At 42.0% G+C, this 105951-nt stretch carries 89 protein-coding genes; 36 read left to right on the forward strand and 53 right to left on the reverse strand.

The genetic code is table 11. The features are described from left to right. On the forward strand, positions 1 to 373 hold a 373-nt coding region (locus V7L31_RS13655; RefSeq protein WP_334696722.1), incomplete at its 5' end, for an ATP-binding cassette domain-containing protein. 59 nt (positions 374 to 432) lie between these two features. On the opposite strand, the gene V7L31_RS13660 is transcribed toward V7L31_RS13655, so the two are convergent. Next, positions 433 to 963, reverse strand: coding sequence for an orange carotenoid protein N-terminal domain-containing protein (locus V7L31_RS13660; RefSeq protein ID WP_334696723.1), 531 nt, complete (start codon positions 961 to 963; stop codon positions 433 to 435). Between the two features lie 224 nt (positions 964 to 1187). On the opposite strand from V7L31_RS13660, the gene V7L31_RS13665 reads away from it, so the two are divergent. Next, positions 1188 to 1562 (forward strand): hypothetical protein, encoded by a 375-nt coding sequence (locus V7L31_RS13665; protein ID WP_334696724.1) that lies wholly within the window; start codon positions 1188 to 1190, stop codon positions 1560 to 1562. Between the two features lie 717 nt (positions 1563 to 2279). After that, positions 2280 to 2900 (forward strand): CP12 domain-containing protein, encoded by a 621-nt coding sequence (locus V7L31_RS13670; protein ID WP_334696800.1) that lies wholly within the window; start codon positions 2280 to 2282, stop codon positions 2898 to 2900. Between the two features lie 150 nt (positions 2901 to 3050). Here the strand turns inward: V7L31_RS13670 and V7L31_RS13675 are convergent, their stop codons facing one another. The 11 genes from V7L31_RS13675 to typA all read right to left on the reverse strand — a co-directional run bounded on the left by V7L31_RS13675 (position 3051) and on the right by typA (position 13184). Continuing rightward, positions 3051 to 4166 carry an LptF/LptG family permease gene (locus tag V7L31_RS13675; RefSeq protein WP_334696801.1) on the reverse strand — a complete coding sequence of 372 codons (1116 nt, stop codon included), beginning with the start codon at positions 4164 to 4166 and terminating at the stop codon, positions 3051 to 3053. Positions 4167 to 4586: 420 nt separating this feature from the next. Further along, a complete protein-coding gene (gene lptB, locus V7L31_RS13680; protein WP_334696725.1) occupies positions 4587 to 5315 on the reverse strand; it encodes an LPS export ABC transporter ATP-binding protein in 729 nt (242 codons plus the stop codon). Positions 5316 to 5345: 30 nt separating this feature from the next. Then, on the reverse strand, positions 5346 to 5843 hold the full coding sequence (locus V7L31_RS13685) for an LptA/OstA family protein (RefSeq protein WP_334696726.1): 498 nt from the start codon (positions 5841 to 5843) through the stop codon (positions 5346 to 5348). Positions 5844 to 6039: 196 nt separating this feature from the next. Continuing rightward, positions 6040 to 6432, reverse strand: a complete 393-nt coding sequence (locus tag V7L31_RS13690; protein ID WP_334696727.1) for a DUF309 domain-containing protein — start codon at positions 6430 to 6432, stop codon at positions 6040 to 6042. Further along, entirely contained in the window at positions 6429 to 6794 is a 366-nt protein-coding gene (locus V7L31_RS13695) for a ferredoxin thioredoxin reductase catalytic beta subunit (protein WP_229461688.1), read from the reverse strand. The genes V7L31_RS13690 and V7L31_RS13695 overlap by 4 nt, the downstream gene beginning before the upstream one ends. A gap of 269 nt (positions 6795 to 7063) precedes the next feature. After that, the gene (locus tag V7L31_RS13700; RefSeq protein WP_334696728.1) at positions 7064 to 8245 is read right to left on the reverse strand and encodes a DUF58 domain-containing protein; all 1182 of its coding nucleotides are present in this window, start codon (positions 8243 to 8245) and stop codon (positions 7064 to 7066) included. Between the two features lie 103 nt (positions 8246 to 8348). Continuing rightward, on the reverse strand, positions 8349 to 8735 hold the full coding sequence (locus V7L31_RS13705; RefSeq protein ID WP_334696729.1) for a type II toxin-antitoxin system VapC family toxin: 387 nt from the start codon (positions 8733 to 8735) through the stop codon (positions 8349 to 8351). Continuing rightward, positions 8732 to 8959 (reverse strand): type II toxin-antitoxin system Phd/YefM family antitoxin, encoded by a 228-nt coding sequence (locus V7L31_RS13710; protein ID WP_334696730.1) that lies wholly within the window; start codon positions 8957 to 8959, stop codon positions 8732 to 8734. The genes V7L31_RS13705 and V7L31_RS13710 overlap by 4 nt, the downstream gene beginning before the upstream one ends. Positions 8960 to 9303: 344 nt before the next feature. Next, positions 9304 to 10266, reverse strand: coding sequence for a hypothetical protein (locus V7L31_RS13715; RefSeq protein WP_334696731.1), 963 nt, complete (start codon positions 10264 to 10266; stop codon positions 9304 to 9306). Then, positions 10263 to 11201, reverse strand: a complete 939-nt coding sequence (locus tag V7L31_RS13720) for a DNA-methyltransferase (protein ID WP_334696732.1) — start codon at positions 11199 to 11201, stop codon at positions 10263 to 10265. Before V7L31_RS13720 ends, V7L31_RS13715 begins: the two co-directional genes overlap by 4 nt. Positions 11202 to 11393: 192 nt before the next feature. Next, a complete protein-coding gene (gene typA / locus V7L31_RS13725; protein WP_334696733.1) occupies positions 11394 to 13184 on the reverse strand; it encodes a translational GTPase TypA in 1791 nt (596 codons plus the stop codon). Positions 13185 to 13682: 498 nt separating this feature from the next. Between typA and V7L31_RS13730 the strand changes: the two genes are divergently transcribed. The 4 genes from V7L31_RS13730 (at position 13683) to V7L31_RS13745 (ending at position 17902) form a co-directional block, all read left to right on the forward strand. Further along, on the forward strand, positions 13683 to 15053 hold the full coding sequence (locus tag V7L31_RS13730; protein ID WP_334696734.1) for a serine/threonine-protein kinase: 1371 nt from the start codon (positions 13683 to 13685) through the stop codon (positions 15051 to 15053). A gap of 72 nt (positions 15054 to 15125) precedes the next feature. After that, a complete protein-coding gene (locus tag V7L31_RS13735; protein WP_334696735.1) occupies positions 15126 to 16589 on the forward strand; it encodes an ABC transporter substrate-binding protein in 1464 nt (487 codons plus the stop codon). Positions 16590 to 16682: 93 nt separating this feature from the next. Beyond that, positions 16683 to 16820, forward strand: coding sequence for a hypothetical protein (locus V7L31_RS13740; protein WP_334696736.1), 138 nt, complete (start codon positions 16683 to 16685; stop codon positions 16818 to 16820). A gap of 32 nt (positions 16821 to 16852) precedes the next feature. Next, positions 16853 to 17902, forward strand: a complete 1050-nt coding sequence (locus V7L31_RS13745; protein ID WP_334696737.1) for a hemerythrin domain-containing protein — start codon at positions 16853 to 16855, stop codon at positions 17900 to 17902. Positions 17903 to 17983: 81 nt separating this feature from the next. On the opposite strand, the gene V7L31_RS13750 is transcribed toward V7L31_RS13745, so the two are convergent. The 7 genes from V7L31_RS13750 to glsA all read right to left on the reverse strand — a co-directional run bounded on the left by V7L31_RS13750 (position 17984) and on the right by glsA (position 24938). Next, complete coding sequence (locus V7L31_RS13750) at positions 17984 to 19168, reverse strand: M20 family metallopeptidase (protein WP_334696738.1); 1185 nt, start codon at positions 19166 to 19168, stop codon at positions 17984 to 17986. A gap of 321 nt (positions 19169 to 19489) precedes the next feature. Next, positions 19490 to 20053, reverse strand: a complete 564-nt coding sequence (locus V7L31_RS13755) for a pentapeptide repeat-containing protein (protein ID WP_334696739.1) — start codon at positions 20051 to 20053, stop codon at positions 19490 to 19492. A gap of 212 nt (positions 20054 to 20265) precedes the next feature. Further along, positions 20266 to 20439 carry a hypothetical protein gene (locus tag V7L31_RS13760; RefSeq protein WP_334696804.1) on the reverse strand — a complete coding sequence of 58 codons (174 nt, stop codon included), beginning with the start codon at positions 20437 to 20439 and terminating at the stop codon, positions 20266 to 20268. Between the two features lie 253 nt (positions 20440 to 20692). Further along, a complete protein-coding gene (locus V7L31_RS13765; RefSeq protein ID WP_334696740.1) occupies positions 20693 to 22453 on the reverse strand; it encodes a serine/threonine protein kinase in 1761 nt (586 codons plus the stop codon). Between the two features lie 274 nt (positions 22454 to 22727). After that, a complete protein-coding gene (gene rpsU, locus V7L31_RS13770; RefSeq protein WP_012407716.1) occupies positions 22728 to 22916 on the reverse strand; it encodes a 30S ribosomal protein S21 in 189 nt (62 codons plus the stop codon). Positions 22917 to 23142: 226 nt separating this feature from the next. Further along, the gene (locus tag V7L31_RS13775; protein ID WP_334696741.1) at positions 23143 to 23472 is read right to left on the reverse strand and encodes an RNA recognition motif domain-containing protein; all 330 of its coding nucleotides are present in this window, start codon (positions 23470 to 23472) and stop codon (positions 23143 to 23145) included. A 482-nt stretch (positions 23473 to 23954) separates the two neighbouring features. Beyond that, complete coding sequence (glsA, locus tag V7L31_RS13780) at positions 23955 to 24938, reverse strand: glutaminase A (RefSeq protein WP_334696742.1); 984 nt, start codon at positions 24936 to 24938, stop codon at positions 23955 to 23957. Positions 24939 to 25848: 910 nt separating this feature from the next. Here glsA and V7L31_RS13785 point away from each other — a divergent pair. After that, positions 25849 to 26952, forward strand: coding sequence for a septal ring lytic transglycosylase RlpA family protein (locus V7L31_RS13785; RefSeq protein WP_334696743.1), 1104 nt, complete (start codon positions 25849 to 25851; stop codon positions 26950 to 26952). 176 nt (positions 26953 to 27128) lie between these two features. Here V7L31_RS13785 and V7L31_RS13790 read toward each other — a convergent pair whose 3' ends face one another. Both V7L31_RS13790 and V7L31_RS13795 read right to left on the reverse strand, forming a co-directional pair. Next, complete coding sequence (locus tag V7L31_RS13790; protein ID WP_334696744.1) at positions 27129 to 27716, reverse strand: NUDIX hydrolase; 588 nt, start codon at positions 27714 to 27716, stop codon at positions 27129 to 27131. 147 nt (positions 27717 to 27863) lie between these two features. Continuing rightward, a complete protein-coding gene (locus tag V7L31_RS13795) occupies positions 27864 to 29066 on the reverse strand; it encodes a phosphoglycerate kinase (protein WP_334696745.1) in 1203 nt (400 codons plus the stop codon). An 89-nt stretch (positions 29067 to 29155) separates the two neighbouring features. Here V7L31_RS13795 and V7L31_RS13800 point away from each other — a divergent pair, with 89 nt between their 5' ends. The 3 genes from V7L31_RS13800 to V7L31_RS13810 all read left to right on the forward strand — a co-directional run bounded on the left by V7L31_RS13800 (position 29156) and on the right by V7L31_RS13810 (position 31035). Then, the gene (locus V7L31_RS13800; RefSeq protein WP_334696802.1) at positions 29156 to 29563 is read left to right on the forward strand and encodes a universal stress protein; all 408 of its coding nucleotides are present in this window, start codon (positions 29156 to 29158) and stop codon (positions 29561 to 29563) included. 603 nt (positions 29564 to 30166) lie between these two features. Continuing rightward, positions 30167 to 30667, forward strand: a complete 501-nt coding sequence (locus V7L31_RS13805; RefSeq protein ID WP_334696746.1) for a hypothetical protein — start codon at positions 30167 to 30169, stop codon at positions 30665 to 30667. A 74-nt stretch (positions 30668 to 30741) separates the two neighbouring features. After that, the gene (locus V7L31_RS13810; RefSeq protein ID WP_292842315.1) at positions 30742 to 31035 is read left to right on the forward strand and encodes an antibiotic biosynthesis monooxygenase family protein; all 294 of its coding nucleotides are present in this window, start codon (positions 30742 to 30744) and stop codon (positions 31033 to 31035) included. 293 nt (positions 31036 to 31328) lie between these two features. Here the strand turns inward: V7L31_RS13810 and pcrA are convergent, their stop codons facing one another. Beyond that, complete coding sequence (gene pcrA, locus V7L31_RS13815) at positions 31329 to 33656, reverse strand: DNA helicase PcrA (protein WP_334696747.1); 2328 nt, start codon at positions 33654 to 33656, stop codon at positions 31329 to 31331. Between pcrA and V7L31_RS13820 the strand changes: the two genes are divergently transcribed. From V7L31_RS13820 to V7L31_RS13835, 4 genes are all read left to right on the forward strand, one after another. After that, on the forward strand, positions 33643 to 33819 hold the full coding sequence (locus tag V7L31_RS13820; RefSeq protein ID WP_334696748.1) for a hypothetical protein: 177 nt from the start codon (positions 33643 to 33645) through the stop codon (positions 33817 to 33819). The two genes, pcrA and V7L31_RS13820, sit on opposite strands and share 14 nt — an antisense overlap. Before the next feature lie 426 nt (positions 33820 to 34245). Continuing rightward, positions 34246 to 35214, forward strand: a complete 969-nt coding sequence (locus V7L31_RS13825; protein ID WP_334696749.1) for a sodium-dependent bicarbonate transport family permease — start codon at positions 34246 to 34248, stop codon at positions 35212 to 35214. Between the two features lie 4 nt (positions 35215 to 35218). Then, complete coding sequence (locus tag V7L31_RS13830; RefSeq protein WP_334696750.1) at positions 35219 to 35530, forward strand: P-II family nitrogen regulator; 312 nt, start codon at positions 35219 to 35221, stop codon at positions 35528 to 35530. A 16-nt stretch (positions 35531 to 35546) separates the two neighbouring features. After that, on the forward strand, positions 35547 to 36260 hold the full coding sequence (locus V7L31_RS13835) for a carbonic anhydrase (protein ID WP_334696751.1): 714 nt from the start codon (positions 35547 to 35549) through the stop codon (positions 36258 to 36260). Between the two features lie 75 nt (positions 36261 to 36335). Here V7L31_RS13835 and V7L31_RS13840 read toward each other — a convergent pair whose 3' ends face one another. Then, a complete protein-coding gene (locus V7L31_RS13840) occupies positions 36336 to 38060 on the reverse strand; it encodes a sensor histidine kinase (RefSeq protein ID WP_334696752.1) in 1725 nt (574 codons plus the stop codon). Positions 38061 to 39318: 1258 nt separating this feature from the next. Here V7L31_RS13840 and V7L31_RS13845 point away from each other — a divergent pair. After that, complete coding sequence (locus tag V7L31_RS13845) at positions 39319 to 39756, forward strand: CAAD domain-containing protein (RefSeq protein ID WP_334696753.1); 438 nt, start codon at positions 39319 to 39321, stop codon at positions 39754 to 39756. A gap of 293 nt (positions 39757 to 40049) precedes the next feature. On the opposite strand, the gene V7L31_RS13850 is transcribed toward V7L31_RS13845, so the two are convergent. Together V7L31_RS13850 and V7L31_RS13855 are read right to left on the reverse strand one after the other, a co-directional pair. Beyond that, positions 40050 to 41219 (reverse strand): S-layer homology domain-containing protein, encoded by a 1170-nt coding sequence (locus V7L31_RS13850; RefSeq protein ID WP_334696754.1) that lies wholly within the window; start codon positions 41217 to 41219, stop codon positions 40050 to 40052. Positions 41220 to 41319: 100 nt separating this feature from the next. Further along, the gene (locus tag V7L31_RS13855) at positions 41320 to 42111 is read right to left on the reverse strand and encodes a Uma2 family endonuclease (protein WP_334696755.1); all 792 of its coding nucleotides are present in this window, start codon (positions 42109 to 42111) and stop codon (positions 41320 to 41322) included. Between the two features lie 260 nt (positions 42112 to 42371). Here V7L31_RS13855 and V7L31_RS13860 point away from each other — a divergent pair, with 260 nt between their 5' ends. Then, the gene (locus V7L31_RS13860) at positions 42372 to 43730 is read left to right on the forward strand and encodes a sensor histidine kinase (protein WP_334696756.1); all 1359 of its coding nucleotides are present in this window, start codon (positions 42372 to 42374) and stop codon (positions 43728 to 43730) included. 203 nt (positions 43731 to 43933) lie between these two features. Here V7L31_RS13860 and V7L31_RS13865 read toward each other — a convergent pair whose 3' ends face one another. The 3 genes from V7L31_RS13865 to V7L31_RS13875 form a co-directional block, all read right to left on the reverse strand. Continuing rightward, entirely contained in the window at positions 43934 to 45013 is a 1080-nt protein-coding gene (locus tag V7L31_RS13865) for a sensor histidine kinase (protein WP_334696757.1), read from the reverse strand. A 7-nt stretch (positions 45014 to 45020) separates the two neighbouring features. After that, positions 45021 to 46178 carry an FIST signal transduction protein gene (locus tag V7L31_RS13870; RefSeq protein ID WP_334696758.1) on the reverse strand — a complete coding sequence of 386 codons (1158 nt, stop codon included), beginning with the start codon at positions 46176 to 46178 and terminating at the stop codon, positions 45021 to 45023. Between the two features lie 403 nt (positions 46179 to 46581). Then, positions 46582 to 48066 (reverse strand): glycosyl hydrolase family 57, encoded by a 1485-nt coding sequence (locus tag V7L31_RS13875; protein ID WP_334696759.1) that lies wholly within the window; start codon positions 48064 to 48066, stop codon positions 46582 to 46584. A gap of 434 nt (positions 48067 to 48500) precedes the next feature. Here V7L31_RS13875 and V7L31_RS13880 point away from each other — a divergent pair, with 434 nt between their 5' ends. Then, entirely contained in the window at positions 48501 to 49739 is a 1239-nt protein-coding gene (locus V7L31_RS13880) for a ScyD/ScyE family protein (protein ID WP_334696760.1), read from the forward strand. A gap of 23 nt (positions 49740 to 49762) precedes the next feature. On the opposite strand, the gene V7L31_RS13885 is transcribed toward V7L31_RS13880, so the two are convergent. Further along, positions 49763 to 50584, reverse strand: a complete 822-nt coding sequence (locus V7L31_RS13885; RefSeq protein WP_334696761.1) for an SDR family NAD(P)-dependent oxidoreductase — start codon at positions 50582 to 50584, stop codon at positions 49763 to 49765. 1120 nt (positions 50585 to 51704) lie between these two features. Beyond that, on the reverse strand, positions 51705 to 53402 hold the full coding sequence (locus V7L31_RS13890; protein ID WP_334696762.1) for an alpha/beta hydrolase: 1698 nt from the start codon (positions 53400 to 53402) through the stop codon (positions 51705 to 51707). Between the two features lie 261 nt (positions 53403 to 53663). Between V7L31_RS13890 and V7L31_RS13895 the strand changes: the two genes are divergently transcribed. Then, positions 53664 to 53858: a hypothetical protein gene (locus V7L31_RS13895; protein ID WP_334696763.1), complete on the forward strand. Its 195-nt coding sequence runs from the start codon at positions 53664 to 53666 to the stop codon at positions 53856 to 53858. A gap of 199 nt (positions 53859 to 54057) precedes the next feature. Here V7L31_RS13895 and V7L31_RS13900 read toward each other — a convergent pair whose 3' ends face one another. The 4 genes from V7L31_RS13900 to V7L31_RS13915 all read right to left on the reverse strand — a co-directional run bounded on the left by V7L31_RS13900 (position 54058) and on the right by V7L31_RS13915 (position 58512). Continuing rightward, positions 54058 to 54981 (reverse strand): ion channel, encoded by a 924-nt coding sequence (locus V7L31_RS13900; RefSeq protein WP_334696764.1) that lies wholly within the window; start codon positions 54979 to 54981, stop codon positions 54058 to 54060. 252 nt (positions 54982 to 55233) lie between these two features. Next, a complete protein-coding gene (locus V7L31_RS13905) occupies positions 55234 to 56124 on the reverse strand; it encodes a YsnF/AvaK domain-containing protein (RefSeq protein WP_334696765.1) in 891 nt (296 codons plus the stop codon). A 228-nt stretch (positions 56125 to 56352) separates the two neighbouring features. Next, positions 56353 to 57237, reverse strand: a complete 885-nt coding sequence (locus V7L31_RS13910; protein ID WP_334696766.1) for a DUF2382 domain-containing protein — start codon at positions 57235 to 57237, stop codon at positions 56353 to 56355. Between the two features lie 429 nt (positions 57238 to 57666). Next, positions 57667 to 58512, reverse strand: coding sequence for a DUF2382 domain-containing protein (locus V7L31_RS13915; RefSeq protein WP_334696767.1), 846 nt, complete (start codon positions 58510 to 58512; stop codon positions 57667 to 57669). Between the two features lie 394 nt (positions 58513 to 58906). Here V7L31_RS13915 and V7L31_RS13920 point away from each other — a divergent pair, with 394 nt between their 5' ends. Further along, positions 58907 to 59641 carry a DUF1995 family protein gene (locus tag V7L31_RS13920; protein WP_334696768.1) on the forward strand — a complete coding sequence of 245 codons (735 nt, stop codon included), beginning with the start codon at positions 58907 to 58909 and terminating at the stop codon, positions 59639 to 59641. A gap of 48 nt (positions 59642 to 59689) precedes the next feature. Here the strand turns inward: V7L31_RS13920 and V7L31_RS32620 are convergent, their stop codons facing one another. Together V7L31_RS32620 and V7L31_RS13925 are read right to left on the reverse strand one after the other, a co-directional pair. Further along, positions 59690 to 59770 (reverse strand): hypothetical protein, encoded by an 81-nt coding sequence (locus V7L31_RS32620; RefSeq protein ID WP_442944421.1) that lies wholly within the window; start codon positions 59768 to 59770, stop codon positions 59690 to 59692. Positions 59771 to 59828: 58 nt separating this feature from the next. Beyond that, entirely contained in the window at positions 59829 to 62843 is a 3015-nt protein-coding gene (locus tag V7L31_RS13925; protein ID WP_334696769.1) for a zinc-dependent metalloprotease, read from the reverse strand. Between the two features lie 776 nt (positions 62844 to 63619). Here V7L31_RS13925 and V7L31_RS13930 point away from each other — a divergent pair. After that, positions 63620 to 65386, forward strand: coding sequence for a pentapeptide repeat-containing protein (locus V7L31_RS13930; RefSeq protein WP_334696770.1), 1767 nt, complete (start codon positions 63620 to 63622; stop codon positions 65384 to 65386). A 155-nt stretch (positions 65387 to 65541) separates the two neighbouring features. On the opposite strand, the gene V7L31_RS13935 is transcribed toward V7L31_RS13930, so the two are convergent. Beyond that, positions 65542 to 65670: a hypothetical protein gene (locus V7L31_RS13935; protein ID WP_334696771.1), complete on the reverse strand. Its 129-nt coding sequence runs from the start codon at positions 65668 to 65670 to the stop codon at positions 65542 to 65544. 300 nt (positions 65671 to 65970) lie between these two features. On the opposite strand from V7L31_RS13935, the gene V7L31_RS13940 reads away from it, so the two are divergent. The 4 genes from V7L31_RS13940 (at position 65971) to V7L31_RS13955 (ending at position 73420) form a co-directional block, all read left to right on the forward strand. Continuing rightward, positions 65971 to 68721 carry an NACHT domain-containing protein gene (locus V7L31_RS13940; RefSeq protein WP_334696772.1) on the forward strand — a complete coding sequence of 917 codons (2751 nt, stop codon included), beginning with the start codon at positions 65971 to 65973 and terminating at the stop codon, positions 68719 to 68721. A 466-nt stretch (positions 68722 to 69187) separates the two neighbouring features. After that, positions 69188 to 70258, forward strand: a complete 1071-nt coding sequence (locus tag V7L31_RS13945) for an LOG family protein (protein ID WP_334696773.1) — start codon at positions 69188 to 69190, stop codon at positions 70256 to 70258. A 358-nt stretch (positions 70259 to 70616) separates the two neighbouring features. Next, positions 70617 to 71939: a D-alanyl-D-alanine carboxypeptidase gene (locus tag V7L31_RS13950; RefSeq protein WP_334696774.1), complete on the forward strand. Its 1323-nt coding sequence runs from the start codon at positions 70617 to 70619 to the stop codon at positions 71937 to 71939. A gap of 266 nt (positions 71940 to 72205) precedes the next feature. Continuing rightward, positions 72206 to 73420, forward strand: coding sequence for an HhoA/HhoB/HtrA family serine endopeptidase (locus tag V7L31_RS13955; RefSeq protein WP_334696775.1), 1215 nt, complete (start codon positions 72206 to 72208; stop codon positions 73418 to 73420). A 169-nt stretch (positions 73421 to 73589) separates the two neighbouring features. Here the strand turns inward: V7L31_RS13955 and V7L31_RS13960 are convergent, their stop codons facing one another. The 7 genes from V7L31_RS13960 to V7L31_RS13990 form a co-directional block, all read right to left on the reverse strand. After that, entirely contained in the window at positions 73590 to 73889 is a 300-nt protein-coding gene (locus V7L31_RS13960; protein WP_334696776.1) for a hypothetical protein, read from the reverse strand. Between the two features lie 208 nt (positions 73890 to 74097). After that, positions 74098 to 75000 (reverse strand): MBL fold metallo-hydrolase, encoded by a 903-nt coding sequence (locus V7L31_RS13965; protein WP_334696777.1) that lies wholly within the window; start codon positions 74998 to 75000, stop codon positions 74098 to 74100. A 12-nt stretch (positions 75001 to 75012) separates the two neighbouring features. Next, positions 75013 to 75396: an aspartate 1-decarboxylase gene (gene panD / locus V7L31_RS13970; protein WP_179067723.1), complete on the reverse strand. Its 384-nt coding sequence runs from the start codon at positions 75394 to 75396 to the stop codon at positions 75013 to 75015. 118 nt (positions 75397 to 75514) lie between these two features. Then, positions 75515 to 76027 carry an inorganic diphosphatase gene (locus V7L31_RS13975; RefSeq protein ID WP_334696778.1) on the reverse strand — a complete coding sequence of 171 codons (513 nt, stop codon included), beginning with the start codon at positions 76025 to 76027 and terminating at the stop codon, positions 75515 to 75517. Between the two features lie 462 nt (positions 76028 to 76489). After that, positions 76490 to 76675: a hypothetical protein gene (locus V7L31_RS13980; protein ID WP_334696779.1), complete on the reverse strand. Its 186-nt coding sequence runs from the start codon at positions 76673 to 76675 to the stop codon at positions 76490 to 76492. Positions 76676 to 77679: 1004 nt separating this feature from the next. Beyond that, on the reverse strand, positions 77680 to 78651 hold the full coding sequence (locus V7L31_RS13985) for a DUF362 domain-containing protein (RefSeq protein WP_334696780.1): 972 nt from the start codon (positions 78649 to 78651) through the stop codon (positions 77680 to 77682). A 151-nt stretch (positions 78652 to 78802) separates the two neighbouring features. Continuing rightward, entirely contained in the window at positions 78803 to 80218 is a 1416-nt protein-coding gene (locus V7L31_RS13990; RefSeq protein ID WP_334696781.1) for an aspartate ammonia-lyase, read from the reverse strand. A 188-nt stretch (positions 80219 to 80406) separates the two neighbouring features. On the opposite strand from V7L31_RS13990, the gene pgsA reads away from it, so the two are divergent. Continuing rightward, positions 80407 to 80928: a CDP-diacylglycerol--glycerol-3-phosphate 3-phosphatidyltransferase gene (gene pgsA, locus V7L31_RS13995; RefSeq protein ID WP_334696782.1), complete on the forward strand. Its 522-nt coding sequence runs from the start codon at positions 80407 to 80409 to the stop codon at positions 80926 to 80928. A 34-nt stretch (positions 80929 to 80962) separates the two neighbouring features. On the opposite strand, the gene V7L31_RS14000 is transcribed toward pgsA, so the two are convergent. From V7L31_RS14000 to V7L31_RS14040, 9 genes are all read right to left on the reverse strand, one after another. Further along, positions 80963 to 84097, reverse strand: a complete 3135-nt coding sequence (locus V7L31_RS14000) for an efflux RND transporter permease subunit (RefSeq protein WP_334696783.1) — start codon at positions 84095 to 84097, stop codon at positions 80963 to 80965. Between the two features lie 75 nt (positions 84098 to 84172). Beyond that, a complete protein-coding gene (locus tag V7L31_RS14005; RefSeq protein WP_334696784.1) occupies positions 84173 to 84529 on the reverse strand; it encodes a DUF5615 family PIN-like protein in 357 nt (118 codons plus the stop codon). Positions 84530 to 84538: 9 nt separating this feature from the next. Continuing rightward, positions 84539 to 84862: a DUF433 domain-containing protein gene (locus V7L31_RS14010; protein ID WP_334696785.1), complete on the reverse strand. Its 324-nt coding sequence runs from the start codon at positions 84860 to 84862 to the stop codon at positions 84539 to 84541. 92 nt (positions 84863 to 84954) lie between these two features. After that, on the reverse strand, positions 84955 to 88077 hold the full coding sequence (locus V7L31_RS14015) for an efflux RND transporter permease subunit (RefSeq protein ID WP_334696786.1): 3123 nt from the start codon (positions 88075 to 88077) through the stop codon (positions 84955 to 84957). After that, positions 88074 to 89651, reverse strand: coding sequence for an efflux RND transporter periplasmic adaptor subunit (locus V7L31_RS14020; RefSeq protein ID WP_334696787.1), 1578 nt, complete (start codon positions 89649 to 89651; stop codon positions 88074 to 88076). Before V7L31_RS14020 ends, V7L31_RS14015 begins: the two co-directional genes overlap by 4 nt. Positions 89652 to 89866: 215 nt before the next feature. Beyond that, complete coding sequence (locus V7L31_RS14025; RefSeq protein ID WP_334696788.1) at positions 89867 to 90844, reverse strand: RNA polymerase sigma factor, RpoD/SigA family; 978 nt, start codon at positions 90842 to 90844, stop codon at positions 89867 to 89869. 13 nt (positions 90845 to 90857) lie between these two features. Continuing rightward, positions 90858 to 91772 carry a hypothetical protein gene (locus V7L31_RS14030; RefSeq protein ID WP_334696789.1) on the reverse strand — a complete coding sequence of 305 codons (915 nt, stop codon included), beginning with the start codon at positions 91770 to 91772 and terminating at the stop codon, positions 90858 to 90860. A 182-nt stretch (positions 91773 to 91954) separates the two neighbouring features. After that, positions 91955 to 93235 (reverse strand): S41 family peptidase, encoded by a 1281-nt coding sequence (locus V7L31_RS14035; RefSeq protein ID WP_334696790.1) that lies wholly within the window; start codon positions 93233 to 93235, stop codon positions 91955 to 91957. Between the two features lie 161 nt (positions 93236 to 93396). Beyond that, positions 93397 to 93780 (reverse strand): hypothetical protein, encoded by a 384-nt coding sequence (locus V7L31_RS14040; protein ID WP_334696791.1) that lies wholly within the window; start codon positions 93778 to 93780, stop codon positions 93397 to 93399. 465 nt (positions 93781 to 94245) lie between these two features. Between V7L31_RS14040 and V7L31_RS14045 the strand changes: the two genes are divergently transcribed. From V7L31_RS14045 to V7L31_RS14090, 10 genes are all read left to right on the forward strand, one after another. Continuing rightward, positions 94246 to 95478 (forward strand): sensor histidine kinase, encoded by a 1233-nt coding sequence (locus V7L31_RS14045; protein ID WP_334696792.1) that lies wholly within the window; start codon positions 94246 to 94248, stop codon positions 95476 to 95478. Positions 95479 to 95591: 113 nt separating this feature from the next. Continuing rightward, the gene (locus V7L31_RS14050) at positions 95592 to 96239 is read left to right on the forward strand and encodes a response regulator transcription factor (RefSeq protein WP_334696793.1); all 648 of its coding nucleotides are present in this window, start codon (positions 95592 to 95594) and stop codon (positions 96237 to 96239) included. A 175-nt stretch (positions 96240 to 96414) separates the two neighbouring features. Further along, positions 96415 to 97335 carry a polysaccharide deacetylase family protein gene (locus tag V7L31_RS14055; RefSeq protein WP_334696794.1) on the forward strand — a complete coding sequence of 307 codons (921 nt, stop codon included), beginning with the start codon at positions 96415 to 96417 and terminating at the stop codon, positions 97333 to 97335. A 107-nt stretch (positions 97336 to 97442) separates the two neighbouring features. Continuing rightward, positions 97443 to 97640, forward strand: a complete 198-nt coding sequence (locus V7L31_RS14060; RefSeq protein ID WP_334696795.1) for an XdhC family protein — start codon at positions 97443 to 97445, stop codon at positions 97638 to 97640. Positions 97641 to 97704: 64 nt separating this feature from the next. After that, positions 97705 to 97884: an XdhC family protein gene (locus tag V7L31_RS14065; protein ID WP_334696803.1), complete on the forward strand. Its 180-nt coding sequence runs from the start codon at positions 97705 to 97707 to the stop codon at positions 97882 to 97884. A gap of 232 nt (positions 97885 to 98116) precedes the next feature. Further along, complete coding sequence (locus V7L31_RS14070) at positions 98117 to 98398, forward strand: hypothetical protein (RefSeq protein WP_334696796.1); 282 nt, start codon at positions 98117 to 98119, stop codon at positions 98396 to 98398. 104 nt (positions 98399 to 98502) lie between these two features. Next, positions 98503 to 99690: a TRC40/GET3/ArsA family transport-energizing ATPase gene (locus V7L31_RS14075; RefSeq protein WP_334696797.1), complete on the forward strand. Its 1188-nt coding sequence runs from the start codon at positions 98503 to 98505 to the stop codon at positions 99688 to 99690. A gap of 256 nt (positions 99691 to 99946) precedes the next feature. Next, on the forward strand, positions 99947 to 103252 hold the full coding sequence (locus V7L31_RS14080) for a GAF domain-containing protein (RefSeq protein WP_334696798.1): 3306 nt from the start codon (positions 99947 to 99949) through the stop codon (positions 103250 to 103252). A 337-nt stretch (positions 103253 to 103589) separates the two neighbouring features. Then, positions 103590 to 105488: an ArsA family ATPase gene (locus V7L31_RS14085; RefSeq protein WP_334696799.1), complete on the forward strand. Its 1899-nt coding sequence runs from the start codon at positions 103590 to 103592 to the stop codon at positions 105486 to 105488. Between the two features lie 45 nt (positions 105489 to 105533). Next, entirely contained in the window at positions 105534 to 105818 is a 285-nt protein-coding gene (locus tag V7L31_RS14090; protein WP_012408753.1) for a hypothetical protein, read from the forward strand. Positions 105819 to 105951 lie beyond the last annotated feature (133 nt).

The following is a 105951-nucleotide window of genomic DNA, read 5'->3' on the forward strand; positions in this document are numbered from 1 at the left end:
GGTCAGTGGAGTATGCTTTCATTCCAGATACACTTTGCTACAACATTCATCATCTTCCCACATTGTGTATTTCACTCAAGCGAGAACCGCTATATCTGGTGGACAACAACAAAGAGTAGCGATCGTCCGAGCGATCGTCAATCGTCCCGTAGTACTCCTGGCCGATGAGCCAACAGGCGCACTTGATTCGCGTACAACCCAAGAAGTCTTAGATATTTTTGGCGAACTCAATGTCAGTGGAATTACTGTCGTGATGGTGACACATGAACCAGAAGTTGCCCGTCAAACCCAGCGCATTGTTTGGTTCCGTGATGGCCAAGTAGTACACTCCAACCTTACCCCAGCCGACTTGAGTCAGTTAGCCATCTCATAGGTTCTTTAAGTCCGCGTATGCGGACTTAGTTTGTGTAGCCGCACCTATGCCAAAACTGATTACAAACTTGACGTTTTCCCAGTTTCGGCTTGCGTTGCGATCGGCTTGACATCGGTGTAACCCAACTCACCAGCTATTGTCCGAAACACTGACATTTGTTCTTCAAAATCTAGTTCTTCAATTTGGGAAACCAGATCGTTAATTGCCTTACTTGACTGGTAGCTAGCTGGTAGCCCAACCACCGTATCCCCCATAGCTACCGCCCAAGCATACCAAACTAACAACTGATTATTTTCTTTGATTGCCCCATAAGCACGAGAATATTCTGTGTCTTTGCGGTTAACAATATCCCGCATAATGTCTAGTTGCTGCTCATCGGATAATTCAAAATAATCTCCTAGCAGAAGTGGTGCTAACTCTGGTTCAGCCGCAGCAGGAGCCGCTGGCGTAATCGAATCACCCATTTTTTCATAAACAAAATAGAACCAAGCTAATTTGGCATCGGTATCTAAGGCGTTAAACCCATCCACCAATTTTTGAGTTTCATTGCTCTGAGCTTGAGAAATTGTTTTGTCGTAACTTGCAGTCATTATTATTTGTCTCCAACAGAATTTTATAAGCCAGACTAAGTGTTACCAGAATTCGAGAATTAGATTCTACTATCGATAGAAAGAGTTAAATTAATGAATATTTACAGATTTAATCTACCTTTTAATAGAGGTAAAAGTCTCTCTGAAGGAAGCAAGAAAGCAGCGGATTGCTTTGCTATTATCATTCAAGTAAGCAATAAAAAATTTACCTTAAGGTTTTAATTATGCCTGATGAAGTAAAGCCCAATTTAAATGAATCTCCCACTCATGATTCACAATTAGCTGCTGAAAGCATAGCTAGTGGTAACGAAAAAGCACCAACGGTAGATTTTGATGCTGACTATGCCGCTGCACAACAATTCAGTGTCAGCGAAGTTGATCGCACAGGCCAAGGTGAAGCAGCAGCCGAAGCAGCCACAGCACCTAAATATAAAACCTCTAACCCACAAGAGACAAAAACTGAAGCGCAGTCAACAGGTAATCCTGATGATTATCTAGAGTTAGCAAAGGAAGTTGGTAATTCTAATACTGAAGGTGTAACTAGTGTCAGTGATGATTTAGTAAAACAAGCTTTAGAAAAGGGTGAACGGAAAAATTAGGTTTTCCTGATATCTTGCTATTTTGTTAGGTTGGGCAATGTCATAAATATTGAAATTGGAGTTTTCGGTATTGATTAGACATTGCCCATTTCACTATTCTTGTAAAAAACTTCTGGGTTGGATAGATTTTTCTCTAGCTTGCATAGCAAACCTAAGTAAGTCGATGAGAAAAATTCAATGTATGTAGAAGAAATATAATTTAGCTGTAGGGTGTGTTATGCCGTAGGCTAACGCACCTGAGATTGTTGACGGTGCGTTGCGCTTTGTGACAACACACCCTACATTAAAATTCCTTAACATAGCTGGAAAAATTAGCACCGACTTACTTGTATTAGGACTATCTTTTTTTACATAGTTATTATTCAAATTACTACAAAATGGGGATGAAAGGTCTGCCGTCGGCAGCCCCTTCATCCCCATTTAAAATGATTATCATTATTGTTGATGGAATAGTTTATTTTCTGGAAGTCCCTGAATAGTCAATTTCCACTCATCATTTGTTGATTAGCAGAATTTTATCGCAATTTATGCTTAGTTTTGGGGCATTGGTCACATTGGATAACATCAGGAGTTGATAACTAGTCTAATTTATTGTTGTAGCTGGGCAAAAGTTCAACTTTTTTTACTTTAATATTTAGCCAACTGTGCGTTGCAATGCTTCGATACGTCCATAAGGGCGCTGTGCTGCACCGGACTATTAACCAGGAGACTACAGCAATGATGAAAGCTGAAGATATCATGACCAAAGAGGTAGTTACCATTCGCGGTTCGGCAACTGTTGCTGAAGCGGTGGGGCTGATGAAGGACAAAGGATTACGAGCGCTGGTTGTGGATTGTCGCCATGAGAATGACGCTTATGGCATTGTCACAGCAACGGATATTGTCTATAAAGTAACAGCCTACGGTAAAGATCCCAAGCAAGTGCGGGTTTTTGAAATTATGAGCAAACCCTGCATTGTTGTCAATCCTGATTTGGGTGTGGAATATGTAGCACGCTTATTTGCTAACACTGGGATTCATCGCGCACCTGTGATTCAAGGTAAGCTGTTGGGCATCATCTCAATTACCGACATTTTGACCAAAAGCGACTTTGTGGAAGCGCCAAAAGCGCCACTGCTGGAGGAGAGAATTCAAAAAGCAATTGAGCAGGCTCGTGCTATTTGCACCGAACAAGGTGCTTATTCTAAATCCTGTGCGGCGGCGTGGGATGAGGTAGAAGAACTCCAGGCAGAAGCAGCTCATCAAAAAGCTGAGGGTATGGTATCAGCCAAAGTCTCTTTTGAAGAATACTGCAAGGAAAACCCACATGCACCGGAATGTCGAAATTATCACCCATAATTGAATGAAGAGAAAAGGGGCATTGGGCATTGAAAAGAGGCAGAGGGGCGGGATGCAGGGGGCGGAGGGGAATAATTCTCTCTTGCTTCCAGCTAAGAGCTTCCCTGCTCCTCTTCTGCGCCTCTGCGCCCTACTTCCTGCTATCTCAATTTACCGTCTAGCAACTCGCATCAACAAGAATAGGCCTATTCCCAAAAAAAGAAAGTTGGGGAACCAAGCTCCCATAAAGGGAGAGAGGACACCTGCTTGTGCGATCGCACCACTAATAAAGAAAATTAAGTAGTACGAAAATATTACTATGACACTAATCCCAAAGCTGGTACCTCTGCCAGTCCGCTGGGGTATGCTTCCCATCGCTGCGCCGACTAAGCCAAAAACTACACATACAAAGGGCAAAGAGATTTTTTGTTGAATCCGCACTTCAAGTTTACGAATTTTTTGGCGATCGCCACCGAGATGTTCTACTTCTAGTTGATCTAATGCTTCAGAAATATTCATCTCACCATAATCCCGGCTTTTTTCTGCCAGACTTAATGGCGTGCGCGGTAGTTGCAGTTGTTGGTGTTCAAATCTAACAATGTTGCGATAAGAGCGATCGGCAGCGACGAAATAGATCGTACCGTTGTAAAAATCCCAGATATTTTGAGAAGGGTTCCACTGGGCTGAATCTGATACCACAATTTGATTCAGACCTTTTGTTGAGCGATCTATAATCGTCAAACCTGTCATACGCTTACCATCAAATTGGTCGGCGTAAAACAAGCGTGTTAATATCCGATTCTTAGAACCATCCGGCTGGGTAACATCCTGGTATTCAGGATAGAAAATATTTTGCTGTTTTAAAATTGGCTTGTCTGACTTCAGGGCTTTATCCAGAGTCATCGCCGCTTGATAATTTGCTGCTGGTGCAATTTGTTCGTTAAACACAAATGTCAACCCTGTAACCACAAGACTTAACATCACACCAGTTAGCACCATCCGATAGACACTTACGCCACAACCACGCAAGGCAATTAGTTCGCTCTCGCTAGAAAGACGACTGTAGGTCATCAAAGTCGCCAGCAGCGTAGACATGGGGAAGGCTAAAACGATAAAGTTGGGAAATTTTAACAAAAAAACTTGAATAGCTGTATCTATGGGTAGCCCAGATTCTACGATTTTTCTGATGAGATCAAATACAGCATCAATGGTGACACCAAGTGATGAAAAAGCTCCGACACCAAAGAAAAACGGCGCTAACAATTCGCTAGCAAGGTAGCGATCCATGATCGTAAAAGGCAGCAGCGAATAGGGACTGTTAAAAGACGTGAGTTTCTTTGAGATCATAAGCAACTTGAAAAGTTAAATATTGGCAACCCTGGCAAAGTATATCTACTGTATTTAAGTAGATCAGCGTAAAAATTTGTCGTTGGAATCAGGCAAGGGAGTTTTAGTTTAGTTTATCTTTGCCTCATATAGTTTGGTTTGATAAAAGGCAGGGGCAGGGGAAAAGGTACAAACCTCACCCGTGGCGTGGTTTTTCTCCCCTGCTCCCTGCTCCCTGCTCCCCTGCTTTTTCATTGTGCCAACTTACTTAGTATGAAAATTAAATTTTCAATAGCCAAAAATTAATTCAGAAATTTATGCTGAAGAATAAAAAATCAAAATTATTCTTTGAAAGAAATTATTAATTAAATAATTGTTAATTTAGGCTTGAAAATTATCCCCTAAATAATATTGCCGCACAAGGGAGTTGCTATAGAGTTCGTCAGCAGTGCCAAAAGCGAGGATTTGTCCCTCACGCATGATGTAGGCGCGATCGGTGATGGCGAGGGTTTCGCGGACATTATGATCTGTAATTAAGATTCCCATACCGCGATCGCGCAGTTGTGCGACAATTTGCTGAATTTCTGAAACTGCGATCGGATCAACTCCCGCAAATGGTTCATCCAAAAGTAAAAATTTTGGTCCTTCTCGCCCAGCAGCTAAAGACCTTGCTAATTCCGTCCGTCGTCGCTGACCTCCAGAAAGTTGAATTCCTTTACTCTTAGCCAATTTTTCCAACCGAAACTCCTCCAGTAAAGTTTTGAGTCGTCTTGACCACTCCCATCGTGGCACATTAGTTTGCTCTAGCACTAACAGAATATTATCCTCTACCGAGAGTTGGCGAAAAACACTTGCTTCTTGTGCTAGATAACCAATACCCAATCGTGCCCTTTTGTCCATTGGCATTCCCGTCACGTCTAGACTACCCAGCCAAACTTTTCCTTGATTGGGTTTTTCTAAACCTGTGGCAATGTAAAAAGTCGTCGTTTTACCAGCCCCATTGGGGCCTAGTAAACCAACGATTTCGCCCTGAGCAACAGAAAGATTGACACGATTGACAATTACTCGCTTGCCGTAAGATTTGTGAATATTCTCTAAAACAATTTTCACGCTGGAAGCACCCTTTATTGGTGGTAAATGCTAATTAGCAGGCTTCAAAGGTGGTGTTTTTGGGGCAGGTGTTGCACTTTGTCCACTATTCTCTGATTCCTGGATCATGTAGATGGACTCTACTTGACGATTGGATTGGGGTAAAGCCACAAATCGCCCTTCATCAATTAAATAGGTTACTTTCTCTGCTCGAATACTGTTACCGCCCTGTTGCAAAATATAGACATTGCCACTGAAATCAATTCGGCGTTCTTTACTAAAATACTGTGCTTGGGCAGATGTGGCCTGAATTTGGCGAGCAGGATACAACATTTGCACATTACCGCGAGCGGTGATTACTTGGTTTTTAGCATCATATTCTTGCACATCAGCGCGGATAGTCAGGGGGCGATTTGCCTCAGCTGTTTGTGCAGTAGCGGTTTGCACTTGGGTAGGGAAGGCAAAAGCGCCCAAGAGTGCAGCTGGTAGCATTAAAGCTAATCCAAAGCGACGCATCTGGGATATGGGCAATTGATAGCAGGGCATCATAGCAATTGGGGATTTAGGATTTCAGCTTGCATTCTAATTATCTCAAGTACTTTATCCAGATTATGAAATATACAATCTGGAGTGATTTCCGATAACTACTGGCTGAAATAGTGACGCTACCCCCAACCTCAAGGTTTCAGGAAATCGACATCTGAATTAAAATGACGAGGCAACCATAATTAATTTCACCAGATATCTAATCAGTAGCCAGCACAATTGTAGGCAACAATAAGACTTGGTTTTCACCCAGATCGCCAGATGCAATCAAGTCTTGCCCTATTTGTTGTAATGTCGTCAACAACACTGCACTCTGACTCAATAGCTCATCTACGTCAACGCCACTATAAATAGATGGATAACGGCGTAGGCGATTGCTGCCTTCTCCCAATAGAATTACAGCACCTCGCCAATTCCGATTCTCCAAATGATACAGCGCTACAGCAATTTGCAAAATGCCTTGATAAAAGGATTTTTCCGGTTCACCAGCTTCCATCCACAAAGCCTCTAAAGTGTCATGACAGGCGTAGAACTGACCAGAATTGAACTGTTCTACGCCCTGCCAAAACTCTTGGGGTATGGTTTCGCTCATCCCATACTATCTCGCACTTCTTTGATTGTTTCGAGAGAGATTTCTTGTTTTTCTCCAGCAAACTCGTTGTCAGGGGTGAGGAACAACATACAGTGACACTCTTTGCGTTCTCTCATTGGCACACAAGGACAGTTCCAATATGTGGCGTGAACCTCAGCTTCTTTATCTTCATAATGGCGACAAGGACATAAAGGCGCACCCAGTTCGTCTTTATGTTTAGCTAGTCCTTCAATCACCACTGCGGTGACAGAAGGTTCAGAACAGAAGTATGTTCCAGTACGCTTGGCGTATTGTTCAGAAAAATGCCGCATTGCCTCTAGGCTTTTATCGCTGGATTTTGTGTTATGTTCTGATGTGATCATGTCGCTCATAATTTAAATATTTCTTTGCATTGTACCTCAGCCGCACTAGAGGATTACTGGGTGTATTTCCCCAACCTTGCTTGCTCCAATTGTCTTACCTACGCTCAAAGCCTGATATATCTGGTTGCTGGGATTAGACAAAATCTAGGAAATCATAAAAGTTTAACTTGCGTGGGGACTGGGGACGCGTAAGGGCAGGGAGCAGGGCAGGGGAGAAGAATTTACCCCTCCGCGCCCCGCCCTCTGCCTCTTTTCAATGCCTTTGCAGTTTATGACCGTAATGTTTTTTGTAGTTGGGCTTGCAGTGGGCGTAGGCGTAGTCCGTCGGAGACATCGCTTTGCAAAACTATACCAGGATGCTCCCAATTAATTACCTCTGGTTCAGCTGGTGCAGAAATATTTGGCCACAAAACCCAGCGACTACCTTGAGGAAGAGTAGCAAGGCTCAGGGGGTTTTGAGTTAGCCAAATCAAGGGATAGCTTTTAGGAACTACTGAACTGGCATCTTCTAAGGCTGTGGTTGCTGCTAAGGTTTCTAAAACAAAGCGATCGCCTTTAATTAAATTTGTTGATGCTGTCCATAGTTGCACCTCTAGTTGTTGTTGCTGTGCATAAAAATACAGTGAAGCTGCGGCAATTACTGCTTGTTCAAAGTTTTCTTCTTCCCAATTGCTAGCACTGTCAAGGGCAATAACTATTTCTTGTCCACCTGTGACCATTTCTAATTCCCGCACCCTTAATTCTCCATAACGGGCGCTAGTTCGCCAGTGAATCAGACGGGTGGGATCTCCGACACGGTAAGGACGGAGCGATCGCACTAGCCCGGTTGTGGCTGTCTGCAATGGTCTACCACGAGGATCGCCCCTTTTGCTCTCTTCTTGCCCCATTTCATCTACCAAGGGGCAGGTAGCCAAGGGTAACACTGTCGGATAAACGATCGCTGTAGCAGCACAATCACGCTGACGGCGACACCAAAATAACCCTAAAGGCGCACCAGAACCGAGTTCTACTGTGTGCCAGCGATAAACACCCCGGCGCTGAGTTGGGTGGTAATATACCCAACGGTAACTACCTTGGCTAGGAATTGTCTCGATTGCTTTTTGTACTGGTTTCCCTAAGACAAAGGGCAGTATATCTTCAACTTGCAATAAACTTACAGGCTGCTGTGTATGATTGCAGATTTCTAATTCCACCGTTAGATCGTCGCCTGCTGACACAGGTTGCATGGGACGGCGGGTGATGGATAGACCTGTGAGCGATCGCGGCGGTAAGATGGCTGCTACACCCAAAAGGGCAAAACTAATGCCGCTAATGGCATATAGCCAACCAGCCATCGTATTGATACCTGCGCCAAAAAAACAAATAGCCGTTGCTGCTAGTACCCAACCGCCATAAGCAGGGGCACTGGCGCGGGTTTCTAACCAATTGGTGATGGGTTTGATGATTTTCATGTTTCTTTTTTAACCCAACACTACCCCAAATTCACAGTGTCTCAGGGATTGCGCCTGATGTCGTTATCGAAACCGCTCTAGAATTTGTTGACTACGGTACAATTTACCACAATATCTGCACAGGATAATTTTCAAACACGCTATCTCTACTAATTACAGGTATGCCCTTCACCAAACTTTGAGAAATTATGAGCCGATCAAATGGATCTTTATGGTAAAAAGGTAACTTTGCTAACTCATCTAAATGTTCTGGTCGTATTTCAAGCAATTCAATAGCATTACCATAAACTTGTTGCTTAACCAACTTAGTAAAAGTCATTTCCAGTTTTAGCTTGTCGATACTGACCTTGATAGAAATTTCCCAAAGACTCGCAATGCTCAAAAATCTTTGATTTCCCCGATCTTCAATCAAGTTTTTTGCTGTGTCACTGAGGTTAAAACTGCCCTCAATAAACCATAAAAACGTATGAGTATCGAGCAGGAGTCTCATGGAGCGTATTCCTCAAAATCTGCCAACGGCTCATCAAAATCATCTGACATTTTTACCAAACCCCTAGCACTACCAAACTTGGGGCGTACTTCTACTCCATGAAGTGGCACAATTTTGAAAGATGTCCCATCATTACGCATGATGATGACTTCTTCTCCAGCAGCCGCCTCTTCAATTAATTCTGCTAGGCGAGTCTCAGCTTCTTTCAAATTAACTTGGTGCATTGATAGTCTTTACCAAAACCCGATATTTTGAATATAACTTCTTCGTCAGTTATTGACTCAAGGATCTTTTTATGTGGACAATGGCGATCGCAGTTTCACGAATAGTCATGAGAATAATCCTTTTTCAGTCCTCTTCATTGTTACTCAAGGATCTGAATAAATGCACGGCAAGGGCGATCGCTTTCTGTAAGAATGCCTACTGGTTAGCGAAGTCTACGACGGTCTACACCTCAACCGCTTGGCTTTTGCAGTGATGGAATTAATGGGCGATCGCTTATCATCGATAACCTTTCAACTGCGCTCTCATCGGTATCTAAATTATTAGAACGCAATAAACTTCATTATTATTCTGTTTCCTTGTTCTCACCTTCCTCAATTTCAACTTCTTCCAAAGACTGTCCATCAGTACTGAGTAATTGCCAAATATCACGATAAAATAAATTGTCAATGGTCTGGATGTGTTGTGAAAGCAATCCATCCGTAATCATATTCGGACGAATATCGCAGTAATATACACCGTCAAGTGGATTTAGTTTGATGGTGTAGGCTTTGAAGTGTCCTGGCAAAAACGTTGCATTAATGCCATAACGATTTTGCTGCTTTGCTTTTTTTCTCTGCACATCGTTCAAGAAAATTGCTATGTGAGGCAAAGCAGTGCTGGTTAGCTTGTTGTATAAAAACTTATCTACAAAAATTTTATCAATACGGTCTTTACTCGAAGTTTTAACCGAACCAATTATCTTTAGTTCGTCGTCTTTACTAATTAACAAGTCATGCTGATAGCTAGTATGAAATAATATTGATCCGCTCTCGTCTCTAACTGGAACTTGTACTGTTCCAGAAACGCAATCTAGGTTGAGAGATGCAATCAAAAGACGAATTAGACGCTCGAAAAGATCCCCATTCACTTTACGAGCTTGATTAGACTTTCCAGAAGGTAATGCGTCGAGGGTAGCCCCAATAGCTTGCTGAATGGTATAAATGGTAGAAATGACAACCTGTCTCAAGGAGTCATCAGGTAACTGTCTCTCTCGCAACTGTTCAAGAGCTTGTAAAAACTGATTAGAAGCAATATCAAATGTTTCTACTTCATACATTAACTGAGTATTTATCGGGCGAGTAATGTTGTAATAACCATCATCCCGATATTGATAAAACTGGTAATGATTTTCATTTTGTGAAACAATTCTGGCTTGTAAGCCCATCGCTATAAATTGTAGATAATTTCTACAAAAGGTAATGTAGTCTTGAATAGTCTGAAAACGTTGTTTGTCTACTGCGTGATTTACCAAATCCTCTAGACTCATCGGATAGACTCTCTTCGTTCTGCATTTTTACGATCAAAGGCTATCCATTCTTCCTTTGTCATGCGACGAACATTTTCTAATCGTCTAGTTGCCCAACAGTTGTACTCAATATTTAGATCACATCCCATCCAGCGACGGTTAAGTTGCTCTGCAACCACAAGAGTTGTTCCTGATCCTGAAAATGGGTCAATGACCAAATCTCCTTCATTGGATGATGCAAGAACAAATTTTCTCAATAATTCTTCTGGCTTTTGAGTTGGGTGGGGTGTTGTCTCACCCATTCCATTACAAGTAGTAGGAATCTCTATTACGTCTTTAGGCTTCGCACCTTTTGGGTTAGGTGTCCAGTTATTGTGTTTCTTGATTGCTCCCTTTCCGTAGGCACTTGTCTCTGCTTGCGGGTGAGATGGATATTTTAATGTATGTGCGCCATAAGGAATTCGCACATCGTCAATACTTAGTTTAACGGCATCAGATTTACGAAAATGAATGATGCTTTCATGAGAACGTCCCCAATCACTACCTAAGTTAGCCTTGTTTTTATAGTGCCAAATTAACCAACGACAATTTTTGAAATATTTTGATGCTGGATGCTTTAAATCAGCCAAGATTTCGGAAAAACCACAAATATAAAAAGAGCCAGTTGACTTGAGGATACGTGAAGCTTGACTAATCCATCGAATTGACCACTCAATATATTTCTCTTGGTTTTCAAAGTTGTCCCAGTCAGCTTTCTTAATGTTATAAGGTGGGTCAGCAAAAACTAAATCAACGCTTTCACTCTCAAGCGATGCAAGCCAATCAATTGAATTACCTTGATAAAGCTGTCCATGATTATGTGTATATTGCAATTGAAATCCTTGTGTTAAAGGTTGCAACTCTTGTTCACCGACTTGTTGCTCTGGAACTTTAACATCTAGAGAGATTTGTGCCATGTTCAATGCACTATTATTGTTCATCCTTCGCCACTTACACAAACGTCCGGTGTTGGTTATATTACAAAGATACATCTGAACACTTAATCTTTCATAGCAAGTCGAATCCGAACCTAATTAGATAGGCAGGTGTAACTAACAAATTAAAAAGCCCGCTAATGCGGGCCTTCTAAATCAATTAATAGACTTTACTTACCGTTTCGCCAACTTCTTCGACATCTTCCGCAGACGAATCGATTGAGGTGTAACTTCCACCAATTCATCGGGGCCGATGTATTCCAAAGCACGTTCTAAACTCATGTCTATCGGTGCTTGCAGTTGCACTAGTTCATCGCCACCAGCCGCGCGGTGGTTGGTCAACTGCTTAGTCTTACAGATATTTAGTTCCAAATCTTGGGAACGATTGTGTTCTCCCACGATCATGCCTCTGTAAACCTTTGTGCCGGGAGTAATAAAGAATGCTCCTCTATCTTCGGCATTTCTCATGGCGTAGAAGGTCGAAACACCTTCTTCAAAGGAGATTAAAACGCCTTTGTTACGGGCTTCAATATCACCACTGATTTGACGGTAGTCTAAGAAGCTGTGGTTCATGATGCCTTCGCCACGAGTCATCCGCATGAATTCACCCCGGAAACCAATCAAACCACGGGCGGGAATGACAAACTCTAACTGGGTGCGATCGCCACTACCTGGCTGCATATCTTGCATTTCGCCTTTGCGTTGTCCCAGGCGTTCAATACAGCTACCCACACCATCAGCAGGAATGTCTAACACCAAGAGTTCAAAAGGTTCGCAAGGTTGACCGTTGATTTCGCGGTAAATTACCTGTGGCTGAGATACCTGAAACTCGAAGCCTTCCCGGCGCATGGTTTCAATCAAGATACCAAGGTGAAGTTCACCACGACCGGAAACGAGGAATTTATCGGGAGAATCGGTTTCTTCGACACGCAAAGCAACGTTGGTTTCGAGTTCGCGGAAAAGGCGATCGCGAATTTGTCTTGATGTCACCAACTTACCTTCTTGACCTGCAAAGGGCGAATCATTCACCCAGAAGGCCATTTGCAAGGTTGGTTCATCCACTTTAATTAGTGGTAAAGCTTGCGGTTCATTGGGGTCAGTAATCGTTTCCCCAATATAAGCATCAGCAAAACCAGCCACCGCCACAATATAACCTGCGGTTGCTTCTTCCATCTCTACGCGCTTCAGTCCATCAAAGCCCATCAATTTGGTAATTTTGCCCTTGACAATAGTACCATCTTCTGTTACCAACGCTGCTTGTTGTCCTGAGCGGATAGTACCGTTGTGAATTCTGCCAATCACAATCCGTCCCAGATATTCAGAATAATCTAGGGTTGTAACTTGTAATTGCAGAGGCTTATTGCTGTCGCCTACTGGTGGTGGAACGTGTTGCAGAATCGCGTTAAACAGAGGTTGCATATCTACCGATTCTGCTTCCAAGCTTTCTTTGGCGAAACCTCCCATACCGGAGGCAAACAGATAGGTAAAATCACACTGGTCTTCATCTGCCCCTAATTCTAAGAACAGATCCAATACTTTATCAACAGCAACGTGGGGGTCAGTTTGACCACGATCGATTTTGTTGATGACAACGATGGGGCGCAGCCCTTTTTCTAAAGCTTTTTTGAGAACAAAGCGTGTTTGGGGCATGGGGCCTTCATTGGCATCGACAATCAGAAGACAGCCGTCAACCATGCCGAGTACCCGTTCAACTTCACCACCAAAGTCAGCGTGTCCAGGAGTATCAACAATATTAATTAGTGTTTCTTTGTAGCGAACTGCCGTATTTTTGGAAAGGATAGTAATACCCCGTTCCCGTTCTAGGGCGTTGGAGTCCATAACGCAATCCGGAACGTCTTCGCCTTCGCGGAAAATGCCGGATTGTTTGAGGAGTGCGTCAACCAGGGTGGTTTTGCCGTGGTCAACGTGGGCGATAATGGCGACGTTGCGAATTGGGAGCGTCATAGAAGCTTTTGGTGAACTCTAGAGGGTGTTTATAAGATTTACATTTGAATGCTAGGCTGTTTTAACAGAATTGGGGATGATCAGCAAACTCTGTAAAGAACCTTTAATAATTCTAGCGTAATCGTCACAATTGCGGTGAGTTTTGTAAACCCGACAATGATGATGTGTGGTAATTACGGCATTGCTGGGATAAAAAAAGCTTCTGTTAGAAACAGGTGTTGGTTAAAGGGCGGTATTGTTTTTGAGAATTGCGGTTGATTTGGCGAGAGTAATGAGTCGAATAGAGATGAAGTTGCTGGCTGCTGAAAGTCAAGTGATTTCGTGTTTGGGATCAAAAGGAAGCGATCGCCTAGCCTTGTTTTTACTGGCTAGAATAGGGTGAGTATCTCTATAAAAATTATTCCTAGCGATCGCCATTGCCTATGTAGAGACTTTACAATGCAACGCCTCTAGTTAAGGTATATTTCTAAAAACGAATAAAATGACAGCGATAATTATATGGTCTGCTGCCTAAATCCTAATTGTGAGAATCCCCAAAATCCTGACGATGCAAAATTTTGCCTTCGTTGCGGTACAGAGTTGGTATCGCTACTAAGAAATCGTTACCGAATTATCACGCCATTGGGGAGAGGAGGGTTTGCACGCACATATATCGCAGAAGATATAGATAAGCTCAATGAAAGATGTGTTGTTAAGCAACTTGTTCTTAGTCAATTTTATGGCAGCCAGGGTAGTCAGGCACATAAAAAAGCGACTGAGTTGTTTGAAAAAGAGGCTAAACGTCTCAAAGAATTAGGAGAACATCTCCAAGTTCCCAATTTGTACGCATATTTTAAGGAAGCTGAATATCTGTATTTAGTGCAGCAGTTTATCGAAGGACAAAATCTGTTGCAAGAGTTAAAACAACAGGGAGTTTTTGATGAAGCCAAAATTCGAGATTTTTTAAAAGATTTATTATCTGTATTGATAGATATACATCAACAGCAGGTAATTCACCGAGATATTAAACCAGAAAATATTATTCGCCGTCAAAATGATCGAAAGTTAGTATTAATTGATTTTGGGGTGGCAAAACAAAATACGGAAGCTACAAATACTGCAAGAGGGACAATTATTGGTTCATTAGGTTATGCACCAATTGAGCAAATGCAGGCGGGTAAAGTTTTTCCATCCAGTGATATCTATAGTTTAGGAGTAACTTGCTTTCACCTGCTGACTAATATTTCTCCTTCGAGTTTGTGGGTGAAACAAGGATATGGTTGGACTTCTAGTTGGCGACAGCATTTAACGCAACCCATAAGTCAGGAATTAGGGATGATTCTTGATAAGTCACTACAAGAAAACCATGAGCAGCGTTATCAATCTGCACAGGCTGTCTTAGAAGACATAAAGAAGCTGCCACCGCTAAAGTATACACTAGCTTCTACAGTTATTCCACCGACTTTGCCATCAGGTTCGCAACCACAAAATCAACATAAATCAACTCGATATCTACCGCAGTTTTCTAATATTAAGTTATTGTTTGGAGCAATAATAGCTGGATCGGGTAGTTCATTTTTAGCGATCGCACTTATAAGTTTCCTCGGAACTACTTGGATTAGCTCTGGATTGTGGTTACTAATTTTAGGAGGATTGGTTTTTATTCAATCTCGACCGCTTGTAGAAAAAACTTATTTAATTATTATTTCTATAATCGCAAATTTACTCGTTATCTTTATTTTCAGAAATCTCCTAATCAATAATCTTTTCAAAATTGGTGTTAATGGACTGCTACTTGTAGGATTACTAATTATTCTGACAGGTTTATTGACAGTTATTATTATAGGTGTGTCTGAAATAATCAATAGAGTTATTTCTAAATATTTTTAAATTTTTGGTCTGGCTTAAATGTCATAAATCTCTTGAATTTAGATAAAATTTGTAGAATTTGGGTAATTATTCATGACAAATAAAAAAGAAAATTTGAGACTGCTTATTTCTCTCGGTCTAGCTGGGGTAATGGTAGCAGCTATTTTATGGTTAATTAGCAAACTTTCTTCCACTATCATCACAACATCATCAAACCCCGCGCAAACTTCATCTTCGGTTGGAAATAAACCTTCAGTAATGAATTTGGGTACAAGGATTTTGTTGAAAGTGCAAACATATCCTGAGAAAACAGATGGAGTTAAAGCTTTTGCTGAAAAAGATTTTACTACTGCTGTGATAAAGTTTACTGCTTCACTAAAAAATAATCCTAATGACCCGGAAACTTTAATTTATTTGAACAATGCCAAAATTGCACGAGATAATTCAGACAATCTGAAAGTTGCTGTGATAGCATCAATTAACTTCGATCCTAGTTTATCAGAAGAAATTTTACGCGGTGTAGCTCAAGCTCAAAATGAAGTTAATAACCAGGGAGGAATTGCTGGTAAAAAGCTGCAAATTGTGATTGCAAGTGCTGAGAATAGAGAAGATTTTGCCCGAGTAGATAATGAATTAGTTCAAGATAAGAGCATTGTGGCAGCAGTAGGAGTTAGACGTAACGCCGCAGTTTATAATCAGAATCGCTTGGTGTTAGTGTTTCCTATCGAGCGACCAAATCAAGCCGAAAATTCCGAAAAGTTAGATAATAATACAATAAATAGTCAGCCTAATAGTTCTCCAACTAACTATTCATTTCATGTAAATCCGCTATATGATAATTTAATAGATACTCATTCTCGCTACATTGCTCGACAAGCAAGAAATGTTGCTATTTGTGGTGATGTTCGTAGCTCCAGAGATAATTCAACCACTTCATCAAATCAGATACTTTTAGAACAGTACACTCAAGCTATCAAAAAATATGGTAGCAATGTTATTAGTACGCCTTGCAATTTAGCAGATAAGAATTTTGATCCTAGAGCTTTTGTAGATAAAGCCATAGAAACAGAAAATGCAAGTGGCTTTTTATTAATACCTTCAATCAGAAATATATATTTTGCTAGCAAAGTGGCACAAGAGGTTAAAGGTAGAAAGCCACTGTTTGCCTCTGAAACTATGTACAGTGCAACAACTTTACAAAATGGCAAGGATCTTGAAGGAATGGTATTACCTGTCTATTGGCATCGTGATGCTAATAAAAATAATCCCTTTGCGAAAAATGCCTTTCAGCTTTGGAACGGACAAGTAAATCAGAGAACGGCGGGAGCTTATGATGCGCTCCAAGCAATTGTTGCTGGCTTAAAACAAGACACTACCCGCGAAGGATTACAAAGGGTATTATCTAATCCCAATTTTTCAACATCTGGAGCAACCGGAATGATTAAGTTTTCAGCCTCCGGGGAGCGTCAAGGAGAAGCTCTACTTGTCAAAGTTGAGCGTTGCGAGTCTTGTTCTAGCGGGACTGGTTACGATTTTGCCCTCTTGAATAAGAAGTAGTTTTTTTGGTGTTAATTTTCATTCTAAAGATATAGATTGCTTTAAAACTGGTAATCTATTTAATTTTGATGTAATACTAAATAGCCTGATTTGATGGCAATCAAAAATAAAAGCGATCGCTTCTATTTCTCTCTGACGAAAACTTTCGTTTCTCTACCCATAGTTGTGATTGCGATCGCTCAAAAGAAAGATGAAATATCCCCAACCCCTATGTCAAAGTTATATCAGTAATAATTCTAAACACTTTGCCGAGGAGAACACGAATGGTAACTACATTAGATGATGCGAAACGCAATGCAATTGCTGTAAAACTTGCAAGTCTAAAAGCTCTCCAACAATTGGTGATCGCAAATGAACAATCGCTTTTGACGCAAGGACTTGATTCCGAAATTGCCGATCGCATCCGAAATTTTATCAATGACGATCAAAAAAACCTTGGCATTCTGGAAACCGTAATTGGTCAATATGGGATTCAAGCTGAACCCAAGAAAACTGTTACACAATTCATTGAAAAAGCTAGTGAATTGTTCAAGGGTTCTGAGTTGAGCCTGTATGAAAAAGTATCTCAGCATGAATTGCTGAAACATCAATTAGTAATCACTGGCTTGATAGTTCACAAAGCTGCTCAAAAAGTTGGTGCTGATGTGTTGCTAGCGATCGCACCTTTGAATACCATTAACTTTGAAAATCGCGCTCACCAAGAGCAACTCAAAGGCATTCTAGAAATTCTGGGTGTCCGCGAACTCACTGGACAAGACGCAGATCAAGGAATTTGGGCGCGGGTTCAAGACGCTTTAGCCGCAGTCAGTGGTGTGGTAGGTAGTGCTGTCACCCAAGCCAGCGACAAAAAGGATCTAAACATCCAAGATGTCATCCGCCTCGATCACAACAAGGTAAACACCCTGTTCACCGAACTACTGCAAAGCAACGATCCACAAAAGATCCAAGAGTACTTCGGTCAAATTTACAAGGATTTAAGTGCCCACGCTGAAGCTGAAGAGGAAGTAGTCTACCCTAGAGTACGTCCTTTCTACGGTCAAGATAACACCCAAGAATTGTTTGATGAACAAGCTCATGCCAAGCAGGCGTTAGAGGAAATTAAAGCTCTTAGCCCATCTTCACCGCAATTCAAAGAAAAAGTCAAACAGCTATTGGATGCTCTCGGAGATCATATTCGTCAAGAAGAAACCACCCTGTTTGCTGCCATTCGCAACAACTTGAGTACTGAGCAAAGCGAACAACTTGCTACTGAATTCAAAGCCGCTAAGACTAAAATTCAACAAAAACTTGGTGTTGTTACCGAATCGAAGTAGGATGCTTTTAAGCTTTCTATATCCACTAAAAAAGGTTAGTTAAATAAAAACTCCCAGCAGATAAGCGCTGGGAGTTTTTATTTACAAAATTTGCTGACAGTATTTATAAGCGGCATAAGCCATAGTTACAACCCCGGTGATAATAGCAGATTCATCAACTTCAAATTGGGGATGGTGTAATGGGTGATTAACGATTCTTTCTTTGTAGCCTACACCCAAGCGAAACATCGAACCTGGGGCGTGTTCCAAATACATCGAAAAATCTTCAGCACCAAGGGAGGGTTCGGGTAAGACTTGAACGCGATCGCTACTCCAAGCTTCTTCGGCGGCTGATTGTAACAATTGCGTCAGGGTGTAATCATTTTGGACGCTGGATACACCCTGGCGATAATGGACTTGATACTTTGCTCCGTAGGTATGGCAAATATTAGATACAATGTTTTCAATCCAGTTTGGGAGATGGGCACGGGTTTCGGGATGGAGCGATCGCACGGTTCCCAATAACTGCACTTTATCCGCAATTATATTCGGCGCTCTGCCACCATTAATCTTCCCGATACTCAATACCACAGGACGCAAGGGATTTTGTGTCCGGCTGATGGCTTGTTGCAGTGCAGTAATCACTTGGCAAGCAATCCAAATCGCATCAATCGCCTCATGGGGACGCGCCCCGTGTCCAGATTCTCCCATAATCAGAATCTCTAAATCATCAGCGGCGGCTGTCAATGCCCCGTAACGCACGCCAATAGAACCTGCGGGTATAGAAGGGAAAACATGAATCCCTAATACAGCCGAGACATTATCCATCGCTCCATCTTTCACCATCCAGCTTGCCCCTTGAGCAATTTCCTCGGCTGGCTGAAATAAAAACCGCACTTTCCCACCCAACTCCTCAGCCACTTGAGACAGCACCATTGCCGTTCCTAACCCTACAGTGGTATGGACATCGTGACCACAAGCGTGCATAACACCATCTGCACGAGAGGCATATTCCAAATTTGTGCCCTCTTGAATTGGCAAGGCATCCATATCAGTGCGAATTGCCAATAAACGGTCATTTTGACCAGTGCCTTGGAGTTCTGCAACGACACCCGTTTTGCCGATTCCCTCTTGTACGTGCAGCCCATTAGAAGACAAAACACCAGCTACGAAGGCTGCTGTTTGGTACTCCTGACCGCTGAGTTCTGGGTGAGAGTGGATGTGGCGGCGAATTTCAATTAAGCGGGGCGCTAGTTTTGCTGCTAATTCTTTAATATGGGTAAGCATGGATTCAATTAATCTATAGGCTTTTTCCCTATGATAAAGAATTGTTAATAAACAAAATGCTTTTGCTATACAAGCAGGGGAGCAGGGGGGCAGGGGAGCAGGGGAGCAGGGGAGCAGGGGAGCAGGGGAGTAGGGGAAGCAGGGGAGCAGAGAGCAAGGGAGAAGAGTTTTCCCCTCCGCCTCCCGTACTCCAGCCCCTCTGCCTTTTTTCAATGCCCAATGCCCCCCAAGAGTGTTGAGTAAAGAAGTTGAGATTCCCCACCACTCGGAACTCTGAACTGTTTTGCCCAGTCCCCAGTCCCCAGTCCCCAATGCCCCAATTTATTTTGAATAACAGGTTGTGCCTAGAGTATTTTCGGGTTTGAACTCGTTACATTCTCTGAAATTTTGACGCTCTAACGACCAGCCATAAGGTTTGTCAGAGGTGACTACACCATTAGCCAGAGTTGTTAGTCGGAAGTTAGCCCCCCGAAAATTAGTAAACTCCAATTTGGCATCTTTTAAGTTTGCTGCTTCTAAATTGGCGCTAATGAAACCGGCAAAAGACAGATCGGCATTTTCCAGGGATGCTGATTTCAAATTTGCTCCTGTTAAAGAAGCACTGTTGAGATTTGCCTTATTCAGAATTGCACCTTCTAAATTTGCACCAGTGAGATCGGCATTCGTGAGATTAACTTGAGATAGTGTAGCGCCGCTCAAGTCAGCCCCTCGCAAATTTGCTCCAGTTAAATTCAGTTTACTTAGGTCAGCACCACTCAAATTACACCGAGGACAGGCAGTTGTTGCCTTCAACTGATCCAAATCTAGCTGATTTAATGCAACGGCCTGCTCTGCAAACCCAAAACAAGCTAACAGGGCGACAGTAGCAACAATCTTAAGTTTCATATTTTTTACTGATATTTACAAAAATGACAAATTACGCACACAGCGTACTTTCATACTTACATATACCGCTTCTCTAAGCCCGGATTTCTCACAAGCAATAAAAAAATGTATTACATGAGGTCATGTAATACATTTTTTTGATACATCATCAATTTAAATTTAGGTAGAAGACAAAATTAGTATAAAACCGTAGCTTGCTATAGTCATCTGAATCAAACGACTATTTTGCGCCAATCCAAAAACGTAATCAACTCTGGGCTGTGATTCCATTGTTGCCGTATTTTTTTAATCACTCTCTGTACTTCTTCTAATGCTCCTGCTGCTGGATCTACATTAGAGGGGCGAAGCTTTGCTGCCAAGGGTAAGGAAGAACAGGGATGAAGCATTCATTAAGAAGCTGTAAAAATACTATAAATTCTAATGGTAAGACTACTCAAACTGAAATATAGGCTATAGAATCGAGTCGTAAGGAACTATACCGAACCAATTATAGACTACCACATATGTGATCCCCCTAGCTCGATGAAAAACACGACTAGGGGGATCTTGTTTTTGGGGATTGGGGATTGAAAAGAGGCAGAGGGGCGGGGTGCGGGGGGCGGAGGGGAAAAATCTTCTCCCTTGCTTCCCCTGCTCCCTTCATCGCCATCCCAAAAGGCGCAATCCAGGGACAATTAAGTAGTAACTCGCTCCTAACCATAAGCTGATGAAGAAGCCCACAGAACCAAAAAAAATCAGAGGCGAATATAAGTCTGACCAGGCTGGTTGACTAGTAAATTGGAAGATGGGAGGTGCTAACTTTAAAAGAATTAAAACGGCATAGGCGATCGCACTTCCAAAGGCTGCGAACACGGCGTACACCACATGATGGCTGCGAAGTCCTAAGCCCAAGGTGAGTAAGCTAGCTGCCACTAAAATCACTGCCACTAAGCCTTCGCCGCTATCTTTTGGGGTGATTAATTGCAAAATCAACCAGCCGAAGCCATAGCTAATCGTGCCCATCAGGGATGCTACTAAAAACCGCCGCCGTTGACCAAAACACCCCGATACTGTTAGTCCCCAAGCGGTTCCCCAGCCTGCGGCAACGAACACCAAAATATCTGCCCCAAAGACGGGTTGAGTATTTGGCACTAATTGGTTTAGCTGACTGGAAATAGATTCCACAAACTGACGCCCTAAGCTGGTGTGATAGGCCAAAATAAAACCAGCGATCGCACCAAAACAAGCGCCGATACTACTCAAGATCATTGCCCAAATCGTCGCCAAACAAGCTCGGAAAATTTTGATGATTGTCTGAGCGATAAAAATAATGGTTTTGGTGACAGCTTGGCTAAAGTTAGCCAAAATTTGCTCAATAGCTTGTGTTAGCTGTGTAAATCTCTGGGAAACTTGGGTTGAGGTTTGCTTAATCTTGTTTCGCAGTTGGGCAAACAACCCTGGTGGCGGTAATGGTTGAGAAATCTTCGCCAAACGTTTTTGAATTATAGCTGCATTTGCTGGACGCGATCGCACATCTTTCTGCACCATCTCATCCAGCAAATCTGCCAATTGGGGGTTGACATTTACCCCAGTTCGCCAGCGTAATTTACCTGTTTGCTGATCTTCTAACTCTAACGGGTATTTGCCTGTTAATAGTTCAATCACCGTTCGACCAAGGGCATAAAAATCGGCACCTGGCCCGACAATACCTCCACTTACTTGTTCTGGTGGACTGTAACCAGAAGAAAATAAGCGGGTGGAACTAGACTGAGAACGCAGTTTAGAGGGGGTAAATTGTTTTGCTCCTCCAAAATCAATTAGTACCAAGCGATCGCCTTCTGTTGACCCTTGAGAATGGGTTACAGATGGCGAAGATGTTCCCAGCATTAAATTAGAAGGTTTAATATCTCGGTGAATAATCTGACGTTTGTGTAATTCTTGTAAAATTTGTAGAGATTGGGCAAACCAATTTAAAACCAAATCTTCTGGACACCCTTGGGGAAACTTTTTTAATATCTCCTCTAAGGTCCGCCCATTGATTTTTTCCATTACCAAACAAGGCAGTTGGTGCGGTTTGGGATTAAACAGGTTGACGTTAAAATACCCATCGACATCAACTGTGGGAACACCCGGATGCTGCAAGCTAGATAAAACCGCCGCCTCTTGGGTAAATAATTCCAGTGCCTTTGGCGAATCTTCTACCAACACTTTCAGTACTTTCTCAGTTTGAGTCTTTTCATCCCAAACTGTATAGATTTGAGCAAATCCTCCCGATCCCAATGCCTGAAGCGGAACATAGCGGTCTAACAACTCTAGCGGTGCGCCACAGCTGTTGCAAAATTTGTTTCCCCAAGGCTGAGGATAAGGACGTTGACAATCAGGATTTATGCAGTGAACCGCACTCTGAGTGATGTGGGACACAACCGCTACAATACAAAGGCTGACTTGATTTTAGCGTTTCTTGAGGTTTCCTGATTTTAAAATAGGCAAAAGGAAAACCCTCATAGATTTTATGAGGGCATTTGCTTATATTTACAGCAGATTTCAAGGAAGGTGAATTACAAAAGCTAAGTCTCAAAACAAGGTATAAAGTCTGTTTTACTTCTGTTAGCCCACATTCTGACTCCTGTTAGCGATAGCGGGGCGTTTAGCCCATTCTGACTCCTGAATTCTGAATTCTGCTGTATCTCAGCCCTTAATTACGAAAACTTCTCTTACTTTGTCTGTGCTTGGCAACTTCTTTGCGCTTGCGTTTTTCTAGGGGTGTTTCAAAATGACGATGCTTTCTCATGTCTGGAAAAATTCCAGCCTTGGAAACTTCTCGCTTAAATCGTCGTAAGGCTGACTCAATGTGTTCATTGTCGCCTACAATTACTTGGGTCATTATTTCTCCTAACTAAGTTGACTTCATCAATGGCTATGGGGACATTCAGGAGTGCTGAGTAACCCCATAGATAAATCTAGGGGATGGTTACAGAGCTTGTCGAATTATTGAAATAATGACAAGCACTTGTTTCCGGGCACTCAGCACTGCTTTGGTAACATTACAAAAAAAAGACAGACTTCTTGTCTGACCTTAAGACTTTAGGTAAATTTTTTTGTTTCCAAAGTTAGTAGCGTCCGCCACGTCCGCCACCGCCACCGCCGTATCCTCCTCCTCTGTTACCGCCACCAAAGGAACCTCTATCACCTCTGTCTTCCTTGGGTTTAGCCTTATTTACTTTCAGGTCACGACCCATCCACTCAGCACCATCAAGGGCTTCAATGGCAGCGGCTTCTTCAGCTTCAGTTCCCATTTCCACAAAAGCAAAGCCTCGCGGACGACCTGTTTCACGATCAGTAGGTACTTGAACTCGTTTTACAGTCCCATATTCTGCAAAAATACCACTTAAATCTTCTTGTGTAACGTCATAAGAGAGGTTACCTACATAAATTGACATCGATTCTCTCCAAAATCATCACTGTGTAGAGATTTTAATTTCTCTGAGAAGTCTGTAAATACTAAAAGGAAAAAGCCTTTCAATACTAAAACCAAAGACATCACTAAATTAATTCTCCTAATCATAGGATGACATACGAGCCAACTCTCTGCATCCAGTAGATAGTTAATTAGTGATGCGATCGCACCTACGCGATCGCTTGCCCCACTGACCCTAAGTACAGTCCACCACAAAATAGGGTTGGAAATAGAAGATAAATTCTGTAGGGTGACATAGGATATCAGGCATACAGGGGCGCATCTTTAATATTCGAATTGAAATGTTTGACTGCATTTAACCATGAAGCATTACTCCAAGATTTTAATATGAAAGGCAAAGTCAGGCAACAAATATATTTAACAATTCAAAATCCCCAGTCCCCAGTCCCCAGTCCCCATTACCCCTTATCCCCAGAGGGGGCCCCACCATCCCCAATCCCCAATTCAATCAAATTTCGCCTCTTGACCTGAACAATCAAATAGATGTAAACCTAAGCGTTGGGAAAGTTCTTCACACACCTTTACCCCCCGCACACTATTACCACGCACATCCAGTAGCGGCGAAAAAACGCCAATGCCCATTTTATTGGGTACAACGGCAATAATCCCACCACAAATACCACTTTTCGCCGGAATACCAATTTTATAAGCCCACTCACCTGCAAAGTTGTACATTCCACAGGTATACATCACACTGAGAATATCTTTGATGTAACGCTTATCTACCGCCCGTTCTTTGGTGATGGGGTTAATACCTCTGTTAGCCAGGGTAGCTGCCATCACGGCTAAGTCTTGGCAATTTACCATCACAGCACACTGCTGAAAATAAAGATCCAGCGCCTCTTCTATGTTCCGGTCAATCATGCCAAAGTTGAGCATCAGATGGGCCATTGCACGGTTACGATGCCCGGTACTACGTTCTGAGGTAAAAACTGAAATGTCAACGAACACGTCGCGGCCAATATATCGCCGGAACATATCTAGCATTCGGTTGAGGCGTTCGGTGGGGCCAGAACCTTTGATTAAGCTGGTGGTTGCGATCGCTCCAGCATTTACCATTGGATTATAAGGTCGCTTCGATTGCTCATCCAAAATAATCGCGTTAAATGCATCCCCCGTCGGTTCTACACCAACTCTCGTTAAAACGTAATCTAGTCCATGATCTTCTAAGGCCAGTCCATAAGCAAATACTTTGGAAATTGACTGAATGGTAAAAAGTTGCTCGTAGTCCCCAACTTTATAAATCTGACCATCTACTGTGACAATGCAAATGCTGAACAAGTCCGGGTTTGCCTTTGCCAGTTCGGGAATGTATTTCGCTACTGCACCCTCCTGTACTGACTTGTACTGTGAATGCAACTCATTAAGGACAACTAATAATGGCGATAGTTCTATTTCTAAATCCCCTTGATGTGCTTGGTTTGTCATCAGGCTGATAGCATTTCCCAAAATATTCCAAAATATTCACTATATATAATAGGGTTCTACAGCCCCACGTCCCTACAATTGCCAAGATTTTGGCAAAAACAGCTTGCTCTCAAAAATCATACTTGAGCAATTACTGAGGATATAAAAAAACTGTTGTAATTTTTGATACGAACAAAATATTTTATGCAGGCGATCGCAAAGATTTCCTAATTTTTTTATGATTAATCACAAAAAATATTAAGTTGAGTATCTTCCTTTATTTTATACTCAGTAATACTGTAATTGTATGTTATATATATTACTTATTTTAATCTAGTTATGGAAAATCAAAGTCATGATTAATGTACGTAGAACAAACTTTGAAAAAAGAGATGAAACTCAAACTGATTTGCATAAATATCCTAGATGTAACTCATATCACGACCTGTTCATAGAGAAATCTAAATATTTCATTAAATAAGTAATTTTGAGTATTTATGCCGATGCCATTTAACTAAACGTATATTATCTTCTTATAAGAAATAGTGAGAATACATGTGATATAGAATACACTGATAGTAGCGAGCCTTTAGAACCAATCTGAATGGGGTATCGTCACTTTAGGGTGCAAAGAGGGTAAAGTTTTTTTAAGAAATTTTTGACTTGTCGAAAAAAGCGTTACATAGCTAAAGTCCTCAGTTGAGAAAGGTTTCACCCTCAAAATGAGAATTGAAATTTGAAAAAGTGGCCAATAATTACGCTAAAACCCTGATCCCCAAGCCGAAAGGTTCATGTTAGTCTGTTGCAGTTATAAATAAAAAGTGAAAGCGGAACGAGTTCGAGTTTTCAGAAGGGAAGTTACTTTTACAAAGTGATAAATCCCGCAAATTATAAAACTTTTAAGTTCTACAGACGCTTTAAAAACGGACGCATGAATCAAAGACATTTGTGGACTATTGTTGCCCTGTTTATGACTGTTTTGGGTATACCCTCAGTCGGTTGTACTCAAACCACTAGAGGGAATGCGCTAGCATCCCAAAAATCACCTATCGCTCCGATCGCTGATGCGGTGAAGGTGGGAGAGTATCAATCAACAGCAGGAAAGCAAACCTTGGATGCTGCGATCGCAGAAATCCATCCTCACAACCTTGGAGGACGTAAGGCGGCAACTCTTTTTATCAAAAATATACCTGTTCTGACATTTTTGAGTTCTGTATCAAATACGAATCTTGAAAGTAAAAAAGTAGGTGAAGTTGGAAATACTGGGGGCGTACAATCGTACGCCCTTATTGCTAACAACTCATCAAAAGCAGTGAGTGCTGAGAACGCAATGGCTGTGAGCAACCAGATTAGCTCTGTTGACGATGACCCGGTTCAGATAGCTAGTATAATAGCCGCTAAAATCAATCAGTTAAATCGGGAAAACGTGGACGGCAGCAAGATTACCGTAAGTTGGAAAGCGGGAGAAAAATCTACAGCTGCTAATCAAGCGCAAAACAAAAGCGCCCCTGTCCGGCAAAATGGCGATCGCTACGTCATCAAAATTAATGGCGAAGAATTGGTCGAAATCAATGAAAGTACGCAATTAGCAGGTACCACCAACAATCTAGCGCAAGATGCATTGCAAGCAACCAATCGCCTACGCAGACTACTAGGCAATGCATCTCCCTTAAAAGAAATTGCGAATTTACCAATATCAATACCGAAATTGCCACGAGAGATTTCCGTCGGCGGAGTACGAATTTCTTTCAGAGGTATGGCCTCCTATTACGGCTATGATGGTTCTGGGAATCGTACCGCTAGCGGTCAGAGATTCAATCCAGAAGAGATGACTGCCGCCCATCGGAGCTTACCCTTTGGTACGCAAGTTCGTGTAACCAATACTAGCAATGGTCGTTCTGTAGTAGTACGGATTAACGATCGAGGCCCATTCATTCGGGGGCGAGTTATAGACTTGTCAGCTGGCGCAGCTCGAATTTTGGGAATGATGGGTAGCGGCGTAGCACCAGTACATATCGAAGTCTTAGGGAAATAATCGAGTAGGGAATAGGGAAGAGAGTTAATCACCACTTCCCACTCCCCATAACAGTTCCCCTAATTCAACCAAATGATTTCCACAGATCGCAAAGCTTTACGCGGTTCTTATCAACTTGAAACTGACAACCCTGCGATCGTAATTATTCGGTGATTATTTTTGTAAAGCAGAGGCATTTAATCAAAGTCTGTCGGTAAATCTGGTTGGCGGTAATGTTGAAAAAGGCGCGTGATTTGTGCTGGTGTCACACATCCGAGAGAAAGTTCTGGTAACGCATCTTCAGGAAAAAAACCTACTTCTTCAGTTTCAATACTTGCTGATGGAGAACCACCGATAATTTCGCAGTGAAAAAATAGCTTGTAGACATAAAACGGAAATGGTGGATGTCCTTGTTTGTCTCTGTCATAGACTGCTAGTAATTTGATAGTCCGCGCTTGATATCCAGATTCTTCATAAACTTCTTTGACTACTACCTCACTGGGCGACTCACCAACATCAGCCCATCCACCAGGTAAAGTCCAGCAGCCATCTGCCCTTTCTTTGACTAACAATATAGTTTCATCACGAAAAATTGCTGCACGCACATCAACTTTGGGAGTTGCATATCCGACTTCACGGCTAAACAAATCGAGGACATAGCTGTGTTCTACATTTGAGTAAGTCGCGATAATTTCTGTAGCGATCGCTCGTAATTGTTTATAGCGTTCAATATCATAAACACCTTCAGAATAGGTTAGACCATTTTGAGCGATGTCTGACGACAAGCCACTCCGTGTCTACGCTTGTAACTTCTGTGCCCATTCCAGCCATTTAGGTTGCATATATTTTTCTCATGTATGGGCTTGGGTACTGGGTGTTGGGTATTTGGAAAACTTGTTCCCAGTCCCTAGTCCCCAGTCCCCAATTCCTACTTACGCATCATCTAAAGCTGCAATTCCAGGCAACACCTTGCCTTCAAGTAACTCCAAACTAGCGCCGCCGCCAGTGGAAATGTGGCTCATTTGGTCTGCTAAACCAACCTTTTCCACAGCCGCTACCGAGTCACCGCCGCCGATAATGGTGGTTGTGCCAGTTTTGCTAATTTCAGCGAGGGTATGAGCGATCGCTTCCGTACCTACTGCAAACTTATCAAACTCAAACACACCCATTGGCCCGTTCCAAATTACCGTTTTGGTATCTGCAAGGGCTTCTTGGAAAACTTTTATTGAGTCTGGGCCAATATCCAAACCTATACCATCATCGGGGATGTTCTCAATGCTGACGGTTGTCGCATTAGCATCAGGAGCAAACTTATCTGCTGATACTATATCCGTGGGTAACAAGAAGGTAACGCCCCGTTCCTTAGCCTTAGCTTCCAAAGATTTCGCTAGTTCTAACTTGTCTTCTTCCACCAACGACTTACCGATATTTAAACCACGGGCTTTGTAGAATGTGAAAATCATTCCACCGCCGATGATCAGCTTGTCGCACTTCTCCAACAGTGTTTCAATCACACCAATTTTGCTGGAAACCTTGGAACCGCCAATAATTGCCGCTAAAGGACGTTGGGGATTTTCAATGGCATTTTGCAGATATTGCAATTCCTTCTCAACCAAATATCCAGCCACAGAAGGGCTGAGGAATTTAGTCACACCTTCAGTAGAAGCATGGGCGCGGTGTGCAGTACCAAAAGCATCATTTACATAGAAATCAGCATTAGCTGCCAATTTTTTCGCAAATTCTGGATCGTTTTTCTCTTCTTCTGGGTAAAAACGGACATTTTCGAGTAACAGCACTTGGCCATTTTGCAACGCGCCAACTTTAGCTGCAACTTCATCACCAATAGAGTCATCAGTTTTAATGACTTCTTGCCCCAGTAACTCCGACAGACGCTTGGCAACGGGAGTTAGGCGTAATTTGTCATCCACACCCTTGGGACGGCCAAAATGGCTGGCGAGAATAACCTTAGCACCCTTCTGCGTCAAATCTTGGATGGTTGGTAGAGCGGCGCGAATGCGAGTATCGTCGGTAATGTTGCCTTGATCGTCCACCGGCACATTAAAGTCAACCCGCACTAAAGCACGTTTCCCAGAGATATCAGCCGAAGATAAACTTGCTAAACTTTTTTTGGACACACCAAACTCTCCTGATTGCCTTTTTGTTATTGTTTTGAAAGTAGAACCATCAAGATTTTACCGGAGTCAGGGGTACCCAAGTGACAGATATATTTAAGACAGTACTATTTCCTATCGATCAAAGCCGGGAAACGCGGGAAGCTGCTGATGTTGTTACCAACGTAGTCAAAAAGTACAGTAGTCGCTTGGTGCTACTGTCTGTAGTCGAAGAACCGCCTCCAGATGCGCCTAGCGCAGATCCGATGGTGTCACCAGAGGTAGTTGCAAAACTGCTAGAAAATGCCCAATCTTTATTTTCTGGGCAAGGAATTCAATCTGAAACCCTCGAAAGGAAAGGCAAGCCAGCTTTTACAATCTGCGATGTCGCTGATGAAATTGGGGCCGATTTAATTATCATGGGCTGTCGGGGGCTAGGCTTGACTGAAGAGGGAGCAGATGATAGTGTTACTACTCGTGTGATTAACCTTTCTCCTTGTCCAGTGCTGATTGTGCCTTAACAGAGACAATTTTGGATTTTGGATTTTGGATTTTAGATTGACCAATAATTCCTTGATAGTACAGAGCAAGCAGATTTAGATTTATCTGTGGAATCAATCGAAAATCCCAAACCTAAAACTCCCAATACCCTAGATTTATCTATGGGGTAAATTCAAAATCCAAAATCTTCTTTCTTTGTGTCCTTCTCTGACGAGACGCTGCGCGAACGTGTTCTTCTCCCTTGGCGGTAGCCTGCGGCAAGCCGCCTCGCATCTACTTTTTCTTTCTTATACTCAAATATGCTTTAGCGCATCTTCATACATAATTTGCCTTAGTATCCTAAACATTTTGATTCTTATTAGTACTTACGCACTGTACAAATGCGTCGTGAGCTGAATTACCTAAAATAGGGAGTTTCCAGGCTTTTCTTAATTATCCTGCGATGCCTACGGCGGTAAACTACGGAAATAGACCATGCTGTGCCCTTACGAAAGATATGGTTAAAAACCTTATCCATATTTGGTATTTCTTGTCAATGCATAAGTCCTACTTATTAGTCCTTTCAAGGTAGTTGTTCACTTTCCCTCACCAAAAAAGGATTAAGAGGGCACAGGGAGGGGGAGATGTTTTATACCTTTGTGCTAGGTCTTCTTTACTCAGTCGATTCATTTACCCTTGGCTTCAATTGCACAATTCTTTTTTACATTACCATACGATACTCACCCTTACTTTTACCTATACTGCAAACTCTTGCGGATGGGGGGAGAGTGAAAAACTACCTCCATTGTGGGAAAATAAAAGATAAATGGTACGATGACAATCTGATGATTTCACCTTTAGATGTCAACTGTGCTGAGTTCTTTAGGTACACTGATGATGGCCAGATTTTGGCGACAAATAATTCACAAAAGCAATTAGCTGCTGAAACAACAATTGATAAAGTTGCACTCAATATTGACAAGCTAAAAAATTTACGTGCAAAATCTATTGAGCCAATATTGGAAATTATTAATACGATTACAGAAGAAGAGAGAGAAGACTTAATTCTAGGCTTCAGTGAAACTGATTATAAAGGATATTACGAAGAGTTTTGTGCTGCGATTATCTATTTACTAAAGAATTAGTCTTAATGGCATAGCCCGTTGTATACATCATATTATACTAAATAACATTAACTTAATACTCACTGTAAAACTATATGATTCTTGAGGCAGTTATTCTTCATGTTAAACCCGGTTTAGAATCCGATTTTGAAGCTACTTTCAAAAAAGCTTCTAAAATTATTTCCTCAATGGACGGATATTTATCACATGAATTGCATAAATGTATAGAAGTCAAAGGTAAATATTTATTACTTGTCAGATGGGAAACTTTAGAATCTCATACTGTCGGATTTAGAAGTTCTGCCGAGTTTCAAGAGTGGAAAAAACTTCTACATCATTTTTATGATCCATCTCCCATTGTTGAACACTTTGAAGAAATTGAAATATAGTTTTTTAGCTCTAGCGAATAGAATGAGACTGTTGGTCAATTCAGGGTGGGTTTGATCCCTCACCTCTAAAACATTGGTTTGGCGTTGTTTTCCCGCCCTGAAATAAATTATCGGGCTAATAAGCTCAAGTCCGTTGAAACGGACTGAAATCAGAGTAATAATGATAGGTTAGACCCCCTATTAATTAGCCAACAGTCTCATAGAATTCGCGGCTACACAAACAAAGCCCACCTTCTCTTCGAGACGCTACGCGAACGTGGGCTAAAAGAAAATTAAGATTTTTAACCCACTCACTACTCTACTCGTTGTAACTGCGCTACTCTTGGGTCAACAATTTTTTGTCCCAGACTGGCAAATTTAATTGCTACAGACATTTTACTACCCGTTCCGAAAACATGAGTAATTTCACCGAGACCAAAAGTTTTATGCAAGACTCGATCGCCTACTTGCCAATTCTGGGTTGTGTCTTGTTTTCCATTGGGAGTAGAAGCAGTTTTGGTATAACTTTGACGACTCGCGCGTTTTGTAGATATTAATTCTTCTGGTAATTCGTCGAGAAATTGCGATCGCATCGCAGGTTCACGAGAACCATACAAACGACGTTCCCGTGCGTGTGATAAAAATAACCTCTCTTGAGCGCGGGTAATTCCTACATAACACAAGCGGCGTTCTTCTTCCAAAGACGCAGGATCGCTGAGGGAACGGTATCCGGGAAATAACCCTTGTTCTAATCCCACCAAAAACACCACGGGAAATTCCAAACCTTTGGAAGCGTGCAAAGTCATTAAAGAAACGGCTGTTTGTCCTTCTTTTAATTTATCATCAGGATTTACAGCTTTGTCGCTAAGAAAGTTTTGTAAGGAAACATCTTCGTTTTCTTCTTCTTCTTGAAATTCGATTGCAGCATTGTAAAGTTCCTGAACATTTCTTATCCGTTCTTCATTTTCATCTGTATCTTTGCTTTGCAAATCTTGGATATAACCAGAGTCTTCCAGCACTATATTTACAAGCTCAGGAACGGAAACTGTTGCGATTTGTTCTTGCCAACTTTGAATCATTTTAGCAAAGCTATTTACCGCTTTTGCAGACCTTCCAGCTAATGTATTAACTGATGTTTCATCACTGAGAATTTCCCACAAGGTTATCCCCAATTCCTGAGAAGCATTATCTAAAGCATCAATGGTTGCTTTACCAATTCCCCTCCGGGGAGTGTTAATAACTCGTAATAAACTGACTCTATCAGCAGGGTTATTTATCGCTCTTAAATAAGCGATGACATCTTTAATTTCTTTGCGGTCATAAAACTTAATTCCTCCTACAACCGTGTAAGGAATTTGTTTTTCTACTAACAATTGTTCAAAAGGACGAGATTGGGCATTTGTCCGATAAAGTATAGCAAAACTACCCCAGTTCAACTCTGGATTTTGCTGTTCTAAAGTACGAATTTGATTAATTACAAATGCGGCTTCTGCAAGTTCTTCATCGGCTTTATGACAAGTAATCTGTTCACCCGTTCCCCGCGTCGCTTTCAGGACTTTATCAATCCGTTGGGTGTTATTTTCAATTAGTTCATTAGCCGCTTGCAGAATATTTTCACAAGAACGATAGTTTTCCTCAAGCTTAACCATCGTCCGGGTATCATCATCTACCAAACCATCGCCAAAGTCTTCCTGAAATCCTAGCAAGATGGTGAAATCTGCCATCCGAAAGCTATAAATTGATTGGTCTGCATCACCGACAACAAAAACCGAGCGATTTTCCCATTGCCATTCGCTCTTTTTGGTTTCGCCATTGGTAACTAATAAATTAATAAGTTGATACTGAGTGCGGTTAGTATCCTGATATTCATCTACGAGGATATGACGAAACTTGCGATGCCAGTAACCTAATACCTGCTCGTTTTGTTGAAATAATCTAGTAGGTACAAGAATAAGATCGTCAAAGTCTAGAGCGTTATTTTGTGCTAACTTATCTTGATATAAATTGTAAACTTGGGCAATCACCCGTCCGCGATAATTTGGTTGATCTTGCTCAAATTCTTGGGGTGATAAACCTTGGTTTTTAGCATTACTAATAGCGTAGCGGACAGATCGGGCATCAAACTTCTTATCGTCTAAATTTAGCTCTTTATTAACGATTTCTTTGATCAGACTGATAACATCTGATTCATCAAAAATAGAGAAATTGCGATTCCACTTGCGTCCTTTTTCGTCTACATATTTTTCAATATCAAAACGGAGAATGCGAGAAAATAGACTGTGGAAAGTGCCACACCATAAATCTTTGATCGTGTTTTTGTAAACTTGCGATCGCAGTAGCGTTTGTTGATATTCTGTTAACAAATCCAATCGCTGGCCGTGTTGTTTCATTGCCAGTTGTTCAGCAAACAGCCGTTGAATCCGTTCTTTCATCTCCCGTGCGGCTTTATTGGTAAAAGTAACCGCCAGGATATTTTCTGGATCTACACGGTGTTTCAGAATCAGATTTGCAATACGATAAGTCAGCGCTCGTGTTTTACCGGAACCTGCGCCAGCAACAACTAGCAACGGGCCGCAGTAGTGTTCGACAGCTTGACGTTGACTAGGGTTAAGGTGACTGAGAAAGTCGATGGTTGTTGTCATAGATGTGAAAAAGCGATGTCTCCGACGGGCTACGCCTACGCCTGGGGTCACATCAATAGAAAGTCGCTATTGTCCAGGTTACAACATCCTAACGAAACTTGGTCAACAAAGATTGTCAGGCATCATCTTTATCGTATTTATGCCAAAAATCCGCGAACCATAGACCAAAACATTTTCAGGGCAATTCATGAATTACCCCGATAATACGTTAACTTTTCTACGTAGAAAAGTTAGCCACTAGTTATTCCGGCGCGTTGTGTCGTAAAATCAGCCACGGGGAATCAAACATCAAAACATGAAGAGCAAGCTCTAACTTGTTCTGTTGTTAACAGTAGGGGCAATTAAATTAATCAATTGCTCCAATACGTTTTCGTGGGGACATGACAATGTTTCCTAGAGCGTGGTTTATTTGCTTGAAAAATGCTGTAATACCTAACTGAAAGTATAGTCACCAATAAGACTATTCACTCTTTGAGTACCCAATTGACATTAGGTAGCAATACAAGATACATCATCATTGAACCGTTAAATTTTTAAAGATGAAAAATTTCTTTAATTGCAGGTTTTACCAGTATAAAGAGGGGTGGATATGGATTTTAGCTTAATTGTATCCAACATTTTGAATCCGCCAATTCTGTTTTTCTTTTTAGGCATGACTGCTGTTTTTGTCAAGTCCGATCTAGAAATTCCCCCACCAGTACCCAAACTCCTTTCGTTGTATTTGCTATTTGCAATTGGTTTTAAAGGAGGGGTAGAACTAATCAAAAGCGGACTGAATCAGGAAGTAATTTTAACACTCCTGGCAGCAATGTTGATGGCTTGTTTTGTTCCAATTTACACCTTTTTTATTCTGAAGTGGAAACTGGCTACTTATGATGCTGCGGCGATCGCAGCAACCTACGGTTCTATCAGTGCCGTCACTTTCATCACTGCCGGCGCTTTTCTCACTGAGCTTGGTATTCAGTATGATGGTTACATGGTAGCAGCTCTTGCCCTGATGGAATCTCCGGCAATCATTGTTGGTTTGATTTTGGTGAGTATATTCACCGCCGATGAGAAGCGAGAGTTTGCTTGGTCAGAAGTTTTGCAAGAAGCATTTCTTAATAGTTCAGTTTTTCTACTAGTTGGTAGCCTTTTAATCGGTGTCTTGACAGGAGAACGTGGTTGGCACGTATTAGAACCCTTTGCTCAAGGGTTGTTTTATGGCATTCTCACCTTCTTTTTACTAGATATGGGACTCGTGGCTGCCAGAAGAATTAAAGACTTGCAAAAAACCGGAGTTTTCCTGATTTTATTTGCCATACTAATTCCAATACTCAATGCAGGCATTGGGTTAGCGATCGCCAAATTCATCGGTATGCCTCCGGGAAATTCGCTGTTATTCGCTGTATTGTGTGCCAGCGCTTCTTACATTGCTGTGCCGGCGGCGATGCGGATGACTGTTCCCGAAGCAAATCCCAGCCTATATGTTTCCACCGCTCTAGCAGTCACATTTCCGTTCAATATTATTGTGGGAATTCCGCTATATCTCTACGGAATTAACCTATTCTGGAGGTAATAATATGCACGTAGTTAAAAGGATAGAAATTATCGCCAACTCCTTTGAGCTTGCCAAAATTTTAGATAATTTAGACAAGTCCGGTGTACATAGTCATGCCGTCATTAGAAATGTTGTTGGTAAAGGATTACGAGGAACGACAGAAGATTTAGACATGACCATGCTTGATAATGTTTACATCCTCGCATTTTGTATGCCAGAAGAACTCAAGCGTGTTGTCGAAAATCTCAGACCACTCCTGAATAAATTCGGAGGTACTTGTTACGTTTCCGATGTGATGGAAATTCGCTCTGTCAGATGTATCGCGTCTCTGTAAGAGAGTTATAAATTCAATGAAAAATTTCATAGAACGTCGTGACTTTTTGAAGTTGGGAATGACCGGAGCATTTGGGATGATGCTATCTGCCAGCGATTTACTCTGGCGGGTAGAACAGGCGAAAGCTGCCGAAATCCCCTCAACTTCCCCTGAATCCCTCAGTCCCGATGCAGCTTTGCAAAAGCTGATCGAGGGAAATCAGCGATTTGTCAATCATCATCCCCAATACCCCGATCAATCTGCGCTGCGGTTGCAGGAAGTTTCCCAAGCTCAACATCCATTTGCAACTATTCTCAGTTGTGCTGATTCACGAGTCCCCGCAGAAATTGTTTTCGATCAAGGCATTGGGGATATTTTTGATGTGCGGATTGCCGGAAATATTGCCACACATGAAGCGATCGGCAGTATTGAATATGCGGTTGTCTTATTAGGTTCTCCGTTGCTGATGGTAATGGGCCATGAGCGTTGTGGGGCTGTTACCGCCGCTGTCCAAAACGAATCGTTACTCGGTGATATTAGTACTTTTGTGAAGGCAATTAAGCCAGCTGTAGAAAAGGTCAAGAGTCAACCAGGTGATGCAGTTGAAAACGCTGTGGTGGCAAATGTGCAATATCAAATTGAACGGTTAAAGCACTCAAAGCTTTTAACTGAGCAGGTAGAGTCCGGCAAATTGAAAATTGTCGGCGGTCGTTACGATTTGGATACCGGGAGAGTAACTATTATTACTTAATTCGGCAGATGAGGGAGCAGAGAAAGAAAATATTACCTCATTATTATCCCTCATCCCCAGTCCCCAATCCCCAATTCAATCCTGCACAGTCATTGGCAGACGGATAGTAAAAGTAGAGCCAATTCCCGGCTGACTTTTGACAATAATTTCACCACCCATCATCTGGCAAAAGTGGTGGCTAATTGCTAAACCTAGTCCCGTACCTCCATACTTTTTCGTAGTCGAGGTATCACCCTGGGTAAAAGGTTGAAATAACTGCTGCTGTTGACGGTTAGACATACCTATACCGGTGTCGGTCACGGTAAAAGTAATCATACCTAAAGGAGCATCCAATCGTACTTCATCCTTTTCTCTGTTGACTGTCAGCGTCACCTTGCCGTTTGTAGTGAATTTACTGGCGTTGCTGAGTAGGTTTAACAATACCTGCCGCATTCTAGTTTGATCGGCGTACATTGTGCCAAGTTGTTCATCAAAATTTACTTCTAAAACATTGGCATTTTTTTCGATAGCTGGTTTGACTGTGAGAACAATATTATGAATCAGCGTCGCAATCTCGAATGTCTCAGGATAAAGGGTCATTTTCCCCGCTTCAATTTTTGACAAGTCGAGAATTTCGTTAATCAGGTGCAGTAGATGCTTACCAGCAGCGTTAATTGTTTCTAAGTCTGTGATAAAGTCTGCCGATAAACCAAGATCGGTAGCGTCGTCTTCTAGTAGTTGGCTTAAGCCAATGACAGCATTTAATGGTGTGCGTAATTCGTGGCTGACATTGGCTAAAAATACGCTTTTTGCCTTGCTAGCAGCTTCGGCTAGTTCTTTAGCTTGTTGTAGTTCTTTTGTTCGCTCAGATACTCGCTCAATCAAACGATTTAGAGATTTGGCAAGTAGCCCAATTTCATCTTCAGTGGTGACAGGCGCTCGTAAATCGAAATTATGTTTCCTGGCAACTTGTTCAGCTACTTGGGTTACAGTGATAACTGGTTCAGCGATCGCTCGACTGGTACGCCAAGCGACAATAGCTGCGATCGCTACCGAAACCAGCATACTCAAGATCACAATGAATCGCTCAACTATTTTTGCTTCCTCAACCGCTTTTTGCCTTTCTTGCTCTTGATCTTCAGCAGTTTGCAGGATATTAGTTAAGTTTTGCGAAAGCTGGTCTAGTCGCATGGCTGTTTCACCACGCATAATTGCTAATAACTGCGATCGGGCAGAGTCAATCTGCTGAGACTGCACTTTTTTAGAGTCAATTTTCTGTAATACTACTTCTATTTGGTCAACGTAGGCTTTTAAATTATTCTTGTAATCTAGCAATAACGTCTGTAAAGTCGAACTTGTTGCTGCTAGTCTTTTAGGCTTACTATCGATAAATCCGCCAATTTTTGACTCTAGTTGCTTGGCTTTTTCAACATTCTTCAAAAAATCAGCTTTTTTACTTTGCAGTTGTTGTGAATTTTCTAATACAGCAACTAGGTTAGAGCTATGTAATTGTGCCCCGACTACTGCATCTTTATAATTACTCAGTAGTTGCCCTTGTTCATAAGCTTGGTTGAATTGTCTAACTTCCTTTCCCCGGTAGTAATTAGCAATCACTAACCCAGTCAGTGAGCCAAAAAAGCCAATTCCGATAGCTACAAAGTACCCATAGCCAATTTTTTGATGGATGCGCCAAGAACTAGCTTTGAGTTTCCCTCGTGAGGGAAATTCTATAGTTGGGAGTTCGTCTGTCGATTGCTCTTCGGCTGACACTTTTTTGCTTTCTGAACTGCTGTCAATAGGGGTTGGCTTTTGAGTTGGCATTTCTCAAACCTCCTTGCCTTCCCACAAAAATAATTAAATTAGCCTAGCTTGTGCAAACACTTCAATTAGGCATTAACATCTACATTATCTTCTTTTATCGCAAGAGAAAATCATTGCTTACTAGATAAATAGCATAGCCTTATACTGTACGAGTATTTTTTGCAGCATTTTTACTAAGTAAAATTGCTATGACAAACAGAATTTAATTTTGTCAGGAGCAACGATATAGTTTTCTGCACTAAAGGCCTGTCTGAAAGCGTCTTCTCCTTACCATACTACTTTCCTCAATATGTTGGTTGATAGCAATGAGTTTTTGCCATCACTTACGTCATTACTCTACCTTACTGCTTCCTTATAAAATTAATACAATCAGGAAAAAAACAAAAGTTTGATAATTCTTGGGTATTGGGCATTGGATATTGGACATTAGGGACTTACAAATAAAAAAATATCCAATTAACTCTTGTGGGGTGGGCGACACGAGAGCCCAGTCCATAAGGCGCTCGTGTCGCCCACCCCACAATATTGGATAATTTATTTCTTGGAGTTCCCTTAAACCTCGTCTACCTTGAGAACCGTAGTTTTGTAGGTTGGGTGCAGCGATAGCGTAACCCAACATAAAATTTGGTGGTAATGTTGGGTTGCGTTTCACTCCACCCAACCTACATAAATATATCTTTTAAAAAACTCTAGGTTTCAACATAGATGAGGTTTAGTTATTTCTTCCCTACTCCTCTGCTTCCCTACCCAGGCACACATATCATAAAATAGTTTAAATGTCTAGTATCTGTGAACACACAAAAACTTTTATTACGTATTAATATCAATACGAATAGGTTAATTGACGAACCCGGCTTAAGATAGCTTAAATATCAGATAAAATCGGCTTCTAGGCTTATATAAATGAGAGGTGGACTTTTTTTTGCATGATTTGTACTTAGATTTAGTACGATTATGAGCAAATGACACGGAATGGGATAATCACAACTTGAGGATTCCAGTTGATTCCAAAAAATAGAACTCAGGAAGTTGATTATAATACATCCTACTGCCTTCTGAGTTCTATCCTCCTACTGACTATCTACCTTGTAGTTGATGCAGTAGATATTAAGGGGCAATTATGGTTAAAGGACACTAAAACCCTTTTGTGTCCTTCACCCAATTGTACTGATGCACTTGTGCATTACCTAATCAACACCCTTTTGGTTGTAATTATCCAGATTAGAAAAACTCAACTGTCAAATTAATAGGAGTGAAAATGCCAGAACAAGAATTTACCGAAACCGCATCCAAAGACACTACAGTGGCAGAGATCAACACCCAAACGGGAACCATCACCAAACTCCAGCCTCCGGCACAGCCTCAAGACGAGTGGGTAAAATACGGGGAGCAAATTTCCACCTTTTTAGCAACATTGCCTGAATATGTGGGAGGCTTCTTTAATCAATATAAGCAACCCCTGGTAACAGTTGGTTTAATTGTGGGATCAATTGTTGCCGTTAAAGTCCTTTTGGCAATATTAGATGCTTTGAATGATATTCCTTTGGTAGCCCCTACTTTCGAGTTGATCGGTATTGGTTACTCTGCCTGGTTTGTTTACCGCTATTTACTCAAAGCTTCAACCAGGAAAGAGTTAACTACTGAAATCACCACTCTTAAATCACAAGTTGTTGGTAAAGAAATTCCAGAAGCTTAATATCTAATTATCGCTTCTCTATGAGACTCCACGCGTAGCTTACTTCTGTGTAAGAGTACGCTCTAATTCCAAATTAGCGAAGCCTGAAGGCCTATTTACGGCGTTCAGGCTTCTCTCAAAATACCCTACTAAGTTCATTAACAATTCGTATAGAACTCGCTTCTTTTGCCCTTGCTTTAATTACGAATTATGTAGCTTGCTTCTCGCCAGAGGCAAGTATTACGAATTACGTTAGCGTAGCGGTAGCGAGTATTCGTTCGCTTTTAGCGTCTCGTAGAGAGCGTCAATATGAATTATTGTTGAGACGAGCCTCCAGTGGACAATTTACCCTTTGGGTTCGCTTTTGGAGCCTGTGGAAATTCTGGAGATATTTTGGGCGATGCCTGCGGCGGGCTAGGTCTACGCACTATATTAGGAGATGTAATTGCCTCCAATTTGCCCCGTTTTACTAAAGCTTGATGAATCATCGCCGCCACTTCCGCCCGACTAGCTACTTTGTTGGGATCGAGGATTTGGGGATTTGGATAGTTAACTACTAGACCATTGGTTGTAGCAGCGGCAATTTTAGCTACAGCATAAGGTGGAATATCTTTAGCATCTTTATAGACACTAATAATCTGATTTGGGGAAGTGGGGGCTTTTAAATTTAACCCACTGACAAGGGCAACTAAAACTTGTACTCGTGAGATATTTTGTTGTGGTTTGAAGCTTTTTTTCGGGTAGCCTTTGAGAAATCCGGCGCTGATGGCTTGGTTAATTGCTGGAGTTGCCCAGAATTTTGTTGGTACATCTTGAAATGCGATCGCAGTCTTAGACGGTTCTTGGTCAAAGGCTTTTTCTAGTATGGCAGCAAATTCAGCACGGTTTACAGGCTGATTTGGTCTAAAAGAATAATCAGGAAACCCTTTGAGAATTCCACGGGCAGAAAGAACATCTATAAAACGCCGACTCCAAAAATTATCGGGCACATCGTTAAATGCAATTGGCGGTGGAATGATTGATTTTGGTCTTGCTGGAGTGACTAAAGGCAAAGCTGATGATTTAATTGATGACTCAATTTCTGTTGAAGGAGATACAGGTGTTTGTACTTGTGGAGATTGAGTTGGAATTACCAGAACAGATGGTAATACTGTGCCCCAAGGAGTTGCGCTGTTCTTTGGAAATGCGGGTGTGGTGGGTTTAACAACAGCCTCAGGTGGAGAATAGGGAACGTTGCGGGGGACTACATAAGGTTCTACTTTGGCATTAGGAGAGGGCAATACTTGATTTGGTTGAACACTAGAAGATGGTGTGGCAGAAGGCAACAGCAGCCCGTTTAAGTTCCAGCTAGAATCTCTGCGAGACAATGACCAAAAAAGAATCGCTCCAACAGTGCTAAATGCAATCAGAATGGCTATAAATTCATCAAAGCCAAGGGCAGTTTTTTGAGATGACTCCGGTTCAGAAGGAGGTCTATTTGTCATCGTGATTACCCTGGTAGCAGTAAAATTTGTGTCTAAACAAATTAAGCCACAGATGACTCTTTTACACCAGCCCTTTTAATTCCTAATTTATAGAAAAATATCAGGTTTCTGGTTCAATGCCGAGCGATCGCAATTGGGCAGCTAGGCGATCGGCTCTTTGGCGTTCCTGTTCGGCTCTTTGGGATTCCTGTTCTGCTCTTTGGGATTCCTGTTCTGCTCTTTGGGATTCCTGTTCTGCTCTTTCATCGCCACTCAACAACAAATTACCTTCTAAATCCCACCAACGCAGCCAGGGTAATTCCACATTCTGATAAACTCCCTGCCATAAACCTAATTCAACACCCAAAGCAACTATAGGATAATGTCCTCGTTCATTTGCTGGTAAAACTTGATACTGTCCTTCAATTAGATGATAAACTTCTAGGTTGGCTTTACTCGCTTCATAAATGCCGTAGAAGGCAGGACGAATCACTTGCTCATAAATCCAAAATTTACCCTTTAAAGGAGTTTTATCCCGTTCTTCACTACCGTCCCCAGAGACAAATTCTAAGACAATCAACGGGGCAATAAACTCTCGCCACATCACATAAGAACGTCGCGTTTGCCCATTGAGCAAAAATGGTACATTCGGTACATAAAACCAATCTGGTGCTTCTGCGCCTTTTTCAAGGGGATCGGTTAAGCGCCAGTAAATGCCTAAGTCTTGCCCTATACAGTATTCACCTTCAGGATTTAATTGTTTGAGGATGGGTGTAATAGAGTCAGTTAGTAGGATGCTTTGAGGATGCTCTTGCCAATTCTTCACAAAAGTACCATTGGACTCAGGAAGTTGAGTATGATCCGGGAATGGGAAAGGAGTGAGAGCGTTGGGTGGATTGGTTACAGAGGTCATAACGCTACCTTTGCACTCTTCTTAAAGGTTATTTTTAGTTTAGCTTGCGTAGGCGTAGCCCGTCGTAGACATCGCTTTCTAATATTCTCCACCCAGATTATAAATCACACGCCAATGACTTCTAATCGCTTGAGAACGATTTTCAGCTTGACAGAAAACTAGTATTATTAGATACCTAAACTAAAATCAGATTTTGAGGGTGGCAGAATGTAAAATATTAACTTATTCTTTACCTGTCTTTGAAAAAATCAGGGTGTCTAGTGCCAGAAGAATTCAGTTGCCAAATCTCACCGCCATTTTTGTCTGAGGGTAGCGATCGCGATCTTGATTTAGATTCAAGCCTCCAAGAGCTACCAATGTATAACTTCTCGGTGGAAATCAGCCACACTGGTATAGAAGTGGCTAGTTTTTTGGAAAAATATCCCTTGCTACCAGGAGTAATTTTGGTAGAACAGGGAGAATTCATTGGGATGATTTCGCGGCGGCGATTGCTCGAATTTTTGATTCGCCCATTCGGACAAGAGTTATTTGTTCAGCAATCATTAGCTGTTCTCTACAGCTATGCGCGGACACCGATTTTGCTAGTTGCTGATACAACATCGATTTTAACTACAATGCAACTTAGCTTAAAGCGATCGCCAGAATTATTAGCAGAACCAATTGTAGTAGAAACCGAATCTGGTGCTTATAGATTGTTGGATGTCCAAGAATTGAATATTATTTCTTGGCAAATTCGAGGAATCGACAATCTGATCCGCTATGAACGCAGTCAAGCCCAAATGATTCAAAATGATAAAATGGCCAATTTGGGGCGTTTAGTAGACGGCGTAGCCCACGAAGTTTTAGACCCAGTGGGTTTTATTTGGGGTAACATAATTTATGTTTCAAACTACAGTCAAGATTTACTCAAACTCATAGCCGCTTACGATCGAGAGTTGCCATCAGTTTCTCAGGCAATTAATGAGATTAAAGAAGAAATTGAATTTGATTTTTTAGAGCAAGATTTGTCGCGATCGCTTGCTAGTATTCGCACGGGAGCGGAAAGATTAAAAAAACTCGTTACTAGCTTGCAAAACTTCTGTCATATAGATGAACTTTTTCCCAAACCAGTAGATTTACACGCCTGTATAGATAGCATTATTTTACTAATTAATAGTCGTCTTCAAGGAGAAATTGAAATCGTCAAATACTACGGTCAATTGCCTCCAGTATATTGCTTTATGGGGCAATTAAACCAGGTTTTGATGAATATTCTAAGTGAAGTTGTGGATACTTTACTCAATGAAGCAGTGCGACAGCAGTTACATTTAGAAGAGACAAAGACTGTTCAAAAACCCCGAATTGAAATTACCACAGAAGTTATATCACAAGAAGCAAGCAACCCAGATGCACCAGATTCTCGCTGGGTTTTAATTCGCATTGCTGATAATGGCTCTGGAATGTCTGAAGAATTACAACAGCAAATTACAGAGTCTTTTTCTCTTGATACAAAGAATGGTAAAAATACTGGTTTAGCATTAAGTTATCGAATTATTACTGTGAGACATGGCGGTAAATTGAGTTTTAATTCACAGATTGATATAGGTACAAAATTTGAAATTTTATTGCCTTTAGTTTGATTTATTCTAAATTACGAATTACGAATTATTTTAGGGAATTCCAAGAAATAAATTATCCAATATTGTGGGGTGGGCATCCTGCCCGCCCAGTTTATATGGCTCTCGTGTCGCCCACCCCACAAGAGTTAATTGGATATTTTTTTATTTGTCAGTCCCTTAGCGCACGTGGCGTAGCCCATTAAGAATTACGAATTAACGTTGTGTTAGATTACTGGCCAACCTTCCTGCTGGATAGGAATTTGAATCACAAACTCCGTTCCTTTTTCAGGTGTCGAAAAAAATTCTAACTTACCGCGATGTTTTTCGGTGATGATTTGATAGCTGATAGCCATGCCCATTCCTGTGCCCTTACCGACAGGTTTGGTTGTGAAGAATGGATTGAAAATCTGTTTTTGAATAGATTCAGGAATTCCAGAACCATTGTCTGCGATCGCAATTTTTACCCATTGCAAATCAACCACAGAGGTACGAATCATGATACGACTGGGATTATCCCGGATTTCCTGATAAGTTCGTTTGACATTGAGTTCTTCGAGGGCATCGAGCGCATTTACTAGAATATTCATAAACACTTGGTTTAGCTGACCGGCGTAGCACTCTACATGAGATAAATTGCCGTATTCTCTGATAATTTGAACCCCTGGGCTTTTATCAGTGGCTTTCAGGCGGTGCTGCAAAATCATCAAAGTATTGTCGATGCCTTCATGAATATCCACCGCTTTGCACTCAGTTTCATCTAGGCGTGAGAAGTTACGCAGTGACAGCACAATCTCTCGAATCCGCTCCGTCCCGATATTCATTGAGTGCAATACCATAATTGCGTCTTTTTCTAGAAACTCTAAATCGATGGTTTTGCGTTCGGTCTGAATTTCAGCAGGTGGGTTGGGGACGTAACGGTGATAAAGTTGGACAAGTCGTAATAAGTCATGAGTGTATTGGCTGATATAGCTGAGATTTCCATAAATAAAGCTAACCGGATTGTTGATTTCATGTGCAATTCCAGCCACCATTTGACCAAGGGCAGACATCTTTTCGCTTTGAATTATTTGAGCCTGCATTTTATGCAAACTATCTAAAGTATTTTCTAACTCTTGGCCTCTTTGCTGCAAGTCTATTTGAGAGTCTTCTAACTCACAAATGACTTTCTTAAGTAAAAACTCTTTTGTTTCAATGTCAATTTCTAGCTGGCGGCGTTCATTTTCGCTGCGTTCCAGCTTTTTCCGCAAAATGCGGTTTGCTTTTTCCAACTCTTGGATTTGTATGGAATTGTCTTGGTTCTCCATACACTAATTATTTTGTCCCTACTAACAGTGTTACAAACGTTTTATTATGAATTTGGGTTTGACCTCCACCCACTATAGGAGCAATTTCACCATAAGCATAGAAACCACAACAAGGTAATGCCTTTGGTAAATGAGTTTTGACAAGCTGATATTCAACTCTTGCTAAAGTTCCCAGAATTCGCCGACGGGCTGCACAAGAAATAAGTAATGCTGCTGTTGGCTCCACACCGGGATAATCGGCAAGAGCATTTTTCAAAGATGTTTCAGAAGCGGACAGAATATTATCACGAGTCGCATCGGTGATTTGTACAACTGCCTGCTCAGGAATATCTAAGAAGAACTTCACGCTACCAGACTGTTGATCGTAGCCATTGGGTGCGCGCAAATAGAAATGATCTCGATCCTCAAAAACTGCCAGAGCATAGATGGCATAATTGGATGCAAATCTTTCTTCACCGAGATAATGCCGATAGAAATCTAAGGCACGCTGTCCATCAATTTCATAAACGACGTTACCATCCACTTTAGTTATACGGCTACGTTGACTAATGGGATTCCAACCACAGGCAACTCCGTGAGAAAATAGTAGTTTTCCAGAGAATAGCAGTACTGGAACTGAATCACTCAATACTTCACCCTGGAAGAATTGGTAGGTTTTGTCAAAGGTATAGTCATCGGCAGTCATTCCCCCAATGATGGGAATATGTTCTCCCAGGCTTTGTTTTAAAGCTTCTACAATGAAAACCCCATTGCTGGTTAGACTATCGGGAAAGGTAAGGCACAATTGGGGTACAGATGTACTTTTTGCCTGAGCTTGGGCGATCGCTTCTTGGGCTGCAAGGGCTGGATTTTTGGATACTCCTCGGCCAATCCCTGAGCGAATTTCCACTTCATCGCTAGCAAACAGCATTAAGGTTAGAGAATCTTGCTGAAACTCCAGAATTGAAGAGATTTCTCCATTTGTAGTTCCACCAATCAACTCAATTCCGGGAAAAGCATCTTGGATGCGTTGCAAAATTAACGCATGGTCAAAATCTATAGCAGTGAATAAAATTCCAGCTTGGGGAAGGAAGTCGGCAAGAGAACGGCTACATTCTTCAAGAACTTCAGCGATCGCATTTTGAGAATCAGGATCGTCGCTATGGCCAACAACAACTCGAAACACAACTACCTCATTGTAAGTTTAAAGACCAGGTAGCTGATCCAATTGGGATATCAGCACCCAGCAACCTACACTTAGACTTCCCACTTACTTGAACTAAATCTCAATTCATCTGCAATAAAACAGGAGTCAGGAGTCAGGAGTCAGAATTCAGAATGGGCTATGCCCCGCTGCGCTAACAGAATTCAGAATACTCTACCCATAAAGGGATAAGCTAATCAGCATTAAAGTTGCATAATCAGGGCGGGCAAGATGCCCACCCCACAAGACATTGAGAAAATTTTAATATGCAAATTAAATGTGTTTTAGCTTAGAGTTTTAAGGCGAGAATATTTTAATTTTTTCGCCCACTCGTACAGAATTCATACTGAATTCTGACTCCTGAATTCTGAATTCTGAATTCTTCTTATAAATTTTCACCACGTTGGTAAATTTCCCGCGCGTGATCAGTCCAAGCACCTTGTCCCCAATAACGAAAACAACTGGTTTGCAGCAAAAGATTATGTAGAAGAACGTTACGGTATTGAGACTGTTTCGTGATAGCTTCTGCTGAGTCAGTTTGCAGCAATGGATCAAACTTCTGATGGAATAAACTACTTAATTGATACATCGGAGACAACACATTTTCATATCCTTTTACCCAACTGATATGATTTGTCCACGAGGCTCCATCTAGATGAAAATTAGAGTTTGTTTGCTTTAATTCTTGAATCGCATTCTCTACAGCTTCCGGTTGATTATTTTCTGGTGAAACTCGCTCCCAAATTTGGTGTTGTCCTACTGGTTGACAAGTTGGGTAATCTTCAGGTTTGCATCCCGCAGCTTCGATTAATTCTAAATATTCTGTACCGCACACCCCAACAACACCTGATTTTCCTCCGCCATTATTTACCATATCCCCCCAAGCTTGTTTAAAAGCGCTAGGAAATTCATTCATCATCACGCCGCCATTTTCACCATCACCGATTTGGCTAACTATTGGTGGCACAAATACACTGCCAATTTGTTGTTTGGATAATGTTTTCGCTTCATAATAAGGCTGCATCTGAGCAACTAATTTCGTATCGGAGCCTTGGGTTTTAATTAAGGCTGTAATACTAATTGTTTCGCCTTGAGAATTACGGGCAATCAGACGATGTGGTAAATGTTTATGAGTGAGAGATTGACCCGTAAGAGTTTCTACAGAATGTTCTTGAACAAGTAGCCAGCGATATCCACATTCTTTCAGCGCTTTCACAAATTCAAAGAGAGCATCAGGGTGATTTGGTAGGTGCATTTCTGGGGGCGAAAATCCTTTGACTCGCGCTAGTGCTTCCCAGCCAAAAATTGCCGCAAAGTGATGTTGCCATGCAACGATATGTAATTTAATATCTGCTATGGGTGTGGAAGGAATAACTGCATGACCCCACATTGTACCCAGCCATTCTACATAAGGTTGGTAGGTGCGATCGCAAGTAATCCGTTTGAGATTATCGAGAACATCACCGCGTCCCATTTGCCGCAATCCCCACAGCAGATTACCAGAGTAATCCAACATCACACGGGGATTGCAACCTTGATTTACCAGTTCGGGGATCAAGTCACCCATCCGGCTGTAACAATGGGCAAAAGGATCTGCATTATGGTTATCCCCTTCATGGGGATGTTCAAACATATATTGCAGATTGCTGATGAGTGTACCGCCATTTCCAGCAGGTATAGTTGGCTGGTGCATGTGCAAAGCGATCGCAAACACAGCATTTACGTCTTCTAAGCGGATATTCGTTGTTGGTAAAAATACTGGTCGATCTTGGTTAACCACAGAGAGAACCTCTGTTTCCCAACCAGAAATATTCGGTAAGCCATCAATGATTTCGGGCAAAGGAGTCAGGGTTGTAGGGAAGGAAAGCATTTCTGATTGCTCCGAAACAAGGTATGTCTAATTATGCGATCGCACAGCAATTTCTGATCTGCAACTTTATTTATTGATGCAAACTGCGATCGTCTTGTAGTCCCGCAATATCTGTGTAGTTCAAGAGTTTCTATATCACACTTGTATAAAAAGCGTTAAAAAATGTACATTAAGTTTACTTAAGTTTTGTTACTAGAGACGTACAAATGTAGTTCTCTACAGCCGATTCATTATGTTGCAAAGATTGTTGAAAATGGTATGATACAACTCAAAATTCATAAATTCATATTTCATCTAAGTTTCTAAGTTTGAATCTGTTTCCCTCTTTTAAATAAGCTGTAAAATCTATAGAAACTATACACATTAAATATTATTTATCAAGATAAAATTTTCTATTCTCTGCTTGACGCGAATTTAATTTTAGGAGGAGTCTAATGAAACTAAAACAATTTGGAATTACATTTTTGAGTGTCTGTATTGCTGCTTTTTCAGGAATGAAAGCAGCAGAGGCGGCATCATTTTCGGTAATCGCCGATGGTCTTAATAATCCACGTGGTCTAAGTTTTGGCAATGACGGGAGTCTCTACGTCACCGAAGCAGGAACAGGCGGCAGTGGAGCTTGTGTTCCTTCACCAAGCGTTGCAAACCAATCTTTATGTTATGGCACAACTGGTGCAGTCACCAAAATTGCAAATGGTAGGCAAGAACGTATACTTACAGGACTTCCTTCTTTAGCATTACCAGATGGTACTGATACTTCTGGGCCTCAAGATATCAAATTTGATGCTACTGGCAAGCCTTATATTGCAATTGGGTATGGTTCAAATCCCACATTTCGAGCTGCATTAGGTAACACTGATTTAGGAAAAATCATCACTGCCAATTTCAATACAAATTCGTGGACTAGTGTTGCTGATTTAGCTAATTATGAACTTGCAAATAATCCCGATAAAGGCGATGTAATTAGCAATCCCTTCTCTCTTCTTATAGATGGAAATAAAATTGTTGCAGTTGATACTGGTGCTAATGAGTCACTCAGCGTAGATACTGATGGCAGTAATTTAAAGGCGATCGCTACAATTCCCCGGCAGACATTAACTAATCCAATTTTTCCCTCTGGCGCATCATCATCGCCATTTGAAATTCAAGCAGTACCCACAAATATTGCCAAAGGCCCAGATGGCGCTTATTATATTAGCCAATTAACTGGTTTTCCTTTTCCACAAGGTGAAGCAAAAATCTATCGAGTTGGTGCTGATGGTCAACCAACAGTTTATACCGATGGCTTTACCCAACTTACTGACTTAGATTTTGATGCTGAGGGTAACTTATATGCTTTGCAGTACGCTAATCAGTCACTCTGGAAAGGTAATCTAGATGGTTCTGTGATTAAAATAGCGAGGGATGGGACTCGCACAACTATTCTGAGTGGCAATGGATTAGAGTCTCCTACTGCTTTGACTATTGGTGCTGATGGTGCTATCTATGTGACAAACCGAGGCGATCGCCCTGGACTTGGACAAGTTATCAAAATTGAGAATTCCAAGTCTGTTCCTGAATCTACTTCTACTTTCAGCTTATTAGCATTTCTTGGCACTGTGAGCGTTACTTTGTTGCACAAGGGTAAAGCCAAAGGAGTGAAGATTTCGGACAAGTTTGTTCAGGAGTGCTGAGTCAGCGATCGCCCTCGGCTTCTCTACGAAACGCTACGCGAAGGGATAAGTTTTTCAATCAGGCGTTGTCTTCTTGGGGCTGGCGGTGTTGCTATTCGTAAAATTAGCTCTAACAACCAAGGGGCGAGGCGTTGACACAACACGGCTAAATGACTTTGCCATCCAACTAAAATTTCTGCTGAATCATTCTGCATTCCGGCGACGAGTGCTTTCGCCACTTGCTGCGGAGTCATGGGGATCACCCAGCGAAATAATTTTAAGTCGCGCACCATGTCTGTGTCTGTCAGAGAAGGCAATAATGCAATCACACGAATATTGTGTTCAGCTAATTCTTGGCGCAAGGCTTGGGTAAATCCTAAGATGGCAAACTTGGTTGCTGAGTATGTCGCCATCGTTGGTGCAGCTACTTTCCCCATCAGGCTCGATACATTGACAATTGTCCCTTGTCTTTGGCTAGCCATGCGTCGAGCAATCAAACTAGTGAGGTTGTACATTCCTAACAAGTTCACCGAGAGTTCTTCTTGAACTTGGGGCATTTTAGATTGCAAAAATGAGCTTTGGTATGCGACTCCCGCACAATTAACCAGCAGGTGAATCTGTCCGTAATTGCGCCATAGTTGGGCAACAGCGATATTTACTTCTATTGTCTGCGTCAAATCTAAGGCCACGATCGCAGCTTCCGTACCCATCGCCTCGATTTCGCTAGCTACTTCCACTAACTTGCGGCGATCGCGTGCTACCAATATCATCCGTTTGATGCCTTGTTGCGCTAGTTCGAGTGCGATCGCTCGTCCAATTCCACGCGAAGCCCCTGTAATTAGGGCAACTTTACCTTGAATCTCCATTGGTTTTATCCTCTAAAATTTAAGTCTTACCAAACTCTTCGTTATTACCGATACACACAAGCAAGAGCTACTTGCTTGTCGGCACAAAGTAAGACAAATAATCAAACTGAAACCAAGCCTTTAGCAACGAGATATTTCTTAGTTAATCTGCAATCACTCATAGTTGTCTATATGAGGCAGAAATCTCTCGTTTTGAACCCGTCAAAGCCTAACACAATTGGCTGAATGGGTATAGCTCATAGATTTTATTTCTCCTAGATCCGAGCGTTCATCAGCATCGTTGTCATACACACGTTAGCAATTAAATCAAGGTATTGCAATATTTTTTAATAAGAATTTCTTAATACTTCTTCACGACAAGTATATATATACAAAAGATTTTATTAAATAAGTTTTTATAAATCCCTCAGTATAAATATCTCTCTTTCCTGACAAATAGCCTGATTTTGAGAAAATTCATAGCTTAGAAACAAAAAAGACATACAGAATATTTTAGGTAAATGAGGTACGAAATTTAATAAAAAAGCCATATACCAAGAGACTTTCAACCCAGTTAAGAGTTCCCTATTCTCTGTTCTCTGCTATATAGTGTTTTGGCTGATGGTTGCAATAGTTAGAAGCTCTAACTAACTCATATAATTGCAACAGTATATTTACTGTTTTCTTGAAAAGTAAGGTTGATGGCTTTTATTGATTGAAAATAATCAAAGAAGGCTAAATCGTTGTCTGAAATTATCTGCCAAAACTTTAGGACAAATAGTAATGTGTTTAGGTTTAGCTTTGAGTTTATCAAAGTAATACTTGAGACTGCCTAGTCTATAGCAAACTTCAATCATTCACAAACAATAAGATCCCCGATTTCTCTAATAAATCGGGGATCTTAACGTAAGTCAATATGATTCCTAATTGATGATTCTGCCTAAAGCCATACTCCGTAATTTTACGTAATCAGTAAGTACTACCCCACGGTTAAATCGACTTGCTTCCAGCAAAGATAGATAAGCTAAAAACATCTAATTTGCAGCATAACTCTTGTGGGGTGGGCGTCTCGCCCGCCCAGTCTATAGGGCGGGCGAGACGCCTACCCCACAATATTGGATAATTTATTTCTTGGAGTTTCCTAACGAGGTGTAGGAGTAGGTTGAGGATTTGATGGTTTGCTTGCCTGGGGAGTTGGCCCACTCCAAATTTGATTGAACTGCTCTACCGACAAAGACTGTAGAAGACTGAGATTAAGCGGCTCTTTACTGATAAATGTGCCGTAGGAAGGCTGCAAATAGGAACGGTATTCAGGGCGGTTGAGGAGATGGGTTTCTAAAAAAGCGACGCTGAGGGCGTTGAGATAGGAATAAACAGCAGCACGATCGGGGCCTAGCAAGGCAGGTGGTACAGGTAAGACATCGTTTCCAGGAGTAGGTTCGGCGATCGCTGAAAAATGGGTGGCATTTTCGATCAAAGCCAGGTACTTATTAGAGTCAGAAAGCCAAGTAAAGGGGCGAATTTGCTCAAATACGGGTGGTGCGAAAACATCTTGACTACCTGCTACCAGCATGACGGGAATTTTAATTTGACTGATTCCCCCCTGACCTAAAACTGAGCTGTCAATGGGATTAATCGCAATGATGGCCTTGATGCGATCGTCTTTGAGTTCGTAATTCTTTGGGGGTAAATCAGTTGCTTGACACTGCAAAAACAGCGACAAATTAAAGGATGAGTTATCGGGATTACAATCTTGCCTTAGTTGCTCAAAGTTAATATTGGCTCCTGCTAGAGTCAAAACAGTATAACCACCAAAGGACTGACCGATCGCCCCAACTTGCTGAAAATTAAGTTTTCCCTGGAGGGTGGGATCGGACTTATCTAGACGCTGGAGTTCATTGAGTAGATATTTGATATCTAAAGGTCGGTTGATAAATTCTGCTGCATCTGGGGGCCCTGCCAAACCTGCAAAATATTGCTGAAAGCGTTCGGCATTACTACCAGGGTGTTCTAGTACCGCAACGGCAAAGCCATAAGATGCTAGATGTTCAGCCAGATAGACAAAGGTAGAACGGTCTGAGGCCAGTCCATGAGAAATTACAATCAGGGGAAACGGAGGCGAGGAAAGTTCTTTAGTGCTTTGTGAACCTGCTGACGGCAGATAGATATCCACAGGTAGACGGCGTGAGCGAGAAATGTCATTTAAATCCAGGCTTTTTTTCTGCCAGGTGAATTTTCCTGGCGATCGCAAATCTGGTTGTTTGGAGAAATCAATGTTGGAAGTGGCTGCTTGAGCGATCGCTTCTTTGTGAAGCGAAGCAAAAACCTCATCCTTTCTTTTGATCAATTGCGACAAATCATCAACTATCCTTAACCCCTCCGTGAAATTCACCCGGATAGTATTGCTTGGAAATTTCCGCAGTAAATTCACCACCGTTAAACCCTCGCGATCGGCGGCAGCCAAAATCAAAGAGGCACGTATGGCATAGAAGCCATTCTTTCGAGACTCAGTGAGAAGTAATCTTCCCAGTTGTTTCACCAACTGCTCGCCTATAGGTGAGTAGGTAACTTGAGATACTAATGTAGGAGTGATATTAAACCGTTGCTGGAGTAGATCCCGCAGTTGAGCGAGTTGTTCAGGAGTAGCACGATTAGCATAAAATGAAAAATCTTGATCGATTTTGCCTTCTTTAGCAAAGGTTTCCAGCGAGTCCACGGATAGCGAAAAGTCACCGAAGGGAGGATAAAAAAAGCTAATGCGTTCAGCTCCCAATCCGGGAGTGGCAGTCAAGAACGTAGATAGCAAACCTAAACCCAGATATCTCAAAAATTTTTTCATTAGAATAACCCACTGTCTAACCCTGCCAAACAAGTTTGGACAGAGAGGAAAGCGGGGCGGGATCTATAACCGCTTTCCTGTTTGCACAGGTTACAAGCACAAGAAAGCAAGTACTTGCATCCATAGTTTCGCACATACGCAATAATCGGTACTCAACTAAATTTTGGGATGTATTAAATTATCAAAGCATATCAGTAACAAATTTTTCCGCCAAATAGCATCAGTAGAGCGATAATAGATATAGAGATCAAAATATTTTATATGTCCTTCGCCTCCTGTACTTGTTGTGTTGTCGTCCTCAACCAACAACAAGAGCAAAATATTTCCCACCATAACCAGTGCCAGGATGTGCCAGTTAACCACAGTAAGACCGTGGTTAAAACTTGCACTGTTGTTGAAAATGGTCGGGTAGTTGTTAAACCCTTAGAACCACAACTCAATCAAACTTCCGATTGAAGAAGAATTCAGGAGTCAGAATCAAGACTCGACTAGAAAATACTCGCTACCGCGACTCGCTCTAAACGTTGGCGCAGCCTCTCGTAGAGAAGGCTTTACGCTGCGCTATCCGCTTTTTCGGTCAAAAATCATTCTGTTAGCGGATAGCTAAGGTTTAGCCCATTCTGACTGCTGACTACTGAATTCTGTTCAATAAATTTCATTCCTCTAAATCTAAAGGTAAAACATCGTGGAAGCGGTTGTAATCAATGTAGCGATGTCCATCGGGTGTGTGGTGGAAGATATCGGCAAATTGATTGTTCCACAAAATCTCATTAGCACCATAAGTATGACGGGCATGGACGACCTGTGAAACCGTTTCATCAAGGCCACTCAAAGAGACGATCAGAATAGTATTTGTCTGGGTTAAGGATTCTGGTGTCATCCCATATAGAGGACTAAACTCATCAATGACATGCATCACTGACCAGCTTAACGTGAAGCTAGGTGTTTGGTTCGTCAGCAGTTTGAGATCGTGGAACCGCCGCATGAACTGCCCTTCTAGAGTTACTTCGTCGCGCATTAAGTAGACTCGCATCTGCGCCTCCAGAATTATATTGCGACGCTTATTAGCGCTGCGAAATATGAGAGTCGGCATCGCATTATGAGGTGTAATTACAGCAACACGGCTAAAGACCACACGGGCTGTAGGTCGGGAGAATCGGGCAAACGCTAGTCCTGTCATCACAGCAATTCCCACCAAACCGATCATTGCTTCAATGGTGACAATAATGTTAGCGTAAGTTGTTTTCGGATACATTGCCCCATAGCCAATAGATGCTAGGGTTTGCACGCTAAAGAAAAAGACATCTAAAAAAGAGCCAGGTCGGGCGTTGGCAATACAATCTCCTCCGATCAAGTAAGCTAGGGCAAATAGAGCATTAATAGTTATGTAGAAAGTACAAATCAGGATTATAAAGCCAATCCAGGGAATCGTTAGCAGCAGATGATAGGGATCGCGCCAGTAGGAATGCCATGCACCCATACCCATAATCTCAAATTTTCCATCTTGAACATGAATCTGAATAGGTGAGATCAAACGCTGTCGTTTCTTACCAGAAAGTCTCTTGAGTCGAAATTTCATTGCAAGTAGCCAAAAGAACGGCAACTGCTTAGTATTGTAAATTAAGTTGCTTTAGAGGCATTCACTCTGGATAATTAGGGACTGGGGACTGGGAAAGAAATTATTTTAAGATTTGCTTGGGATCTCAATCCCCAATTGCCAGTTAAAATTACCCGCAAGGGAATGGAAACTTCACTTTTGTTTTCTGAAATCAGCAAAAAAAATAGGGTGGACATTGCCCACCCTACTAATTTATCTGCTAGAAACTTATTGTTATGGCTTTAGTGATTGACCTTTAGAACAGCGGTCAAACCACTCTTGGTATTTTTTTTGGTGCGATTCGTCTTCAACAGCAATGGTAACACGCACCTGCTTACAGCCGTGATTTCGCTCTAGTGCGATCGCATTCAGCAACAAATTAGCAATTTTAGGCGAGCTAAATTCGCCACTTACCGTTAAACCGTTGTCAAAATGTGTAACTTCAAGTCTTTCTACTTCGGTCAAATCAACGCCAGTAATTTCTCCTTGCCCTAAATCAATTTCTGCAAGTTGTTTGTGTTCTGGGCTAATTTGTTCCACAATCAGCATTTCACGCCGGACAGGAACTTGTACCATCCGGGTTTCAATTACTTTGCGAACAATTACCTCACCGACTTTACGCTTACTGCTTTCAACAACTAGTCGTTCTTCTAGTAGACGAATAATCTGTTCTTCAGTAACCTGTTCTAAATTCACTGGTTCAACTGGGCTATTGATAATTGGATTATTAGCTACTTGCTCAGTTGAGTCACTATCGCCTGGTGTTTGTGTTTCTAAATATTCAGGCATATACTCAATTTCTGATTTGTTTAAGTCTATGAAAACAGATTTAGTGGGCTTGTCGATTTTTTTTATTCTTTGGCTCTGCAACCGAAATAAAGAAGGATGTTTATCAGCTAACTGCTGACCATCTTCTCCAGTTTGTTGATTTACCTGCTTAGATATAACTAAGTTTAGCCGACGATGAGCATCCACAATTAAATCATGAACTACTCCTACTAGCTGACCTTGCTTATCAAACACAGCAAAATTATTCACCCTCTGTTTTAAATCTGCCAGAGAGGAGCTAATGCGAGAGTTACCGTTTACCTGTACAATATTTTTTGCCATCTGTTGGCTATTCATCTGCAAAGTTTACGAAATGCTTTCTAATTAGCTAAATTAAAATCTATTAATGCTCTAGATACTATTCAGATAGTGTTAGAAAATGTTGGCGATCGCTGCATTTATCCAACCTATATCCAGAGCGATATCTGCTATTACAAGCACAGGTAAAGCTAATTCGACAGCCTCACCTGTACTGTATAGAATTAATTACTAGTCATTAGTTATTGACTAATGACTATATATTACTTAGCGCTCTTCAACTGGAAGATTACCAGAATTCACATCTAACTCTTCACGACGCACGGTTTCTTGAGTTTCAACTGTGTCTTGATCTACCACTTTTCTAACTCTAACTTCTTCGCGCAAAAATGCTTCTTTGCGAACATCAGCAGTTTCTTCGTGGATTTCTATACGAGCTACTTCGCCTTCACGGAAGTCTGCTTCACGCCCAGAAACAGCCGTACCCGCATCTGCCGGAGTTACACGTTCAATCACAACTCTTTCTCTTTCTACTGGCACTACAACCCGTGCAGTATCAGTCTCAACGTGTTTGCCAATTGTTACTTCTCCAGTTTTTTGGCGTCGTTTATTGGCAATCAGCCGTTCTTCATACAATCTTAGAGTTTGATGATCTTGCTCATTTACCCCGTATAAAGAAGGTTCATTTTCGTAAGTATAGCTATCACGGGCGTAAGTGGGAGTTGTAGGCAATGGTGCTACAGGTGGTGCTAAAGGGTCTAATGCTGCTGAAGCTTCTATAGGAGTGTAGTCTCCAGGTTGGCGATATACCCCACGTACCCGTTCTTCATAGTCGTAATCAAGGGTTTGACGTTCATTGAACTCAGGCAAATCTTCAGCTTGTTCTCTAGTCAAACCAACTGTGTACACGCGATCAACGTTATAGTCGATACGGGCGCGGCCAAGTGGTAGTAATACTTTCTTACCAAAAATCCAGAAGCCTAAGTCAACTACTAAATAGCGAAAATGACCTTCTTCATCAACTAAAACATCGCTGACAGTACCAATCTTTTCGTCAGTCCCTTGTGTATAGACACCCAGTCCCTTAATATCATGACCATCAAAATTATCTTGATAGTTAGGCTCAAAATCTTCTAGTTTGTAAAGAACCATTATCTTTCTTTAACCTCAAATATTTTTTTCATCTCTTAATAACTAAATTAGACATTTATTGATTTTTGTACCTCTTTCTGGCGAATGAATTATTTTCAGATTTAAATAATCAAAAGTTATAGATATTTTTATTCGCATAGCTAACTAGAGATGCAAAAACATAATAATTTTTCCTTGCTTTGTAAAAATATGTCTAGTATTTCATGTATGGAATTTACTAAATACTATTATATTTATTTATCGTTACAAACTTTTGAATCTATAAATAGCTAGTTTATCAATATGTATTTTTTTGCAATATTCAAATTCCCAACTTATCCAGTCAGGAATTTTGTTGTTTCATAAAAAAACACAGGCAGAATTAAAAATTAACTTTGCCTGTATGATTATTTGAGGTAAACCTACTAAATAAATTTATGAACTAGCTAATTAAATAGCTTCATGTGCATTGATACCATTGTCTTGCACGTGTAAATCACCCACTGTATCAACATCTAACTCTTCTCGACGAATAGTATCTTGTGTTTCTACAGTATCCCGTTCTACTACTTTTTTGATCCTAACTTCTTCACGCAAAAAAGCTTCTTTATGTATCTCAGGTGTTTCTTCGTATACTTCTATGCGTGCTACTTCCCCTTCTTGAAACCTAAGTTCATTGGGATCTACAACAACTTTGCCTGCTTCTGTTGGCACAACCCGCTCAATCAAAACTCGTTCTTTTTGAATAGGTACTGTAACGTGTGCAATGTCTGTTTCAATGTGCTTTCCAACTGTTACTTCTCCAGTTTTGATGCGGTGTTTATTGGCAATTAATCGTTCTTCATAAAGTCTAAAAGTTTGATCGGAGTTATCTTTTAAACCGTATAAAGCTGGCTCTTTCTGGTAATTATAGGTATCACGATCGTAAGTTACACCGCTGGTTGGAGAACGAAATACACTACGTACATTTTCTTCGTAATCGCTATTAACGATCGCGTCTTCTTTGTGATCGGGCAAATTATTTATTTGCTGTTTACTTAACCCATCAACATAAACGCGTCTTTCTGGATAATTGATCCGAGTAAGACCAATCGGTAGCAATATTTTTTTGCTAACAAAATCTAAGCTGATATCAATAATTAAATACCGGAAATGACCATCATCATCAACTAAAACATCACCTACTGAGCCAACTCTATCTCCTCCCTCAGTATAAAGCTCTAGTGCTTTAATGTCGTCTCCGCCAAAGGTTTCTAGATAATTGGGGTCAAAATGTTCAAGTTTGTGAATAGGCATAAGCTGTTCCTAAGTTGTATATAAGGTTTATTTGCCAGTGTAAAAAATATTGTGCTAAGTATCATCCTGCTGGCGACTGATTTTAATGGAATTATTTGATGATTTATATTAGGGAAATATTCAAGCTAAACACTATTAACAATCGATAGAGATATAACTAAAGTTATAAAAAACCAGACATATACTGGTATAAAATATCTTCTCAACTAGTCGAGGCGATGTCTACGACGGGCTACGCCAACGCACAATGGCGACAAGCAAATTTCTCACCTGTGCTGTCGATCAAATCCTTCCTACATTTTCAGGGGATTGGACGATATCACCTGCGTAAGTCCTGCTAATTAAGAGCCAATACTGAAACAATGGGAGTAGACACTAGAGAACCATGCAGATTATGAGTGAACTTCCAAATAGTCTTGAAGATGCGATCGCCCAATCTCGTGTAGCCGTCCAAACTGCCCTTGCAGATGGCTGTACTCGTCTGCAAGTTGAGTTTTTGTTCCCAGAACTGAAGTATATGCCGGTGGCGGAACAGTTTTTGCCCGTGTTTACAGATTATGATTCCCGCTTGAAGATTTTCTTTGCTGACGCTGGCGCAGCAGCCTTAGCCCGTCGTGATTGGGCAGATGCACCATTTAAAATTTTGGATATTGGTACGGGTAGGGCTGCTTCTTTGCAGACAAAAATTCAGCCAGAGGATGAAATTTTCTTATTCATTGCCCCCACTGCCGTAGAAGTGCCGCAGTTGGAAAAGTTGTGTGAAGTAATAGGCGATCGCCCTTTAGTATTGTTAAATCCCCGTTTGGAAGATTCTGGGGTTGTGGGCATTGGTTATGCAGCCAGAAAAACTCGTGAGCGTTTCACCAATACCATTGAATCCTGTTATTATCTACGCCCCATAGACGATCAAAGTGCTTTATATCGCTCCTACCCAGGACAGTGGGAAGTTTGGCTAGAAACTGGCGGCGAATATCAAATAATTGCTGAATTACCCACAAAACCATCGGGTGATGATTTGGATCTGATTCTTTTAAAAGGACAACCGCAAACAACAACAGACGCGACACCTGCGAGAAAGCCCAGTATTTTTAAGAGTTTGCAAAGGTTTTTAAAAGCGTTGAGTAGTTAAGAAAAAGCAGAGGTAGCAGAGGTAGATTTTATTATCTGCTACCTTTTTTTATGTGAAAGCTACAAAATTACGTCTATTTTGCCAACCAATATATATCAGTTGGTAATGGTCTTGTTTTATATCAAAAATTGTTTGATATGAGCTTCAATTTCATTATTAGATGAAGCAAGTTGAGCATATTCTGTAATTAATTCCCTTGCAACGGTGCATTTAAGACTTTCTCAATGCGATCGCGCGTTTCTAGTAAGTGCGCTTTGGTATACTCATCCTCGGAATTAACTCCCTTAAGTTTCTCATCAAGCTGTTTGAGTTTATACCAAGCTAAAGTCCGAGCATCTTCTGGAACATATTCTTTTCGTAATACCATACCAGTTAAAATGTCAAGGTATTTGCGCTGCAAGCCTCGCCGTAAACTGGTAATTTTCATCGGTTTACCTTTTGGTTTAATGACTTCCGTCCAAATACCTGACTGCAAAGTGTCAAATAGTTCTGGTAGAGTCAGTGCTTTTCCTTCGGGAGCTTTGAGTTCGATATCCTTGAGACGAGAAAGGCGATCGCCTGAAAGTAAATCTCGCAACACAGAACCTTGCATAAATAGCACTAAGTCATGAATTGGAAAATCTAAACGGCCAACTTGCACAGAAGTACCCCAATGTCGCCAACGGGAAGGCGCTAATTTATTCAGCAGTTCTGGTGAAAAGTTCAGGGCATCTTCGGCAAACACATACTTTTGTAGTGTATCTAAAGCTTGGCGCTGTTCTTCTACTGGTACTGCTTCAAATGGTAATCGGTGTTGGGTAACTCCAGAGGGTATCTCACTAGGGTGAATGCGATAGAAAGACTGTCCCCCAATGTATTTTGTGGTGTAATATATTTGCTGAAAATAGTTACCCAATACGGTGCTAAAACGTTCGCTCACATCGCTGTAACTATCACCAGCCATCGGGAAACGTTTATCAAGACGTTCCCACATCACCCGCGCATTATTCAACTGCCACTGAGAATAAAGCAGTACGTTGCTACTGTTATCCCAAGCATCAGCAGTCGGGTCAAGGTCATAGACATCTTCATCTGTGGAATAACTCAACTCTGGCTTATAAGATTGTGCAGCGATTTCCTCCAAAATAGGCTTTTCTGCTATGGGAGTTGATGTCTGAATTGTGGTGTAGCCGTACTTAATCGCCCATTCATCATAAGGCCCCACTACGCTGGGAAAATAATCTCCCTGTTTTGTACCTTGAGGGGCAATATTTGGGGGAATATAGTCCATTACGGAACTTGTCAGACCTTTAGTTTTAGTAATTTCCGTATTATTCATCTCCTGGGGTGGTAGCAGTGTACTACCACGGAAATTATGACGTAAACCAAGAGTATGTCCAACTTCGTGAGCGATGATTAAACGTAAATATTGATTGATATATTCTTTCACTTGGTCGGGAGTGGCTATAGTCTCTGGCAGCAATGACATTGCCAGCGAACCAAAGGCAAACTGGTTAGCAGCTTCCATGCCGTAGCATAAATCGTACTCGCCTGCCATTTTCGATAAACGATTCAACAACCCCTGTTGTGCTGGCATTTTCTGAGTAGCACCATTGTTTTTCGCATCTAAACCATTGGTGCAAAGTAGACGATTTTGCATCAAAGCTGATAGGGTAGTGCGATTTTCTGTTTGACTGGGTTGGACGATTTTACGATACTCATTTTTGAGTGCCCGTATAAAGCTAGCATCTACGAGAATGTCTGCATCTAAAATTTCTCCTGTCAATGGATTAACACGGGATGGCCCCATTGCAAAATAACCATCTACTGTGTTAATCCAGCGAATTGTGTTGTAACGAATATCTGCCGGGTCCCAAGTAGCATCATCGGGCATTTGGCGGACTTCAATTGCATCCTTAAATCCAGCTTTGAGAAAGGCTTTGTTCCACATGAGAACGCCTTCTTTCATCGCATCGCGGTACTCTAAGGGCACAGCATTATCAATCCAGAAAACAATTGGTTTTTTGGGGCGAGAAATGACTGCTTTCGGGTCTTCTTTTTCTAAATGCCAGCGATTTATATAGCGGACAAAAGAATCGCCGCGATCGTCTTTGGATAAATCTTGGTAGGCGGTGATGAAATAGCCGATGCGATCGTCAGCAAGGCGCGGTCGATAATCTTGATCGGGTAATTGGGAGAGACTATAGTGGACGCGTAGGGTAAAACCACGGTTGTCAGCTAGGGATGCAAAGTTCGCTACTTCACTGTCGCGGTCAACGCTACCAGAGAAATTCAAAACTGATTCAACTTCTAAGTTTTGGGGAAAGGCTTTCGCATTACCAAAATAGGATTGGTCTGTGCTGCCTGGGACTCCTAAACTTGCAGATAATCCAGCTAAGTCTGTGAGTAACAAATCTCCCAAGTCAATGAGAATAGTTTTGCGTTCTGGATGAATGCTTTTAATGGAAACGGTATAGAGAACAGAGTCACTAAAAGATCGCATCAGCGATCGCACCTGGGGATCTCCCTCACGCGTGCGAAAATTCACATTGCGGATCGCAAAATGTAGTTTATTATCCACTCGTTGGAAATAAAACAAAAAATCTTGCAGAGGCATACCGCTATAAATACCCCGTTCGCCAATACCCGATTCTAGGGTTGCTGTAGCTAGGTAATTTTTATTAAGTTGCTCTGGCTTAATTTCTAGATAAATCTTATTCTTTTCTTTATTGCGATAAAGAGTGAACAATCCCCCTGACTTTTGCGTATCTTTAGTTACTTCGTTGAATGGCTCTAATTCATCCTTTGCTGCTGGTTTAGCAGTAGAATTAGGCTTTGCATTCGGTTTTTCTGGGGGTTTTGCAACTTGCAAAAATGGCTGCTGTGCTGCTTTTTTGGGATCTTTTACCACCCAACTAAATGGTTCAGGCTGTACATATTTATTTTGATTAACTACCCAAACTTGCCCTGATGATAGCTTCTGTTTCTGAGGAATATTGATATTATTTAGTGATGAAGCTGAAATTTTAGTTGAAGAAGTTTCTGTTGTTAACTGACTATGAGATTTTTCTTCATTTTTGGTTTTAACCACACTTTCTACAAACTTATGGTTAGCTGATAACTCTGTATCCACTCTGTTAACAGAGGGTGACTTAGCACTAGCCGTTGTTACTCCTAAAAACAAACTATGTAACAAAATCATATAAAAAGTTAATTTGTTCATTGCATTCATTCCCCAATAACTATCCCGCAGTTAATTTTTAACTTTTGCAAAGCTATGCAGCCTGAACTCTGCTGATTCTCTTAGCTGCTTTATATTAAGCAGCAAACTTGCGATCGTGCCAATTTTTGATTTTAGATTCAAAAAGTTTTTTGGTACTGCTTCAACCCTTGTATTCAGGGTCAACCAAAAAGGCTTTTGTGACCCTCGATAGTATTCGTGCAGCATCTCCCAAAGAAGGATTAGCATCTGTGGGTAACATCTGACTCGCTAATGCAAAGCTATCGTCGATCCAAAATCATCAATCCCTGTATCCTGGTGGTCAGGCGAAATCCAAAATCGTTTGACTGAAATTTTAGTTGCCATTTTCAGCTTTGTTGTGCTGTTTTAGTGTAGGATTTTCCCTAACAATTGCGTCTCCAAGAAACAGTAAGTATTATTTTTACATCGGACTAGTAAATTTCTTGGGAAGAAAGTATAACAAATTAACCAAAACATGGAAATTACTTGATTTTTGAAAGGATTTTGAAGCTAACACTTTATTGACATCAGGAGAAGCATCTGAAAGCGACTACAGGTAAGCAAGAAGCTGTCATCCAGAAAGGCCGTTGCCAAACTCACAAAAAGTCATCTGGTGTAGACATCGCCAACTCATGATTTTTTTACTATAGTATTTATTTATACTATTAATTTGTAGCAATGAAAAGCAAACTAGCATATAAAAATTTTTAATTCAGGATTATCAAAACAGTAACTTAAATGTAACAACGGGCACAGAAATGTCAACATATTTATCTCAAGTCTGGCAATTGCTGAGAAATTATGTGAGGGGTACAAGGTTGCAAGAAATGCCAAAGACCACATCGCCAGAAACCGAAGCAGTTTTACCTCTAGGAAAAAGTATTAAAGTAGACAAAAGCATTAAGTTTACTCAAGATAATTTACAGGAATATTTATACTCTCCAAGACTGCAAGAAAGCTTAGAAGAATGGACAATACTAGATAGCAGTTTGACTTCTAAGATCGGCGATCGCGCATTGGGCACTTTACCATCTGGGGTTTGTTTTAGAGTGTGCGATCGCCAGATGCATGAAGAGATTTATGATTTATTGGGCAATGCTGCCTTGAAACCAGAAATAGTCAGCCAACTAATGGAATTGATTGTGACTGGTAAAAAAATTAGCCCAGAACTACTTTTCTGGCGGTTAGAAGATTTTTATCGTCGTTGGAGTCAGGGAGAATTTATCGATGGGACACCAGATGATAACCTACCTCAGAAAACAAAGTTAAAGTTGGCGGCACAAAATATTGCGATCGGGTTGAGACAGGTAGACATATATACAGGGCTAAACGTACTGATTTTACTGTTAGAGTTACACCGCTACGCCCAAGGGCGAGATGAACTCAAACAAAAAATCACCTTCTATCCATCAGATCAACCAGACACAGACAATTTTTTCACATCCCAACTGCTGCGGATTATCAACTATAGCGATGCCCTGGAAATTGGTAACTTTTCCAGTATAGTTGGGCAATTCCTTAAAGGCGGCAACTTTCGGAGTGCATACCTGGGTGATGCTAACCTCACCGGGGCAGACTTTAGCGGTGCTGACCTAAGCCTTGCTTATCTCGGCGATGCTAACTTAACTGGCGTCAACCTCAGCGGTGCCAACCTCAGCGGTGCTAACCTTGGTGATGCCAACCTCAGCGGTGCCAATCTTAGCGGTGCTAATCTTAGCGGTGCCGACCTCAGCAGCACCAACCTCAGCGGTGCTAACCTTAGCTGTGCCAACCTTAGCCGCGCCGACCTCAACCGCGCCGACCTCAGCAGTACCAACCTTAGCCGCGCCGACCTCAGCCGCGCCGACCTCAGCCGCGCCGACATTAGCAGCAGCAACCTCAGCCATGCTGACTTAAGTAACGCCATCCTTTTTGGTGCGAATCTGAGTGAAGCTAACCTTAGCAGCGTCAACCTCAGCCATGCCGACCTATGCCGCGCCGACCTCAGTGGTGCTGATTTGAGTCATGCCATCCTCAACGGTAGTAACCTCAGCGACACAATTCTTTTCAGTACTAACTTGAGTGATGCCATCCTTGTTGCCGCAGACCTGAGCTACGCCAAACTTAACGGTGCTAAACTTAACAATGCCAGACTTAACGGGGCAATGTTCTTAGGCGCTGACCTTAGTGGTGTAGACCTGAGTCGGGTAATTCTCAACGAAGCCGACCTCAGCGGCGTGATTCTTAACGACGCCGACCTCAGTGGTGCCGACCTCACCGACGCCATCCTGTTCGGTACAGACCTCAGCTATGCCAACCTTAACAGTGCTAACCTCAGTGGCAGTAACCTTAGTGGTGCTATTCTCAACGGTGCGGATCTCAGCCATAGCAATCTCAGCTATGCCATTCTGGGTGGTGCAGACCTCAGCGACGCGAATTTAGAAGAAATGATCTGGGGTAAAAAGCAGCAGTGGGAAGGTGTACGGGGATTAGAGACAGCAGTGAATGTGCCAGAGGCGTTGAAGGAAGAACTGGGACTGAATTGAGTTGATATCCTCACCGCCGTGAAAGCACTCTTAAGAAGGAGTAATGAGTAATAAGTAATAAGTAATGAGTAAATACCCATTTTTCTGATGAAAGGAAGTTGCCAAATCATCCCACAATTATGCAATGCCACGAGGGGAAAGGTAAAACCCAAGCTTTAAAGACCAACTTCCGAGTTCAAAAGTGCAACTTCCGAGTTCAAAGGTGCAACTTCTGGGTTCAAAGGTGCAACTTCCGAGTTCAAAGGTGCAACTTCTGGGTTCAAAGGTGCAACTTCCGAGTTCAAAGGTGCAACTTCCGAGTTCAGAGGCGCAACTGCCGAGTTCTGAACACGACTTTCCGAGTTCCGAACACCATCTTCCGAGTTCTGAACACGACTTTCCGAGTTCTGAACACCATCTATGGATATCTCAGCTTGAATGATGAACTCAGAAATAGCTAATGTCTAATTATTAGCACGATGCGATCGCCTTTTCTCTTCCTCCGTGTCCTCTGCGCCTCTACGGTTGGTCATTCTTACCACACGCACAAACCCCAAATTTTACACTAGACTCTAAATAACCAGTAATTACACGAGTCCCAGCGAATGAACAAGCGTTTATCGCAAACCTGGCAGAAATTTCGGCAATCCTTCTCAGTAGGAGAGACTTTAACTACCACAGTTGAGACTGGCAAAGCAGTTTTAGAAGCCGCAAAAACCTTTCAAGAACAAAGTGACAAGGTAGAACTCTTGAAACCTCTGTTACAAAATTCATCTTCACTACTAGATGTGTTGTGTTCACCCTTAGCGCAGGTAGTGGGTGCGGGTTTGCCATTCGTGCCGCTTGGAATAGCCTTGCTAAAGTATTCCCGCGACATAACTAAACAAGATCCTTCTCTAGAAGACTGTGTATTTATAGTTACTCAAGCTGCTTATTTAGAAAGTATCAAAGAAATTTTATCCTTATATCCATCTATTAACTGGGATGCTGATCCCAAGATTAATAAAACACTAACGAAACAACTACAAAAACTCAATGATATTGAATTAGATTATGAAAGTGCCAGCAATGCTGTAGCCTGTTTCCACGAATCAGAATTAGCGAAAGTATTTAATCAAGTATTATTGGCACGATTAGAAGTAGCAAACATCCCCAACGCTAATGCTAAGATTTTGACACAGAGAGTAGCTTGGAATACTCACCGCTACATAATTAAAGCCTGGATAGAATCAGGCGATGCTATCAAAAATCTAATTCAACCTTCCTTTGGAGACTGGCAGAAAGAACAGCAGAAAATCTCTAGCATTGATGAATATCTAAAAACTTATATTGCTAGCAAACCTTTAGACTTAGTTTTTGACGAAAGTTTCTCATTTAAAGATATTTACGTACCTTTAAAAGCCAAACCTGTAGATAAAAATGGTGAGATAAATAAAAAATTAGACTCCTTAGATTTAGAAACATGGGCTAAGGAAAATCTGCTAAATCCAAATAAGCTAGAACAAGTGATATTTGTTCAAGGAGGCCCAGGAAGAGGCAAAAGTGTCTTCTGTCGGATGTTTTCTGATTGGGTACGACAGCATTTGCATCCTATCTGGACACCAATCTTGATTCGGTTACGGGATTTAGACTCCTTTGAATCGCGTTTAGAAAACACTTTGGAAGCAGAACTGAAAATTAGTTTTATTCAAAGCGATAAAAACTGGTTGACAAATAAAAACACCCGTTTCTTGTTTATCCTTGATGGGTTTGATGAACTGCATATTGAGGCTAGAACGAACCTCAATCTAGAAGCATTTATCAAACAAGTCTCTGGATTTCAGCAGGAATGTAAAAGTTACCGAGAAATGGGACATCGGGTGATAATCACTGGTAGGTCGATGTCTTTACAAGGTATCCCTCACTTGCCTCGCAATTTAGAGCGGGTTGAAATTGTCGAAATGGATGGACAACTCCAACAAAAATGGTTGGATAAGTGGGAAGAATTACCAGCTAATAAAGGGAAAACCGCAGCCTTTAAGCAGTTTTTACAAGGTGATAAATGTCCATCTGAGGTAAAAAAATTAGCCCAAGAGCCGCTCTTACTTTATTTGTTAGCGGCAATGTATCGAGATGGTAAATTGGCAATTGATAAATTAGAGCAAGCAAGCCAACGCACAGCCAAAATTGTAATTTACCAAGAAGCTTTAAACTGGGTACTGACAAAACAGCGTTCAGAAGCAGATGGGACTAATTTAAATATTGAGTTAACCCAACAGAAGCCCGAAGATTTAAAACGTATTCTTACAGAAGCGGCTGTTTGTGTTGTGCAGTCGGGAGGTGAATTTGCTTCGATGTCAATGTTAGAAGCACGTTTACAAGATGACGAAACAGCAAAAGCTTTAATTGAAAAAGCTAAAGAAAAATTGGGTAATGAAGCACTCAAAACAGCTTTAGCTGCTTTTTACATTCGTCCTGCTGATAAACAAGAGGGTGGGGTTGAGTTTTTTCATAAGAGTTTTGGCGAATTTCTCTTTGCAGAACGCCTGAAAACCCGCCTGAAAGCTTGGACACAATATTACGAAGCAGAAGACGGAAGACAATTAATTATTCCTGAAGCTCAAATGAATTGGCAAATTTATGATTTGCTGGGTTTTGGTAGACTCACATCAGAAATTGTGGAATATTTGATGGGGTTGCTGACTGAAAATCAAGATTTTCCTTGGGAGCAGTTATTTAAGCGCTTAGAAAAATTTTACGGTAACTGGTGTAAGGGTAAATTTATTGACTCTGCTGAAGAGACTTTGCCTCAGAAAAAGCTGCGACAGTTGCAAAAGTATGGAATTCAAGGGCTAGGTCAGCGTCAGGTAGATATTTCTGCTGGGTTGAATGTGATGATTTTGCTTTTGGAGTTGCACGGTTATGCTAAAGGGCGAGATGATCTCAAAAAACAAATTATCTTCTATCCATCTAGTCAACCAAGAGAAAATTCTTGGACAGGGCAACTGTATTTCATCATCAATTACAGTAATTGCATTCAGTCTGAAACTTTCAATAGTGTAGTCGGGCAATTCCTCAGGGGCGCATATCTCAGGGGCGCATATCTCAGGGGCGCAAACCTCAGGGGCGCAAACCTCAGGGGCGCAAACCTCAGCCACGCAAACCTCAGCCACGCAAACCTTAGCGCCGCAAACCTCAACGGCGCAGACCTCAACGGCGCAGACCTCAACGGCGCAGACCTCAACGGCGCAGACCTCAGCGATAAAGATTCAGGAGATATCCGCTGGGATGAAAATACAAATTGGGAAAATGTGAAAGGGCTGGATACAGCAAGGAATGTGCCAGAAGCCTTAAAGCAACAGTTGGGGTTGAGTTAAGAACAGGTGGGAGCAGGGGAGAATCGTTATATAACTGTATTGAACGTGAATTCGACGGCTCATATAGTGTCCGCCTAATTAGCTCAATGATAGAAAAGACCTCTCCCTGGTTTTACTACGCAAAACCGTCCCTCTCCGAGTCGGAGAGGGACAGACTTGAACTTTAGTTCAAGACAGGGAGAGGTTCGTCGAACTCACGGTGAACATAATCTTGAGTAAGGGACTTCCAAATAAAAAAATATCCAATTAACTCTTGTGGGGTGGGCGTCTCGCCCGCCCAGTCCATAGGGCGGGCAGGATGCCCACCCCACAATATTGGATAATTTATTTCTTGGAGTTCCCTAATGAGCAATGCTACCTCAAAGCCAGTTCTGAGTTTGCTAACTCTACATTAGAGGGCTATATCCCGCTTGCTAGAGTGTGAGTAGTTCACGTAGAATATAGTGCCATTGTTGCAGCAGTTCTCATGACCTCATCTGCGTCGTTTGACACATTAGAGTCTTTACAGGCGGATATCGCTGAATTAATCGCTCGTTTACCGACATTAAAAAATCGGCAATTTATTCAGCAAGCACTTGCTACTATTATTCGTTTAGCTGATACCGAAATTGAGCGTCTTGATTGGAAAATCTTGTCGGCTGCACTAGCAGATATGGAGCGCGGTTTCCAGCTTTTTTACGATTACCGACACGTTCGCAAAGTCACCATTTTCGGTTCTGCTCGTCTCGCGCCAGATACACCAGAGTACCAAATGGCTCTTGAGTTTGCTCGTGCTATTTCGCAATTGGGATTTATGGTGATGACCGGCGGCGGTGCTGGAATCATGCAGGCGGGTCATGAAGGGGCTGGGCGAGAAAATTCCTTTGGATTAAACATTCAACTACCCTTTGAACAGGAAGCAAACCCTTTTATAGAAGGCGATCCCAAGCTAATTAACTTCAAATATTTCTTTACCCGCAAGCTGTTTCTCCTCAAAGAAAGTGATGCTGTCGCCTTGTTTCCGGGAGGCTTTGGCACTCAAGATGAAGCTTTTGAATGTATGACATTAACCCAGAATGGTAAATTTGGCCCAGTACCTCTAGTTTTAATCGATCGCCCTGGTGGTGATTACTGGCGCTCTTGGAGCGAATATATTGATAAGCAATTAGTAAAAAACCGCCTTGTCAGTCCTGAAGACCCCAGCCTTTACACGGTGACAGACAAACTGGATGTGGCTTGGGACGCTATCACCCGTTTTTACCAGGTTTATCACTCCTCTAGATATGTCGGCGCTAAGTTAGTCATCCGCTTGAAGACAGATATCTCAGACGCGCTGGTAGAGCGACTCAATGCTGATTTTAGCGACATTATTGTTCAAGGACGGATTGAAAAAAGTCAGGCATTACCTCAAGAAGCCCAAGATGAAACTGTTGGACTACCCCGCCTGATTTTGCACTTCAATCAACGCGACTTAGGGCGCTTGTATCAAATGATTGCCATAATTAACCAGATGGGCACTTCTTCACCAGAAGATGCAGCGCATCCAGAAAGAAAGTAGGTATTCAAGAATGCAAGGGGGAGAATTTGAATTACTTTCCCTTTCCTAGCTTCAAGGTTATAGAATTGCTTAGTCGTAGACCGTCGTAGACATTGCCTGTTTCTGAATCAGGCTTACGGCGTAGTATTTTCACATAAAAAAAGTCTGCTGTATAAGTTTTTTATCACAAATCTCATGCGGATATGTTCATGAGAAATGGACATTTTGGCATTTTCCAAAGAGCCACAAAAATAATATTATTCACCCTACTTACAGATGGGAAAAACACCAGTTATTATGACTCAATACTGATTGTCTTAAAAAAACTTGTATATTAGCACAGTAAACAACGTTTCAAATCCTGACAGAGGAATAAAAGATGCTGGAATTATTGGGTTCAGGTTTGGTGTCGCTTTGGCTGGAAATGGCTGGGGTACAAATCAAGCCTCTAGATGCCTTAGATGCACTAACTTGGCAAAGTAGCCCCGGTTTAGTTCTTGCCCCCGATCCAAATCCAGCTGGTGCGACTACGGTGCAAGAATATCTGAAAAAGCTCATAACCTCAAAGGTGGTGGCGCAAAATCTGGCTGAGAGTCAGGGCATTTGGATGCAGTCGGGGCCGATGTTGATGGCGAATCACCAAGGTACTACACCTCTACCGGCTGCTTCTTTAACCAAAATTGCCACTTCACTAGTTGCTTTGAAAACCTGGGGGCCAGATTACCAATTTGATACTTTGGTAAGCATCACTGGGCCTGTGGTAAATGGAGTTGTGCAGGGCGATTTGGTCGTTGTTGGCCGTGGCGATCCTTTGTTTGTTTGGGAAGAAGCGATCGCTCTTGGTAATACTCTCAATAAAATGGGCATTAAGCAGGTAAAGGGAAATTTGATCGTTAGTGGCAGTTTTGCCATGAATTTCCAACGTCAGCCGATGCTGGCGGGTTTAATGCTCAAGCAAACCCTAAATCATGCAACTTGGGGTCGTCCCGCTCTCTATACATACTCAATCATGCCCAAGGGAACGCCCAAGCCTCAAGTTATCATTGCAGGTGGGGTGAAAGTTGAGGCACAGCCAAACCCTCAACAAACTTTGTTACTGCGTCATCGCTCCTTGCCATTAAAGCAACTCCTCAAGGAAATGAATGTTTACAGTAATAACGATATGGCAGAGATGCTGGCAGAGTCAGTAGGAGGGGCGGCTGTAGTGCAATCAACTGCTGCTAACCTGGCTAGAGTGCCACAGGCGGAAATTCAGTTAATCAATGGTTCTGGACTGGGCCCCGAAAATCGCATTTCTCCCAGGGCTGTTTGTGCTATGTTTATGGCTATTCAAGCTGAAGCATCTGCCCATCAGCTAAACCTAGCTGACTTGTTCCCCATGTCTGGATTCGATCACCGGGGGACAGTACATACCAGACACATTCCCCTTGCAACTGTGATCAAAACTGGCACTCTCCGAGATGTAAGCGCTTTAGCAGGAGTGATGCCCACACGCGATCGCGGTTTGGTTTGGTTTGCGATTATCAACCGTGGGACAAATGTTTGGGGTTTCCGTACTGGACAAGACCAACTCTTACAAAGTGTTGTCAAGCAATTACAACAACCTCCCACTGTTCCTATTGCCCTGACTCCCCACTCAGTCATCAACACTTTACCCCAGCTAGGTGCAGCTAATCGGAATGAAATCTTATACAAAAGTTAATTCATCCATAGTCCACAGTTAGGACAGACATTGAATCCGTCTCATAGCAATCCAAAAGTTTTATTGATGGGTAAAAACCGAACTTGTAAAGGGTAAATGTCCATAATAGCTTTTGGGTGAAATTTTCTATTAAGTTGATTACAGGTAACTCGCAAAATGCCCTAACCCCAGTTTTGGAAAGAGCAAGCGAGACCTGAACTAAAAATAACTGTAAATAGATTTGTCACAACTAAGCAACAATTAGGCTTATATATTAGGTTCTGATTATGCGATTTCCCAAATTATCTCGGTCTTTACGTCAACTTAGTACTCATGTTTTGGCGATCGCGCTAGGAGTTCTGCTAACTGTTAGCACATTGCAGGTATTACCCTCTCAAGCCGAGCCAGCACCCACAGTAACTAGTGGAGATACTTCAAACCTCATTGCTCAACGGCAATCACCAGCTAGTGCTGTCATCGGTAGCAATAGCTTTGTGACAGCAGCAGTAAACCGTGTTGGTTCAGCAGTTGTCCGTATTGATACTGAGCGAACAATTACTCGCCGCGTCGATCCATTTTTAGAAGATCCCTTTTTCCGCCGATTTTTTGGTGAAGGTTTTTCTCAACAGGTTCCTTCTGAGCAGTTACGCGGTTTAGGCTCAGGTTTCATTATCGACAAAAGTGGGTTGGTTTTAACTAATGCTCATGTGGTCGATAAGGCTGATAAAGTAACAGTCCGACTCAAAGATGGGCGCACTTTTGAAGGGAAAGTTCAAGGTATTGATGAAGTCACAGATTTGGCAGTAGTCAAAATTAATGCTGGTAACGATTTACCAGTGGCTCCCTTAGGTTCTTCTAGTAATGTACAAGTAGGAGACTGGGCGATCGCAGTTGGTAATCCTTTAGGATTTGATAACACTGTTACTTTGGGAATTATCAGTACCCTGAAACGTTCTAGCGCCCAAGTCGGCATTAGTGACAAACGTTTGGATTTCATTCAGACAGACGCCGCTATTAACCCAGGTAACTCTGGCGGGCCATTATTAAATGGTCTAGGTGAAGTAATTGGCATTAACACAGCGATTCGCCCTGATGCAATGGGTATTGGGTTTGCCATTCCTATTGATAAAGCCAAAGCGATCGCTGCCCAACTGCAACGTGATGGCAAAGTTGCTCACCCCTATCTAGGTGTGCAAATGCTAACCTTAACACCCGATCTCGCTAAGCAAAATAATACCGATCCCAACTCTCCGATTCAGATACCAGAAATTAATGGTGTTTTTGTCATGCGAGTTGTCCCTAATTCTCCAGCCGCATCTGCGGGTATCCGGCGCGGGGATGTCATTCTGCAAGTTGATGGTAAAGCAATTACCAGTGCTGAACAATTGCAGAATGTTGTGGAAGACAGTCGCCTTGGTCAAATATTACAGGTAAAAGTGCAACGAGGTAATCAGACACAGCAGCTTTCAGTCCGCACAGCTGAGTTACAAAATGCTTCGTAGGGGCAATGTAGCCGATTTCAATTGTGTGGAATAGTTAAAAGGGCGGTTAGAAACTGCGGCTATACAACCAAAACCCACCTCCGTGGGTTTCAAACCCTTAATTTTTTCTTAGTCCGCGGAGGCGGACAATGCCAGTGTAGCCGCGAATTCCATTCGCTTCAGGCTGGGGCTAGAGTTCAGCATTTCGCTTCACCAACCTACGAAATGCTCGTTTGAATTTTGGGGTCAAAACCAGCAGTCTCATTCCTCTAGTTCGTTTAAAGACTGGCGTAATGCTGCAATAACATCTTGGGCTGACTGATGCCGAAATCTTACCTGTATGGAAATCAACTAGGGTTTGTTTGGCATCTGTAGCTATTTCTGCACGACGATTTTCATAGTGGCGGTTTTGTAGAATCTTGATCAGCATTTCTTGCTGTTCGGAGGAAAGTTCCAAAGCGTCTTCCAGCACTTGATTGAGAGTACTCATGATCGAATTAGACTATCAACTCTCAGGTTGAAAATGATTACAAAGTTGAGTAAATTATAGCGTTCTACCTCACAATCTACGAGACAATTTGCTTTTACACACCAGATCGCGCGATCTCAACAGAAAAGCGAATTGACAAGTCAGTGATTGTGGGTAGTTTACCACCGTAAGCATCGCTCTACCACTGATTAAAAAGTGTCAATAAAAATCACTTACCAACAGCTAATACTAGACCTTCACGGGCTATTATGGCTTGAGGAAAAGCAGATTTAATATCGACTTGAACCTGGTCAAGAAAATCATCATGGTCATCTGGGTGATGATGAGAAATGGCTAGCTGTTTAACGCCAGCATTCAAAGCTGCATTCACCGCAGCTTGCCAGAGTAAATCAGCAGAGTCATGGTTGTGAGATGTCGGCGGAGTGTAAGTAGCATTGGCAATCAACAAATCAACGCCTTTAATAAACTCTAAAATCCGCTCTCGCTCCACTTGATCGGCATTCTGGTGCAAATCCGTGATGTAAGCAACATTATACTCTTGCCAAGTAACTCGGTAGCCAACTGACCGCTGAGTTTGATTAATTAATGCAGTTGTAATGGTGATATCATCCAACTGTACATCACTTTCTGGAGTCAAATTGTAAAACTGCAATTCTGATTGCATTACCTGTAAAGGGTAAGGAAAGTGTGGCTGGAGCATCTGATCGTACAGACATTGTTTGATTGAGGCTCCATTTGAGGCAGCTGTGCCGTAAATATGGAAGCAATTTTCTCCAATAAATGCAGGCGCAAAAAAAGGAAACCCTTGAATTCGGTTTGATTGGCAGTTGGTAAAAAATAAATGGGCTTCTAATGGCTGTTGTAGTTCTTGCCAAGTTTTACCCAGTATCCGTAAGCCAGTACCACCATCAAAAATTAAGCGTTTTCCAGCTACCTGCATTTCTACACAAGCAGTATTACCACCATAACGATTAGTGTCGCTACTTGGGGTGGGAATTAAACCTCTGACACCCCAGAATTGGACGAGAAATTCACCTGCTAGACTACTCGACAGGGTAGCAGACTTTTCAGGTATGTAGCTTTGGGAACCCGACAACTCAAAATTTGACATTTTTCTTGAAAATTAGACCTTACTGAGCAGGTCATCGTAGCGCCGTACTTCCAACAACCTGTTTTTTTCGTCCACAATGACTACCGTAGGAGAGTAACTTTTTACCTCTTCTGGAGTGAACTGCCCGTAAGTCATTATAATCAAGCGATCGCCAATAATGCCTAGACGTGCCGCACCCCCATTTAACTCAATGACTCCTGAATGAGCTGGAGCGGGGATCGCATAGGTAATAAAGCGCTGACCGTTGGCACTATTAACTACTTGCACCTGTTCATAGGGTAAGATACCAGCTTTTTCTAAAAGGATTTCATCAATGCTGATACTACCCACGTAGTTGATATTCGCCCCTGTGAGGGTGCAGTTATGAATTTTTGCCAAAAGGAGAGTACGCTGCATTCTGGTTTGGGGTTGGTGGCAGATTTTAAAATCCGTAACAAGGGAAAGTTATCAAAGTAAAGTGAGGAGTTAGGAATAAAAATTCATAACTCTTAACTCCTAACTCCTAACTTTTCTATTATCCTCTATAAGCTTTGACGGATTTTTCTACTAAAGCTGCAACCTTGTCCACATCTTGCCAACCGAGGATTTCAGTCACCTTTTTTTCCAAATTTTTATAACTACGGAAAAATTCAGCAATTTCGTCTAAACGGTGTGGTGCTACGTCTTTCAGGGATCTTACTTGAGCGTAGCGCGGATCTTTGTCAGGAACAGAAAGGATTTTCTCATCGCGATCGCCACCGTCAATCATCTCTAAAAAGCCTATCGGTCGCGCGGCAATAACACAACCTGGAAAGGTTGGCTCGTCAATTATGACTATACCATCAAGGGGATCGCCATCATCGGCCAAAGTATTGGGTACAAAGCCGTAGTCATAAGGATATTTTACCGAGGAATAAAGTACTCGGTCTAGAGCAAAAGCTTGTAGTTCCTTGTCGTATTCATATTTATTTTTACTTCCGCCAGCAATTTCAATCAGAACGTTGATTAAACCAGGTTTCGGTTGGGCAGGAATACGAGATAAATCCACAAAAAACTCCTCTGATAACAGTGAATCATGGGGGCACTCAGTCAGCTTCGCTCCCCGTGTAGAATTTTAGGGCAATATGGCTTTCTTCCCAAGGTATTTATTTCAGGGGATAGGGGAGTGGAGACTGGGGACTAGGAACTGGGGACTGGGGAATGAAGATTTGGGAGTATCCAGTTTGGAAGCCATAACCTATTCTCTTGAATTAGCCAAAAGATGGAAAAAGCGTTACGAACTTTCCTCGCAACGCTTTTTCCAAGAGGGTATTATGGATATCCTCCGCCTTTGATTACTGTTAGAGGGATTTCGGCCTCTATTGTGTCAAGACTTCTCAAATCTGGAGTTACACAATACAGATTCAGCTTATTTCTGATGAACTACATTCAAAATCTACAGAGGTTGTCTCAAAATCAGTGTTCTGCTTTTTGTAGCTCTCCTGCTAGGGAAAGCTACTAGAAAGCTTTATCAATCTTTCTTTCCTTGTAGATTTTGGATCAGGGGTTGCGGGTTATTCTGAACATTAGTTGAAGAATAGTGGGCGATGACAAATACGGGTAGGGTAAGAGTCAACAGAGCGATCGCAGTTCCCACAATGTCTGCCAAACGTTGGGAATATGTGTCGGTATTGGCAGACTGGCTATTTGAATTCATACAAAATTGAAGTTCTTCGTAAGACTGTGTAGGTCTACTCTCTGAGTGAGAGTTTTGATGCTATTGTAGCTATTTTTAAACTGTAAAATGTGTAGCCTTTTACAAGCTAAACCAGTTTTACAATTGTCATAATAGCGTTTTTATACATGAAATTCTTAATACCAAGTTACAAGTCAACAAATCATGTTTTCTTTTGTGATTAATATTTTCAAATGTTTCCCTGTATGGCGTAAAGGTTCGCATACGCAAAGCTAACTTCAACAGCATTATAAACTACATTTTTTCGCTGCTTAAATATTAATTAGCAAAATGTATTTGTCCGATACTTCATGATTATAACATCTCTGTAAAGGCTTTGATAAGGTCATTTTACTGGAATTACTAATTTGTGATACAGGACACAAAACCGCAAAGATACTGATAAATATTCAGTATTCTCGATTGTCATACGGTAGTTATACACAACAATATTTGATGCTAGAGACGAAAAGGGCAGGAATGATTTTTGTAACCAATCATAACTACCGAATAAATACAGATACATTAACTGTGTTGTGTAGCATGGATTAAGTGATAATACTAAACAAATATTTCAGAGTTTAAATTCTCAAGTCTGCGTGATATCACAGCAATTTTGTCAATCTATATATAGGTAGAGTAAAAAAATGTTTTAGAAAGTGGTGTAGAGGGTTATCCCCAGACTTTGCTCATAATCTGTATAACTTTTTCGATAAATCAAAATCTCAAACGATAACCTGCATAACAAATTAATCAGCTAAAAAAACCGCCACTAACTATCATAGGGCGGTATGGTTAAGCAATCGGAGGGTAATTACAGATTACTCTGCTAATAAATGAAATTGCTGTAACGAAGTTTGCATTAGATTGGGCATTGGGCATTGAAAAGAGGCAGAGGGGCGGGGGGCTGGGGGCAAGGGGGAGAATGAAAAATTACCTCTTATTCTCCTCTGCTCCCTACTCCCCAATCCCCAATCCCCAGTTCCTTATCCCCTTCCATAAATACTCATTGGTTCCTTGATAAATCGGGTGTAAAGATGCTTAAACGTAGATTTGATGACGCGGGGCATACCAAAATCGATGGGCATTAAATTGTCTGGTAGTCGCCAATCTTCTATTTTTAATAAGTCAGGATTTAAATGGGGAAACTCGATAGCAGCAAGTTCTGGACAAACTCCTAGCCTTTGGGAAGCTGCAACTGTAGGCACTTGTTCAGGAGGAACATTGAGGATTTCTACCATTGCCCGATCTAATGCAAATATATCTGATGCAGCTGCTAAAATGCCCAGTTGGCGAGGTTCACCATTACTAGGGCCATTTCCTTCATGACCGATGATCCCATCTAATATGGTTAAGTTAGGGTTAATTGCTTTAGCAGTTTCTACTAACATTTCACCAAATCTATTTGCGTCTTTTCCCGCTTCCATGTGCCACCAAGCTTTCATTTTGCCGGGGACGCAACCAAATAAGTTTTTTACGCCGAGTGTTAATGTCAATTGGGCATGAGATTTCACTTTCGGTAGGTTAATTACTACGTCTGCTTCCATTGCTTCTTTAGACAGTCGCAGATGGTTAAAATTGTCACTGACAGTTTGGTAACGCTGACCGTGAAAATCGATAATGGGAAGATTCAGTTCTTCTAAAATAGGTAGATAGCCATTTGCCACTGCTACGCCCTTAGCACTGCCAAAAGCAGGACTATCGCCCAAAAATGGCTGACCGCCAACCTCAATTACCATCTGGGCAACTTCGTAAACTAGTTCGGCACGGGTGATACACTCTTTACCAGGACGCGAGCCTGTAAGTAGATTCGGTTTGAGTAAAACGCGATCGCCTTTTTTCACAAACGCTGCCATACCTCCAAAAGGTTCCAGCAATGTAACTAAGGATTCTCGTAAAGCCTCTTGTTCGTAAGATGTAGCCCGAATTAGACTAACAGATGGTTTTTGAGTCTGCATAGATGGATAGGGGATAAGGGATTGGGGAGCAGGGGAGCAGGGGAGCAGGGGAGCAGGGGAGCAGGGGAGCAGGGGAGAAAGAGGTAATTTTTCATTCTCCCCCTTGCCCCCTGACCCTCTGCCTCTTCCCATGCCCAATTCTCCATAAATATTATTCTGTTTTAAGCGGTAAGATACCACTCATTTGTTCTAGATTTAAGACTGTGGCTAAGTCTGTTTCACTCATCAACCCGCGTTCTAAAACAATCTGCCGTAAAGATTTACCAGTTTCTAAAGATTCTTTGGCCACATCTGCGGCATTTAAATAACCGATATGGGTGTTGAGGGCGGTTACTAAAGCTAAACTGCCTTCGGCGTAAGCTAAACAACGTTCCTGGTTCGCAGAAATTCCCTCAATGCAACGTTCTGTAAGGACAGCGATGGTATTGCCCAGAATTTCGATACTGTGAATTAAGTTATATGCAATTAGCGGCATCATCACATTTAATTCTAATTGTCCGGCTTGTGCGGCTAAAGCGATCGCACTGTCGTAACCCATCACCTGAAAACATACCATTGATGTCATCTCTGCCATCACTGGGTTATATTTCCCTGGCATAATCGAGGAACCAGGTTGCACTGGAGGCAGTTGAATTTCTTTCAAACCTGTTTTTGGCCCCGAATCCATCAGCCGCAAGTCATGAGATATTTTGGCTAAATCCTGCGCTAAGTTGCGTAAAGCACCGGAAACATTCACAAATGGGGCCATACTCTGCATAGCTGCCATGAGATGGGGCGCAGGTTCTAAAGGAGTTTCAATCAATTCTGAAAGAACTTCTACTACACGGGCGCGATATAAGCGATGAGTATTTAAACCCGTTCCGGCTGCACTACCTCCTAAACCCAGCACCATTAAATCTCCAGAGGCGGTGTAAATCCGGTTTTGGTGTTCTGTAAGAATGTGCGCCCATGCGCGAAAATTTTCACCCAAACGCACGGGTACAGCGTCTTGCAAGTGGGTTCTGCCAGATTTGACGATATCTTGAAATTCTACAGCTTTGTTTTCTAAAGATGCGATCGCCTTCTCTAAAGCTGGGTGTAATGTCTTAGATAATGCCAATAATCCACCAATGCGAATTGCCGTAGGGATCACATCATTGGTAGACTGCCCATAATTAACGTGGTCATTGGGACTAACACGTTTGTAATTGCCCTTTTCTTCACCAAGAATTTCTAAGGCGCGATTTGCCAGAACTTCGTTGACATTCATGTGGTGGGATGTTCCAGCACCAGCCTGATAAACATCTACGACAAATTGATCCCGGAACTTCCCAGCTAAGATTTCATCAGTTGCTTGGACAATCGCCTGACTAATATCTTGGGGAATGCAATTTAGTTCACCATTCACAATTGCTGTAGCTTTTTTAATTATCAATCCCGCATCTACGTAAGTAGGTAAAGGCTTGATGCCGCTAATGGGAAAATTTTCGATTGCCCGTAGCGTTTGGATACCGTAATAAACGCTACTAGCAATTTGGCGATCGCCCATCGAATCGCGTTCGATGCGGAATTCTGTGTGTTCAGTCATAGTATTCTTTTAAAAGAGCTTCAGAAAACAGATTTTCCCACGCTTAGGGAGAAAGTGGGGAGACAAAGACAAGTTGTAGTAAGTTTGTCCCCTCTGCCTCCTCTTGATAGCAGGGCAACTAAATTTATTTTTGGAGATTATTAATTTTTAAATTTTAATTTTTAATTTTTAATTCGGAGCAAAGCGACGTGACTTTACCCAACTGGATTACTTTCTCTCGCCTTCTGGGTGTACCATTTCTGCTTTACGGTTTATATAATCCCACACCCGAAGCTAGATGGATCTGTTTGGCGATTTTTATCGTTGCTGCATTGACTGATTGGTTAGATGGCTATTTAGCGCGAAAACTCAACCAAATTAGTGAATTGGGTAAATTTCTCGATCCCTTAGTAGATAAATTTCTGGTACTTGCGCCATTGCTGGTTTTTATTGAACTAGGAAAAGTGCCAGCTTGGGGAGTGTTTTTGATTTTAGCGCGGGAACTAGCGATCGCAGGTTGGCGGGTGAATCAAACGACAATTACTGGGGCGAATATTTGGGGTAAACTCAAAACTGTTAGTCAAATAGTGGCGATCGCACTTCTGATCGCACCCCTACCTGAAGTCTGGCAAACTCCCTCTTTGATTGCCTTTTGGATTTCTGTTGGCTTGACTTTAATTTCTGGAATCATTTATCTTTTGCCCCAAAAAGCTAGCACTGAACAAGAATGAAACCATAATATAAGTTTTCGTTCAAAATTCATTCTTAATTTTGGTTTCTGATTCCTGAATTCTTTTTTGAGAAAAAGCGGTAAAACTTCGGTTGTCCGAGCTTTTTCCGTAATGCTTCCATGTAAATGTAAAACACTGGAGTCAGATAGAGAGTCAATATCTGAGAGAACACCAATCCACCAACGATCGCAATCCCCAAAGGACGACGCGCTTCGGAACCAACTCCTGTCCCCAGAGCAATGGGGAGTGTGCCAATTAAAGCTGCCATCGTGGTCATCATAATCGGGCGGAAGCGAATCAAGCAAGCGGCATAGATGGCATCAAAGGAATTTTTACCTTCCTTTCGCTGGGCTTCAATAGCGAAGTCCACTAACATAATCCCATTTTTCTTGACGATGCCCACTAGCAGGATGATACCGATGAAAGAATAAAGATTTAAATCAACCTGGAAAATCAGCAGCGTCAGTAACGCACCAAACCCCGCGGAAGGTAAACCGGAAAGAATGGTGATTGGGTGAATGAAATCCTCATAGAGGATACCGAGAATTAGATAGATAACTAAAATGGAAACCAACAACAGCGCCCCTAAATCATTGAAGGACTGTTGGAAAGTTTGGGCTGAACCTTGAAAGCTGGGGGTAATTGTTGATGGTAGCAACTCACTGGCCGCTTGCTTGATAGCATCTGTAGCCTGACTTAGAGATGTTCCTGGGAGGGTGTCAAAAGAGATAGTTGCAGAGGGGAGTTGAGCAACGTGAGTAACTGTGAGCGGGCCGACATTCTGAGTAATATTAGCGATCGCACTCAGGGGAACAAGTTTCCCAGTACTCGATTGCACATAGAGCATCGATAGGGCGCTAGGATCTCGCTGAAACTCCGGTTTCACTTCTAAGATTACATAAAATTGGTCATTTGGAGTATAGATAGTAGAAACCTGGCTGGAACCAAAGGCAGCGCTGAGGGTTTGTTCAACTTGTTGGGCAGTAATCCCAAGAGTAGCAGCTTTGTTATGGTCAATTTGGACTTGAATTTGGGGAGTGCTGAGTTGTAAATCGCTGTCAACATCCCGGAGTCCTGGTAGGGTTTTGACTTTATCTACAAGTTTAGGGACGTATTGGCGTAGGTCTTGTAAATTCAAGCTTTGCAAGGTGAACTGATAAGTAGAGTTAGTTTGTTGTCCACCGATAGGAATAGCTGGCGGAGAACGGAGGAATGTCTTAACCCCGATTACACGTCTTAACTTGGGTGTTAACTCTTGGATGATTTCATCAGCACTGAGTTGACGTTGATCGCGCGGCTTGAGCCGAATTGTAATTCGCCCGGAGTTGACTGAAGCATTCGGCCCACTTGCACCCACAATCGAGTCAACTGCTTCAATGTTAGGGTCTTGACGAATAATGTCAACAACCTTTTGTTGGTGACGCCGCATATCATCAAAAGAAATATCTTGCGCCCCTTTGGTGTTGGCCATCAGTTGTCCGGTGTCTTCTGTAGGGATAAATCCTTTGGGAACGATGACGAACAAATAGACGGTCATTACCAGCAGAATGCCAGAACCAATCAATGTCATCAGGCGGTATTTTAAAATCGGCTTGAGCGTCCAATCATATCCTTGCAGTAGTAAATCAAATCCCCTTTCTAAAAATTGATAGAGCCGATTTGGTCTTTGCTGATGGGGTGAACTTAAGAAACGACTGCACAACATGGGGGTGAGACTGAGGGAAACAAAACCCGAAACCAAAATTGCCACAGCGATGGTAACAGCAAATTCATGAAATAATTTACCGATGATTCCACTCATAAACATAATGGGGATGAACACCGCCACCAGCGAGAGAGTCATTGACAAAATGGTGAAACTGATTTCCCTCGATCCCTTCAATGCTGCGTTTAGGGGAGATTCGCCCATTTCTCGATAACGGACGATATTTTCTAACACCACGATCGCATCATCCACCACAAAACCTACAGAGAGGGTCAACGCCATGAGTGAGAGGTTGTCTAGGGAAAAACCCGACAGATACATCACCGCAAAAGTGCCAATGATCGCCACAGGTAGCGCCAAACTGGGAATCAGCGTCGCCGTGATGTCACGCAAGAATAAGAAAATCACCAAGACAACTAGACATACTGAGAGAACCAAGGTAAATTTTACATCGCTGACAGAGGCTCGGATAGTTTGAGAGCGATCGTACATAATCCCCATCTCAATGGATTTGGGAACTTGTTCGCGGAGTGTAGGTAAAAGTTCTTGGATGGCATCAACAATATTTACCGTGTTTGCACCCGGTTGCGGCTGCACAGCGAGAACAACAGAATGACGGTTTGTTACCTTGCGATCGCTATATAAATTCGAGACTTTGACGTTTTGTTCGCTGTCAATTACGTCCCCCAAATCTTGGAGGCGCACAGTAGCACCATTCTTGTAAGTTACAATTAGCTGGCGATAGCCGACAGCATCGGTGAGTTGACCATTCGCCTGAATCGTATAATTTTTGTAAGTGTCAGAGAGACTACCTGTTGGTAAGTTGACATTTCCCTGTTGAATTGCAGTTTTTACCTGATTTAGACCAATTCCCCTTGATGCCAACTCTCGCGGATCAACTTGGACGCGGACTGCATATTGCTGTTGACCAAAAACCTGTACCTGAGCAACACCATCAATCATCGAGATGGGCTGACCAACTGTTACCTCTGCGTATTCATCTACTGTAGAGATTGGCTGTGTCTCAGAATACATATACAGGTAGATAACCGGTGAGACAGATGGGTTAACTTTGCGGTAGGTAGGCGGGTGAGGCATTCCGGCGGGTAGTTGTCCGGCTGCGGCTGAGATGGCTGCCTGGACATCTTTGGCGGCATCTTCCACTCGGCGGCTAAAGTCAAATTGTAGAGAGATATTGGTGCTGCCTGTGGAACTGGTGGAATTGAATGAATTGAGTCCGGCAATTTCGGTAAACTGTCTTTCTAGAGGTGCGGCGACCGAAGATGCCATTGTTTCCGGGGTGGCACCAGGGAGACTAGCAGAGACAGAAACAAAAGGATATTCAACGTTAGGTAGAGCACTGATGGGTAACAGTAGATAACTCATGAGACCGAAAATGAGGATACCCATCATTACCAAAGTGGTCATGACTGGACGACGGATGAAGAGTTCTGAAAGGTTCATGAGTTTTGTTCTCCCAGAAATGTTATCGGTATGTGCAATGAAATTGCTCAGTCTGTATTGTTTTGGGTTTATATTTCATAAGGGCAAATATAAAACAATCCCCTTCCACTCCGACTGATCGCTGTAATTAACTAGCAGCAGCAATTCGTCAATTGCCTGTCTAATTGGCATCCGATCGTTGACTACGAACAAACCCAACATTTGCTCTCCCTTTAACAATCGTTCGTAAGCGAAATCTGGCATTGTTGCCCGGTCATGAGTGAGGATTATGCGATCGCTCGCTGCTGCCCAATTTAAGATTGCTGGGTCATCTACTTCCTGCAAACCAACATCCTGAACGCGAAGTAAGTCAAGATTCGGTTGACGCAGAAATAGTCCTCGCACAATATCGCCATTAAAATTCTCATCGCTCAATAACTTCAGTATTGACATTTTTTCAGATTATTGCTGGGCTAATAAGCGAGAACGAATTAGGCTCAAATCAGGTTGAACATTTGACAGACGTTGATGAACAGATTCAGCTAATTGTTCGCGTTGATCGAGGTATAATTCCACAGCATCTCGATGTCGAAGGTAGTAGCCAATTGTCAGGTATACATCAGATAATGACAAGGATGAGTAACGCCCAACAATAGATTCAGGCGATGCACCATCTTGAAAGCTACGAATTACCAGTTCTAGCAAAACCCTTGTATTACCTATCCGAATTGCACCTGTTGCATCTTCACTTAAGGGAGGAATTTCTTGTTCTAGTGCTAAAGTCATAGTGTAATTATTCCAAAAACGCTAATATCTAGATTTTAGTTTGCTGGTATTTTGTAATTCGTAATTCGTAAGATTATATTGCTTGTTAAATATCACGATCGCTCCCCTGTAAATGAGAACACCCGCCGAAACTTAACTTGATTAAGCTTTTTCCGCCACGATTCCATATAGATGTAGAACACGGGTGTTAAATACAGAGTCAATATCTGAGAAAACACCAGTCCGCCTACAACTGCAATCCCTAGAGGACGGCGAGATTCGGAACCAGCCCCAAATCCGATCGCAATCGGCAAGGTTCCCATTAATGCTGCCATTGTCGTCATCATAATCGGACGGAAGCGCACCAAACAGGCTTGATAAATCGCCTCAGATGGTTTTTTCCCTTCTTCTCGCTGGGCTTCAATTGCAAAATCCACCATCATGATGCCGTTTTTCTTGACGATGCCCACTAAGAGAATGATCCCGATGAAGGAGTAAACATTGAGTTCGACATGGAATATTATCAGCGTTAACAATGCCCCAAAACCTGCTGACGGCAAACCTGAAAGAATCGTAATTGGGTGAATGAAATCCTCATAGAGAACGCCAAGAATCAGATAAATTACGAGGATGGCGATCGCTAACAATAAACCCAAACTCGGCAGTGAACTTTGAAATACCTGGCTTGCGCCCTGAAAGCTGGTGCTAATGCTCTTAGGAATCACCTGCTTAATCACTTTTTCAATCTCTTCGTTGGCATTTCCCAAGGCCACGCCGGGAGCGAGGTTAAAGGAAATGGTGGCGGCGTTCATCCGACCGTTATGATTAACCATTAACGGGCTGACTCCCTGAGATAGTTTGGCGAATGTCTTCAGAGGTACTGCCACTCCTGTACTGGAGTTAATGTATAATGCCAACAAAGCATTGATATCTTGCTGAAACTGGGGTGCTAATTCCAAAATCACCTGATACTCATTAGTTGCTGCATAGATGGTTGACACTTGGTAAGAACCGTAGGCACTTCTGAGGGTATTTTCAATTTGCTCGGCAGTAATACCATAAGTTGAGGCTTTATCGCGGTCAATGTCAATTTGAATCTGGGAAGCAAATTGTAAATCGCTGTTGACATCCTGGAGTTCTGTCATCTCCTTCATCTTGGTAACAAGTTGGGGAACATATTCCTGTAAGGGTTTGACATCAGAACTCTGGAGTGCTACCTGATAAAGTCCTGTACTTTGTTGAGCGCCAATGGGTATTGCTGGGGGATTTTGTAAGAATACTTGGATGCCTGGAACAGTGGCGAGTTTAGTTCGCAAATTTTGCACGATTTCGTCAGCCCCAAGTTGACGTTGTGATCGCGGTTTTAACCGAATAAACAAACTGCCGGAATTGGCTGCAACTGCCGCTCCACCGCCACTAGCACTCGCTCCCGCCCCGATATTGGAGTTGACTGCATCTACATTTGGGTCTTGGCGAATTAGGTTAGCAACTGTCTGCTGATGCTGGACAAGATTATCGAAGGATGCATCTTCGGCTGCTTGGGTAACGCCTGTAATTTGCCCGGTATCTTCGCTTGGAATAAAGCCCTTAGGAACTATCATCAACAGCCCAACAGTCACCGCCAAGAGAAAGACAGATAAAATCATCGTGGTGCGATGATATTTTAAGACTTTTTTGAGACTCCAATCGTACAAACCGAGGAAGCGATCGAAGACATATTCGGAAGTTTGATATAACCGACTTTGATTAGCATGATTTACAGGACGCAGAAAACGGCTGCACAACATGGGAGTCAAAGTCAAAGACACAAAACCAGAAACGAGAATTGCCACTGCGATCGTTACAGCAAATTCATGAAATAATCGTCCCAGTACTTCACTCATGAATAACATGGGGATGAAGACTGCAACTAAGGAAAGGGTCATCGATAGGATGGTAAAACCAATTTCTCTCGACCCATTCAACGCCGCTTCTAAGGGACGTTCCCCCATTTCGATATGACGGACGATATTTTCCAGCATGACGATCGCATCATCCACGACGAAGCCCACCGAAAGGGTCAACGCCATCAGCGATAGGTTATCTAGTGAGTAGTGCAGCAAATACATCACTGCAAAAGTACCAATCAGCGAAACGGGTAATGCCAAACTGGGAATCACCGTGGCTGAAAGGTTCCGCAAAAAGATGAAAATTACTAAGATAACTAGAGCGATCGTCAAAATCAACGTAAATCTGACATCATCTACTGAATCTCGAATTGATTGAGACGCATCATAGAGAATCCCAATTTCCACGGATGCCGGAATCTGTTCTCGCAAATTCGGGAGCAATTTCTTAATCGTATCTACGACTTCTACCGTATTGGTTCCAGGCTGTCTTTGAATGGTGAGAATAATGGCGCGAGTATTGTTGTACCAGCTTGCTACCTTGTCATTTTCTACACTATCAACAATCCTACCCAGTTGATTGAGATAGATGGGCATTCCATCTTTATAAGACACAATCAACTGACGATAAGCAGCCGCATCCTCAAGTTGGCCGTTAGTTTGAACTGTAAAATTCTTATGATTTCCTGAAAGACTGCCGGTAGGCAAATTGACGTTACCTTGTTGAATCGCCGTCGCCACCTGATCTAGCCCAATTTGCCGCGTTGCCAATTGCTGTGGATCTAGTTGAATTCGAGCCGCATACTTTTGGGAACCGTAGACAGCTACCTGTGCTACTCCATTGATTGTAGATAGCTTTTGCGCCAGATAAGTCTCGGCATAATTATCTACTTGGGAAAGGGGCAGTGTGGGAGAATCGAGGTAAAGGTAGAGAATCGGTTGGTCTGCGGGGTTAACTTTGCTGTAAGTAGGAGGATTAGGTAAATCCGTCGCAATTTGCCCCGATGCTCCCGATATCGCGGCTTGCACATCCTGCGCCGCATCATCAATGTTGCGACTCAGGTTAAATTGCAAAGTAATTTGAGTCTGCCCTAGAGTGCTAGTTGAGTTGAGTGAATCGAGTCCCGCAATACTAGAAAATTGCTTTTCTAAAGGACGGGCTACCGATGCTGCCATCGTTTCGGGGCTGGCTCCTGGTCGGGAAGCACTTACCTGAATTGTGGGATAATCCACACTTGGTAAATCGCTAATGGGCAGCAAGCGATAACTCATAAAACCGAAGATCAAAATCGCCGTCATCACCAAAGTCGTCATGATCGGGCGGCGAATAAATGGTTCTGAAAGGTTCATGAATCACCTCCACCAGACTTCGGGGATTCTCCTCCCTGCTGCTTGCCTCCTGCCCCCCTTCCTCTTCTCGAAGAATTTCCACCTGCACTTGAGTCATTGGCGGCTGTTTTGACGCGGATTTTGCTACCCGAAACGAGATTCGCTTGACCATCGGTGACAATTTTATCGCCGGGTTGCGGCCCTTTCTGAATCACATCTAATCCATCAATGGTGCTGCTAACTGTAACTGGCACATTTTCCACTGTCATATCTGGCTTAACTACAAATACAAACTGTCCATCGGGGCCATTCTGCACAGCTTGGGAAGGAACAACCGTTGCATTCGGTTCTTCGGTCAGGGTTAGGGTGGCGTTGACAAATTGACCGGGAAACAAGTGTCCCTGAGTGTTGTCAAAGTCGCCAATCAGTTGAATTGTCCCCGTAGTGTTATCGACTGTATTATTGACAAATGTCAAAGTACCTGGTATTGAACGAGATGGATTATCCGGGAACTTCACATCTACCTTTAGCTTGCCATTCTGCATATACTTTTGTACCTGCGGTAGATTTGTTTCAGGAATGGAAAAAGCAACTTGAATCGGGCGAATTTGGGTGATATTTACTAATGGAGTCGTGCTGTTGGCTTGCACTACATTCCCCTGAGTCACCAGAATATTGCCAGCAAGACCATCAATCGGGGCATAAATTTTGGCGTAAGATAATTGCACTTTGGTATTGTCTAATGCTCCTTGGTCGGAAGTGACAACGGCTTGAGCATTAGCGATCGCAGCTTGATCCCCTTTGACAACTGCACCAGCATTAGTCAGCGCCACGCGATCGCTTTTCAAAACTGCTTCAGCATTAGCGATCGCTTCTCGATCTGCTTGGAGGGTTGCTGTAGCCGATTTACTGTTAGAAACGTATTGCTGTGCTTGATCTAAACTAATTGCGCCCTTCTTATACAATGCACCATAGCGATCGCTCTGTCCCTGAGCAAATTCTGCTTGTGCTTGATCCTTGGCTAAATTCGCCTGGGCTTGTCGGACTAAGGCTTGGTCTTTAATTAAAGTGGCTCTAGCTTGGTCTACCTGACCCAAATCTCTAGTTAATGTATCTCTGGCTTGTTGTACCGATGCTTGGTCTTTGGCGACAGTACCTTGAGCTTGCTGGATTGCGGCAGCTTGCGATCGGTCATCTAGGGTAAATAAAAGTTGTCCCTTTTTCACCTCTTGACCTTTCTTGAAATAAACTCCAATAATCCGTCCGCTAGCTTGGGGTGTAATCGCAACCGTAGACCCCGATTGCACATTACCGATCGCCTGCAATTGCACCGGAACCGTTTTTTGTGTCACCATTGCTACGGTTACAGGTGTTACTTGCTGCTTATTACGCCCAGATTTTCCAGTTTTATCTGTCTTGGCTGCACCCGCATGGATACCCAAAATAACTAGTCCACCCAGCAATATCACCCCTAAAATTACCCAAGTAATTCTTTTCTTTTTTGGCGATCGTGGTAGCTTCGGTTCCACACTATTTTCAGTCAAATTCTCGTTACTATTTTCAGTTAAACTCTCGTTAGAAATTTCATGGTTCATCAGAACCTCCAGTGGATTTTAGTTTGATTACCCCGCCTATGAGGTAATGGAATATTCTGAATTCTGTTTTATGAAAAAAGTAAAGGTTCAAAACTGTACTTCTCTACGAGACGTTACCGCGAATGTCCCTGGTGGGCGAAAAAATTAATTGTATCGCAAGCTAGCTTGAAACCCCAGCCTCTAGCGGGTGGCTTATTTCCCTATTCCCTTTCATATTACTGACTTAGCTGCCGATTTAGAAGGTTAAGAGCTTGTTTCTCTATCTGCCTAACTCGTTCCCGACTAATACCCATACGTTGAGCAATCTGTTCTAGAGAAAGTCCATTTCCGTCTATCAATCCAAAGTGCAAAGTTAATATTTCTTGTTGCTGCTGAGACAGATTTGACAATAAGCTTTCGACATCCTGACTAATATATTCTCCAGTGGTGTAGACATTATCAGAATATCTGTAATCTTCTATTAAATCTTTTAATTGTATATCTCTATCCGCTCCAACTCGAATATCGAGAGAGATAGTTTGGCGAGACAAAATTAGAAATTCTCGAATCTGACTAGGTTTTAAAGAAAGTGCATTAGCAATTTCTGTACTAGTGGGAATGCGACCTAGCTTTTGAGATAATTCTCGCTGAACACGCTTAATTTTATTTAACTTTTCATTGATGTGAATAGGTAATCTAATCGCGCGTCCTTGCTGGGCGATCGCTCTGGTAATTCCTTGACGAATCCACCAGTAAACGTAGGTTGAAAATCTGTATCCTAAAGCCGGATTAAATTTTTCAACCCCTCTTTCCAAACCCAAAGTACCTTCTTGAATTAAGTCCATAAGCTCTAAGTTGCGTCTCTGATATTGCTTGGCAATTGACACCACAAGCCGGAGATTAGACGCGATCATTTTCTGCTTGGCTTTTTTCCCTTGATTTAGCTGCTGAAGTAGTTCTTGTTCACTTAACTGCATCTGGTTAGCCCATTCTGTCAGTGTGGGTGTACGTTTTAATTCAACAGTAAGTTTTTCTGATTCAGCAAGTATTTTTATCATCTGCTGAACTTGTTTGGCAAAAGAAATTTCTTGCTCGTGGGTTAATAGAGGTATCCGACCAATTTCTTTAAGATAACTACGTATTGTATCAGTTGTAGATTGAGATGCTTTACCTGTATTACTAAATTTGGTGTGTGTGAATGTTAAGTTACTCATAGTAAATTGGCTTCTACCTATTAATTATGGTATTTCTATTCGGGAAAAAGCGCAAATAATGACTCGAAGAGCCATAGAGGTTTTTATAAAAAAACCAGGTGTCAAGTACTAACTCTAAAAGAGCAATCAATACCCAAATTGCTAAAGAAACAATTACAGGTAGGCTGAGATCGGGAAATTTTCTTTGCAAGTCGATAATGCCAAATAACAGCAAAAAAAGGAGCGAAACTCCCAGGAGAAAGGACAACTTGACAATCGCCAGAATGAAACGGCTCATCTCTAAAATGCGATTGTAAAGCCGAGAAAATCTCTCCAGTATTTCTTCCATATTATTGATGACAAGTAAAATTTGTTGTTGATGTAGATGAGTAGCTAAGGAAACCTTTTGCTGCACTCGCATCAATTCATGCTCATTCTTAAAATTGTCTAAAAGCTTGTCCCAAGGTAATACTTGAGAGCTAGTTGTCCAAATTGGGAAATCCTTTAAATGTAAGGGAACTAAATAGTTAATCAGGGCTATCAAAGTTTCATCAAAATTACTAAGTTCGGGAGGAAGAGACTGAGTTAAACGAATGAGTTGGTCAATTTGAATCTGAAGTGTATAGTAGTCTTCATATCTCCTTTGAGCAATCAACTGACTAGTAAAGGTGAGAAAAACAATTAACACTCCCAATAAAGCGGCTAGGGATTGGGATACAGCAGAAAAAAATTCAATCGCTACCTGTTTCGGTACTGTCAGCCAGGGGGCATTTTCCCGCATAGAAAAAACTAAAGTGGCAACAAATACAACCCCAATGATTGCTAGCTGATGGTGGGTAACAGTAGTTATGATTGTCCGCACCAAAGGAGTGTTACTGAGTTTAACTAGGATTTGTAGACCTGGGACTGGTTCACAAATTTGAAGTTGTTGGGCTTTGCGGGTTGACATGATGGAAAGATACGGTTCCTGACTTGTTCACGACAGTGTTTATTAAGGAAGGCAGGAGGGAGGGGGGAGGGGGCAGGGGGGCAGGGGGGCAGGGGAGGAAAGAGAGTTATTATTAAGCAATTTCTCTTCCCCTGCTTGCTTCAACAGATAACTTTGTTAACCGAACCGTATTGTCGCCTTCTTCATTTGCCACTCTGTAAACTCATACGATCGGCCCCAGACTGAATCAATTTGCTCAAGTCAGCAACGGCGCTAGCATACTGAGGATCGGCTAATGTCCCCAAGGTTTGCTTTTGTAGTAATGCTTTCTGTTGTGCCTCGGTTAACTCCACAGTAATATCTGGTTCAATGCCGACATGATTGATATCTCGACCTTTTGGTGTGTAGTATTTAGCGATCGTTAATTTCAGCCCCGAACCATCCTCTAGTGGCTCTACGGCTTGAACTAAACCTTTACCGAAGGTGCGAGTCCCGACTAATCTGGCGCGATGATCGTCTTGCAACGCTCCTGACAGAATTTCGCTGGCGCTAGCAGATCCCTTATCGACCAGTATTACTAAGGGTTTATTGGTGAGAGGATGTCCTGAAGCATTGTAGCTATCTTTAACTTGGTCTCGATTGACCAAAGATACGATCGCTCCTTGCTTCAACCACATACTGGCAATTTGCAAACTTGCATCCAGCAGTCCACCTGGATCGGAACGCAGATCCAAAACGTAGCCCTGTACCTGTTGTTGTTCTAATGCTTCAATTGCTCGATGCATCTCTGCGGGGGCAGTTTCGGTAAACTCTGGTAAACGAATGTAACCAATTTTGCCTGCTGGCGTTGTTTGCGTGTTGTAAGTTACAGGATAGATGGCAATATTTGCACGGGTAAGGTTGAAAGTTTGCGATTGGCTACCCCGTTGAATTGTGAGTACTACCTTAGTTCCCACCGGGCCGAGAATTCGCTTCACGGCATCCTCAATTTTCATCCCCTGAGTTATTTGACCATTAATCTGGACAATTACATCGTCTGGTAAAATGCCTGCTTTAAAAGCAGGCGTTCCGGCAATGGGGGCGACAACGGTTAAGGCTTTGGTTTTTTCATTCTGTGCCAGTTCCAACCCTACACCACTGAGGTTGCCAGAAAGGTCGTTATTTAGTGCTTTAAATTCCTGGGGGTCGAAAAACTCGGTGTAGCGATCGCCTAATTTTGCCACCATTTCTTGAATCGCCCCATAAGCCTGCTGATTAGAACTATAGGAACGACCAAGATACTGCTGTCGAATTGCTTTCCAATCTTGATGGTTAAAGCTGACATCAACATAATTTTTATCTAGGATTTGCCACACTTCATCTACGAGCTTTTGAGGACTAGGTTCGGCTTTACCGAAAGCTTTGGAAGCGTAGAGACTAGTTCCTAAAAGCATTATTGCCATAACAGCTAGCTCTATCTTGACGAGGAGTTTTTGTTTAAACATACTTTAAATCTGGAAGAATAATACAGAATTAAGAATACAGAATTCAGAATGCAATCAATGAAAGGTTGAATATCTTCAGTCGCAGATAATGACTTCTGTTAGCGTAGTGGGGTCTAGACAATTATGACGACTGACTCCTGAATTCTGTCTCGCTCAAACTATTAGGAATTATCTTCAGATTTACCTTTGCGGTGGGGATAGGCAGTCTTAAAAATATCCTGAATTTTAGTCTTTTGATCGGCCGTTAGATTTAGGCTCAACACTGCTTTACGCATTTTTTCACCTTGTTGCAATTTTCCTGACAATTCCTTTACCTGATCTGGAGTCAGAACTGCTTCGATTTGTTTGCGAATTTCTTCACGCTTTTGAGCGCGTTCTGGCGTATTCGATGCCGGAGAGTTTGTCGTAGAAGTATCAGATACCTTTGTGCCAGAGTCATCCCCTTGGGACACATCTGGAGATTTAGAATTGCTGCAACCTGTCATTCCCCCAATCAGAATAGTCACAAGTAGCAGGGTTGGGAAAATTATCTGTTTTTTAATCATTTACTTCTCTTGTTTTGATTGTGTGTAATACCATTGTTATGAGTAAATTTCAGCTTCTAACTGTTTAGAAGATGTTTTAAAAGTTGCTGATTTACTCACACCAGCTAATCTTAAAAGCTGTGATGGGTTTGCACATGAGCTAGAATTCCTAACCTGACCAGTAAAAAAGTACTCAAGTGATTATGACTTTTTTCCTAATTTAGAAATAATTAATCAGTCGGAACGGCTCTACCAATACCAGAGATAGATTCGTTATATAGAAGAGTAATGGGTATTGGGGAATGGCTACTGGGTACTGGGAAAAAAATTATGACTAAGAGTTGATTGAAGTCTGAATTCCCATTCAAATTCTCCCAATTCCCAGCCCCTAGTCGCCAATACCCAGTCCCCAGTTCAATATTTCCCTCTAAAATTGTGAAAATACCTATGGTTTTATCACAAAGGCCATTAAGTTGGAATAATTCTATGGTTAGCTTGACCTACCCATCGTTTCGTTTATTGCTTTACTTAGAGTGGCTGTTATTGGCTACGGCAGCGTTCATGGAAATTCTGTTGCCGTTTGAGTTGTCTTGGTCGTTGCTGCTACGAGTTATGGCGATCGCCACTTTTAGCTTAATGGGCTTGAGACTACCAATGGTGAAGCTGGAAACAAAATTACTTTATACAGCCCTAGAATTATTTTTAATTTGGCTACCAGCGACTCAACATAGCTTATCTCCTCGCTCAGTTTTGCTGCTGTGTCTAGTACTGGTAATGCGGAGTTGTCTGATATTTAAGCGATCGGGACAGTTGGTTGTCTTGGGTTTATCTCTGCTCTCTCATGGAACACTGCTTTTATTAAGACCGATTGTACCTGAGAATTTTATGCGAGATAAGCTGATCGCTATGTCTTGGGATTGGCGATTAAGTAATATATTATTGTTTAGCTTAACGTTAGTATTCGCTTTATTGTTAATAAATGCCCTGCTTGCAGAGCGCCAAAGTCGAGAGCAGTTAGAAATTGCCCATCAGCAATTAGAAATCATCAATCAACAACTGTGCCAGTATGCACTAAGAATTGAAGATCAGGCAACCTTGCAAGAACGCAACCGCATTGCCCGCGAAATTCATGATGGGTTAGGACATACTCTCGCCGCCCAAACTATTCAAATAAATAATACTCTGTTGTTCTGGCAATCAAATAATGATAAAGCATTGACATTTCTCAAACAGGCGAAAGAATTGGGGGCTGAGGCGCTGCTAGAAATTCGGCGATCGCTTTCTGTTTTGCGTTCAAATCCTTTGCAAGGGCAATCTCTCAAATCAGCCATTGAAAAGCTGCTGACAGATTTTCAGCAAACCACAGGTATTGAACCTTCATGTAAATTTGATCTACCGCACACTTTACCAACAGAAGTAAACACCGCCCTTTACCGTATTGTGCAAGAATCGCTGACAAATATTTGCAAACATGCCGAGGCGACGAGTGTCACCGTTAAACTTCTAGCTCACGCGGGAATGATTTATCTATCAATCGAAGATAATGGAAAAGGATTTAACCCCACTCAAAATACAACCGGGTTTGGACTGCAAGGAATGCGAGAACGGTCGGTTGCACTAGGCGGCCAGTTAAATCTCTACAGTCAACTAGGAACAGGTTGCTGTATTTCTGTTTCTTTGCCACTATCAAAGCTTTTGTTAAGTAGGTCGGCAGAATGAAACCAAACTATGTTAACAAAAACGAACAAGGCTGAAACCTTCCTGCCCCCTGCCTTTCTTTGTCATTAAATTACCTACTCCCCACTCCCCACTCCCTACTCCCCATCTCAGTTATGATTCAGATTTTATTAGTTGACGATCAGCATCTTATTCGCCAGGGACTTAAGAGTATGCTTGAGTCGAATGCAGAGATGCAGGTAATTGGTGAGGCGGAGAATGGGCAACGGGCACTCGAACAGATTGCCGCGCTGCAACCCGATATTGTGCTAATGGATATCCGAATGCCCGTAATGGATGGAGTTGCCACCACAAAAGCGATCGCTCAACAATATCCCAAAATTAAAGTTCTCGTCCTCACCACCTTCGATGATGATGAGTATGTTTTTCAGGCGATGCGGTTGGGTGCAAAGGGCTATTTGCTCAAGGACACCGAACCAGATGAATTAATGTTAGCAATTAGATCCGTCTATAAGGGACAAACTCTACTGGGGCCAGGATTATTTGAAAAAGCACTCACGCCGATTGCCGCCCCTGTCTCGTCTGTGCAACCCCCTCCAGAATTGGCGCAACTCACACCCAGAGAATTAGATGTATTACGATTGATTGCTTGTGGAGCCAATAACCGTGAAATTGCTGAATCGCTGTTTCTTTCAGAAAATACTGTTAAGAATTATGTTACCAATATTCTGAGTCGGTTGAGTTTACGCGATCGCACTCAAGCCGCTTTGTTTGCCCATTCCTTGTTTGGTGGACTTAAATAAATAATTAAGAATCAGAAAATCGCCAGGAATCCCACCTCTGCAAGAGGTGTTCGGGATAGCTGGGAGTGTATGCTGGGGACTAGGGACTAGGGAGAGTTAATCCCAATCCCCAATACCTAATCAATCCCCAATCCCCAGTACCCAATCCCCAATCCCCAATAGAGGAATATTTAATGTGTCTACCCGTAAATTATCTTGGTTACAGAAACTAATCATCATTACATTGATTACTGGTGCTAGTAGTTTGGGTATCAGTTTGCTTTTAACTACCAGCGGATTTGAGCATCTATTGGGAATTGTAAAGCCAAAAAGTGAGAGTGCTAAAGCAAGCCAGAACAAGTTGATGAGTGCATCCGCACAACAGAATATCAGTCCAGCTACAGACCAGATGAATGAAGTTCCCAAGTCTTTTCAGGGAACAATCGTTTATCAAGGGAAACTAAAAGCAAATGAGAAAGTCATCGCCTTAACCTTTGATGATGGCCCAGGCCCCAAAAATACAGCACAGATTTTAGAAATTTTGAAGAAAAATGATATAAAAGCCACATTCTTCATGATTGGGGAAATGGTGAAATATTTTCCCCAAGTTGCCAAGCAAGTCGCTGCTGATGGTCACGTAATTGGTAATCATACATGGCATCATTGGTATCGCCGTATGGACGTAGCTACTGCGGCTAGTGAAATTGATCGTACAGCAGAGATCATCTACAAAACTACCGGAGAGAAAACTACTCTATTTCGTCCCCCTGGCGGCTTTCTGAATAATGGATTAGTCAAATATGCCGAAAATGAGAAATACGCTGTCATGATGTGGTCAGAAGAATCGGGAGATGCCGAACGTCGTTCGCCTCAAGTGCCAATGCTAATCAAAAATGTGCTGAAATATGCAAAACCAGGTGCAATTGTACTGATGCACGATGGCGGTGGCAACCGTTCTAAATCTGTTAAGGCTTTGCCAGAAATCATCGCAGGTTTAAAGTCCCAAGGTTATAGATTTGTGACGATTCCCCAATTACTGGAAATGCAAGCTCAAGAACAACATTTGGCGGAAGTAGCTTCACCTATGGTTACAAGGGATGAACATCCAAACAATTAGCTTAATCATCAGTGATAGTCTAAGGGGAGCTACACCTGTAATTTTGGCAACACAGAAATTGTAAGACTTGGAGCAATTCAGGCGGAGATCGTTGAAGCAGGAATCGCGTGACTTCTAGTCATGCGAGGTTAAATATTGGTTCAGGACATATTGCTGTTTTTCTAGCGCAGGTTGGAAAAATAGCAAGTTTTAAAGTTATTGTACAAGACGATCGCTCAGACTTTGCCACAAAAGAACGATTTCCTGGAGCCTCGCTGGTACTAGCACAACCTATCACTTCAATTCAAGAAATATTTATTAAATAAAAATACTAATTTATATGTCGCTTTAGTTACTAGAGGTTATCTGCAAGATTTAGAAGCTTTACGCCTGTTATGCAAATATCAAACAAAATATATGGGCATGGTTGGCAGCAATAAACGGGTCAGCACTGTGTACAAAATATTGCAAAATGAAGGTTACAATCCAGAGTTTTTTCATCAAATATATGCACCAATTGGTTTAGATATTGACGCTTTAACACCAGAAGAAATATCTGTGCTGAGTTAATCAAAGTTCACCGTAGTGATACATCATCTTGAACTTTACTTGTTGAGATGGTAATGTTTTGATTGCTAACTTCTCAAAAATTATCGCCTGTAGAGAATTGGTATCAATATTTGGTATACTAAATCAATCCGCTCAAAAGCTAAAAATCCTGTTGGGAGAAAGAGTTAATAATGCGGATGTTAATTAATTTTTTTATGATTCATCATAAACTCAACTCCAAAGTGCGATCGCAATGACTGATAAAGAACTCAAACATCTAATTGAGAGTAACGCTAAAACAGTCCAAGCTATCTTAGATGAAATGGCGGAAGCACGTCAGGAACGCCAAGAACTCCGAGAAGGAATGCTCCAAATTCAGAATGCAGTAGCACAATTAGCGAACATCCAAGAGAGAATCACCAATTTACTAATTTCTCTTGATGGCGATCGCCCCACAATCCTTAAAAAACTCTCAGCACTGGAAACTAAGCTTGACCAGTTATTGCAACAAAACCTAACGGATGATTTAGGTTAAATACTTATATTAATCCCTAGATGCACTGAAACAACATTTATTTTCCTTAAACAGTCGATAATGTAAATAAATGTAAAAAATCCTCAGGCAGGAAAGAAGCATCTATGCGTGTAATTTTAATGACCGGTAAAGGCGGTGTGGGCAAAACTTCCGTCGCTGCTGCAACTGGACTCCGTTGTGCGGAACTAGGCTATCAAACGTTGGTTTTAAGTACAGATCCCGCCCACTCCCTCGCCGACAGTTTTGATATGGAACTGGGACACGCACCCCAAAAAATTCGCCCAAATCTCTGGGGTGCTGAACTGGATGCGCTGCAAGAACTGGAGGGAAACTGGGGTGCTGTGAAACGTTATATTACCCAAGTTTTACAGGCAAGGGGTTTAGATGGCGTACAGGCGGAGGAATTGGCAATTTTACCAGGGATGGATGAGATTTTTGGCTTGGTAAGGATGAAACGCCATTACGATGAAGGTGAGTTTGATGTCTTAATTATCGACTCAGCCCCCACCGGCACAGCACTACGCTTGCTGAGTTTACCTGAAGTCGGTGGCTGGTATATGCGGCGTTTTTACAAACCATTTCAAAACATCTCGGTGGCACTTCGGCCTTTGGTTGAACCTTTCTTTAGACCAATTGCTGGTTTTTCGCTACCTGATAAAGAAGTAATGGATGCACCTTATGAGTTTTATGAACAAATTGAAGCTCTGGAAAAAGTATTAACAGATAATACTCAAACCTCAGTGCGTCTGGTAACTAATCCCGAAAAAATGGTGATTAAAGAGTCTCTCCGTGCCCATGCTTATCTGAGTTTGTATAATGTTGCAACAGATTTAGTCGTGGCGAATCGGATTATTCCAAGTGAAGTCCAAGACCCATTTTTTCAACGTTGGAAAGAAAGTCAGGAGCAATATCGCCGAGAAATTCATGATGATTTTCACCCTCTGCCTGTGAAAGAAGTTCCTCTATTTTCTGAGGAAATGTGTGGATTGGCTTCTTTAGAACGCCTGAAAGAAACTCTTTATAAAGATGAAGATCCTACTCAGGTTTATTACAAAGAAACAACTCTTAGAGTAGTGCAAGAGGAAAACCAATACAGCTTAGAACTTTACTTACCGGGTATTCCTAAAGACCAAGTTCAACTCAGTAAAACTGGAGACGAATTAAACATAACTATTGGCAACCATCGTCGTAACTTAGTTTTGCCACAAGCCTTAGCAGCACTGCAACCAGCCGGAGCAAAGATGGAAAATGACTATCTAAAAATCCGCTTTGCTGACAACACAAGAGTTTAATTTTGTTGAACATTAGTCTGTCGACAAAAAGTTAAAACTAAAAAGCAAGAAACTTCTCTTGTAGCTAGTACAGACGCAATCTTTTTAGCGTCTGTTTTTATGATTTTTTGGTGAATTTTGATAAAAGCCAAAAAAATATTTTTATTAATGATTTGACCGTAGTTTTACTGAAGACAAAATGATGAAATAAATTTCAGAATGTCTTTAGATTTAATTATGTCAGTTTTCAAATTATTAATTTATCTTGCTATATACAATGACCTCTAATCCTGAACAAGATTTGCCCTTATGTAGCGATGAAGAAAGTTTATTACGCCGCATTACAAACCGTATCCGACGAAGCTTAGAGTTAGAAGAAATCATCACAGTCACAACGGCAGAGGTGCGATCGCTATTAAAAACCGATCGAGTAATGATTTACAAATTTCATCCCGATGGTAGTGGTCAAGTGATTGCTGAATCAATTAATAAAAATTGTTTGCCGTCGCTATTAGGATTAAATTTTCCCTGCGATGATATTCCATCCGATGCCCGCGAACTATTTATCAAATCACGAGTGCGTTCGGTTGTGAATGTTGAGACTAAAGAGATTGGTCAAATTCACCTGCGTGACTTGGATAATGGAGAAACTATTTCAGAGGAGATTCGTTACCGTCCTGTAGACCCCTGTCATATTGAATATTTGACGGCAATGGGGGTAAAATCTTCTGTAGTAGCGCCTATTCTCTATCAAGATCGACTTTGGGGGTTGCTGGTTTCTCATAATTCTGAAGCGCGTTCGATTTCAGAATATGAGCTAGAAGCAATACAAATGGTAGTCGAGCAACTGTCAGTGGCGATCGCTCAAAGTACCCTTCACACTCAAGTTCGCAAAACAGCCGAACGAGAAGCGATCGTAAACCGCATTGCTAGCCTCCTACATTCACTACCCACGATTGTCTTACAGCCAGCCTTAGAAGCGGCTGTTGCTGCCTTTAATGGTGTTGGTGGCAGGCTTTGCATTAGAAATGAAGCTTTTGATTTTCACAATGGCAACGTCACCAGTTTAACAGAATGCTTAATACCAGGAAATACTTGTATCAAGCTTTATATTTGTGGACAGCAACCTGTGATGCCACAAACTATATATCCACTGATCGAGCAGTATAGTGTCTGGCAAGAACACTACAAGTCTAGTAAATACGATGTTTGGGCAATTTCAGATATATATAAAATTTCTGACTTGCGAACTTTGCAAGTTGCTTTTCAACCAACTAAAATTCGCAGCATATTGATGATCCCACTCCAGTATCGTCAGCAATTGTTGGGCTACTTAAGTATTTTCCGCAATGAAGTAGATACAGAAACTTTATGGGCGGGACAGCATGAGGGCGATCGTAGGCAGCTTTACCCCCGTTTATCCTTTGAGGTTTGGCGCGAATCTAAAAAAGCACAAGCTCAAAAATGGACAACTGAAGAAATTGAACTGGCTAGAAACTTGGGTAAACACTTTGCTTCCGCAATCCAGCAGTATGAATTATACCAACAAGTGCAAACCTTCAATGAAAATTTAGAAAAACAAGTTAAAAGACGCACAGTTGAGTTACAACGAACAGCTGAACAAGAACAGGCTGTGTTTAAAGTTATTGCCGAGATTCGAGAATCTCTGGACACAAATACGATTTTTCAAACCACAACTAAAGAAGTTTGTCAATTAATTAAAGCCGATCGCGTTTCTGTTTATCGTTTCGATGCTAATTGGGGTGGTGAATTTGTCGGGGATTTCGAGGCTGCTAGTCCATACTGGTCGAATGAGTCCGAACTAGGTATTAATACAATTTGGAATGACACCTACTTACAAGACACACAGGGAGGACGTTACCGCCACAATGAAACATTTGCAGTCGATGACATCTACAAGATGGGGTTTACTCAGTGTCATATCGACAATCTAGAGCAGTTTCAAATTCATGCTTTTGTGCTTGCGCCGATTTTTGTGGGGCAAAAACTTTGGGGTTTGTTGGCAACTTATCAACACACTGGTCCCCGGCAATGGAAAACTTCTGAAGTTAACTTTCTCAGTCAGATTGCCGCCCAAATGGGCGTAGCACTCCAGCAAGCTGATTTACTCACTCAGACACGACAACAGACATTAGATTTGCAACAAGCAGCAGAACAGCAACGGGTATTGTTTGAAGTTGTGGCGAAAGTTAGAGAATCTTTAGATTTAGATGCGATTTTTCAAGCAACCACCCAAGAAATCTGTAAATCACTACAAGCAGATCGAGTTGCCGTCTACCGCTTTCAGGCTGATTGGAGTGGTGAATATATCGCCGAGTTTGTAGGTGATAACTGGTTAAAGTTAGTAGACGATCATAGCAAGACGGTTTGGCAAGATAGCTATTTACAAGAAACCCAAGGTGGGCGATATCGTCACAATGAAACCTTTGCAGTCGATGATATCTATGCAGTTGGCCACTCTCAATGCCACGTTGCAGTTTTAGAGCAAATTCAAGCAAGAGCTTATGCGATCGCACCTATATTTATTGGGCAACAGCTATGGGGCTTGTTAGCAGCTTACCAGAATTCTGCACCCCGCCATTGGGAAGCCTCGGAAATTAAATTTATTACTCAAATTGCCAATCAGCTTGGGGTTGCACTGCAACAAGCCCAATTACATAATCAAACCAAAGAACAGACAGAAAAACTGGCTCAAGCTTTGCATGATTTACAGCAAACTCAAACCCAACTGATCCAAACGGAGAAAATGTCCTCATTAGGTCAATTGGTAGCTGGTGTGGCTCACGAAATTAACAACCCCGTGAACTTCATTTATGGGAACATCAACCATGTCAACGATTACGCCCAAGATTTACTGGGCATATTAGACCTCTATTTGCAAAATGCTCCCAATCCTAATCCAGAGATTCGCGATCGCGCACTCGATATCGACTTAGAATTTATCATTGAGGATTTGCCCAAAACTCTATCTTCCATGAAAATTGGGGTCGATCGCATCCGGCAGATTGTCTTGAGTTTACGGAATTTCTCTCGCCTTGACGAAGCAGAAAAAAAACCCGTTGATATTCATGAGGGTATTGATAGCACCTTGCTAATTTTGCAGCATCGCTTGAAAGCAAAACCAGAAAGTCCAACGATTAAATTAGTCAAAGAATACGGCAACCTTCCATTAGTGGAGTGCTATGCCGGGCCGCTAAATCAGGTATTTATGAATGTTTTAAGCAATGCGATCGATGCTTTAGAAGATTACACCCAATCTCAATTAACAACTCATAGTAGTCAAATTACTATCCGTACTGCTCTTGGAGAACTTGAAGGCAATATTAAGAGTGTAGTCATTCGCATAAGAGACAATGGCCCAGGAATACCTGAATCCCTAAAGACAAGAATTTGCGATCCATTTTTCACAACAAAGCCAGTAGGAAAAGGCACTGGTTTAGGATTATCAATTAGTTACCAGATTGTCGTAGATAAACACGGTGGTGTGTTGAGATGCGATTCTCAGCCGGGGCTAGGTACAGAATTTTGGATTGAAATTCCGATTAAACAAATTCGTCATTAGTCATTGGCAAAGACTTTTACCTTTAGCTAAACCGTATTGCTCGAACTCTGACTTTTTGAAATTGGATTTTCCACCATCTCTTACTCCCTACAACTCCTTCTGTTAGTAGTTTACTTGGACTTGTGTGTACACCGTAGCCTATGTATTGGGGAGGGTTAGAGTGGGGTAAAACCCGGATTTGTCAATTATTTCCAACTTGTGTGTACACGGTAGCCCATAGCATAGAAGTTTTGTAAATCCTATCCGTGAAAGATTAAGGTTTTTAATAGGTTTATTCAGCAAAATTACTTAAGTAACTTTCAAAAAAATGTAGTAACTTTGTCCTAAAACGCCGGAAATGACAAACGGGATGGAACTTTTTGATAACCTACACCTTGCTATGTTTAGCGGCAAAGGTGGAGTCGGAAAAACGACAATTTCCTGCACCTTTGCATGTCGTTGGGCGCAGAAATTTGCCAATGAGCAAATTCTTTTAATCTCAACCGATCCGGCTCACTCTCTTGGAGATGTCTTACAAATTAGCGTTGATGACATTCCTCGCCCCATAGCGGAACTACCCAATCTACTAGTAAGGGCGTTGGATGCAAAGCTTCTGCTACAAGAGTTTAAAGAACGTTATGGTCAGGTGTTAGAACTGTTAGTGGAGCGCGGTAGTTTTGTTGAAGGAGCAGACTTGCTGCCAGTTTGGGATTTAGATTGGCCTGGGCTGGACGAGTTGATGGGCTTGTTAGAAATCCAACGGCTTTTTCAGGAGCAGCGGGTAGATCGAGTAGTAGTAGATATGGCTCCTAGCGGTCATACTCTCAACTTGTTTGGATTGATGGATTTTTTAGACACTTTCCTGCACTCTCTTGAACTGTTTCAAGAAAAGCATCGGATTATTAGCAAGACCTTTGCTGGAAGTTACACACCCGATCGCGCTGACGAGTTTTTGCAAACCCTAAAAGCTGAACTGTCGCAAGGTCGTCGTCTGCTTCAAGATCCTAACCATACAGCTTGTTTGTTAGTTGCGATCGCCGAACCAATGAGTTGGTTAGAGTCAAAACGATTCCTAGAAGCCTTACAAACCATGCAGATGCCTTGCGGAGGTTTGTTTGTTAACCAAATCCTTGCCAGTGCGACTGACCCAGATCGTTACCAAGAACAACAATCGCTTATCAGTCAGTATACGGCTCTTGCTAACGGAAAGCCGATGTTTATTGTGCCACAGCAAGATGAGGAGCCTTTGGGAATTGTCGCCCTCAGCCATCTCATCAACCAAATCCATATTCCTCAGCTTGAACCGCTATTTCCTATCGATCTACTCCCAGTTCAATGGCCTGAAACAATTGCTCCTAGCTTTGGAGATTTTCTGACCAAAGGTCGCCGCCTGTTACTAATTGGCGGTAAGGGTGGAGTAGGCAAAACCACGGTAGCAGCTGGGATTGGTTGGGCTATGGCTCAACAACATCCTGATCGCAAAATTCGCATGGTTTCTATCGATCCAGCCCACTCCTTGGGTGATGCCTTTGGTCTGAGTTTAGGACACGAACCATATCAAATAACTGCCAATCTTCGAGGTCAGGAAGTAGATGGCGATCGCATTGTCGATCAATTCAGAGCCGATTACCTATGGGAACTGGCCCAAATGATGAGTGGCGAAACCCAAACAAGCGAAGCTATTGAAATGGCCTATGCTCCTGCTGCCTGGCGCAAAATTGTCGATCAAGCTTTACCAGGGATTGATGAAATACTTTCCCTGTTAACAGTAATGGAATTGCTAGAGCAACAAGAAGAAGACTTGATTATTTTAGACACTGCTCCTACAGGTCATCTTCTGCGTTTTCTAGAAATGCCAACTGCATTAGCAGACTGGCTAGCTTGGATTTTCAAACTCTGGATCAAGTATCAGAATGTCCTTGGTCGTACAGAGTTTATGGGGCGTTTACGAACTTTGCGACAGCGCGTAGTCAAAGCCCAAAAAGTGCTAAAAGACCCACAACAAGTAGAGTTCATTGGGGTTACGCTTAACCAGGCTAGCGTACTTGCTGAACAACAACGCTTATTCAAATCTATGCAAGAAATAGGTGTGAGCCAGAATTACCTTGTTCTCAACCGCTTTACTTCTACAGCAACCATTAATTGCGATGACTGCGAGACAAATTTTCCAGGTTTGACAATGGTTCGCTTACCAATGCTTCCTCGCTCAGTTCAGCCTTTAGAACGCATCCAAGCAGCAGCCGGCTGTTTGTTTTAACGGCTAATTAGACTAAATACTTCCATACCCAAAGAGAAATTTATTATGCATCGCACTCCAAACCGCAGACAAATTCAAGCCAAACTTAGCACCATGCCTCCTCAACGTTCTCAAGCAACAGTTTACTTAAATGCTTACAAAATGATGTTAGAGAAGGAGCGTTTAGAGGAGGAACTAGAGAAACTCGAAGCACGCCGACATCAGATTCAGCAGCGTCTTGCTATTTTAAATAGTCAAACAATTCCTGAAGAGAACATGACCCATCAGCAAGCAAATACTGACTTAGAAAACAATACACCAAAATTCAACACCCTAACATTGGAATACTAAGTACTAAGATTTCAGCTTGCCTATTCTTCGCAACTTCCTTAGAACTCTTGCATAAATATTTTCTGGTACAATGAAGGGTTATTTATTTCTGACTGTAATTAAGTTCAAATAGCCCCAACTTACCAAATTTCTC

Origin of the sequence: Nostoc sp. (assembly GCF_036916655.1) — a bacterium.
GTDB lineage: Bacteria > Cyanobacteriota > Cyanobacteriia > Cyanobacteriales > Nostocaceae > Nostoc.

Coding starts and splice junctions, on each gene's coding strand:
- V7L31_RS14000 (WP_334696783.1), bottom strand. CDS start 84,097: ATGAACCTTTCAGAACTCTTCATCCGTCGTCCAGTCATGACCACTTTG.
- V7L31_RS13840 (WP_334696752.1), bottom strand. CDS start 38,060: ATGCCAACTCAAAAGCCAACCCCTATTGACAGCAGTTCAGAAAGCAAA.
- V7L31_RS13930 (WP_334696770.1), top strand. CDS start 63,620: ATGTCAACATATTTATCTCAAGTCTGGCAATTGCTGAGAAATTATGTG.
- V7L31_RS13670 (WP_334696800.1), top strand. CDS start 2,280: ATGATGAAAGCTGAAGATATCATGACCAAAGAGGTAGTTACCATTCGC.
- V7L31_RS13920 (WP_334696768.1), top strand. CDS start 58,907: ATGAGTGAACTTCCAAATAGTCTTGAAGATGCGATCGCCCAATCTCGT.
- V7L31_RS13660 (WP_334696723.1), bottom strand. CDS start 963: ATGACTGCAAGTTACGACAAAACAATTTCTCAAGCTCAGAGCAATGAA.
- V7L31_RS13850 (WP_334696754.1), bottom strand. CDS start 41,219: ATGACAAATAGACCTCCTTCTGAACCGGAGTCATCTCAAAAAACTGCC.
- V7L31_RS13875 (WP_334696759.1), bottom strand. CDS start 48,066: ATGCTTTCCTTCCCTACAACCCTGACTCCTTTGCCCGAAATCATTGAT.
- V7L31_RS13745 (WP_334696737.1), top strand. CDS start 16,853: ATGGTAACTACATTAGATGATGCGAAACGCAATGCAATTGCTGTAAAA.
- V7L31_RS14045 (WP_334696792.1), top strand. CDS start 94,246: ATGGTTAGCTTGACCTACCCATCGTTTCGTTTATTGCTTTACTTAGAG.
- V7L31_RS13960 (WP_334696776.1), bottom strand. CDS start 73,889: ATGAGTACTCTCAATCAAGTGCTGGAAGACGCTTTGGAACTTTCCTCC.
- V7L31_RS13855 (WP_334696755.1), bottom strand. CDS start 42,111: ATGACCTCTGTAACCAATCCACCCAACGCTCTCACTCCTTTCCCATTC.
- V7L31_RS13805 (WP_334696746.1), top strand. CDS start 30,167: ATGTTTTATACCTTTGTGCTAGGTCTTCTTTACTCAGTCGATTCATTT.
- V7L31_RS13705 (WP_334696729.1), bottom strand. CDS start 8,735: ATGAGACTCCTGCTCGATACTCATACGTTTTTATGGTTTATTGAGGGC.
- V7L31_RS13675 (WP_334696801.1), bottom strand. CDS start 4,166: ATGGATCGCTACCTTGCTAGCGAATTGTTAGCGCCGTTTTTCTTTGGT.
- V7L31_RS13985 (WP_334696780.1), bottom strand. CDS start 78,651: ATGCAGACTCAAAAACCATCTGTTAGTCTAATTCGGGCTACATCTTAC.
- V7L31_RS13885 (WP_334696761.1), bottom strand. CDS start 50,584: ATGGAGATTCAAGGTAAAGTTGCCCTAATTACAGGGGCTTCGCGTGGA.
- V7L31_RS13880 (WP_334696760.1), top strand. CDS start 48,501: ATGAAACTAAAACAATTTGGAATTACATTTTTGAGTGTCTGTATTGCT.
- V7L31_RS13740 (WP_334696736.1), top strand. CDS start 16,683: ATGGCAATCAAAAATAAAAGCGATCGCTTCTATTTCTCTCTGACGAAA.
- V7L31_RS13890 (WP_334696762.1), bottom strand. CDS start 53,402: ATGAAAAAATTTTTGAGATATCTGGGTTTAGGTTTGCTATCTACGTTC.
- V7L31_RS13690 (WP_334696727.1), bottom strand. CDS start 6,432: ATGAGCGAAACCATACCCCAAGAGTTTTGGCAGGGCGTAGAACAGTTC.
- V7L31_RS13945 (WP_334696773.1), top strand. CDS start 69,188: ATGACCTCATCTGCGTCGTTTGACACATTAGAGTCTTTACAGGCGGAT.
- V7L31_RS14020 (WP_334696787.1), bottom strand. CDS start 89,651: ATGAACCATGAAATTTCTAACGAGAGTTTAACTGAAAATAGTAACGAG.
- V7L31_RS13715 (WP_334696731.1), bottom strand. CDS start 10,266: ATGAGTCTAGAGGATTTGGTAAATCACGCAGTAGACAAACAACGTTTT.
- V7L31_RS14015 (WP_334696786.1), bottom strand. CDS start 88,077: ATGAACCTTTCAGAACCATTTATTCGCCGCCCGATCATGACGACTTTG.
- pcrA (WP_334696747.1), bottom strand. CDS start 33,656: ATGACAACAACCATCGACTTTCTCAGTCACCTTAACCCTAGTCAACGT.
- V7L31_RS13910 (WP_334696766.1), bottom strand. CDS start 57,237: ATGGTTCTTTACAAACTAGAAGATTTTGAGCCTAACTATCAAGATAAT.
- V7L31_RS13730 (WP_334696734.1), top strand. CDS start 13,683: ATGGTCTGCTGCCTAAATCCTAATTGTGAGAATCCCCAAAATCCTGAC.
- V7L31_RS14090 (WP_012408753.1), top strand. CDS start 105,534: ATGCATCGCACTCCAAACCGCAGACAAATTCAAGCCAAACTTAGCACC.
- V7L31_RS14050 (WP_334696793.1), top strand. CDS start 95,592: ATGATTCAGATTTTATTAGTTGACGATCAGCATCTTATTCGCCAGGGA.
- typA (WP_334696733.1), bottom strand. CDS start 13,184: ATGACGCTCCCAATTCGCAACGTCGCCATTATCGCCCACGTTGACCAC.
- V7L31_RS14005 (WP_334696784.1), bottom strand. CDS start 84,529: ATGTCAATACTGAAGTTATTGAGCGATGAGAATTTTAATGGCGATATT.
- rpsU (WP_012407716.1), bottom strand. CDS start 22,916: ATGACCCAAGTAATTGTAGGCGACAATGAACACATTGAGTCAGCCTTA.
- V7L31_RS13825 (WP_334696749.1), top strand. CDS start 34,246: ATGGATTTTAGCTTAATTGTATCCAACATTTTGAATCCGCCAATTCTG.
- V7L31_RS13845 (WP_334696753.1), top strand. CDS start 39,319: ATGCCAGAACAAGAATTTACCGAAACCGCATCCAAAGACACTACAGTG.
- V7L31_RS13940 (WP_334696772.1), top strand. CDS start 65,971: ATGAACAAGCGTTTATCGCAAACCTGGCAGAAATTTCGGCAATCCTTC.
- V7L31_RS13775 (WP_334696741.1), bottom strand. CDS start 23,472: ATGTCAATTTATGTAGGTAACCTCTCTTATGACGTTACACAAGAAGAT.
- V7L31_RS13865 (WP_334696757.1), bottom strand. CDS start 45,013: ATGGAGAACCAAGACAATTCCATACAAATCCAAGAGTTGGAAAAAGCA.
- V7L31_RS14025 (WP_334696788.1), bottom strand. CDS start 90,844: ATGAGTAACTTAACATTCACACACACCAAATTTAGTAATACAGGTAAA.
- V7L31_RS13830 (WP_334696750.1), top strand. CDS start 35,219: ATGCACGTAGTTAAAAGGATAGAAATTATCGCCAACTCCTTTGAGCTT.
- V7L31_RS14030 (WP_334696789.1), bottom strand. CDS start 91,772: ATGTCAACCCGCAAAGCCCAACAACTTCAAATTTGTGAACCAGTCCCA.
- V7L31_RS13955 (WP_334696775.1), top strand. CDS start 72,206: ATGCGATTTCCCAAATTATCTCGGTCTTTACGTCAACTTAGTACTCAT.
- V7L31_RS13755 (WP_334696739.1), bottom strand. CDS start 20,053: ATGAAACTTAAGATTGTTGCTACTGTCGCCCTGTTAGCTTGTTTTGGG.
- V7L31_RS13665 (WP_334696724.1), top strand. CDS start 1,188: ATGCCTGATGAAGTAAAGCCCAATTTAAATGAATCTCCCACTCATGAT.
- V7L31_RS14040 (WP_334696791.1), bottom strand. CDS start 93,780: ATGATTAAAAAACAGATAATTTTCCCAACCCTGCTACTTGTGACTATT.
- V7L31_RS13735 (WP_334696735.1), top strand. CDS start 15,126: ATGACAAATAAAAAAGAAAATTTGAGACTGCTTATTTCTCTCGGTCTA.
- V7L31_RS13980 (WP_334696779.1), bottom strand. CDS start 76,675: ATGAATTCAAATAGCCAGTCTGCCAATACCGACACATATTCCCAACGT.
- V7L31_RS14070 (WP_334696796.1), top strand. CDS start 98,117: ATGACTGATAAAGAACTCAAACATCTAATTGAGAGTAACGCTAAAACA.
- V7L31_RS13905 (WP_334696765.1), bottom strand. CDS start 56,124: ATGAATAGCCAACAGATGGCAAAAAATATTGTACAGGTAAACGGTAAC.
- V7L31_RS13895 (WP_334696763.1), top strand. CDS start 53,664: ATGTCCTTCGCCTCCTGTACTTGTTGTGTTGTCGTCCTCAACCAACAA.
- V7L31_RS13810 (WP_292842315.1), top strand. CDS start 30,742: ATGATTCTTGAGGCAGTTATTCTTCATGTTAAACCCGGTTTAGAATCC.
- V7L31_RS13900 (WP_334696764.1), bottom strand. CDS start 54,981: ATGAAATTTCGACTCAAGAGACTTTCTGGTAAGAAACGACAGCGTTTG.
- V7L31_RS13685 (WP_334696726.1), bottom strand. CDS start 5,843: ATGATGCCCTGCTATCAATTGCCCATATCCCAGATGCGTCGCTTTGGA.
- V7L31_RS13925 (WP_334696769.1), bottom strand. CDS start 62,843: ATGAACAAATTAACTTTTTATATGATTTTGTTACATAGTTTGTTTTTA.
- V7L31_RS13820 (WP_334696748.1), top strand. CDS start 33,643: ATGGTTGTTGTCATAGATGTGAAAAAGCGATGTCTCCGACGGGCTACG.
- V7L31_RS14080 (WP_334696798.1), top strand. CDS start 99,947: ATGACCTCTAATCCTGAACAAGATTTGCCCTTATGTAGCGATGAAGAA.
- V7L31_RS13760 (WP_334696804.1), bottom strand. CDS start 20,439: ATGCTTCATCCCTGTTCTTCCTTACCCTTGGCAGCAAAGCTTCGCCCC.
- V7L31_RS13750 (WP_334696738.1), bottom strand. CDS start 19,168: ATGCTTACCCATATTAAAGAATTAGCAGCAAAACTAGCGCCCCGCTTA.
- V7L31_RS13835 (WP_334696751.1), top strand. CDS start 35,547: ATGAAAAATTTCATAGAACGTCGTGACTTTTTGAAGTTGGGAATGACC.
- V7L31_RS14075 (WP_334696797.1), top strand. CDS start 98,503: ATGCGTGTAATTTTAATGACCGGTAAAGGCGGTGTGGGCAAAACTTCC.
- V7L31_RS13990 (WP_334696781.1), bottom strand. CDS start 80,218: ATGACTGAACACACAGAATTCCGCATCGAACGCGATTCGATGGGCGAT.
- panD (WP_179067723.1), bottom strand. CDS start 75,396: ATGCAGCGTACTCTCCTTTTGGCAAAAATTCATAACTGCACCCTCACA.
- V7L31_RS14085 (WP_334696799.1), top strand. CDS start 103,590: ATGACAAACGGGATGGAACTTTTTGATAACCTACACCTTGCTATGTTT.
- V7L31_RS14010 (WP_334696785.1), bottom strand. CDS start 84,862: ATGACTTTAGCACTAGAACAAGAAATTCCTCCCTTAAGTGAAGATGCA.
- V7L31_RS13950 (WP_334696774.1), top strand. CDS start 70,617: ATGCTGGAATTATTGGGTTCAGGTTTGGTGTCGCTTTGGCTGGAAATG.
- V7L31_RS13965 (WP_334696777.1), bottom strand. CDS start 75,000: ATGTCAAATTTTGAGTTGTCGGGTTCCCAAAGCTACATACCTGAAAAG.
- V7L31_RS13785 (WP_334696743.1), top strand. CDS start 25,849: ATGAATCAAAGACATTTGTGGACTATTGTTGCCCTGTTTATGACTGTT.
- V7L31_RS13695 (WP_229461688.1), bottom strand. CDS start 6,794: ATGATCACATCAGAACATAACACAAAATCCAGCGATAAAAGCCTAGAG.
- V7L31_RS13915 (WP_334696767.1), bottom strand. CDS start 58,512: ATGCCTATTCACAAACTTGAACATTTTGACCCCAATTATCTAGAAACC.
- V7L31_RS13720 (WP_334696732.1), bottom strand. CDS start 11,201: ATGGCACAAATCTCTCTAGATGTTAAAGTTCCAGAGCAACAAGTCGGT.
- V7L31_RS14035 (WP_334696790.1), bottom strand. CDS start 93,235: ATGTTTAAACAAAAACTCCTCGTCAAGATAGAGCTAGCTGTTATGGCA.
- glsA (WP_334696742.1), bottom strand. CDS start 24,938: ATGACAAACCAAGCACATCAAGGGGATTTAGAAATAGAACTATCGCCA.
- V7L31_RS13710 (WP_334696730.1), bottom strand. CDS start 8,959: ATGCACCAAGTTAATTTGAAAGAAGCTGAGACTCGCCTAGCAGAATTA.
- V7L31_RS13700 (WP_334696728.1), bottom strand. CDS start 8,245: ATGAAAATCATCAAACCCATCACCAATTGGTTAGAAACCCGCGCCAGT.